Origin of the sequence: Streptomyces sp. NPDC046939 (genome assembly GCF_040644575.1) — a bacterium.
Classification (GTDB): Bacteria; Actinomycetota; Actinomycetes; order Streptomycetales; family Streptomycetaceae; genus Streptomyces.
The window spans coordinates 1-115,343 of record NZ_JBEYWV010000016.1 but is presented as its reverse complement, the minus strand read 5'-3'; the positions used below and the strand labels follow the sequence as shown (position 1 = coordinate 115,343).

The 115,343-nt window shown below is 71.9% G+C and carries 88 protein-coding genes, 1 rRNA gene, 5 pseudogenes and 2 riboswitches (1 of these 96 running past the window's edge); of the genes and pseudogenes, 40 read left to right on the top strand and 54 right to left on the bottom strand.

The genetic code is table 11. The annotated features are described in order from the left end of the window. The 3 genes in view from ABZ877_RS19300 to ABZ877_RS19290 are tightly spaced (at most 53 nt apart) and all read left to right on the top strand, a layout consistent with a single transcriptional unit that may run on beyond the window. A protein-coding gene (locus tag ABZ877_RS19300) for a DCC1-like thiol-disulfide oxidoreductase family protein (RefSeq protein WP_361072334.1) crosses the window boundary here: on the top strand, positions 1-326 show its 3' portion. Its footprint begins 199 nt before the window's first position; only the last 326 of its 525 coding nucleotides appear in the window; its start codon lies beyond the left edge, outside the window; the stop codon is at positions 324-326. A 10-nt stretch (positions 327-336) separates the two neighbouring features. Beyond that, positions 337-1,044 carry a TetR family transcriptional regulator gene (locus tag ABZ877_RS19295; RefSeq protein WP_361072331.1) on the top strand — a complete coding sequence of 236 codons (708 nt, stop codon included), beginning with the start codon at positions 337-339 and terminating at the stop codon, positions 1,042-1,044. 53 nt (positions 1,045-1,097) lie between these two features. Then, the gene (locus ABZ877_RS19290) at positions 1,098-2,291 is read left to right on the top strand and encodes a serine hydrolase (protein ID WP_361072328.1); all 1,194 of its coding nucleotides are present in this window, start codon (positions 1,098-1,100) and stop codon (positions 2,289-2,291) included. A 63-nt stretch (positions 2,292-2,354) separates the two neighbouring features. On the opposite strand, the gene ABZ877_RS19285 is transcribed toward ABZ877_RS19290, so the two are convergent. Next, positions 2,355-4,790, bottom strand: coding sequence for an MMPL family transporter (locus ABZ877_RS19285; protein ID WP_361072573.1), 2,436 nt, complete (start codon positions 4,788-4,790; stop codon positions 2,355-2,357). Positions 4,791-5,549: 759 nt separating this feature from the next. Between ABZ877_RS19285 and ABZ877_RS19280 the strand changes: the two genes are divergently transcribed. Next, entirely contained in the window at positions 5,550-6,227 is a 678-nt protein-coding gene (locus ABZ877_RS19280) for a response regulator transcription factor (protein WP_361072570.1), read from the top strand. Between the two features lie 17 nt (positions 6,228-6,244). Continuing rightward, positions 6,245-7,675: pseudogene (locus ABZ877_RS19275) on the top strand (HAMP domain-containing sensor histidine kinase); the annotation flags it as partial. Between the two features lie 218 nt (positions 7,676-7,893). Here ABZ877_RS19275 and ABZ877_RS19270 read toward each other — a convergent pair. The 3 genes from ABZ877_RS19270 to ABZ877_RS19260 form a co-directional block, all read right to left on the bottom strand. After that, positions 7,894-8,292 (bottom strand): ATP-binding protein, encoded by a 399-nt coding sequence (locus ABZ877_RS19270; protein WP_361072325.1) that lies wholly within the window; start codon positions 8,290-8,292, stop codon positions 7,894-7,896. A 138-nt stretch (positions 8,293-8,430) separates the two neighbouring features. Beyond that, the gene (locus tag ABZ877_RS19265) at positions 8,431-9,741 is read right to left on the bottom strand and encodes a metallophosphoesterase (RefSeq protein ID WP_361072568.1); all 1,311 of its coding nucleotides are present in this window, start codon (positions 9,739-9,741) and stop codon (positions 8,431-8,433) included. A 55-nt stretch (positions 9,742-9,796) separates the two neighbouring features. Next, complete coding sequence (locus tag ABZ877_RS19260; RefSeq protein ID WP_361072322.1) at positions 9,797-10,045, bottom strand: hypothetical protein; 249 nt, start codon at positions 10,043-10,045, stop codon at positions 9,797-9,799. Between the two features lie 169 nt (positions 10,046-10,214). Here ABZ877_RS19260 and ABZ877_RS19255 point away from each other — a divergent pair, with 169 nt between their 5' ends. Then, entirely contained in the window at positions 10,215-11,540 is a 1,326-nt protein-coding gene (locus ABZ877_RS19255) for a D-alanyl-D-alanine carboxypeptidase (RefSeq protein WP_361072320.1), read from the top strand. An 853-nt stretch (positions 11,541-12,393) separates the two neighbouring features. On the opposite strand, the pseudogene ABZ877_RS19250 reads toward ABZ877_RS19255, so the two are convergent. The 4 genes and pseudogenes from ABZ877_RS19250 to ABZ877_RS19235 form a co-directional block, all read right to left on the bottom strand. Next, positions 12,394-13,233: pseudogene (locus ABZ877_RS19250) on the bottom strand (YihY/virulence factor BrkB family protein); the annotation flags it as partial. Next, positions 13,221-13,772, bottom strand: a complete 552-nt coding sequence (locus ABZ877_RS19245; RefSeq protein WP_361072317.1) for a GtrA family protein — start codon at positions 13,770-13,772, stop codon at positions 13,221-13,223. The pseudogene ABZ877_RS19250 and the gene ABZ877_RS19245, both read right to left, overlap by 13 nt. A gap of 438 nt (positions 13,773-14,210) precedes the next feature. After that, entirely contained in the window at positions 14,211-15,185 is a 975-nt protein-coding gene (locus ABZ877_RS19240) for a decaprenyl-phosphate phosphoribosyltransferase (protein WP_361072314.1), read from the bottom strand. Beyond that, positions 15,182-15,712, bottom strand: a complete 531-nt coding sequence (locus ABZ877_RS19235; protein WP_361072311.1) for a phosphatase PAP2 family protein — start codon at positions 15,710-15,712, stop codon at positions 15,182-15,184. Before ABZ877_RS19235 ends, ABZ877_RS19240 begins: the two co-directional genes overlap by 4 nt. Before the next feature lie 378 nt (positions 15,713-16,090). Between ABZ877_RS19235 and ABZ877_RS19230 the strand changes: the two genes are divergently transcribed. Both ABZ877_RS19230 and ABZ877_RS19225 read left to right on the top strand, forming a co-directional pair. After that, positions 16,091-17,434 carry an FAD-binding oxidoreductase gene (locus tag ABZ877_RS19230; RefSeq protein ID WP_361072308.1) on the top strand — a complete coding sequence of 448 codons (1,344 nt, stop codon included), beginning with the start codon at positions 16,091-16,093 and terminating at the stop codon, positions 17,432-17,434. A 215-nt stretch (positions 17,435-17,649) separates the two neighbouring features. Beyond that, positions 17,650-18,405 carry a decaprenylphospho-beta-D-erythro-pentofuranosid-2-ulose 2-reductase gene (locus tag ABZ877_RS19225; RefSeq protein WP_361072305.1) on the top strand — a complete coding sequence of 252 codons (756 nt, stop codon included), beginning with the start codon at positions 17,650-17,652 and terminating at the stop codon, positions 18,403-18,405. 45 nt (positions 18,406-18,450) lie between these two features. Here ABZ877_RS19225 and ABZ877_RS19220 read toward each other — a convergent pair whose 3' ends face one another. Then, on the bottom strand, positions 18,451-19,035 hold the full coding sequence (locus ABZ877_RS19220; protein ID WP_361072303.1) for a 2'-5' RNA ligase family protein: 585 nt from the start codon (positions 19,033-19,035) through the stop codon (positions 18,451-18,453). A gap of 57 nt (positions 19,036-19,092) precedes the next feature. Further along, a complete protein-coding gene (trpS, locus tag ABZ877_RS19215) occupies positions 19,093-20,106 on the bottom strand; it encodes a tryptophan--tRNA ligase (RefSeq protein ID WP_361072300.1) in 1,014 nt (337 codons plus the stop codon). 165 nt (positions 20,107-20,271) lie between these two features. On the opposite strand from trpS, the gene ABZ877_RS19210 reads away from it, so the two are divergent. From ABZ877_RS19210 to ABZ877_RS19200, 3 genes are all read left to right on the top strand, one after another. Continuing rightward, complete coding sequence (locus tag ABZ877_RS19210) at positions 20,272-20,928, top strand: sigma-70 family RNA polymerase sigma factor (protein ID WP_361072297.1); 657 nt, start codon at positions 20,272-20,274, stop codon at positions 20,926-20,928. After that, complete coding sequence (locus ABZ877_RS19205) at positions 20,909-21,733, top strand: hypothetical protein (protein ID WP_361072294.1); 825 nt, start codon at positions 20,909-20,911, stop codon at positions 21,731-21,733. The genes ABZ877_RS19210 and ABZ877_RS19205 overlap by 20 nt, the downstream gene beginning before the upstream one ends. A 167-nt stretch (positions 21,734-21,900) precedes the next feature. Next, positions 21,901-22,584: a hypothetical protein gene (locus ABZ877_RS19200; protein WP_361072291.1), complete on the top strand. Its 684-nt coding sequence runs from the start codon at positions 21,901-21,903 to the stop codon at positions 22,582-22,584. 98 nt (positions 22,585-22,682) lie between these two features. Here the strand turns inward: ABZ877_RS19200 and ABZ877_RS19195 are convergent, their stop codons facing one another. Next, on the bottom strand, positions 22,683-24,143 hold the full coding sequence (locus ABZ877_RS19195) for a glycine hydroxymethyltransferase (protein ID WP_361072289.1): 1,461 nt from the start codon (positions 24,141-24,143) through the stop codon (positions 22,683-22,685). Between the two features lie 61 nt (positions 24,144-24,204). Beyond that, positions 24,205-24,291: riboswitch (ZMP/ZTP riboswitch) on the bottom strand. Between the two features lie 139 nt (positions 24,292-24,430). On the opposite strand from ABZ877_RS19195, the gene rocD reads away from it, so the two are divergent. Continuing rightward, positions 24,431-25,666, top strand: coding sequence for an ornithine--oxo-acid transaminase (gene rocD / locus ABZ877_RS19190; protein WP_361072565.1), 1,236 nt, complete (start codon positions 24,431-24,433; stop codon positions 25,664-25,666). A gap of 66 nt (positions 25,667-25,732) precedes the next feature. On the opposite strand, the gene ABZ877_RS19185 is transcribed toward rocD, so the two are convergent. The 3 genes from ABZ877_RS19185 to ABZ877_RS19175 all read right to left on the bottom strand — a co-directional run bounded on the left by ABZ877_RS19185 (position 25,733) and on the right by ABZ877_RS19175 (position 28,896). Further along, positions 25,733-26,932 (bottom strand): glutathionylspermidine synthase family protein, encoded by a 1,200-nt coding sequence (locus ABZ877_RS19185; RefSeq protein ID WP_361072286.1) that lies wholly within the window; start codon positions 26,930-26,932, stop codon positions 25,733-25,735. A 7-nt stretch (positions 26,933-26,939) separates the two neighbouring features. Beyond that, positions 26,940-27,317 carry a hypothetical protein gene (locus tag ABZ877_RS19180; RefSeq protein WP_361072284.1) on the bottom strand — a complete coding sequence of 126 codons (378 nt, stop codon included), beginning with the start codon at positions 27,315-27,317 and terminating at the stop codon, positions 26,940-26,942. Positions 27,318-27,426: 109 nt separating this feature from the next. Further along, on the bottom strand, positions 27,427-28,896 hold the full coding sequence (locus tag ABZ877_RS19175; protein ID WP_361072282.1) for a PLP-dependent aminotransferase family protein: 1,470 nt from the start codon (positions 28,894-28,896) through the stop codon (positions 27,427-27,429). 46 nt (positions 28,897-28,942) lie between these two features. Between ABZ877_RS19175 and ABZ877_RS19170 the strand changes: the two genes are divergently transcribed. The 3 genes and pseudogenes from ABZ877_RS19170 to ABZ877_RS19160 all read left to right on the top strand — a co-directional run bounded on the left by ABZ877_RS19170 (position 28,943) and on the right by ABZ877_RS19160 (position 30,706). After that, complete coding sequence (locus ABZ877_RS19170; protein ID WP_361072279.1) at positions 28,943-29,485, top strand: carboxymuconolactone decarboxylase family protein; 543 nt, start codon at positions 28,943-28,945, stop codon at positions 29,483-29,485. Further along, complete coding sequence (locus ABZ877_RS19165; protein WP_361072276.1) at positions 29,482-29,931, top strand: carboxymuconolactone decarboxylase family protein; 450 nt, start codon at positions 29,482-29,484, stop codon at positions 29,929-29,931. Before ABZ877_RS19170 ends, ABZ877_RS19165 begins: the two co-directional genes overlap by 4 nt. Next, positions 29,925-30,706: pseudogene (locus ABZ877_RS19160) on the top strand (isocitrate lyase/phosphoenolpyruvate mutase family protein). The gene ABZ877_RS19165 and the pseudogene ABZ877_RS19160 overlap by 7 nt, the downstream one beginning before the upstream one ends. Positions 30,707-30,943: 237 nt before the next feature. Here ABZ877_RS19160 and ABZ877_RS19155 read toward each other — a convergent pair. The 5 genes and pseudogenes from ABZ877_RS19155 to ABZ877_RS19135 form a co-directional block, all read right to left on the bottom strand. Beyond that, the gene (locus ABZ877_RS19155; protein ID WP_361072562.1) at positions 30,944-31,891 is read right to left on the bottom strand and encodes an ABC transporter substrate-binding protein; all 948 of its coding nucleotides are present in this window, start codon (positions 31,889-31,891) and stop codon (positions 30,944-30,946) included. Positions 31,892-31,985: 94 nt separating this feature from the next. After that, positions 31,986-33,980, bottom strand: coding sequence for an ABC transporter permease subunit (locus tag ABZ877_RS19150; protein WP_361072273.1), 1,995 nt, complete (start codon positions 33,978-33,980; stop codon positions 31,986-31,988). A gap of 448 nt (positions 33,981-34,428) precedes the next feature. Next, positions 34,429-35,484, bottom strand: a pseudogene (locus ABZ877_RS19145) (glycine betaine/L-proline ABC transporter ATP-binding protein); the annotation flags it as partial. Between the two features lie 35 nt (positions 35,485-35,519). Beyond that, entirely contained in the window at positions 35,520-37,121 is a 1,602-nt protein-coding gene (locus tag ABZ877_RS19140; protein WP_361072270.1) for a GMC oxidoreductase, read from the bottom strand. Between the two features lie 101 nt (positions 37,122-37,222). Beyond that, complete coding sequence (locus ABZ877_RS19135) at positions 37,223-38,743, bottom strand: aldehyde dehydrogenase family protein (RefSeq protein WP_361072267.1); 1,521 nt, start codon at positions 38,741-38,743, stop codon at positions 37,223-37,225. Between the two features lie 231 nt (positions 38,744-38,974). Here ABZ877_RS19135 and ABZ877_RS19130 point away from each other — a divergent pair, with 231 nt between their 5' ends. Further along, entirely contained in the window at positions 38,975-39,847 is an 873-nt protein-coding gene (locus tag ABZ877_RS19130; protein ID WP_361072264.1) for a hypothetical protein, read from the top strand. Here ABZ877_RS19130 and ABZ877_RS19125 read toward each other — a convergent pair. Both ABZ877_RS19125 and ABZ877_RS19120 read right to left on the bottom strand, forming a co-directional pair. Continuing rightward, on the bottom strand, positions 39,830-40,174 hold the full coding sequence (locus tag ABZ877_RS19125) for a hypothetical protein (RefSeq protein ID WP_361072261.1): 345 nt from the start codon (positions 40,172-40,174) through the stop codon (positions 39,830-39,832). The two genes, ABZ877_RS19130 and ABZ877_RS19125, sit on opposite strands and share 18 nt — an antisense overlap. Then, positions 40,171-41,133 carry a LysR family transcriptional regulator gene (locus ABZ877_RS19120; RefSeq protein WP_361072258.1) on the bottom strand — a complete coding sequence of 321 codons (963 nt, stop codon included), beginning with the start codon at positions 41,131-41,133 and terminating at the stop codon, positions 40,171-40,173. Before ABZ877_RS19120 ends, ABZ877_RS19125 begins: the two co-directional genes overlap by 4 nt. A 99-nt stretch (positions 41,134-41,232) precedes the next feature. Between ABZ877_RS19120 and ABZ877_RS19115 the strand changes: the two genes are divergently transcribed. Then, positions 41,233-42,630 (top strand): MFS transporter, encoded by a 1,398-nt coding sequence (locus tag ABZ877_RS19115; RefSeq protein WP_361072255.1) that lies wholly within the window; start codon positions 41,233-41,235, stop codon positions 42,628-42,630. 250 nt (positions 42,631-42,880) lie between these two features. On the opposite strand, the gene ABZ877_RS19110 is transcribed toward ABZ877_RS19115, so the two are convergent. From ABZ877_RS19110 to ABZ877_RS19085, 6 genes and pseudogenes are all read right to left on the bottom strand, one after another. After that, complete coding sequence (locus ABZ877_RS19110; RefSeq protein WP_361072253.1) at positions 42,881-43,870, bottom strand: malate dehydrogenase; 990 nt, start codon at positions 43,868-43,870, stop codon at positions 42,881-42,883. Between the two features lie 296 nt (positions 43,871-44,166). Further along, positions 44,167-44,796, bottom strand: coding sequence for a DUF2690 domain-containing protein (locus ABZ877_RS19105; protein ID WP_361072559.1), 630 nt, complete (start codon positions 44,794-44,796; stop codon positions 44,167-44,169). A gap of 142 nt (positions 44,797-44,938) precedes the next feature. Further along, positions 44,939-45,721: a hypothetical protein gene (locus tag ABZ877_RS19100; RefSeq protein ID WP_361072591.1), complete on the bottom strand. Its 783-nt coding sequence runs from the start codon at positions 45,719-45,721 to the stop codon at positions 44,939-44,941. Positions 45,722-46,491: 770 nt separating this feature from the next. After that, positions 46,492-46,659: pseudogene (locus ABZ877_RS19095) on the bottom strand (helix-turn-helix transcriptional regulator); the annotation flags it as partial. Positions 46,660-46,718: 59 nt separating this feature from the next. Further along, a complete protein-coding gene (locus ABZ877_RS19090; RefSeq protein ID WP_361072250.1) occupies positions 46,719-47,270 on the bottom strand; it encodes a DUF3017 domain-containing protein in 552 nt (183 codons plus the stop codon). A gap of 46 nt (positions 47,271-47,316) precedes the next feature. Beyond that, entirely contained in the window at positions 47,317-48,180 is an 864-nt protein-coding gene (locus ABZ877_RS19085) for a bifunctional methylenetetrahydrofolate dehydrogenase/methenyltetrahydrofolate cyclohydrolase (protein WP_361072247.1), read from the bottom strand. Positions 48,181-48,408: 228 nt separating this feature from the next. Between ABZ877_RS19085 and ABZ877_RS19080 the strand changes: the two genes are divergently transcribed. After that, on the top strand, positions 48,409-49,098 hold the full coding sequence (locus ABZ877_RS19080) for an RDD family protein (RefSeq protein WP_361072244.1): 690 nt from the start codon (positions 48,409-48,411) through the stop codon (positions 49,096-49,098). Between the two features lie 121 nt (positions 49,099-49,219). On the opposite strand, the gene purH is transcribed toward ABZ877_RS19080, so the two are convergent. Both purH and purN read right to left on the bottom strand, forming a co-directional pair. Then, the gene (purH, locus tag ABZ877_RS19075; RefSeq protein ID WP_361072241.1) at positions 49,220-50,782 is read right to left on the bottom strand and encodes a bifunctional phosphoribosylaminoimidazolecarboxamide formyltransferase/IMP cyclohydrolase; all 1,563 of its coding nucleotides are present in this window, start codon (positions 50,780-50,782) and stop codon (positions 49,220-49,222) included. Next, entirely contained in the window at positions 50,779-51,399 is a 621-nt protein-coding gene (purN, locus tag ABZ877_RS19070) for a phosphoribosylglycinamide formyltransferase (RefSeq protein WP_361072238.1), read from the bottom strand. The genes purH and purN overlap by 4 nt, the downstream gene beginning before the upstream one ends. Positions 51,400-51,750: 351 nt before the next feature. On the opposite strand from purN, the gene ABZ877_RS19065 reads away from it, so the two are divergent. Beyond that, positions 51,751-52,569: a hypothetical protein gene (locus ABZ877_RS19065; protein WP_361072235.1), complete on the top strand. Its 819-nt coding sequence runs from the start codon at positions 51,751-51,753 to the stop codon at positions 52,567-52,569. Positions 52,570-52,576: 7 nt separating this feature from the next. Here the strand turns inward: ABZ877_RS19065 and ABZ877_RS19060 are convergent, their stop codons facing one another. Further along, positions 52,577-54,184: a DUF6350 family protein gene (locus tag ABZ877_RS19060; protein WP_361072556.1), complete on the bottom strand. Its 1,608-nt coding sequence runs from the start codon at positions 54,182-54,184 to the stop codon at positions 52,577-52,579. Between the two features lie 122 nt (positions 54,185-54,306). Between ABZ877_RS19060 and ABZ877_RS19055 the strand changes: the two genes are divergently transcribed. Continuing rightward, positions 54,307-55,371, top strand: a complete 1,065-nt coding sequence (locus tag ABZ877_RS19055) for a helix-turn-helix domain-containing protein (protein ID WP_361072232.1) — start codon at positions 54,307-54,309, stop codon at positions 55,369-55,371. Positions 55,372-55,440: 69 nt separating this feature from the next. Here the strand turns inward: ABZ877_RS19055 and sucD are convergent, their stop codons facing one another. The 6 genes from sucD to ABZ877_RS19025 form a co-directional block, all read right to left on the bottom strand. Then, positions 55,441-56,322: a succinate--CoA ligase subunit alpha gene (sucD, locus tag ABZ877_RS19050; RefSeq protein ID WP_361072229.1), complete on the bottom strand. Its 882-nt coding sequence runs from the start codon at positions 56,320-56,322 to the stop codon at positions 55,441-55,443. Between the two features lie 21 nt (positions 56,323-56,343). After that, complete coding sequence (gene sucC, locus ABZ877_RS19045) at positions 56,344-57,522, bottom strand: ADP-forming succinate--CoA ligase subunit beta (RefSeq protein WP_361072226.1); 1,179 nt, start codon at positions 57,520-57,522, stop codon at positions 56,344-56,346. Between the two features lie 439 nt (positions 57,523-57,961). Further along, complete coding sequence (locus ABZ877_RS19040) at positions 57,962-58,999, bottom strand: hypothetical protein (RefSeq protein WP_361072223.1); 1,038 nt, start codon at positions 58,997-58,999, stop codon at positions 57,962-57,964. A 62-nt stretch (positions 59,000-59,061) separates the two neighbouring features. After that, entirely contained in the window at positions 59,062-60,276 is a 1,215-nt protein-coding gene (locus ABZ877_RS19035; RefSeq protein ID WP_361072220.1) for a VWA domain-containing protein, read from the bottom strand. A 265-nt stretch (positions 60,277-60,541) separates the two neighbouring features. Further along, a complete protein-coding gene (locus ABZ877_RS19030) occupies positions 60,542-62,812 on the bottom strand; it encodes a DUF5682 family protein (protein ID WP_361072217.1) in 2,271 nt (756 codons plus the stop codon). Then, positions 62,809-63,930: an AAA family ATPase gene (locus ABZ877_RS19025; RefSeq protein ID WP_361072214.1), complete on the bottom strand. Its 1,122-nt coding sequence runs from the start codon at positions 63,928-63,930 to the stop codon at positions 62,809-62,811. The genes ABZ877_RS19030 and ABZ877_RS19025 overlap by 4 nt, the downstream gene beginning before the upstream one ends. Positions 63,931-64,109: 179 nt before the next feature. Here ABZ877_RS19025 and ABZ877_RS19020 point away from each other — a divergent pair, with 179 nt between their 5' ends. Beyond that, complete coding sequence (locus ABZ877_RS19020) at positions 64,110-65,477, top strand: SWIM zinc finger family protein (protein ID WP_361072211.1); 1,368 nt, start codon at positions 64,110-64,112, stop codon at positions 65,475-65,477. Positions 65,478-65,610: 133 nt separating this feature from the next. Then, positions 65,611-67,197: a DUF5691 domain-containing protein gene (locus ABZ877_RS19015; RefSeq protein ID WP_361072208.1), complete on the top strand. Its 1,587-nt coding sequence runs from the start codon at positions 65,611-65,613 to the stop codon at positions 67,195-67,197. Between the two features lie 70 nt (positions 67,198-67,267). Here the strand turns inward: ABZ877_RS19015 and ABZ877_RS19010 are convergent, their stop codons facing one another. After that, positions 67,268-67,684, bottom strand: a complete 417-nt coding sequence (locus tag ABZ877_RS19010; protein WP_361072205.1) for a cobalamin B12-binding domain-containing protein — start codon at positions 67,682-67,684, stop codon at positions 67,268-67,270. Between the two features lie 357 nt (positions 67,685-68,041). Here ABZ877_RS19010 and ABZ877_RS19005 point away from each other — a divergent pair, with 357 nt between their 5' ends. Both ABZ877_RS19005 and ABZ877_RS19000 read left to right on the top strand, forming a co-directional pair. Further along, positions 68,042-68,971: an alpha/beta fold hydrolase gene (locus tag ABZ877_RS19005; protein ID WP_361072202.1), complete on the top strand. Its 930-nt coding sequence runs from the start codon at positions 68,042-68,044 to the stop codon at positions 68,969-68,971. 213 nt (positions 68,972-69,184) lie between these two features. After that, positions 69,185-70,558 (top strand): M23 family metallopeptidase, encoded by a 1,374-nt coding sequence (locus tag ABZ877_RS19000; RefSeq protein WP_361072199.1) that lies wholly within the window; start codon positions 69,185-69,187, stop codon positions 70,556-70,558. Between the two features lie 8 nt (positions 70,559-70,566). Here the strand turns inward: ABZ877_RS19000 and pcrA are convergent, their stop codons facing one another. After that, the gene (pcrA, locus tag ABZ877_RS18995; protein WP_361072196.1) at positions 70,567-73,056 is read right to left on the bottom strand and encodes a DNA helicase PcrA; all 2,490 of its coding nucleotides are present in this window, start codon (positions 73,054-73,056) and stop codon (positions 70,567-70,569) included. A gap of 186 nt (positions 73,057-73,242) precedes the next feature. Then, positions 73,243-73,400: riboswitch (cyclic di-AMP (ydaO/yuaA leader) on the top strand. Between the two features lie 7 nt (positions 73,401-73,407). Here pcrA and ABZ877_RS18990 point away from each other — a divergent pair. Beyond that, entirely contained in the window at positions 73,408-74,637 is a 1,230-nt protein-coding gene (locus ABZ877_RS18990; protein ID WP_361072194.1) for an NlpC/P60 family protein, read from the top strand. Positions 74,638-74,666: 29 nt separating this feature from the next. On the opposite strand, the gene ABZ877_RS18985 is transcribed toward ABZ877_RS18990, so the two are convergent. Next, a complete protein-coding gene (locus ABZ877_RS18985) occupies positions 74,667-75,020 on the bottom strand; it encodes a hypothetical protein (RefSeq protein ID WP_361072191.1) in 354 nt (117 codons plus the stop codon). Between the two features lie 311 nt (positions 75,021-75,331). On the opposite strand from ABZ877_RS18985, the gene ABZ877_RS18980 reads away from it, so the two are divergent. After that, on the top strand, positions 75,332-76,378 hold the full coding sequence (locus tag ABZ877_RS18980; protein WP_361072188.1) for an NlpC/P60 family protein: 1,047 nt from the start codon (positions 75,332-75,334) through the stop codon (positions 76,376-76,378). A gap of 16 nt (positions 76,379-76,394) precedes the next feature. Here the strand turns inward: ABZ877_RS18980 and ABZ877_RS18975 are convergent, their stop codons facing one another. Beyond that, positions 76,395-77,021 carry a TetR/AcrR family transcriptional regulator gene (locus tag ABZ877_RS18975; protein WP_361072185.1) on the bottom strand — a complete coding sequence of 209 codons (627 nt, stop codon included), beginning with the start codon at positions 77,019-77,021 and terminating at the stop codon, positions 76,395-76,397. Between the two features lie 188 nt (positions 77,022-77,209). Here ABZ877_RS18975 and ABZ877_RS18970 point away from each other — a divergent pair, with 188 nt between their 5' ends. From ABZ877_RS18970 to ABZ877_RS18955, 4 genes are all read left to right on the top strand, one after another. Beyond that, the gene (locus ABZ877_RS18970; protein WP_361072182.1) at positions 77,210-78,157 is read left to right on the top strand and encodes an ABC transporter permease; all 948 of its coding nucleotides are present in this window, start codon (positions 77,210-77,212) and stop codon (positions 78,155-78,157) included. Further along, positions 78,150-78,974, top strand: coding sequence for an ABC transporter ATP-binding protein (locus tag ABZ877_RS18965; protein WP_361072179.1), 825 nt, complete (start codon positions 78,150-78,152; stop codon positions 78,972-78,974). The genes ABZ877_RS18970 and ABZ877_RS18965 overlap by 8 nt, the downstream gene beginning before the upstream one ends. A gap of 170 nt (positions 78,975-79,144) precedes the next feature. Then, positions 79,145-81,382, top strand: a complete 2,238-nt coding sequence (locus ABZ877_RS18960) for a CDP-glycerol glycerophosphotransferase family protein (RefSeq protein ID WP_361072176.1) — start codon at positions 79,145-79,147, stop codon at positions 81,380-81,382. Next, the gene (locus ABZ877_RS18955; protein ID WP_361072173.1) at positions 81,379-83,049 is read left to right on the top strand and encodes a glycosyltransferase family 2 protein; all 1,671 of its coding nucleotides are present in this window, start codon (positions 81,379-81,381) and stop codon (positions 83,047-83,049) included. The genes ABZ877_RS18960 and ABZ877_RS18955 overlap by 4 nt, the downstream gene beginning before the upstream one ends. A 23-nt stretch (positions 83,050-83,072) precedes the next feature. On the opposite strand, the gene ABZ877_RS18950 is transcribed toward ABZ877_RS18955, so the two are convergent. Together ABZ877_RS18950 and ABZ877_RS18945 are read right to left on the bottom strand one after the other, a co-directional pair. Further along, complete coding sequence (locus ABZ877_RS18950; protein WP_361072170.1) at positions 83,073-84,563, bottom strand: hypothetical protein; 1,491 nt, start codon at positions 84,561-84,563, stop codon at positions 83,073-83,075. Between the two features lie 21 nt (positions 84,564-84,584). Beyond that, complete coding sequence (locus ABZ877_RS18945) at positions 84,585-85,289, bottom strand: polyprenol monophosphomannose synthase (protein WP_361072553.1); 705 nt, start codon at positions 85,287-85,289, stop codon at positions 84,585-84,587. A 367-nt stretch (positions 85,290-85,656) separates the two neighbouring features. On the opposite strand from ABZ877_RS18945, the gene ABZ877_RS18940 reads away from it, so the two are divergent. Then, positions 85,657-87,291: a serine/threonine-protein kinase gene (locus ABZ877_RS18940; protein ID WP_361072168.1), complete on the top strand. Its 1,635-nt coding sequence runs from the start codon at positions 85,657-85,659 to the stop codon at positions 87,289-87,291. 60 nt (positions 87,292-87,351) lie between these two features. On the opposite strand, the gene ABZ877_RS18935 is transcribed toward ABZ877_RS18940, so the two are convergent. Continuing rightward, on the bottom strand, positions 87,352-92,292 hold the full coding sequence (locus ABZ877_RS18935) for an NAD-glutamate dehydrogenase (protein ID WP_361072165.1): 4,941 nt from the start codon (positions 92,290-92,292) through the stop codon (positions 87,352-87,354). Positions 92,293-92,747: 455 nt separating this feature from the next. On the opposite strand from ABZ877_RS18935, the gene ABZ877_RS18930 reads away from it, so the two are divergent. After that, entirely contained in the window at positions 92,748-93,323 is a 576-nt protein-coding gene (locus ABZ877_RS18930) for a DJ-1/PfpI family protein (protein ID WP_361072162.1), read from the top strand. Positions 93,324-93,524: 201 nt separating this feature from the next. Here the strand turns inward: ABZ877_RS18930 and ABZ877_RS18925 are convergent, their stop codons facing one another. Both ABZ877_RS18925 and ABZ877_RS18920 read right to left on the bottom strand, forming a co-directional pair. Further along, positions 93,525-94,199, bottom strand: coding sequence for an HAD hydrolase-like protein (locus ABZ877_RS18925; RefSeq protein ID WP_361072159.1), 675 nt, complete (start codon positions 94,197-94,199; stop codon positions 93,525-93,527). A gap of 69 nt (positions 94,200-94,268) precedes the next feature. Next, on the bottom strand, positions 94,269-94,784 hold the full coding sequence (locus tag ABZ877_RS18920; protein ID WP_361072156.1) for a hypothetical protein: 516 nt from the start codon (positions 94,782-94,784) through the stop codon (positions 94,269-94,271). Positions 94,785-95,068: 284 nt separating this feature from the next. Between ABZ877_RS18920 and ABZ877_RS18915 the strand changes: the two genes are divergently transcribed. Next, on the top strand, positions 95,069-95,533 hold the full coding sequence (locus tag ABZ877_RS18915) for an Rv3235 family protein (RefSeq protein WP_361072153.1): 465 nt from the start codon (positions 95,069-95,071) through the stop codon (positions 95,531-95,533). Positions 95,534-95,646: 113 nt separating this feature from the next. Here ABZ877_RS18915 and secA read toward each other — a convergent pair whose 3' ends face one another. Further along, positions 95,647-98,457 (bottom strand): preprotein translocase subunit SecA, encoded by a 2,811-nt coding sequence (secA, locus tag ABZ877_RS18910; protein ID WP_361072150.1) that lies wholly within the window; start codon positions 98,455-98,457, stop codon positions 95,647-95,649. Positions 98,458-98,654: 197 nt separating this feature from the next. Between secA and ABZ877_RS18905 the strand changes: the two genes are divergently transcribed. Both ABZ877_RS18905 and ABZ877_RS18900 read left to right on the top strand, forming a co-directional pair. Next, the gene (locus ABZ877_RS18905) at positions 98,655-99,227 is read left to right on the top strand and encodes a GNAT family N-acetyltransferase (protein ID WP_361072147.1); all 573 of its coding nucleotides are present in this window, start codon (positions 98,655-98,657) and stop codon (positions 99,225-99,227) included. A 50-nt stretch (positions 99,228-99,277) separates the two neighbouring features. Continuing rightward, positions 99,278-100,441 (top strand): crosslink repair DNA glycosylase YcaQ family protein, encoded by a 1,164-nt coding sequence (locus ABZ877_RS18900; protein WP_361072144.1) that lies wholly within the window; start codon positions 99,278-99,280, stop codon positions 100,439-100,441. On the opposite strand, the gene ABZ877_RS18895 is transcribed toward ABZ877_RS18900, so the two are convergent. The 7 genes from ABZ877_RS18895 to mtnA all read right to left on the bottom strand — a co-directional run bounded on the left by ABZ877_RS18895 (position 100,438) and on the right by mtnA (position 109,234). After that, positions 100,438-101,190, bottom strand: a complete 753-nt coding sequence (locus ABZ877_RS18895; RefSeq protein ID WP_361072141.1) for a response regulator transcription factor — start codon at positions 101,188-101,190, stop codon at positions 100,438-100,440. The genes ABZ877_RS18900 and ABZ877_RS18895 overlap by 4 nt on opposite strands. 233 nt (positions 101,191-101,423) lie before the next feature. Continuing rightward, positions 101,424-102,125, bottom strand: a complete 702-nt coding sequence (gene raiA, locus ABZ877_RS18890) for a ribosome-associated translation inhibitor RaiA (protein ID WP_361072138.1) — start codon at positions 102,123-102,125, stop codon at positions 101,424-101,426. A gap of 336 nt (positions 102,126-102,461) precedes the next feature. Beyond that, complete coding sequence (locus ABZ877_RS18885; protein WP_361072135.1) at positions 102,462-103,274, bottom strand: ComF family protein; 813 nt, start codon at positions 103,272-103,274, stop codon at positions 102,462-102,464. Positions 103,275-103,399: 125 nt separating this feature from the next. After that, a complete protein-coding gene (locus tag ABZ877_RS18880) occupies positions 103,400-105,160 on the bottom strand; it encodes an LpqB family beta-propeller domain-containing protein (RefSeq protein ID WP_361072550.1) in 1,761 nt (586 codons plus the stop codon). 85 nt (positions 105,161-105,245) lie between these two features. Further along, positions 105,246-107,351 carry an MtrAB system histidine kinase MtrB gene (mtrB, locus tag ABZ877_RS18875; RefSeq protein WP_361072132.1) on the bottom strand — a complete coding sequence of 702 codons (2,106 nt, stop codon included), beginning with the start codon at positions 107,349-107,351 and terminating at the stop codon, positions 105,246-105,248. Position 107,352: 1 nt separating this feature from the next. Further along, on the bottom strand, positions 107,353-108,042 hold the full coding sequence (gene mtrA, locus ABZ877_RS18870; RefSeq protein ID WP_199836122.1) for a two-component system response regulator MtrA: 690 nt from the start codon (positions 108,040-108,042) through the stop codon (positions 107,353-107,355). Between the two features lie 4 nt (positions 108,043-108,046). Continuing rightward, the gene (mtnA, locus tag ABZ877_RS18865; RefSeq protein WP_361072129.1) at positions 108,047-109,234 is read right to left on the bottom strand and encodes an S-methyl-5-thioribose-1-phosphate isomerase; all 1,188 of its coding nucleotides are present in this window, start codon (positions 109,232-109,234) and stop codon (positions 108,047-108,049) included. A 140-nt stretch (positions 109,235-109,374) separates the two neighbouring features. Here mtnA and ABZ877_RS18860 point away from each other — a divergent pair, with 140 nt between their 5' ends. The 5 genes from ABZ877_RS18860 to ABZ877_RS18840 all read left to right on the top strand — a co-directional run bounded on the left by ABZ877_RS18860 (position 109,375) and on the right by ABZ877_RS18840 (position 115,167). After that, a complete protein-coding gene (locus ABZ877_RS18860) occupies positions 109,375-110,715 on the top strand; it encodes a glycerophosphoryl diester phosphodiesterase membrane domain-containing protein (protein ID WP_361072126.1) in 1,341 nt (446 codons plus the stop codon). A 22-nt stretch (positions 110,716-110,737) separates the two neighbouring features. Beyond that, the gene (locus ABZ877_RS18855) at positions 110,738-111,415 is read left to right on the top strand and encodes a DUF4129 domain-containing protein (protein ID WP_361072547.1); all 678 of its coding nucleotides are present in this window, start codon (positions 110,738-110,740) and stop codon (positions 111,413-111,415) included. Positions 111,416-111,678: 263 nt separating this feature from the next. Beyond that, a complete protein-coding gene (locus ABZ877_RS18850) occupies positions 111,679-112,845 on the top strand; it encodes a DUF4350 domain-containing protein (protein ID WP_361072544.1) in 1,167 nt (388 codons plus the stop codon). Beyond that, positions 112,845-113,834 carry a MoxR family ATPase gene (locus ABZ877_RS18845; RefSeq protein WP_361072541.1) on the top strand — a complete coding sequence of 330 codons (990 nt, stop codon included), beginning with the start codon at positions 112,845-112,847 and terminating at the stop codon, positions 113,832-113,834. The genes ABZ877_RS18850 and ABZ877_RS18845 overlap by 1 nt, the downstream gene beginning before the upstream one ends. Before the next feature lie 22 nt (positions 113,835-113,856). Further along, positions 113,857-115,167, top strand: coding sequence for a DUF58 domain-containing protein (locus ABZ877_RS18840; protein WP_361072123.1), 1,311 nt, complete (start codon positions 113,857-113,859; stop codon positions 115,165-115,167). Between the two features lie 88 nt (positions 115,168-115,255). Here the strand turns inward: ABZ877_RS18840 and rrf are convergent. Continuing rightward, positions 115,256-115,343: ribosomal RNA gene (gene rrf, locus ABZ877_RS18835) — 5S ribosomal RNA — on the bottom strand; the annotation flags it as partial.

Below are 115,343 nucleotides of genomic sequence, written 5' to 3'. Positions count from 1 at the left end.
TCACCGTCGTCGGCGACGGCGGGCAGGTCTACCGCGGCCCCGCCGCCTGGATCGTCTGCATGTGGGCGCTGCGCGACCACCGGGCCACCGCGCACCGGATGGCGACGCCCGCCGGGATGAAGGTCGCCAAGCAGGTGGTGCTCGGCGCCGCCAAGTACCGCGAGCTGCACCAGGGGCGGCGGGCCGGGGGCGGCGCGTACCGGCGCGCGGACGGCTGGGTGTACGACGCGAAGGACGGCTGGTACTACGTGCGGCCCGGCACGGTCAGCGCGAGCCGCGCGGCGGGGGCCGCGGCCTGTGACAGCGGTTGCCACGTCGCCGATTAGGCTCTGGGGCGTGGCTACAGACAAGTCGGAGGCCAAGGGCGCCAAGAGCGAGCAGACGCGGGCGCTGATCCTGGAGACGGCGATGCGGCTGTTCCGGGAGCGGGGCTACGACAAGACGACGATGCGGGCCATCGCCCAGGAGGCCGGGGTCTCCGTGGGCAACGCGTACTACTACTTCGCCGGCAAGGAACACCTGATCCAGGGGTTCTACGACCAGATCGCCGCCGAGCACCAGGCGGCGGTCCGGTCCGTCCTGGAGACCGAGACCGACCTCCAGTCACGGCTCGCCGGGGTCCTGCGGGCGTGGCTGGAGATCGCGGAGCCGTACCACGAGTTCGCGGCCCAGTTCTTCAAGAACGCGGCCGACCCGGACTCGCCGCTCAGTCCGTTCTCGCCGGAGTCGGAGGGGGCGCGGGAGGCGTCGATCGCGGTGCACCGGGAGGTTCTCGCGGGGTCGAGGTCGAAGGTGCCGAAGGAACTCGCCGTGATCCTGCCCGAGCTGATGTGGCTGTCCCAGATGGGGCTCGTCCTGTACTGGGTCTTCGACAGTTCGCCGGGCCGTGAGCGCAGCCGCCGCCTCGCCGAGCGGGGGGCGCGGCTCACCGCGCGGGGCGTCGCGCTCGCCCGGTTCCGGGTGCTGCGGCCCCTCGTCCTGGAAGTGCACGAACTGTTCATCGACTTCCTGCCGGGCATGACACGGACGGCACCCGAGGCGTAGCGGACGGCGGCCCCTCTGTCCTTTACCCCGGCTTGGGCCGGTACCGTCGCGGAATGCCCGGCACCACCCCTCCCCCACGGTCCCCACAGTCCTCGCGGATCAGCCGTCGCGGCGCCCTCGGCATGGGCCTCGGCGCGGCGGCCGCGCTCGCCCTGCCCGCACAGGGCGCCTTGGCCGCCACCCCGGTCGTCGGCGGTGAGCGGCTCGCCGCGCCCGGTGTGCAGGTGCGCTACGGCGCGGGCGCGCCGAGACTGCCGAAGCTCGCCGCGAAGGCGTGGCTCGTCGCCGACAACGACAGCGGCGACGTCCTCGCCTCCTACGGCGCCCACCGGGTCCTGCCGCCCGCCTCGACGCTGAAGATGCTGTTCGCGGACACGGTCCTGCCGGAGTTCCGGCGCGACCTGACGTACAAGGTGACGGCACAGGACCTGGCCGACGTCCCGGCGGGCTCCAGCCTCGTCGGCGTCCAGGCCGGAACCACGTACACCGTCCACCAGTTGTGGCAGGGCGTCTTCCTGCGTTCGGGGAACGACGCCGTGCATGTGCTCGCCTCGATGTACGGGGGCATCGACAAGGCGGTCGCGGCGATGCAGGCCCGCGCGCGGGACCTCCAGGCGCTCGACACCCACGTGGTCAGCCCGGACGGCTTCGACCACCCGGGCCAGGTCTCGTCCGCGTACGACCTGACGCTCTTCGCCCGCGCCGGGCTGCGGAACCCGTACTTCCGCGGCTACTGCGCCACGAAGGTCGCCGACTTCCCGGCGGGCGGCGGCAAGACGTTCCAGATCCAGAACACCGACCGCCTGCTGACCGGGCAGGGCATCACCGCGTACGAGGGCCTCATCGGCGTCAAGAACGGTTACACCTCGCACGCGGGCAACACCTTCACCGGCGCCGCGACCCGCGACGGCCGCACGCTCCTGGTCACCGTCATGCACCCGAAGGCCGGTTACGAGGCGGTCTACGCGGAGACCGCCGCGCTCCTCGACTGGGGCTTCGCCGCGGGCGGCAAGGTGCGGCCGGTCGGCGCACTGGTCGCGCCGCTGAGCGAGCAGCCCGCGTCCTCCGGCGCGTCCCCGGCGCCCGGCGCCCCGAACGCCGCCTCCTCCGCGACGCCGCCCACCGCCACCTCGGAGGGCTGGGCGCTGGGCGGCTCGGCGGCGGTCGCGGCGCTGGCGGGCGGCGGACTGTTCGTGCTGCGCAGGCGCGGGAACAGCAGGCCGACCGGGCGCCGCAGGAAGGCGTGACCCCGCACGCCCGGCGACGTACGCACGCACCTCCCGCGCGGCCGGCCCGGTGACGGCACTCCCTCAGCGCACCGCGTCCGCGTCCGCCGCCACCTCCACGTCGTACACCAGCGGCTCGTCGCCGACCGTGACGCGCCGTACGACCGGGTCGGCGTTCCGTCCCGGCGCGGTCACCGTGAGGACGTACGTGTCCGGGGCCGGCACCGCCACGATGTACGAGCCGTCGGCCAGGGACTCGACGCGGTCGAGCGGGCGGCCGCCCGTGGCGGCGAGCGCCACCTCCGCCCCGGCGAGCGGGTCGCCGTCCGGGGTGCGCAGGAAGCCGTGGACGACGGTGGCCCCTGCCGCCCTGCCGGTCCCCGGTGCCGGGGCGGCCGGTGCCGGGGCCTCGCGGGGCTCCACGGCGAGGTGGGGCAGGCGCCGGTCGAGGCCGCGCGGCAGCCACCAGTTGGCGCGGCCGAGCAGGAACATCACCGCGGGCACCAACGCCGTACGCAGCACGAACGCGTCCAGCGCCACCGCCGCCGCGAGCCCGATGCCCGCCATCGCGCCTTCCGTGTCGCCGCTGAGGACGAACGCGGAGAACACGCAGACCATGATCAGCGCGGCGCAGTTGATGACGCGGCTGGTCTCTGCGAGGCCGACCCGTACGGCGCGCGCGTTGTCCTTCGTGTGCACCCACTCCTCGTGCATGCGGCTGACCAGGAACACCTGGTAGTCCATGGAGAGACCGAAGAGGAGCGACAGCATGATGACGGGGAGGAAGGCCGTGATCGGCCCTTCCTTGCCGAGGCCGAGCGCCTCGGCGCCCCACCCCCACTGGAAGATCGCGACGAGAACGCCGAAGGACGCGGCGGCCGCGATCAGGTTCATGAGCGCCGCCGTCAGCGGGACCACCAGCGAACGGAACGCCACGAGCAGCAGCAGGAACCCGAGCGTGATGATCGTGCCGATGAAGTACGGCAGCCGGTCGCCGGTGACCGCCGCGAAGTCCTTGAAGACCGCGGTCACACCGCCGACATGGGCCTCGACCCCGGCCTCAGGGATCACGTCGGCGCGCAGCCGGTCGATCAGCTCGTCCGTCTCCACCGACTGCGGTGAGGTCGTCGGCACGACCTGGACGACGGAGACGCCGTGCGCGGGCGGCGCCGCCGCGACCTGCGCGACACCCTCGGTCGTACGGATACGGGCCACGAGCCCCGACGCGTCGGCGCCGTCCGGCACGACCACTTGCAGGGGCCCGTTGAAGCCGGGCCCGAACCCCTCTGCGAGGAGGTCGTAGGCCTGCCGGGTGGTGGTCGACGTCTTGTGGTTGCCCTGGTCGGTGGCGCCGAGACGCAGGGAGAGCACGGGGACGGCCAGGACCAGCATGACGACGACGGCCGCCGCGCCGATGGTCCTCGGCCGCCTCTGCACGTACGCCGCCCAGCGCGCCGCGAGCCCGCTCGGCTCGGCCGGTTCCGGTCCCTGCTCGGCGAGGCGGCGGCGCCTGCGGCGGCTCAGCACGCGCGGGCCGAGGAGGCCGAGCAGCGCGGGCAGCAGCGTGATCGCGGCGAGGACGGAGAGCACGACGGTGAGGGAGGTGGCGATGACGACGCCGTCGAGGAAGCGCAGGTTCATCACCAGCATCCCGGCGAGCGCGATGCAGACGGTGCCGCCCGCGAACAGGACGGCCCTGCCCGACGTGTTGAGCGCCTGGACCGCCGACTCCTCGGGCGCGAGGCCCCGTTCGATGCCCCTGCGATGGCGGGTGACGATGAACAGGGCGTAGTCGATGCCGACGCCGAGCCCGATCAGCGAACCGAGCAACGGGGCGACCTCGGGGACGTCCGTGACATGGCTGATCAGCGCCGTCGACATCAGGCCCGTGCCCACGCCCATCACCGCGACGACGATCGGCAGCGCCATCGCGAACAGCGAGCCGAACGCCAGGAACAGCACGACCGCGGCCGCCGCGATGCCGACCGCCTCGGACAGGCCCTGCGGCGGCTCCTGGATCCGGGTGATGGCCTGACCGCCCAGCTCGACCTGAAGCCCGTCCCGTCCGGCGGCCCGCGCGCGGTCGACGACGTCCTGGACCAGGTCCTTCGGCACCTCGTTGGCCTGCTGGGTGAAGGTGATCCGGGCGTAGGCGATGGTCCCGCCACCCTCCCTGCTGATCTGCGCCGACGCGCCCGGTCCCGACCCGTACGGGCTGCTGACCTCGCCGACGCCCTTCATCGCGGCGATGTCCTTCAACGCGGGCTCGATCCGGTCACGTACGGCCCGATCCCGCACGGTCCCCTCGTCCGTCTTCCAGACAACGGTGTCCGTGTCGCCCGCGCGCTCCGGGAACGCCTTCGTCATCTCGTCGTACGCCGTCTTCGAGTCGGTGTTCGGGAGGGAGAAGACGTTCGCGTAGTCGGTGCCCGCCGTCGTGCCCGCGACCCCGAGGCCGAACAGCGCCCCCAGCCAGAGCAGCAGGACCACGAGGCGGTGCCTGTAGCACCACCGTGCCAATGCCGTCACGTTGCTCGCTCCTCGTTCGATGCGTCCGCGTCTCCCGGGGCATGGACCTGTGTGCGCTCAGCATCCGCCGCCGACGCGCCGTGCGGCGTGCCCCGCCCATGACTCTCAAGGAACTCCAAGCCACGCGGGGCCCCTACCGGGGCGGGGCGGACCGATACTGGGGGCATGAGTGCCGAGGGCTGGGGCGGGGGCGGGGGCGGGGCGCGGGGGGTTGCCGGGGGTGATCGTCGGGGGGCGGGACGGATTGGGGGGCGGGGCTTTGTGGGGGAGGGTGGTGTTGGGGGCGTGAGGGAGAGCGGGGCCGGGTCCGCGACGCGGGCCAGTGTTGGGCCCGCGACCGAAGCCGGTGTCAGGTCCGCGACGCAGGCACGTTCCGGGTCTGCGACAGAGGCCAGTGTTGGGCCCGTGACTGAGGCCGACGACGGGGTCGCGACAGGGCCCGGTGCCAGGACCGCGACGAAAGCCGGTGCCAGGCTCGCAACGGAGGCCGGGGCCGCGACCGAGGCCGGGGCCGCGACCGCTACGAAAGCCGGTGCCAGCCCCACGACCGAGACCGACGCCGGACCCGCGACGAAAGCCGACGCCAAGGCCGCGACCGAGACGGAGGCCGGTGCCGAGGACGGGACGAAAGCCGGTGCCGGGACCGGCGCCGAGCCCGCGACGAAAACCGGTACCGACGCCGGGCCCGCGGCGGAGGCCGATGACAGGAGGGCCGGGACGAGAACCGGTACCGGCGCGGGGCCCGCCACCGTGCTCGTTGTCGAGGACGAGCCGAGCATCGCCGACGTGCTCACCATCACCCTGCGCTACCACCGCTTCGAGGTGATGACCGCCGGCACCGTGCGTCAGGCCCTCGCCCTGGCCGAGCGGACGCGGCCGGACGCGGCGCTGCTCGACATCATGCTGCCGGACGGGGACGGCCGGGCCCTGGGCCGCGAACTGCGCGCCCGCCAACCCGAACTGGCGCTCGTCTTCCTCACCGCGCGGGACGCCCCCGCCGAGGTCGTCGGCGCGCTCGGCTTCGGCGACGACTACATCACCAAGCCGTTCAACATCGACGAGGTCGTCGCCCGGATCCACGCCGTCCTGCGCCGCACCCGCCCCGCGGACGTCCTGCCGCAACGGCCCCCGCTCACCTACGGCGACCTCGAACTGGACGACGTCACCTACACCGTCCACCGCGACGGCCGCGCCGTCCGCCTCACCCCCACCGAGTACGCCCTCCTCCGCTTCCTCGTGCGCAACGGCGGCCGGATCGTCCCCAAGGAACAGCTCCTGCGCCACGTATGGCAGTACGAGCACGCGGCGACGGCCGAGTCCACGGTCGTCGAGACCTACATCAGCTACCTGCGCCGCAAACTCGACGCGCTCGGCCCACCGCTGATCACGACACGCCGCGGCGTCGGATACGGGCTGGCGGCGCTGTGAGGCGTTCCCGGCGCGGGATGCACTCCCTGCGCGCCAAGCTGACCCTCGCGAACGTGCTGCTGCTCGCCCTAGGCATCGCCGCCGCCACCGCCGTCAGCCTGATCGGCATGCGCCACTACCTCCTCGACAACATCGACGAGGAGCTGCGCGCCTCCCGCGCCTCCATCCAGCGCACCGGGATCACCCTCAGACAAGTACAGGCGCTCAGCCAGTTGGGTATCGCCCTGGACCGCATGTCACCGGGGGCCGCAGGCGGCCCGGCGGGCTCACTGCCCCGGTCCGAATCGGTGTTCGTCGCCGTGAACAGGGACGGCGACCCCGTCCCCGTCGGCGCGCTCCAACCGACCAGCCGCCAGCGCGAACTGGCCGCCGCCGTCGACGACCCCGCCACCCTCGCCCGCGACACCGCCGTCCACGACCTGCGCCTCGACGGCGACCCGTACCGTCTCGTCGGCGCCCGTCTCGCCGACGACACCACTGTCCTGATGGCGACCTCCACCAGGGCAGTACAGTCCGGTGTCCACAAGGCGCTGCGGCTCGATCTCGCGCTCGGCGCCACCTTGCTGCTGCTCCTCGCCGTCGTCACACTGCTCGGCACACGCCGTCGCCTCCGCCCCCTGGAGGACATGGTGGAGACGGCGTCCGCCATCGCCGAGGGTGATCTGACCCGACGCGTTCCCTCGCGCCGCGCGCCCGTCCAGGAGACCGAACAACTCCGCATCGCCCTCAACTCAATGCTGCACCAGGTCGAGTCCGCGTTCGACACGCGCGAACGCAGCGCCGCCCAGTTGCGCCGCTTCGTCGCCGACGCCTCGCATGAACTGCGGACGCCGCTCTCCGCGATCCGCGGCTACCTCCAGCTCTACGACAAGGGCATGCTCCGCGACCCCGAGGAACGGGCCCGCGCCTGGCGACGGGTCAACGCCGAGGCCGACCGCATGCAACGCCTCGTCGACGAACTCCTCGTCCTCGCCCGCCTCGACCAGCAGCCCGAACTCCGCCTGCGCAACGTCGACCTGAGCCGCCTCGCCCGCGACGCCGCCGATGACCTCCGGGTGCAGCAGCCCGAGCGGCCGGTGACCATCGCCGCGGAGGGGGCGGTTCTCGTCCGCGCCGATGAGGCGGGGCTGCGCCAGGTACTCGGCAACCTGCTGGCGAACGTACGGGTGCATACGGATGTTCGTACGCCGGTGTCCGTGTCGGTGACACGGGAGAAGGGCGGGGCCTCGAAGGGCTCGGGGGTGGTGCGCCTTGTCGTCGCCGACGAGGGCCCGGGCCTCGCACCGGAGGACGCGGCACGCGCCTTCGACCGCTTCTTCCGGACCGGCAGCGCGGCGGGCAGCGGACTCGGCCTGGCCATCGTGCAGGGCGTGGTGAAGGCGCACGGCGGCGAGGTCTCGGTGCGTACGAGTCCGGGGGCGGGCCTGAAAGTAACGGTGACGCTGCCGACATCGGGCCCCGGGCCCGGAGGGAACGCGGCGGGGACGGACGCGAGGGCGCGGGGCGGAACTGGTTCGCAGGGCGCGGAGGCGCGGGCCGGTGCGGAGGCGCGGGCCGGTGCGGAGGCGCGGGCCGGTGCGGAGGCGCGGGCCGGTGCCGATGTGCCGGCGGCCGAGAAAGGTGGGGTGGAGAGGGCAGGGGCAGGGCCCGGCTCCGTGGAGCAGGGTCAGGAGCGCACCAGCGCCCAGACCGTCTTGCCGTAGCGGCCCCGATGCCACACGCCCCACGCCTCCGCGAGCGCGTCGACCATGTGCAGGCCGCGACCGCTCTCGTCGTCGGGTGAGCGCGGCGGCCGCATCTCGGGGTCGGCCGTGGACTCGTCGGACACCTCGATGAAGCACGAGCCGTCCGCGAGCACGGTCACCGCTATCTCGAACTCCCGCTCGCGCGCGGGTCCGTGCCGAATCGCGTTGGTCGCCAGCTCGGAGACGAGCAGTATGGCGGCATCGAGCGCGTCGGCCGGTTCCGTGTGGCCCCAGACGGCCAGGTGATCGCGCACGCGCAGCCGCGCCACCCCCACCGAGGCCGGGTGTCGGGGCAGTCTGAACGCACTGCGCCGCAACACACGTAGCCACCTCCTCCACGTAGTGAACACAGGTTCGACACATCATGCAGCGTGAAGGCAACTGTGGGTGCCACTGCGGTCACTTTCCCCACACCACTATTCGGACAGTTTGCCGACGGGTCGTAGATATTCGCGTTCTCACGCCTGCTTGGAGGCAAGCTCAACGACCGTGATGTCGGACGGCGCCCCCACCCGCACCGGCGGCCCCCACGCCCCCGCGCCGCGGCTGACGTAGAGCTGGGTGTCGCCGTACCGCTCGAGACCGGCGAGGGTCGGGTTGGCCGCGTCGGCGACGAAGTTGCCGGGCCACAGCTGGCCGCCGTGCGTGTGCCCGGACAACTGCAGGTCGACGCCGTGCCGCACCGCCTCGTGGATCATCACGGGCTGGTGGGCGAGGAGTACGGCGGCGCGGGAGGTGTCCCGGTCGCCGAGCGCCTTCGCGTAGTCGGGACCGTCGTCGTGGCTCTCACCGCTGATGTCGTTGACGCCGGCGAGATCGAAGGCGCCCATCTCGACCCGGGCGTTCTCCAACGGGCGCAACCCGATCTCCCGCACATGCGCGACCCACGGCTCGGCGCCGGAGAAGTACTCGTGATTGCCGGTGACGAAGAAGGCGCCGTGCCGCGCGCGCAGCCGGGCGAGCGGGGCGACTGCGGGAGCGAGGTTCTCCACACTGCCGTCGACCAGGTCCCCGACGACCGCGATCAGGTCCGGCTGCGTGGAGTTGATGGTGTCCACGACGCGCTCGGCGAAGCCCCGCCCGAGCACCGGCCCGAGGTGGATGTCGCTGACCACCGCGATCCTGAACCCGTGCGCCGCGCGCGGCAACTTGGCCAACGGCACGGTGACCCGCTTCACCTTCGGCCCCCGCAACACGCCGTACGCCCCATTGCCGACAACCCCCGCAGCGGCAACGGCGGCCACGGCCCCGATAGACCGGGCGAGCACTAGGCGCCGGGTCGGGTCGGGGGTAACGGAGGCACCGGGGTCAACACTGACGGACGCGCCGGGCGCGCTGGAGGTGACGGAGGTATCGGAGGTGACGGAGGTACCGGGCACGGCGGAGTCGATGCTGGCGGCGGGGGCAGCGGACGCGGCGGGCGCGGCAGCCTGAGGCGCGGAAGGGCGCGCAGAGCCGAACGCACGCCGCAGAAGAGGCCGCACCACCTCCCCCACCAGCAGAGCAAGCAGCAAATAGAGCGCAAAGGCCATCCAAAGGAACCCCGGCCACGCCAGAACCCGCTGCAAAAGAAACGGCGCCCCACCCCGCTCAGCGACAAGCGCCGCGAACATGAGCACCGGCCCGGCGACGAACACCACCGTCCCCAGCCGCCTCGGCCACCCCGGCCCCGAGGTGGTGTCCCGCACGAGCCGCCGCCACGCATAGTAGTGCAGCGCGGCGAAGACCGCGAGCACCACAAGGCCGACCAGCACAAAGACAACGACCATGACCCCGCCCACCCGTTCGCCCGGTTTTGACCGCTACGTTCTGCTCAGGTCTCTGTTATGACGTCGAGGTACGCCGCAGAGCGCGCACTCCACGGAACCCGATGCCTCCGACCACCGTCCCCAAGACAAAGGAGACGACGGCGAGCGTCAGATGCACGAAGAAGTACGCCGTCGGGTCACCGGCGTCGTCGAAGGCGAGGCCGCTGCCGTCCTTCCACAGGTTTTTGACGAAAGTGATCCAGATGATCCAGCTCCACACCCCGAAGGCGAGCAGGAACCAGGAGACGGGCCGGCTGAGCTTCATACGTTCAGTATCGTCAGCCGCCGCCGCGCACCGCCGCCGGGGTGGGGCCGAGGAGACACAGATGACCTCGGCGGAGACTCACGAGCCGGGTACCTGTACGTTTCCGACCGTGCCTGCCTCAAACGCGTCGTACGAGTCATACTCGTCACACCCCTCGTACCCGTCGCACATGTCACACCAGCCGCGCCCGACGCACCCTTCGCCCCCGACGTACGCGGAGATCACCTCCGGTCCGTCGCGGGCGACCGCCCCCCTGCGCACCCGGCTGCTCACGACCTCCGCCGCGCTGCTCACGGTCTCAGCGCTGTCGTTCACTGCCGCGCTGCCCGCGTCCGCCGCGGGCAACCCGGACGGCAAGCCGACGAAGAACGCCGCGGACCAGGCCGGCCCCCCGGCCGACATGTCGACCATCGGCGGCGCCCAACTCGGTAAGCCAGGCACCCAGGTCAACCTGGGCCCCGGCGCCCCCGTCCTCCCGAAGGACCTGACCGCCCGGTCCTGGATCGTCACGGACGCCGAGTCGGGCGAGGTGCTCGCCTCGCACAACGCGCACTGGAAGCTGCCCCCCGCCAGCACCCTCAAGATGCTCTTCGCGGACACGCTCCTCCCGAAGTTCCCCAAGACCACGACGCACAAGGTCATCCCGACCGATCTGGACGGCGTGGGCGCGGGCTCCAGCCTCGTCGGCATCAAGGAGAATTTCACCTACACCGTCCACGACCTGTGGCTCGGCGTCTTCCTCCGCTCGGGCAACGACGCCGTGCACGTCCTCTCCGCGATGAACGGCGGCGTCCCCCAGACCGTCGAGGACATGCAGGCCCACGCCGAGGAGCTGCAGGCCAACGACACGCACGTCGTCAGCCCCGACGGCTACGACGCCCCCCGCCAGTACTCCTCCGCCTACGACCTCACCCTCTTCGCCCGCTCCGGCCTGCAGAAGGCGGACTTCCGCGAGTACGCCGCCACGGCCACCGCGAAGTTCCCCGAGTCGCAGAAGAAGGGGAAGACGACCAGCCGCTTCGAGATCCAGAACACCAACCGCCTCCTCACCGGCGACATTGGCCTCGACGCCTACAAGGGCATCGCCGGCGTCAAGAACGGCAACACCACCAACGCGGGCGCCACCTTCACCGGCGTCGCCGAACGCAACAACAAGGTCCTCCTCGTCACCGTCATGCACCCCGACACCAAGGAGAGCCACGCCGTCTACAAGGAGACCGCCCGTCTCCTCGACTGGGGCTTCCAGGCCGACGGCAAGGTCACCCCGGTCGGCACCCTCGTCCCCCCGAAGAGCGCCGCCTCCCCGAGCCCCTCCACCAGCCAGGGCGACGCCGGCCCCGCCAAGCCCGCCGCCCGCGCCGCAGTCTCCACCTCCCACTCCAGCGGCATCGGCATCGCCCTCGCCATCACCGCCGGCGCCCTGGCCCTCCTGGCAGCAGCGGCCTTCACGGTCCGCAAAAAGTGGCCCACCCGCACCAACACCCCCAAGCCATAACCCGCACCACACCCCCAAGCCACCCCCTACGAGGCCCCGCCCCGGCCACTCCAGTCGACTCGGCTCGGCTCGACTCGGCTCGGGGTCACGCACGGGGCCACTCCCCCCTCCCGGGCGACAGATCCACCCCGACCACCCCAACCGACTCGGGGTCTCGTATACGAGGCGCTCCTATGCCCGGGGACCGCGCCGCCCTGACTGCCCCAGTCGACTCGACTCGGGGTCTCGTACCCGGGGCACTCCCACGCGCGCCCGGGGGAGCGCCCGGCGTACGAAACGCCGAGTCGACTGGAGTGGCCGGGGCAGAGCTCATGCGCGGGGACGCTCCTGAACCCGGGCTGCCGAGCCGACCCAACCGCCCCGTCGACCCAGAACTCGTACGCAAAGGTGCTCCCGGCGATCACACCCCGACTCAGACCACCCCTCCGACCCCGCTCCCAGCTCGGCCAGCCCAACCGGCTCGGCGATCACGCGGCGCGCCTAGACCCCTGTCCAGGCCCTGCCAGCCGCACGGCCCCGGCAATCAGGTCCCGGCCCTGGACGCCCGCCCGGCCCCGCGCCCAGCGGCGAGGGAGCTCCCCTCCACATTCTCTGCGCCTTGGTGGCTGCCACCAGCCCCATCCTCACCCCCATCCGCAACACCACCAGATCCACGCCCACCAGCCCCTTCACCACCAGCGGCGTTCACACCACCTTCCGCCCCGAGGGTCCCCTCCGCACCGTCCACACGGCCATCACCAGAACCTGCAACCCCCTCGGCACCTGCCGCACCCCCAGCCCCGCCCACCCCGGCGGCGGCACCCGCACCCTCCAACTCGGCACCCACCCCACCCCGCTCCCGTGCGGCAGCGCGCCCCGTCGCGGTCCACGCCGCGCAGAACAACACCAGCTTCGCCGTGAAGTTGATCCACAACATCAACGCCACCGGTGTACCGAACGCCCCGTACATGCTCTTCCCGGCAACCCCCTTGATGTAGCCCCCGAGCAACAGCTTCAACAGCTCGAACCCGGCCGCCCCGATCAACGCCGCCTTGAACAGATCCCGCCGCGGCGGCTGCACCCCCGGCAACAACGTCAGCACGTACAACAGCAACAGGAAGTCCGCCAACACCGCGATCGCGAAGGCGAAAACCTGCAGCAGCGCCCCGCCCCACCCCTCCTTGTCGATCCCCAGGTGGTCCGCTGACCACCCCACTGCCGTGGACGCCACGGTCGACGCCATCAACGAGGCGAGTCCGGCACCCCCGAGCCCCACCAACACCCCGGCATCCTTGAGCTTGCGCAGAATCGGGTTGTCATCGCCCTGCGGCAACTCCCACACGGTCCGCAGGCAGTCCCTTATCGACCCGACCCAACCGACACCGGTGAACAGCAGCAACGCCCCCGCCACCACTCCGATCGTCCCGGCGTTGTCGACCAGCGCCTTGAGATCGAGCTGATCGGCGATCCCCGGCACCTGCTCGCTGATCTGCTCCTCGAACCTCCGCTGCTGCCCCGCCCCCAGCGTTCCGGCCGCGACCGCCGCCCCCACAGTGATGAGCGGAAACAGCGCCAGGAAGCTGATGAACGTCATCGCCGCCGCCAGCCTCGACCAGAGCACCTCGTCAAGCCGCTCATACGCTTTCCAGGCGTGGGTCCGCATCAGTCGCGCGAACCACGGCCCGATGACGGGCAGTTTCTTCAACCAGTCCATGATCCCCGCCTGCCCTGATCAACCGGTCCGACCGGCTCGACCCACCCACCCGGCCGAGCTCGTCTCGCCGCGGCCAGCTCCTCGCCGGCCGGCCTCCCACTCGGTCTCACACCGAACGCCAGAGTCCGAGTACCCCAGAACCGCACCATCGTGGCCAAAGCCATCCCTACTCCTGCCCCCGAGATCGTGTCCGCCCGCTGTGACGTGAACCCGAGCGCATAGTGCGAGGCCACGATGCACAACACCTGCACCAACACCCCGACTAGATTCACCGCGAAGAACACTCCGTACTGCCGCAGCCGCGACACCCCGGCCGCCCTCTCGCGATACGTCCCCAGCGCGTTCCCCACATACGCCACGGAGCAACCGGCCACGAACGACAGAGCCTTGGCACAGACCGGATCCAACCCCACCGCTCCGCGCAGCCACACAAAGAGCCCCAGATCAACGACGTACGCACACGCCCCGACCACCGCGAACCCCAACACCTCGGCCCTCACGGCCCGCACTTTCTCCCCCACTTCACGCCACCCGCCCATGACCCGCCTCACGCCATCCCGACCACACCACACGCCATCTCCCGCCCGCACCACGCCCGCACCACGCCGCGCCCCCGCCAAACCGCGCTCCCCTGCCCCACCCCAGCGTCCGCCTCCAAACGGTACGTCTCCCTCCAGGCCGCCCCTTCCCCCGCCACCACACCTCGCGCGTCTCTGCCCTGCCCTCACCTCCGCCCGCCACCACACCCAGCGCTTCCCCCTCCGGACCGCACCCGGTCCACGACCACACCCCGCGCCCCCGTCCGCCTGACCACACCCCCGCCCACCGCCACACCCGTACCTCTCGCCCCGACCCGCACCCTGTCCGCGAACACACCCCTCGCCTCCGTCCGTCCGCTTGGCCGCACTCCCGCCCACCGCCACACCCACACCTCTCGCCCCGACCCGCACCCTTGCCGCCTCCCACACCCCCACCGCTCACCACCCCGCCACCCCGAGCCCATACATCACCACCCACACAACCCCGATCACCGCCAGCGCCCGATCCCGCAGCACCACATCCTCCGGTTCACCCGCCGCGCCCCGGTCGGCGAACACTGCGTATCTCAGCACCGCGACGATGAACGCCACCATCGACAACTGCCGCCACGGCAACAGACTGCCGTGCGCAGCCTCTCCCTTCTCCATCGCCCACAGGCAGTACGCGAGCACGGCCACCCCCGCCGCCAACTGCCAGACGAAGCGCAGGTATCCCGCTGTGTACTCGGTGAGCAGCGCCCGCGTGGCACCCGCCTTGCCGGCCATCTGGACCGACTCCGAGTACCGCTTGGCCGAGACCATGAACAACGCGCCGAACCCCGTGGTGATCAGGAACCAGCGCGACAACGGAATCCCCAGCGCGAGTCCCCCGGCCATCGCCCGCATCAGGAACCCCGTGGTCACCACGACCAGATCGACGACCAGCACATGCTTGAGACTGACGCAGTACGCCAGTTGCATCCCGACATAGGCAGCCAGCAACACCGCCGTCCCCGCATTGCACAGCTCGGCCGCCCCGACCGGAGCGAGCACGGCCAACGTTCCCCCGACCCCATAGGCGACCGGCGCCGGAACCAGCCCCGCCGCCACAGGCCGATACCGCTTCACCGGATGCGCCCGATCCGCCTCCGCGTCCCGCGCGTCGTTGATCAGATACACCGCCGAGGCCGCCACCGTGAACAGCGCGAAAACCACCGCAAGCTGAACAAGCGCACCCGGTGCGAACAGCTTCCCCGCCGCGGCCGGAGCCGCCACCACCAAGACGTTCTTCATCCACTGCTTCGGTCTGGCCGTCCTGACCAACCCGGCCACCAACCCGAACGGCGTCGCCACGACCCCCGCCGAAACCTGCTCGCGCGGCCGCTCTAACACCGCCGTGCCGGCCCCGACTCTGCGTTCCACCCGCTTCGTCATTTCTCCACACCCCCGACCATCCACCGAGCTCCGAGCCGAGCTGCAAGCGCGCCCATCACCGCACCCGCCGCAACATCGGACGGGTAGTGCACGCCGACGACCATCCGCGAGACACAGACCGCCGCTGCCAACGGCGGTACCAACCGCGCCCCCACCGGCCTCAGCGCCCCGTAGGCCACCACTGCCGCTGCCGCCGACGCGGCATGCGAGCTGGGGAACGAGTACCTGCCCGCTGTCCGCACCAGCGGCTCCGCCCCTGCTGCCGCGCCGGCCCCCGCGCTCGGCCGGGGCCTGCGCACCACACGCTTCGCACCCATGCTGGTCAAATGCGCTGCCGCTGTGAGAGCCGTCCCGCGCAACCACGCCGTACGCCGCTCCCCATCGGCCGCAGCCCCGACGAGACCTACCGCCAGCCACAGCGCCGCGTGTTCGCCCGCCCAGGACAACGCACGCGCCGCCCCGGCCACGCGCCGGTCGGTACCGCAGTCGCGCAGTGCCGACAGCAATCGGCGGTCCATGTCGTCCATGCGGCTCACTCTGAAGGCCGGGCCGCTCATATTGTTGGCTATTCATAACGACACCCCTCGAATCACCCGTCTCGGGGAGAGGGCATTGCATTTGGGGTGAATTACCCAAATCAGAGCGATACGGTCTCGCATATGGCTGCCGACCCCGCATCCGCCCCCACTCCCGCTCCCGCACCCGTCGCCGCCCCCTCGCCGCTCCCCAGCACCGCGTCCACGCTCACCACTCCTTCGGCTCCCCCCTCGGATCCGCCAAGCTCCCCCTCTCCGCCGATCCCGACAGCGCCTTCCGCCTCACCCACGCCCGCGGTCACTGATCTCGCCCCGGCCGCGGCCCCGCCCTCGGAGTCGCTCCCGGCCTGGACCCCCGGGTACGACACCGTGCCCGTCACCGGTTGGGGGCGGACGGCGCCCACGTCCGCGTACCTGGTGCGACCCCGCTCCTACGAGGAGGTCGTGGCGGCGATCCGGGAGTGCGCTGTCCCCGGTCGCCGAGGCGGTATCGCCCGCGGCCTGGGCCGCGCCTACGGTGACGCGGCACAGAACGCCGGAGGCGCGGTCCTGGACATGACCGCGCTGAACGCGATCCATGCCATCGACGCCATGAGCGGCACCGTGCTGTGCGACGCGGGTGTTTCGCTGCATCGGTTGATGGAGGTTCTCCTTCCTCTCGGCTGGTTCGTGCCGGTCACCCCCGGCACGCGCTACGTCACGGTCGGCGGCGCGATCGGCGCCGACATCCACGGCAAGAACCACCACGTCTCCGGGTCGTTCGCCCGCCACGTCCTCGCTTTCGAGCTCCTCACGGCCGACGGTGAGATCCGTGTCGTCGAGCGCGGCAGTGAACTCTTCGATGCCACCGCCGGCGGCATGGGGCTGACCGGTGTCATCCTCACCGCCACGGTGCAACTGCAACCCGTGCAGACCTCTCTGCTGTCCGTCGACACCGAGCGGGCCTCCGACCTCGACGATCTGCTGGCCCGGCTCACTGCCACGGATCACCGCCATCGCTACTCGGTCGCCTGGATCGATCTGCTGGCCCGCGGAACAGCTCTGGGCCGTTCAGTCCTCACGCGGGGGGACCACGCCCCGCTGGACGCACTGCCTGCCCGCGCACGACGCAACCCCTTGGCCTTCCGCCCCGGCCGGCTTCCGTCCGCTCCGTCCTTCATCCCGGAAGGTCTGCTGGGCCGGACCTCAGTGGGTCTGTTCAACGAATTGTGGTATCGCAAAGCCCCCAGATCGCGTGTCGGCGAAATTCAAAGAATGTCGACGTTCTTTCACCCCCTCGACGGTCTTCCACATTGGAACCGCATTTATGGGCGCAGCGGTTTCGTGCAGTATCAGTTCGTCATCGGATACGGGAAAGAAGAGGCGCTCCGGCGCATCGTGCAGCGCATCTCGGACCGCCGCTGCCCTTCCTTTCTCGCTGTGCTCAAACGCTTCGGTGACGGGGACACGGGTTGGCTGTCCTTTCCGATGCCGGGCTGGACCCTCGCTCTCGACATCCCGGCCAACCTGCCGGAGCTCCCCACGTTCCTCGATGAACTCGACGAGGAGGTGGCCGCTGCGGACGGCCGCGTCTACCTCGCCAAAGACTCCCGTCTGCGCCCGGAACTCCTCTCCGCCATGTATCCGCGCCTGGACAAGTTCCGCTCCTTGCGCGCACGGATGGACCCCCGGCAGGTCTTCCGCTCGGACTTGTCGCGTCGGCTGCATCTCTGAGCGGCTGACGAGTGGGGTCCCGTCCCCGCATGCGTACACGTACTGGATGTCGCACACGCGCTTTCATCTCACGCACCCGCCCGTCCCCTTTTCCCATCCCGACCCCTCCGCGCTTTCGACACTTTCAATACACCGCTCGGACCGATCAGGTTCCCGATCTCACTCATCGGTTTCCCGACCGCCGACCGACACCGCACCCCTGGAGTTCGGATCTCATGAAGGACGCCTTCGGCACCCCGCAGTCCCTGCTCATCCTCGGTGGCACGTCCGAGATCGCGCTCGCGACGGCCCGCCGGCTCGTCGCCCGCCGAACCCGTACCGTGTGGCTCGCGGGCCGTCCGTCCCCCGCCCTCGACAGTGCTGTCGCTCAACTGCGCGAGGTGGGCGCCGACGCGCACGCCGTCCCGTTCGACGCCCTGGATTCGGAGTCGCACGAGGAGACGCTCGGCAAGGTCTTCGCCGAAGGTGACATCGACATGGTGCTGCTGGCCTTCGGGCTCCTCGGCGACCAGGCCCGGGACGAGGGCGAGCCGATGGCGGCGGTGCGGGTCGCGCAGACCAACTACACGGGCGCGGTGTCGGCCGGGCTCGTCTGCGCGCGGGCGTTGCAGAACCAGGGGCACGGTTCGCTGGTCGTGCTGTCCTCGGTCGCGGGCGAACGCGCGCGCCGGGCCAACTTCATCTACGGCTCGAGCAAGGCCGGGCTGGACGCTTTCGCGCAGGGGCTGGGTGACGCGCTGCACGGCACGGGCGTTCACGTCATGGTGGTGCGCCCCGGATTCGTGCGGTCGAAGATGACGGCGGGTCTGGCCGAGGCGCCGATGGCCACCACGCCGGAGGCGGTGGCGCTGGCCATCGAGACGGGGCTACGGCGCCGGTCGGAGACGGTCTGGGTGCCGGGGGCGCTGCGGGTGATCATGTCGGCGCTGCGGCACGTGCCACGACCTTTGTTCCGCAGGCTCCCGGTCTGATCGTGCCACCCACGCGCGCGGGCGCGCACGCCCGTCCGACTTCGGTCAGCCTGCGGGCAGCCGCCGTCCGCGCTTCGTGCGGTCGGGCGTCTGCGTGGGGAGCTTGGGCTTGCCGAAGGTGAAGTCGCGCAGCCGCCGCCAGATGCCGTCCTCGCCCTGCTCGTAGAGGGCGAAGCCATTGCACGACCATGCCGCTTCGTAGTCGGCGAGCTCTTCAAAGGCGTGGTCCATCGCCTCTTCGGAGATGCCGTGCGCCACGGTGACGTGCGGGTGGTAGGGGAACTGCAGTTCGCGCGCGACGGGTCCCGATGCGTCCCGCACTTGCTTCTGCAGCCAGGTGCAGGCCTCGGCGCCCTCGACGACCTGTACGAACACAACGGGGGACAGCGGCCGGAAGGTTCCCGTCCCTGAGAGACGCATCGCGAAGGGCCGTCCGGAGGCCGCGACCTCCGTCAGGTGCTCCTCGATCGCCGGCAGGTCCCCGGCCTCCACCTCGGTCGGCGGGAGCAGGGTGATGTGCGTGGGGATGCCGTGCGCCGCGGGGTCACCGAAGCCCGCACGCCGCTCCTGGAGCAGGCTGCCGTGAGGCTCCGGGACCGCGATCGAGACACCGATCGTTACGGTCCCCACGTCGTACTCCTGTCGTCGTGTGGCGGGCGTGCGGGCGGGCGTGGAGCAGGTGCGGGCTCAGTGCTTGGCGGGCAGGAAGCCGACCTTCTCGTAGGCCTGGGAAAGGGTCTCGGCGGCGACGGTGCGCGCCTTCTCCGCCCCCTTGGCCAGGATCGAGTCGAGCGTCTCCGGGTCGTCCAGGTACTCCTGGGTGCGGGTCCGGAACGGTGTCACGAAGTCCACCATGACCTCAGCCAGGTCCGTCTTGAGCGCACCGTACATCTTGCCCTCGTACTTCTGCTCCAGTTCCGGGATACCGGCGCCGGTGAGGGTCGAGTAGATGGTGAGCAGGTTGCTGACGCCCGGCTTGTTCTCCGCGTCGTAACGGATCACGGTGTCGGTGTCGGTGACCGCGCTCTTGACCTTCTTGGCGGTGGTCTTCGGCTCGTCGAGGAGGTTGATGAGGCCCTTCGGCGTCGACGCCGACTTGCTCATCTTGATCGACGGGTCCTGAAGGTCGTAGATCTTGGCCGTCTCCTTCAGGATGTACGGCGCCGGGATGGTGAAGGTCTCACCGAAGCGGCCGTTGAAGCGCTCGGCAAGGTCGCGCGTCAGCTCGATGTGCTGGCGCTGGTCCTCGCCGACCGGGACCTGATTGGCCTGGTAGAGCAGGATGTCCGCGACCTGCAGGATCGGGTACGTGAAGAGACCGACGGTGGCGCGGTCGGCGCCCTGCTTGGCGGACTTATCCTTGAACTGCGTCATGCGGCTGGCCTCGCCGAACCCGGTGAGGCAGTTCATGATCCAGCCGAGCTGAGCGTGCTCGGGGACATGGCTCTGGACGAACAGCGTGCAGCGGTCCGGGTCGAGACCGGAGGCCAGGAGCTGGGCCGCGGCGAGCCGCGTGTTCTCCAGGAGCTCCTTCGGGTCCTGCGGAACCGTGATCGCATGCAGGTCCACGACCATGTAGAAGGCGTCGTGGGACTCCTGCAGCGCCACCCACTGGCGGACCGCGCCGAGATAGTTGCCGAGGTGGAACGAGCCTGCGGTGGGCTGGATACCGGAGAGCACGCGGGGACTGTCAGAGGCCATGCCCTCATTCTCTCAGGTGTCTCTCATTGCTCGGGGCCAGGTACACGACGCGTGCGTACCGCATGTGGACGGTGCGTAGGCAGACATGGGCCTGGGCGTGACGCAACGTGAGAACTCGTGCGGTGCGAGTGGGAACCGATCGCCGTCGGCCGGTGTATCAAAGGCGTGAGGGCACAGGGGGAAGTCCTGGAGGGAGGCCGCGTCGTCGACGAGGATGCGGTGATCGCCCGCGTGCGTGCCGGAGAGCCGGAGGCGTACGCGGAGCTGGTCCGCGCCTTCACCGGCATCGCCCTGCGGGCAGCGCTGGCGCTGGGCGCGGGGGCGGACGCGGAGGACGTGGTGCAGCAGGCCTTCTTCAAGGCGTACTGCGGCTTGGGGCGCTTCAGGGACGGGTCGGCATTCCGGCCATGGCTGCTCAGGATCGTCGCCAATGAGACGAGGAACACAGTGCGATCGGCCGGGAGGCAGCGCTCCGCCATCGGCCGGGAGGCCGCGATGGTCGAGGCCGAGCCGCTGATACCGGAGTCGGCTGATCCCGCGGTCGCGGCGCTCCAGATAGAGCGCCGCGCCGAGCTGCTGGCCGCGCTGGAGCGCCTGAGTGAGGCGCATCGGCTCGTCGTCACCTACCGCTACCTGCTGGAGATGGACGAGGCGGAGACGGCGCAGGCGCTCGGCTGGCCGCGCGGCACGGTCAAGTCCCGACTGAACAGGGCGCTGCACAAGCTGGCCGATTTGCTGCCCGATGCGGCGCGGGGGCCCGCTTCGCTGCCGCCGCAGCGGTCCAGGAAGGGAGGTGACGAGGATGGACGGACGACGCGGTGAGGAACCGGAGCTGCCTGAGGAGCTGCGTGCTTTGGGCCGCCTACTGGAGGGCCCGGAGAACGCGGGAGAGACGATGGCGGAGCGCGTGCTGGCCCAGATACTCGCCGAGCGGGCGCCCACGCCGGTCGTCGAGGCGCGGGGGCCGGTACGGCTTCTGCAGGGGATACGGCGATGGGCGCGGCGGCGCTGGCGGGCGCTGGTCGCTGTTCTGTGCGGAGCGGCGACGATCGTGGTGTTCACGCCTCCCGTGCGGGCAGCGGTCGCGGACTGGTTCGGCTTCGGTGGGGTCGAGGTGCACTACGACCCGTCGGCCACTCCGTCGGCGGGCGCTCATGTTCCGGGATGCGGCGCCTCGCTTTCACCGGAGGAGGCCGTGCGGCAGGCCGGTTTCGAGCCGGCGATCCCCTCCGAACTGGGGCGGCCGGAAGCGCTCACGGTCACTCGTGTGCCGGGCGATCGCGCCCTGCTCACCCTGTGCTGGCGAGCCGACGGCCGCACGGTACGGCTCAACGAATATCCCGCCCATCTCGACGTCGGCTTCGCCAAGACGGTCCCGCTCCACCCACGGTGGGTCACGGTCAGCGGCCTTGCCGGTCTCTGGTTCACCGACGAGCACCGGTTGAGCTTCTGGATGTACGACAAGCACGGCCATCGGTGGACCCGCTCGGAGCGGACAGCGGGGCCGACGCTGCTGTGGACACGCGCTACGGGCGGGGAGGACCTCACGCTGCGTCTGGAGGGCGTCGCGTCCATGGACGAAGCCCTGAAGATCGCGGAGTCCGCAGACGAAGCACGCGAAGGCTAGGGCTGCCCCGGAAGGTGCGGGCGGGGCCGGAAAGACGCTCCGCCGGATCGGGAACCTCGAGAGGTCGAGCGGTGTACCAGAAGTGAACCGGCACGGAGCAGCCGTGCCGGACCGGCCGGGGGGTTCGGATGCGTACGGTACGGAGAAGGTCGGCGCTGCTCACAGCGGTGGCAGCCGCATTGGTCATGGTCCTGTGGAGCGGGTCGCAGGCGGTGGCGGGCGGGCCCACGAGCGTTCTCGTCGTTTCGCCAGAGAGCAAGCAGAGCGCGTCGCTCTACTTCAGCGACCGGGAGTACGACGCACTGAGCGGCCTGCTCGGCGAGCCGGGCGAGTCGCGGGAGGAGCTGCCGCCCGGGCTCGGGGTCGGGGCGGGGCGTCAGCTCAATGTCACGTGGCTGGTCCACGATGTGCAGCCGTGGCGCATAGATCGCGTCTACCCCGACACGCCGGGTACCGAGGCCGTCTGGATCCACACATCCGCGGAGCTCCCGAAGTCGTACGACGGCTACTGGCACAGGGCGGAGAAACCGGCTGAGTTGCGGACTCTGCTGCACAAGCTGGGTGTCATGGGCAAGCGGTCACCCGGAGGGGCGCCACCGATTTTCCCGCGCGAAGGGAAGCCTGGGGCCTCGGCGCTCACGGCTTCCGGAGCCGACGCGGGTGCGTCGATGGCGACCTCGGCGGCGACGGTGAGCAGTGGCACCAACTGGTGGTGGTCGCTGCCCGGCCTCGCGATCGGCGCCACGGTGGCTCTGCTGGTGCGGCCACTGGTGAGGCGCATACCCGGGTCACTTGCCCTGGTCCGCCGACGCGGGGAAGCAGGGCCGAGGCAGCAGCTTCGGGACGTGTGAGTGCCGGGTGGTCAGGCCCTCGAAGCAATGGCGACGGTGCTGTGAACGCCGCCTCCGTCAGGACATGTCCTTCCGGAGGCGGCGGGCAGTGGCCAGGCTCAGGTGAGGTCGACGGACGGGTAGAGCGGGAAGCCGGTGAGCAGGTCGGCTGCCTGGTGAGAGACCTCGTCGGCGACCTTGGTCTCCAGGACGTGCTGCGCCTTGGAGGGGGCTCCCTTGCTGGTGGTGTTGGGCTCGGTGGCCGTGAGGACACGGTCGATCAGAGCGGCGATCTCGTCCATCTCGGCCGTGCCCAGTCCGCGCGTGGTGAGGGCGGGGGTGCCGATACGGATGCCGGAGGTGTACCAGGCGCCGTTCGGGTCGGCGGGGATGGCGTTGCGGTTGGTGACGATGCCGGAATCGAGAAGCGCGGACTCGGCCTGTCGGCCGGTCAGACCGTAGGAGGTGGCGACATCGATCAGATTGAGGTGGTTGTCCGTGCCGCCGGTGACCAAGGTGGCGCCGCGGCGGGTCAGGCCCTCGGCGAGGGCCCGGGCATTGTCGACGACGGCTTGGGCGTAACCACGGAAATCAGGGCGGCGCGCCTCGGCGAGGGCGACGGCCTTGGCTGCCATGACGTGCGGGAGCGGCCCGCCCAGCACCATCGGGCAGCCGCGGTCGACCTGGTCGGCGAGCGAGTCGTCGCAGAGGACCATGCCGCCGCGCGGGCCGCGCAGCGATTTGTGGGTGGTCGTGGTGACGATCTGGGCGTGGGGCACCGGGTCGAAGTCACCGGTGAGCACCTTGCCGGCGACGAGGCCGGCGAAGTGCGCCATGTCGACCATGAGAGTGGCCCCGACCTCGTCGGCGATCTCCCGCATCAGGCGGAAGTTCACCAGACGCGGGTAGGCGGAGTAACCGGCGACGATGATCATCGGCTTGAACTCGCGAGCCGTGGCGCGCAGCGCCTCGTAGTCAAGGAGACCGGTGGCCGGGTCGGTGCCGTAGCTGCGCTGGTCGAACATCTTGCCGGAGATGTTGGGCCGGAAGCCATGGGTGAGGTGGCCGCCGGCGTCCAGGGACATGCCGAGCATGCGCTGGTTGCCGAAGGCCTGACGCAGTTCGGCCCAGTCGGCGTCGGAGAGGTCGTTCACGTTGCGCACGCCGGCTCGCTGGAGGGCGGGGGCTTCGACGCGGTCCGCGAGGACGGCCCAGAAGGCGACGAGGTTGGCGTCGATGCCGGAGTGCGGCTGGACGTAGGCGTGCTGGGCGCCGAACAGCTCGCGGGCGTGCTCGGCGGCCAGGGATTCGACGATGTCGACATTGCGGCAGCCCGCGTAGAAGCGGCGGCCGACGGTGCCCTCGGCGTACTTGTCGCTGAACCAGTTGCCCATCGCGAGGAGGGTGGCCGGAGAGGCGTAGTTCTCGCTGGCGATCAGCTTGAGCATCTCGCGCTGGTCGGCGATCTCCTGGCCGATGGCGTCGGCGACCCGGGGCTCCACGCCCCGGATGACGTCGAGGGCGCTGCGGAACGCGACCGACTCGGTGGACAGAGAGGAGGAAGAAGTGGGCTCTGGCATGACGGACCTCCGGGACAGGTTCCCCCGGGCCCGAGAGAGATCGGGCGCACGGGGCGGTGCACGGTTCGGCCCAGGCGCACGGCACACAGTTCGCGGGCCGCTCCCCGATGGTCGGTCCCATCCCAGCGCGCCAGTCACGGCCCGGACCTCACACTACCGGGCGCGGCGGTGCGAGAGGTTTCCGCGTCCATGATGCGAGCGACGATAGGAACGGGCGACAAACCCGTTTCGCGCCGTAAGAGCCGCAAGGCCCTCAGAGCCGTAAGAACGGAGATCCCGTGACTTCTGTGACTCCCGCGCACCCCGAGGGGACCGCACGTGCCGCTACGGAGAGCCTGATCGCTGTCTCCGACGAGCACAGCGCGCACAACTATCACCCGCTGCCTGTCGTCATCGCCTCGGCGGAGGGCGCATGGATGACCGACGTCGAAGGGCGGCGCTACTTGGACATGCTGGCGGGCTACTCCGCGCTGAACTTCGGGCACGGAAACCGGCGGCTGATCGACGCCGCGAAGGCCCAGTTGGACCGGGTCACGCTGACCTCTCGGGCGTTCCATCACGACCGGTTCGCCGAGTTCTGTACGCAGCTCGCCGCCCTGTGCGGCATGGAGATGGTGCTGCCGATGAACACGGGGGCGGAAGCGGTGGAGACAGCGGTGAAGACCGCGCGCAAGTGGGGCTATCGGGTGAAGGGGGTGCCGGACGGACAGGCGCGGATCGTCGTCGCGAGCGACAACTTCCACGGCCGGACCACGACGATCGTCAGCTTCTCCACGGACCCGGAGGCCCGAGCGGATTTCGGGCCGTACACGCCGGGGTTCGACATCGTGCCGTACGGGGACCTGGATGCGCTGCGGGACGCGGTCACCGAGGACACGGTGGCGGTCCTGCTCGAGCCGGTCCAGGGCGAGGCGGGGGTGCTGGTGCCACCGCCGGGCTATCTGGCGGGGGTGCGGGAGCTGACGCGCGAGCGGGACGTGCTGTTCATCGCGGACGAGATCCAGTCGGGTCTCGGCCGGACGGGGCGGACGTTCGCCTGTGAGCACGAGGGCGTGGTGCCCGACATGTACGTGCTGGGCAAGGCACTCGGCGGTGGTGTCGTACCGGTGTCGGCGGTGGTGTCCAGCAAGGCGGTCCTCGGGGTGTTCCGGCCGGGTGAGCACGGGTCGACGTTCGGCGGCAATCCGCTCGCCTGCGCCGTGGGGCTGGAGGTCATCGCGATGCTGCGCAGCGGCGAATTCCAGCAGCGCGCCGCGGAACTGGGCGAACACCTCCATGCCGAACTGGGTCTGCTGGCCGGGACCGGCAAGGTGACGGAGGTCCGGGGCCGCGGACTCTGGGCAGGCGTCGACATCGATCCGGCGTACGGGACGGGCCGGGAGATCTCGGAGAAGTTGCTGGAGCGGGGTGTCCTCGTCAAGGACACCCATGGCTCCACGATCCGGATCGCCCCGCCCCTGGTGGTCAGTAAGGAGGATCTGGACTGGGGGCTCGACCAGCTCCGAGCGGTACTCGGCGCGTGAACGGCAGCGCCCGGACGGAAGTCCGCAAGTTCCTTGACACCTGAACAGTGACAGATTCGGCCGGAGCTAGAGAATGACGTGCGGCAGGAAGCGGGCGTACTCGTCCGTGACCAGTCCTGAGGATTCGCGGATGCCGAGTCCTGCCGCCTCGTTCTCCACAACCCAGGCACCGAGCACCACGCGGTTGCCGTCGAAGTCGGGCAGCGGGCGCAGCTCCTGATAGCAGCAGGGCTCCTCGCGAACGAGCGGTGCGGCCGGCGCGCTGCTCGGTTCGTGCAGGGTGATGCCCGCGCCCTCGCGGCCGAGCAGGGGCTTGGCGACGTAGCCGGTGGCGCGGGCGAGCTCGCGCGGGCCGTCCAGGTAGGCGGGGAGGAGGTTCGGATGGCCCGGGAAGAGTTCCCAGAGAATCGCGAGGAGCGCCTTGTTGGAGAGGAGCATCTTCCAGGCGGGCTCGATCCAGAGAGTGGTCCCCGTGCCGCCGCCGTTGTCGAGCGTGTCCAGGACGTGCGGCGCGAAGCGGTCGGTGGTCAGCCACTCCCAGGGGTAGAGCTTGAAACAGCTACGGATGAAGTGGAGTTTCTTGTCGACGAAGCGTCGCGACAGCGGGTCCCAGCCGATGTCCTCCACTGATATCGCTTCCGTGTCCAGGCCCGCCTGGGCGGCGGTCTCGCGCAGGTAGGCCACGGTCATCAGGTCCTCGCCGAGTTCATCGGCGGCGGAGTGCGCGAAGTACAGCGGACTACCGGGTGGCAGGAGCGTGGCTTGCTTCTTCCAGGCGTCGACCAGGCGCTCGTGCAGCGAGTTCCACTGGTCGGCGCCGGGGAAGCGCTCCTCCATCCAGAACCACTGGGGGCTTGCCGCCTCGACGAGGGAGGTGGGCGTGTCGGCGTTGTACTCCAGGAGCTTCGCCGGGGCACCGGTGCGGCCGTCGTAATGGAGATCGAAGCGGCCGTACAGGGAGGGCAGTTCGGCGCGTCGGTGCCAGGACTCCCGGACGAGCGACTGGAGGCGCGGGTCGGTGATGCCCAGGTCGGCGAGGCGGTCCTGGGCGACGAGGTGCTCGGCCGCCGCCAGGCACATCTCGTGCAACTCCTCGACGACCTCTTCGAGCGCCTCCACCTCAAGGAGGGAGAACGCGTAGTAGGCGCTCTCGTCCCAGTAGGGGCGCAGGGAGTCGTCCGGGTAGCGGGTGAGCGGGTAGATCAGCCCTTGGTTCTCGACGGTCTGCTGCCAGTTGTCGCGGGGCTGGATGGTGTGGCGCCGCATCTCTGGTTCAGCCGCCCCCGGAGCCGGAGCAACCGAAGCCGCCGCGGTCGACTGCTTCGCTCTTGCTGAAGGTGCCGTCATCGGCGTAGCGGCCGCTGACGTCGGGGTCGTAGTACCAGGCGCCGTCGACCCGCCCCTTCTTGCCGGTGCCGCCCGTGCCGCCACCGGTGCTGGACTTGCGCCCCTTGCCGGCCGAGCTCGTTCCCGAGGCGCTCTTGCAGTACTGGTCGCTGACGATCTTGTAGCCGTCGTAGGTGTTGTAGCTGTCACGGTCCACGCAGCGCCGGTCCGGGTCGGAACCGCACGAGGTCAGGGCTGTGGCCAGCACCCCCATGCCTCCGAGTACCACCGTGCTCGACCGTAGCCGTCGCCGTTTCTCCGCCATGTTCAGCACTCCCCCGTCCGTCGATGCGCAGCCAGACATGTCGGTGTCCAGACATGTCTGCGGCCAGCCTAGAAGAAGGGGGGCCTGTTCTGCTCATCGCCTCCGGTGATCACGGGAGTACCCGGCACAGCGCGTCCAGGGCCCCGGCCCAGGCGTGGTCGGGTGGGGTGCCGTATCCGACGACCAGGGCGTCCGGTGGGGCGGTCGTCATCGTGGCGTTTTCGTGGCGGAAGCTGGACAGGCCCGCGACGCCGAGGCGGTGCCAGGCCGCGGCACGGACCACGGACTGTTCGGTGCCGGGTGGAAGCCGCAGGACCGCGTGCAGGCCCGCGGCGATACCGGTGGCGTGGACGGCGGGAGCGTGCTCGGCGAGGGCGGCGACGAGTTGGTCGCGGCGGCGGCGGTAGCGCAGGCGGGCATGGCGCAGATGGCGGTCGTAGGCGCCGGAGTTCAGGAATTCGGCGAGGGTGAGCTGGTCGAGGACTCCGCAGGACCAGTCGGTGACACCCTTGGCCGCCACGACCTCGTCGGTGAGGGACGCCGGGAGGACCATCCAGCCCAGACGCAGCCCGGGGGCGAGGGACTTGCTCGCCGTGCCGAGGTAGACGACACGGTCCGGGTCGAGTCCCTGGAGGGCGCCCACGGGTTGGCGGTCGTAGCGGAACTCGCCGTCGTAGTCGTCCTCCAGGATCAGGCCTCCCGTGCGACGTGCCCAGTCGACGGCGGCTGCCCTGCGGTCCGGGTGCAGGGGTACGCCGATGGGGAACTGGTGGGCGGGCGTCAGCAGGGCCGCACCGACGGCGGTGCGGCCGGTGGCCTGGGGCGGCCTGTCGGTGGACCAAGTGTCGAGTGCGCCGGTGTCCGTGCCGAGTGCGTCGAGAGGAAGGGGGTGGGTGCGCAGGGTGGCGCGGTGCAGGAGGTCCCAGTGGACGTGGAGGCCGTAGCTCTCCACGGCGATGTCCTGTACGCCTCGGCGACGCAGTACCTCGCCGAGCAGCATGAGGCCCTGTGCGAAGCCGGCGCAGACGACGACGCGGTCGGGGTGGGCGTGGACGCCCCGGGCGCGGGAGAGGTAGCCGGCGAGGGCGGTGCGGAGTTCGGGACGGCCGCGGGGGTCGCCGTAGCCGAGGGCCTCGTTCGGGGCCGCGGTCAGGGCACGTCGGGACGCCTTCAGCCATGCGGTGCGGGGGAAGGAGGCGAGGTCGGGGGTGCCGGGGTGCAGGTCGTGGAGGAGCCTGCCCGGAGCGCGGCGGCCTGGAGTGGGTGCGGGGCGGGGTGCTTCGACGGGGCGTTCGGCGACGCGGGTGCCGGAGCCCTGCCGCGCGGTGAGCCAGCCCTCGGCGACGAGGTCGGCGTAAGCGTCGGCGACCGTGTTGCGGGCGATGCCGAGGTCGCCGGCGAGCGTGCGGGATGCGGGGAGTCGGGTGCCGGGGGCGAGACGGCCGCCGCGTACCGCTTCGCGGAGCGCGTCGGTCAGGCCTCGGCGCAGGCCGGTGCCGGTGCCCGTACCGGTGGGTTCGATGTGCAGGTCGATGCCGAGCGCTTGCCCGGAAGGCGAAGTGGCCCAGGATTTCTCCATGGGAATGGACCATACCGTTGGGCCAAGCCGTTCATAGGCTCGCCGTATGACCACGCACGAGAGCAACTCAGAACAGGCCGGGAACGGCGTCGCGGCGGACGGGACAGACGGTGGTTACGTGCACGAGCGCACCCCGCGGCTCGCCTGGTCCCAGCATGCCCCCGAGGTCTTCAAGGCGATGGTCCGGCTGGACGCGGCGGCACGTCAGGGAGTCGACCCGGTGACGTACGAGCTGGTGAAGATCCGGGCGTCGCAGATCAACCACTGTGCGCTCTGCCTGGACATGCACTCCAAGGACGCACTGGCCGCCGGGGAGAGCGTGGAGCGGATCATCCAGCTCTCCGCCTGGGAGGAGTCGAAGCACTACTACACCGAGAAGGAGATCGCCGCGATCGAGCTGACAGAGGCGATCACGGTGCTCACCGACGGGTTCGTGCCGGACGACGTGTACGAGAGGGCAGCGAAGCTCTACGACGAGCGGGAGCTGAGCCAGTTGATCGCGGCGATCACCACGATCAATGCCTGGAACCGGTTCGGCGTGTCCACACGTCAGTCGCCGGGGCACTACCAGGCGGGGGACTTCAAGTGAGTGCGCGGACGACGGAGCTGGATGCCGGGGTCCGGGAAGCGGTGTCCGCGCTCAGCGCCGCCGCGAAGAAGGGGCTCGGGGACGCGGTCCTGGCCGAGCTGGTGATGATCCGGGCTTCGCAGATCAACGCGTGCGCGTTCTGCCTGGACATGCATGTCGATGTCGCCGTCGGCAAGAACGGGGAGAGCCCGAAACGCATTGCGTTGCTCAACGCCTGGCGTGAGGCGGGTGAGTTGTACACCGAGCGGGAACGGGCGGCGCTCGCGCTGGCCGAGGCGGTGACCGTGCTCACGAACGGGTTCGTGCCCGACGAGGTGTACGAGGGCGCGGCGAAGCACTTCAATGAGGCGGAGTTGGCCCATCTCATCGGGGTGATCGCTGTGATCAACAGTTGGAACCGGTTGATGGTCAGCCGCCGGATCGAGCCGGGAGGGCCCGCATGGTGAGCGCGGAGCGGTCGGGCGAGCCTGCGGCCAGGGACAGGGTGGAGGTGTTCCGCGCGCTGCACCACGGCCGGGCCACGGGGGATCCATTGGTCCTCCCCGGGCCGTGGGACGCGGCCAGCGCCCGGGTCTTCGAGGAGGCCGGGTTCCCGGCTCTGGCGACGCCGAGTGCGGGGGTCGCCGCGTCGCTCGGCTACGAGGACGGGCGGACGCCGGCGGACGAGATGTTCGCCGCCGTCGCCCGGATCGTCCGGTCCGTGTCGGTGCCGGTGTCCGCGGACATCGAGGGCGGATACGGAATCGCGCCGGAGGAGCTGGTGGAGCGGCTGCTGGAGACTGGGGCCGTCGGGTGCAACCTCGAGGACTCAGCCGACCCGTCGGAGGCTGGGCGGGGGTCCGGGGCGGTGCTCAAGGACCCGCAGCGGCAGGCCGATTGGCTGGCTGAGGTGCGGGCGGCTGCGGGAGAGCGCATTGTGGTGAACGCGCGGATCGACACGTTCATCAGGGGGGTCGACGACCCGGTCGGGGAGGCGATCGAGCGGGCGCGGCTGTATGTGGCGGCGGGGGCGGACTGTGTGTACCCGATCGGGGCGCCCGCCGAGGCGTTGCCCCGGCTGCGGGCCGGGATCGAGGGGCCGATCAATGTCGGGGTACCGCTCGAAGGGCCCTCGTTCCGGGAGTGGGGGAGCTGGGGGCGACGCGGATCACGTTCGGGCCCGGGTTGCAGCGGCGGGCGGCTGCGGCGCTGCGGGAGATCGCGGACGGCCTCGTCGTCTGAAGCGCACCGGGTGTCGTGGAGGTGCCGCGTGCTTGTAAGCGTGCCGGATGCTCATAGGGGTTCGGGTGCTGGCGCGCGCGCCGGTGCCGACCAGCGGGCCGGTACTTAAGGGCCTGCCGGTGCCGACCAGCGGGCCCGTGCCCAAGGGCGCGCCTGTGCTGGCCAGCGGGCCGGTGCTCAAGGGCGTGCCGGGTGCCCCCGTCAGGTGAGGCACCCGGCACCGTAGAACCTGCCCGGCTAGGCGGGGAGCCACGCCTGCCAGGTCGAGCGGTGTGCGTCGATCCACTTCTTCGCGGCTTCGTCGGGCGTCAGCTTCTGCTCGGCGATCATGAGGGAGACCTCGTTCTGGTCCTCGGTGGTCCAGTGGAAGTTCTTCAGGAGGGCCGCGGCTTTGCCGCCGTTCCGGGCGAAGTCGGCGTTGAGGTACTTCTGCAGCGGGGTCCGCGGGTAGGCGCAGGCGACCTTCTCGGGGTCGGCGTCGCAGCCCTCCTTGTAGGCGGGCAGTTTCACCTCGGTCATCGGCACCTTCTTGAACAGCCACTGCGGCTGGTACCAGTAGGTGAGGAACGGCTTCTTCTGCTTGGCGAACTGCTTGATCTGGGTGATCTGAGCGGCCTCGGAGCCGGAGAAGACGACCTGGTAGTCCAGTTTCAGGTTCTGGACGAGGGCCTTGTCGTTCGTGACGTAGGACGGGGAGCCGTCGAGCAGTTGGCCCTTGCCGCCGCTCTCCGCGGTCCGCAACTGGTCGGCGTACTTGTTGAGGTTCTTCCAGTCGGTCACGTCGGGGTGCTGCTCGGCGAAGTACGTGGGGACGAACCAGCCGATGTGGCCGGTGACGCCGAGGTCGCCGCCGTTCTGGATGGTCTTCTTGTCCTTGACGTAGCGCTCCTCCTGGTCGGGGTGGCCCCAGTCCTCCAGGATCGCGTCGACGCGGCCCTGGCTGAGGGCGTCCCAGGCGGGGACTTCGTCGACCTGGACGGTGTCGACGCGGTAGCCGAGCTCGTGCTCCAGGAGGTACTGGGCGACGGCGACGTTGGCCTGAGCGCCGACCCAGGACTGGACGGAGAGGGTCACCGTCTTGGCGCCCTGGGCGTTGGCGTACGGGGAGGCCTGTTTGGTCATGTCGGCGGCGCCGCAGCCGGTGACGGCCAGGAGTGCGGCGGTGCCGATGATCGTGCCGAGCATGTTGTGTTTGCTGTGCTTGCTGTGCTTGCTGCGGATCTTCTTGCCCACCTTGACCGATGTGATCGGTGTGATCGGTGTGATCGGTGTTCGCATGTCAGGCGCCCTTTCCCGTGCGGGTGCGGCGTTCCGTCGGCTGGGTCACCCGGTCGAGCATCAGGCCGAGGCAGACGATCGCGGCGCCCGCGACGAGGCCGGTGGCCAGGTCGCCCTGGGCGAGGCCGAAGACGACGTCGTAGCCGAGGGCGCCGCCGCCGACGAGGCCGCCGATGATGACGACGGCGAGGACCAGGACGACGCCCTGGTTGACGGCCAGGAGCAGCGCGGGGCGGGCGAGCGGGAGTTGGACCTGGCGGAGTTGCTGGCCGGTGGTGGCACCCAGGGAGCGGGACGCCTCCATCGCCGCCGGGTCGACCTGGCGCAGACCCTGGGAGGTGATGCGGACGACGGCGGGCAGCGCGTAGACGATCGCCGCGGCGGCGGCCGGGGCGCGGCCGACGCCGAAGAGGGCGACGACCGGGATCAGGTAGACGAACTGGGGCATGGTCTGGAAGACGTCGAGGACGGGGCGCAGGGCACGTTCGAGGCGGTCGCTGCGGGCGGCAGCGATGCCGATGGCGAAGCCGAGGACGAGGGTCACGGCGACGGCGGCGAGGACCTGGGAGAGCGTGTCGAGGGACGGTTTCCAGACGCCGAGTACGCCGATCGCGGCCATGGCCAGCACGGCGGTCAGGGCGGTGCGCCAGGTGCCGATCAGCCAGGCGAGGGCGGCGACGATCAGGAGCACCGACCACCAGGGCAGCCAGGTGAGGCCTGAGCGCAGCGGGTCGAGGATCCAGGTGGTGAAGTGGCCGGCCCAGTCGGCGGTGCCGCCGACGTAGGGGACGCCGGTGTAGAGGTGGTCGGTCATCCAGTCGACGGCGTCGTTGACGGGGGTGGCGATGGTGGCGACCCAGGCGTCGGGCCAGTCGAGGTGGCCGGTGAAACGGGTCGCGACGGCGGCCACGACCGTGCCGCCGGCTACGACGCCCCACTTCCAGGGGGCCGGGGGTTCGTGGGCGCCGAGCCGTTCGCCCGCCGCGGCGGTCACGCGGTCCAGGACGACGGCCAGCAGCACGATCGGGATACCGGCGGCGAGGGCGGCTCCGACGTCGACGGAGGCGAGGGCCTGATAGACGCGGTCGCCGAGACCGCCCGCGCCGATGACGGAGGCGATGACGGCCATCGAGAGGGCCATCATGATCGTCTGGTTGAGGCCGAGGAGGAGTTCCTTGCGGGCCAGGGGGAGGCGGGCGGTCAGCAGACGCTGGCGGCCCGTGGCGCCGAGCGAGGCGACGGCCTCCATGACACCGCTGTCGGCCGAGCGCAGGCCGAGGGCGGTGAGACGGGCCATGGGCGGGGCGGCGTAGACGACGGTCGCGAGGACGGCGGCGGGGACGCCGATGCCGAAGATCAGGACGACCGGGAGGAGGTACGCGTACGCCGGGAACACCTGCATGGTGTCGAGGACCGGGCGCAGGGCGCGGTTCATGCGGTCGCTGAGGCCCGCGGCCAGGCCGAGGAGGGCGCCCAGGACGACCGAGACGAGCACGGCGACCACCATCAGCGCCAGCGTCTGGACCGTCGGCACCCACATGCCGAGGGCGCCGCACGCGAGGAGGGCGAGGACGGAGGTGACGGCGAGACGGACACCCGCGACGCGCCAGGCGATCAGCCCGGCCGCCGCCGTGACGCCGGCCCAGCCCGCGGCGAGCAGGACCAGGTAGACGGCGCGGACGGAGACGACGATCGCGTTGCTGATGTGGCCGAAGAAGTACAGGAACAGAGGGTGGCTGTCCCGGTTGTCGATGATCCAGTCGCTGGCCTTGCCGAGTGGTTCGGAGATGTCGACGGTCAGGGCGTCGGGCCAAGTGCCGCTGGACCAGCGGGCGTCGACGATCGGGGCGAGGGCCGCGGTGAGCACGGCGAGCAGGAGGAGCTTGCCGAGCACGCGATTGCTCCGCAGGGACCTGAATCTCTGGGTGCCCCGCGTTTTCTCGGTGCCGCGGGTGCTCTGCTGCTCGGCGGGGTCGTTGCTGATGACGGCGGCCATGTCAGGAGGCGTCCTCTCCGGTGGGGCGCGGGGCCGTCGGCGTGGCTGCGCCCTCATTCATGTCACCGGTTCCTTGCACCGCGCCGGGCCGCGGGCTCACACCACCTGCCGCGCCCTCGTCGCCGCCCTCCGGCGGTACGCCAGAGGCCGCGCCCTCGTCACCGCTCCCCCGCGCCACACCAGACCCCGCGCCCTCATCACCGCTCCCCCGCGCCACACCAGACCCCGCGCCCTCATCACCGCTCCCCCGCGCCACACCAGACCCCGCGCGTTCGTCAGCGCCAGCGTCAGTCGGCGGCACGCCACCACCCCCCGGGACAACACCATCCCCCGGCGCCGGATCATCCCCGGACCCCGAGCCGCCCCCAACCCCCGAATCACCGGTACTGCCGCCCCCAGCCCCCAAATCACCGGCACCGCCACCCCCGGCCCCACCCCCGCTCATCGTCCCCGCCACAACCCCCAGGAGTTGTTCGTGGTCGACCACTCCGACGCATTGGCCCGCGTCCATCACCCGGACCGGGAAACCGCTGCGGGCCACCGCGTCGATCGCCTCGGAGACCGTGGTCTCCGGGGTTACTTCGGGGCCCCGGCTTGTTTCGTCGGTGTCGGCGGGGCGCATGGCGCGGCGGACTGTCATGACCTGTTCGCGGGGGACGTCGCGGACGAAGGCGCGGACGTAGTCGTCGGCGGGGGCGGCGACGATCTCCTCCGGTGTGCCGAGCTGGACGATGCGGCCGTCGCGCATGAGGGCGATGCGGTCGCCGAGGCGCAGGGCCTCGTTGAGGTCGTGGGTGATGAAGACCATCGTGCGGCCCTCCTCGCGGTGCAGGCGCACGACCTCTTCCTGCATGTCGCGCCGGATCAGCGGGTCGAGCGCGCTGAACGGTTCGTCGAACAGCAGGACCTCGGGGTCCACGGCGAGGGCGCGGGCGAGGCCGACGCGCTGCTGCTGGCCGCCGGACAACTGGCCCGGGCGGCGCGTCTCCAGGCCCTGCAAACCCACCTTCGCGACGACTTCGAGCGCCTTCGCCCGGCGTTCGGCGCGTCCGACGCCCTGGATCTCGAGGCCGTAGGCGACGTTGTCGAGGACCGTGCGGTGCGGCAGCAGGCCGAAGTGCTGGAAGACCATGGCGGCGCGGTGGCGGCGCAGGGCGCGGAGCCGGCCCTTGTCCATGGCGCGGACGTCCTCACCGTCGATGGAGAGCGTCCCGGACGTGGGTTCGATGAGGCGGGTCAGACAGCGCACCAGGGTGGACTTGCCGGAGCCGGAGAGGCCCATGACGACGAAGACCTCGCCGCGTGCGACGTCGAAGGAGACGTCGCGGACGGCGGCGGTGCAGCCGGTGCGGGAGCGCAGCTCGGCGGCGGCGAGGCCGGCGAGTTCCGGGTCACCGGGGACGCGTTCGGGCTTGGGGCCGAACACCTTCCACAGGTTACGGACGGAGAAGACGGCGTCGGCGGAGCCCGGGCCCGCGTTCCCGTCCGGCGCGGGGTCCTCCATCACGGTCTTCACGGTCTTCACGCTCTGCGTACTCATCAGGCCTCACCACCCAGCATCTCGGCGCACTTCTCCCCGACCATGAGCACCCCGATCATCGGGTTCACGGCGGGCATCGTCGGGAAGACGGACGCGTCGGCGATTCGGAGGGAGCGCAGCCCGCGCACCCGCAACTCGGGGTCGACCACCGCGAGTTCATCATTCGCGGCGCCCATGCGACAGGTGCCGGCGGGGTGGTAGACGGTGTGGGCGACCTTGCGGGCGTACTCGCTGAGCTCCTCGTCGCTGGTGACGTCGGGGCCGGGGCACACCTCGCGCTTGAGCCAGCCCGCCAGCGGCTGCGTCTTCGCGATCTCGCGGGCGATGCGGATGCCGTCGACGAGGGTGCGCCCGTCGTAGTCGTCCTCGTCCGTGAAGTAGCGGAAGTCGAGTGCGGGCTTCTCCTCGGGGTCCGCGCTGGTCAGGTAGAGGCGGCCGCGGCTCCTCGGCTTGGGGATGTTGGGGGTCATGGAGACGCCGTGCTCGGGCCTGACGTAGCCGAGCCGTTCCGGATTGTCCGTGAACGGGATCTGGTAGAAGTGGAACATCAGGTCGGGCCCGGTGGCCTCGGGGTCGCGCTGGATGAACAGGCCCGCGTCGCTGTCCATGGCGCTGTTGTCGGGGATGGGGCCGTTCGTCTCCCAGACGATCACCGACTCCGGGTGGTCGAGCAGGTTCTCGCCGACGCCCGGCAGATCGTGCACGACAGGTATGCCGAGCCGATCCAGGTCGGCCTTGGGACCGATGCCGGAGTGCAGGAGCAGGCGGGGCGTGTCGACGGCGCCCGCGCACACGATGACCTCGCGGCGCGCGGATATGAGCCGCTCCTCACCGTCCTTCGCCCGGACGTACACGCCGCGCGCCCGCGGACCGGCCCCGTCCCCGTCCACGTACCCGTCCCCGGCGCCATCCCCATCCCCGTCCTCGACGAAGTCGAGCTTGTACGCCCATGTCTCAAGCAGCAGCGTGAGGTTCGGGCGGTCGCCCGCCTCCATGTGGGGGTGTAGGTACGCGACCGAGGCCGACGAGCGCTTGTTGTTCTCGGGGTGGTAGGCGAGGTCGAAGAAGCCGACGCCGTCCTTGAACGGGGCCTTGTTGAAGCCCTCGACGCGCGGCACGCCGGTCGCCGCCTGGGCGGCCTCGACGAAGTCGCGGGCGATGGCGTTGCGGTCCTTCTCGTCGACGGCGACGATGTTGTTCCGCAGCTTGGCGAAGTACGGGTCCATCGCCTTGTGGTCCCAGCCCTCGGCCCCGGCGGCGGCCCACTCGTCCCAGTCGCCCGGCAGCGGCTTGAACGAGATCAGGGTGTTGTGCGACGAGCAGCCGCCCAGCACTCTGGCGCGGCTGTGCAGGATGTACGAGTTGCCGCGCGGCTGTTCGGTCGTGGTGTAGCCGTAGTCGAGGTCGCCGCCGAGCAGGCCGAGCCAGCGGCGCAGGGTCAGTACGTCGTCGCGGTCGATGTCGCTGGGGCCGCCCTCGATGACGGCGACGGTGACGTCCGGGTTGTCGGTGAGCCGGGAGGCGATCACCGATCCGGCGGTGCCGCCGCCGACGACCACGTAGTCGTAGGTGTCGGTCGGGGGTTCGGGGTTCATGGGCATGCGTCAACTCCGATGCAGAGCGCGTTGCGTGATGCGAGTGGTGCGGGTGGTGCCGGTGGTGCGGATGGTGCGGGGAAGGTTCGTCGGGGCGGGCGCGGGGATCAGCCCGCGAACCACCGCACCGGCTTCGGCGCGAGGTTCTGGTACACGTGCTTCGCCTCGCGGTACTCGGCGAGTCCGGCCGGGCCCAGTTCGCGTCCGACGCCGCTCTTGCCGAAGCCGCCCCACTCGGCCTGCGGGAGGTAGGGGTGGAAGTCGTTGATCCAGACGGTGCCGTGGCGCAGGCGGGCGGCGACGCGGCGGGCGCGGCCGGGGTCGGCGGTCCAGACGCCGCCGGCGAGCCCGTACTCGGTGTCGTTGGCGAGGGCGACGGCCTCGTCCTCCGTGCGGAACGTCTCGACGGTGAGGATCGGCCCGAACGTCTCCTCGCGGACGACGCGCATCTCGCGGTGGCACTGGTCGAGGACGGTCGGCTCGTAGAAGTAGCCGGTGGCGGGGCGTACGGCGCTGGGCTCGGGGCGCTTGCCGCCGCAGCGCAGCACGGCGCCCTCGGCGAGCGCGGAGGCGACGTAGGACTCGGTCTTGTCGCGCTGCTGCTCGCTGACGAGCGGCCCGCACTCGACGCCGTCCTCCGTGCCGCGACCGAGCCGGATCTTCTCGGCGCGGCGGGCGAGTTCGGCGACGAAGCGTTCGCGGACGGACTCCTCGATGATGAGCCGGGAGCCGGCGGAGCAGACCTGGCCGCTGTGGATGAACGCGGCGTTGAGGGCCTGGTCGACGGCGGTGTCGAAGCCGGCCTCGGTCTCACAGGCATCGGCGAAGACGACGTTCGGGTTCTTGCCGCCGAGTTCGAGGGCGACCTTCTTGACGCCCGCGGCGGCGGCCTGCGCCACCTTGGTGCCGCTGACGAGACCGCCGGTGAAGGAGACCAGGTCGACGTCGGGGTGGTCGGCCAGGCGGGCGCCGACCGAGGCGCCGGGGCCCGTCACGATGTTGGCGACGCCCTCGGGCAGCCCCGCCTCCAGCAGCAGCTCGATGAGGACGACCGTGGTCAGCGGGGTGATCTCGCTCGGCTTGATGACGAAGGTGTTGCCCGCGGCGAGCGCCGGGGCGATCTTCCAGCTGGCCTGGAGCAGCGGGTAGTTCCAGGGCGTGATCATCGAGCAGACGCCGACGGGCTCGTGCACGACGACGCTGTGGATGTCCTCGGAACCCGCATCGACGACACGCCCCGCGCCCTCACCGATGACGAGATCGGCGAAGTAGCGCAAGGCGTCGGCGACGCAGTCGACGTCGACGCGGCCCTCCTCGACCGTCTTGCCCGCGTCCCGGCTCTCCAGGAGGGCGATCTTCTCCCGGTCGCGGACGAGGAGATCGGCGACGCGGCGAAGGAGCGCGGCGCGCTCGGCGACGGGCGTTCGCGGCCAAGGCCCCTCGTCGAACGCGCGGCGCGCGGCGGCTATCGCGGCGTCGGTGTCCTCGACGCCGCCCTCGGCGATCACCGCGAACGGCTTGCCGTCCGCGGGGTCGACAATCTCCCGCGTGGCCCCCGAGGCGGCGGCGCGCCACTCCCCGCCGACATGGATGGTGCTCTGAACCGACACGACTGACCCCTCTGACACGTCCTGCTTCGCCTTCCGCTTCCGTCTTCCGAAGCGCTCCGAGCGCCGCAGACGGCCTCTCGGCGCGCTCTGCCGTGATGCCGGATGTCCCTGCCCGGGGCGGCGGGATGCATGCGCGATCCATGACCGAAAGTGCGCTGCGTCACCGGTCATACGGCGTGTGCGTCGGACAAAGCGGCGAAACGTACGCTGATGGACGTTCCGTCCCGAGGGCCTGAGGGGGTGCGCGCCATGACGGCCAAGGCCAAGACCAAAACCAAGAGCAAGGCCAAGAAGGATCAAGAGTCGGCGAAGAAGTTCGGTTACGTGTGGGTGATCGTGGCGGCCGTCTGCACGGCGACGCTGCTCGCGGCGACGGCCTCCCCGGGCCGCGACGACCACGGTGGCGAGGGAAGCGACGACGACGGCATCGCGCGGCTCTCCACCCGCGTCATCGCCGACAAGGCCCGGCAAGCACTCCTGCACGCCACATCACTGCACGTCACGGTCGTGAACCGGTCGAAGGGCGCAGGCGCGGGCGGCACCTCACCCTCCGCGATGGACCTCACGCTCGACCGGGACGGGAACTGCATGGCGACGCTGACGTTCGGAGCGGACGGCGAGGCCGATGTCGTACGGCGCGGAGAGCGGGTGTGGCTGCGCATGGACGACGAGCTGTGGCGGGCGCAAGTGCCGGGCGCCGAGGGCAGGTCGACGGCCGAAGCGCTCGACGGCCGTTACGTCACCGGCTCGGTCGGCGATCCTGTCCTCAAGAGGCTCGCAGCTGTCTGTGACTTGCACACCCTGCAAGAGCAACTGCGCGGCGGGACACGGTCCGACGGGGTCGACCGGAAGGGCGCGCCGACCACGCTGAACGGCACCCCCGTCATCCCGCTGACCGGCGAGGACGAGGGCGGCACGCGCAAGACGCTGTGGGTGGCCACGCGCGGCGAACCGTACGCCTTGAAATACACCGAGGTCAGCGCCGGTACGGCCGGTACCCGCGCCATCGACACGACGACGTTGTACGGGGACTACGGCCGACCGGTGCCGCTGCGGACGCCACCCGCCGCCGACTCCGTGTCCGTGGACGATACGAGACTGGGCTCACTCCGCGCCGGGTAGCCCGCCCGCCCCGGTCCGGGCGTCCTTCGCCAACCGCACCGCCGCGTACAGGCTCAGGCTCGGCTCCGCCTGGCGGAGGATCTTGATGGCCTGGACCGAGTCGGCGGGGCCGTCGTGGTCCGCCGCCGCGAGCCGCGCCCGCACCCACTCCCCGCGCAGCTCGGCGTCGCTGCGGGCGCCGGCCTCGGCGATGAGGGCGGCGGCCCGTTCGAGGCCGGGGCGTTCGGCGTCGGTCGCGGTGTCCAGGGCCGCCCGTACGGCGTCGGCGATGCGGTCGGCGTCCCGCAGGACGAGGACGTTCAGCTCTCGGCTCGACTTTCTGATCATGCCTCCATCATGCCGGTCCGGGTCCGCATCAAGTCCCGTACGCAGCCCCGCAACCACGCGTGCGCCGGGTCCGCGTCATGGCGCGGATGCCAGGCCAGGCCGATCGGCAGCGGTGGCAGGTCCAGGGGGACGGGGAAGGTGACGAGGCCGAGCGCGTCGGTCATCGGCCGGCACCACGAACCGACGAGGCCCACGAGGTCCGTCTCGCGCAGGAAGAACAGCGACGAGGGGAACGAGCCGACGCTGCCCACCACCCGCCGCCGCAGGCCGAGTTCGGCGAGCGCCTCGTCGACGGGGCCGTGCAGCTTGCCGCGCCGCGACACCGTGAGGTGGTCGGCCTCTTCGGCGAACCGACGAGCCGTCATCTCACCGCTCAGCAGCGGATGTCCGGCGCGTACGGCGCCCAGCATGTGGTCCACGGTCAGTGGTTCGACACGCACCTCGGGCGCGGTCGAGTCGATGACGCCGACCTCCAGATCGGCCGTGCCCTCCCGGAGCACCGGCGCGTCGAGGTGGCTCTCCCCCAGGAAACGGAGCCGGATGCCGGGCGCCTCGGCCGCCGCGCGGGAGAGCAGCGGTGGGCCGAGCAGCGCGGCGAGCGAATCGCTGCCGTGGACCGTGAACGTACGGGTCAGGGAGCGCAGGTCCTCGGCGCCGCGCGCGGCGAAGAGGGCCCGTGCCCGTTCGACCACCGCCCCGACCTCGGCGCGGAGCGACAGCGCGTACGGCGTCGGCACCATCTGCCGTCCGGCGCGCACGAGCAGCGGGTCGCCGAGCGCCTTGCGGGCGCGGCCGAGGGTGCGGCTCATCGCGGGTTCGGACAGGTGCAGGCGCGCGGCGGCGCCCCGCACGCTCTGCTCCTCGAGGAGGACGTCGAGGGCGACGAGGAGGTTGAGGTCGAGCCCGGCGGCAGCGGCGGGCGGCACCGCCGTCCCCACCGGCGCGGTGGATTGCGTCATGCGCAATGACTCCCTGCACAAGTTGCACTGGAAAGCAGGACGGGGCCGACTCTACGTTGGACGGGCATCCCCTCCCACACCACGCTCCTAGGAGGAGCCATGCCCTCCCCTGCCCGCACCCGGACCACCGGGGCCGCCCCGACAGCGGCCCCGCCCCCGCTCCGGCGGCTCACCCTGCTCGCCGTCTGCGCCTGCGTGATGGTCGCCCAGAGCATGGTCGCGGCCATCAACCTCCTCATCCCGCAGCTGAGTTCATCGACTCTGCACCCCACCTCGACGCAAGTCCTGTGGACGGTCGACGCGTACGTGATCGCGTTCGCGGGCCTGCTGATCCCCGCGGGCGCCGCCGCCGACCGGTACGGGCGCAAGGGGGCGCTCCTGACCGGCCTCGCCCTGTTCGCCGCGGGCGCCGCCACCAGCGCGCTCGCCACCACGCCCGGCGTCCTCATCACGGGCCGCGCGATCTGCGGCACCGGCGCCGCGCTCATCACCCCCGCGACCATGTCGATCCTCGTCCACCTCGCCGAGAGCCCCGCACGGCGGACCCAAGCGCTGACCGCCTGGACGCTCTCGATGGGCGTCGGCGGGGCGCTCGGCAACCTGGGCGGCGGCCTCGCGGGCCAGTTCCTCACCTGGCGAGCCCTGTTCTGGGCGATGGTCCCGCTGGCCGCGCTGCTCGCACTGGCCGTCGCACGGACCGCCCCGCGCACCGCGCGCGTGGACCGAGGCAACCCCGACCCGCTCGGCACGCTGCTCGTCACGGCCGCGCTGGTCGCCCTCCTCTTCGGCATCATCGAGGGGCCGACCTACGGCTGGACCTCGGCCCGCATCCTCCTCGCCTTCGCGCTCGGCGCGCTCCTGGCGGCGGCCTTCACCGCGCACGCGCTGCGCTCGGCGGCGCCGCTCTTCGACCCGCGCGTGTTCCGCTCCGCTCGGCTGCGGGCGGCGACGCTCGGCACGGCCGTCGGCTTCTTCGGCCTCTTCGCCCTGTTCTTCGTCAACTCCCAGTACCTGCAGAACGTCAAGGGGTACGGGGCCGCCCTCACCGGCGTCGCGATCCTGCCGGTGACGGTCGGCATGGCGCTGGCCCCCAAGCTCGTCGCACGCCGCCAGGCCGCGCCCCGCCTCGTCGTCACGGCCGGGCTGGCGCTCATCGGGCTCGGACTGCTCGGCGCGTCCACGGCAGGGCCGCACACCCCGTACGGGATCTACGTCCTCTGGCTCCTCGTCATCTCCTTCGGCACCGGCGCCTGCATGCCTGCCCTGACCATCGGCGTCGTGACCTCACTGCCCGCGCACCAGGCGGGCCTCGGATCCGGACTCGGGACGGCGTCCCGGGAGCTCGGGGCGGCGCTCGGCGTGGCCGTCACCGGAACGGTCCTGGCCGGGGCCGGGCCGGACTTCTCCTCGGGCATGTCTTCGGGGCTGGGCTGGGTCGGGGGTGTGACGCTGGTGGCGACGGTTGCGGTGAGTTGGGGGTATCGGGGGCGGGCGTGAGCGTCTGCGGGGTGTGGTCTCGTCGGCGGGTGCGAGTTGCGTCGTGGCTGGTCGCGCAGTTCCCCGCGCCCCTGGAGGCATGCGGCTTCGCCGCGCCTCCCCGATGGCGCACGGAGTGCGCGTCTCGGGGGCGCGGGGAACTGCGCGAGCGACCACGACGCGACCCTCGCTCGCCCGACAAACGGAAACCGCCCACGGCGCGTCGCAGCAACGACGTGCCGTGGGCGGCAGACCCGGTCAGTGCCGAAGGTCAGAGAAGACCGAGCCCCCGCACAGCCTCCCGCTCCTCCGCCAGCTCCTTGACGGACGCGTCGATGCGCGAGCGCGAGAACTCGTTGATCTCCAGGCCCTGGACGATCTCGTACTTGCCGTCCTTCGTGGTGACGGGGAACGAGGAGATGAGGCCCTCGGGAACACCGTACGAACCGTCCGACGGGATACCCATGGAGGTCCAGTCGCCCTCGGCCGTGCCGTTGACCCAGGTGTGGACGTGGTCGATCGCGGCGTTCGCCGCGGACGCGGCCGAGGACGCGCCCCGCGCCTCGATGATCGCGGCGCCACGCTTGGCGACGGTCGGGATGAACTCGTCCGCCAGCCACTTCTCGTCGTTCACGGTCTCGGCGGCGTTCTTGCCGGCGATCGTGGCGTGGAAGATGTCGGGGTACTGGGTGGCGGAGTGGTTGCCCCAGATGGTCAGACGCTTGATGTCGGCGACCGTCGAACCCGTCTTCTTCGCGAGCTGGGTCAGCGCGCGGTTGTGGTCCAGGCGCGTCATCGCGGTGAAGCGCTCGGCCGGTACGTCCGGCGCGGCGGCCTGGGCGATCAGGGCGTTGGTGTTGGCCGGGTTGCCGACGACGAGGACCTTGATGTCGTCCGCGGCGTGGTCGTTGATGGCCTTGCCCTGGGGCTTGAAGATGCCGCCGTTGGCCTCCAGGAGGTCACCGCGCTCCATGCCCTTGGTGCGGGGGCGGGCGCCGACGAGGAGGGCGACGTTGGCGCCGTCGAAGGCGACGTTCGGGTCGTCGGTGATCTCGATGCCCTGGAGCAGCGGGAAGGCGCAGTCGTCCAGCTCCATGGCGGTGCCCTCGGCGGCCTTGAGCGCCGGGGTGATCTCCAGGAGGCGCAGCTTGACCGGCACGTCCGCGCCGAGCAACTGGCCGGAGGCGATGCGGAAGAGCAGTGCGTAGCCGATCTGGCCGGCTGCGCCGGTGACGGTGACGTTCACGGGAGTGCGGGTCATGGCGTTCTCCGTAGGACAGCGGGTCTTTTGATCGATCTCTCGGCATCAAGAGATCCGCCCGTCAGGCTATCGCGCCGCGCCGCTGCCGGACCTGTCGGTACGTGTGGCTCACCCCACAGGGCTACGGGACATCGCGTACGGACACGGGGCGGCCGCCGGCCCGAGGGGGAGAGGGGCATCGGCGGCCGCCGGGGGTGTCACCGTGTGACCATCCCGTGGGGGTACTGGTGCGCCTTCCCAGAAAGCGCGGCCCTATGCGCTTCATCTTTCGTGGGCGTTCCGTGGGCGTTCCGCGTCTAGCGGGTGCAGCCCCGCCGGCCTGAAGCGAGCGTCGCGCACGCCTTCGCGTCCGCGGGCGAGTCCACCGCCACCATCGGGGTGTACGCGTCCGTGTCGGCGTCGTCGACCAGGCCCTTCCCCGACTTTTTTGCACCCGCCTCCAGCCGCACGCTGTCGCCCGGCGCCGCGCCCTGGATACGCGCCCACGCCGCCTTGCACGTCTCGCTGTAGCGGACCTCGACGGTGACCGTGCCGACCACGGTCCGCACCGGGCTCTCGGCGCGTTCACCGCCGCACTTCATGTCCTCCGGGTCCTTGCCGGTGCAGCCGTCGGCCACGCACTTGACGCCGGCGGGTATGCGGGGCGCGCTCGTCGTCGGCGTCGGCGGGGGTTCGGCCTTCTCGTCCCGCTGCCCGGTGAGGAAGCTGGTCAGGACGTAGGCGACGAGCACGAGGAGGGCCGTGCCTATGGCCCCGGCGAGCGAAACCAGCACCCGCCGCACGACATGACCGCGGCGGCCACGGTTCCCGGACCCGCCCGAGGACGAGGCGACCGGCACCACGCCGTCGACCGGGGGCCCGAACTGGCCCCCCGGCGACGCCGACCCACCCGGCGCCCCGGCCGAGGCGATCGGCTCGGCGGGCACGATCGGTATGCCCCACGAGGTCCGCCTCACCGGCGCGGTCGACTTGTTCGACGCCGCCGGGGTGGTCGAACCGCCCGGGGTGGTGGGGGTGGTGGGCCCGTTCGGCGTGGTCGGGGTGATCGGGGTGGTCGGCGTAGTCGGCCTAGCCCGCGCTATTGGCCAGCCCGACGCTGACGGCGTGCCCGGTGCCGTCGGTGCTGTCGGCTTGGTCAGCTTCACCGGCGTACCTGGCCTTGCCGGCGTACCCGGTGTTGTCGGCTTGGCCGACGCTGTCGCCGCACCCGGCCCGGCCGACGCGCCTGGTGCTGTCGGCTTGCCTGGTCCTGCCGGCGCGCCCGACCCTGCCGACGTACTCGGCGTTGCCGACGCGCCCGGTCCTGCCGACGTACCCGGTGTTGTCGGCTTGGCCGACGCTGCCGCCGCGCCCGGCGCTGTCGGCGCGCCCGACCCTGCCGACGTACCCGGCGTTGCCGACGCTCCCGAATCTGCTGACGTACCCGCCGCTGTCGGCGTACCCGAATCTGCTGACGCTCCCGGTGCTGTCGGCTTGCCTGGCCTTGTCGGCGCACCCGTTCCTGCCGACGTACCCGACGCTGTCGGCGTGCCCGGCGTTGCCGACGCGCCCGGCCCCGCCGACGTACCCGGCGTTGCCGACGCGCCCGGCCCCGCCGATGTACCCGGCGTTGCCGACACGCCCGACTCTGTCAGCGCGCCCGGCGCTGTCGACGTACCCGCAGCTGTCGGCTTGGCTTGCGTGGTCGACGTGTCCGACCCTGCCGACGTACCCGCCGCTGCCGACTTGGCCTGCGGGCTCGACGTGCCCGGCCCCGTCTGCGCTGTCGGCATACCCGGTGTCGTCGGCGCGTTCGGCGTTGTCCGCGTGCCCGGAGCTGTCGGCATCGCCGGTGCTGCCGACTTGGCCCACGCTGTCGGCGCGGCCCGCCCGCTGGGCTGCGCCGACGGACCGGCCTCACCCGCAGCGCCGCGCTTCCCCGAAGCACCGGACCTTCTCAAAGCGCCGGTCTCCTCCGAGGAGCTGGACTTCCCCCGAGCACCGGATTTCCCCGATGCACTGGCCTCCCGCAAAGCGCCGGAATCCCGCGAAACGCTCAGCTCCGCCGAACCCCCGGCCACACCCGGAACACCAGGCCCCCTCGAAGCGCTGGACTCGCCCGAAGCACCGGACTCCCCTGAAGCCCCGGACTTCCCCCAAGCGCCCAACTCTCCCGCAGCACGGCGCCCCCATGAAGCCCCGGCTTGCCCGGAAGCAGCGGACTTCCCCGAAGCACCCGCCTCCCCTGCGGCACCACGCCCCCACGAAGCCCCGGCCTCCTCGGAAGCGGCAGACTTCCCCGAAGCACCCGCCTCCCCTGCGGCGCCGGGCCCCCTCAAAGCACCCGGCTCCCCGGAAGCACCGGCCACACCCGAAGCCCCAGGCCCCCTGGAAGCACCGCCCTCCCCCGCAACTCCGGACCCACCCGAAACCCCAGGCCCACCAAAACCCCCTGGCCCGCCAGAAACCCCCGCCTCCCCCGACGCCGCCCGCGCCTGAGCGACCCGTATCGCTTCCATGGCCATGTCATGCCGCATCTCGGAGCGGCTGTAGGCACGCTCCGCGCGCTCCCACAGCGTGGTGAGGTGGGCGGCGCCGGCGCCGGTCGCCTCGGCGAGGGCCACGACGGCGCCCTTGGGCGCGAGCAGCCCTCCGTTCAGGTACCGCTCCCAGGACGTCCTGGGATACCCGGTGCGCTCCGCCAGCGCGGCGACGCCGAGCCCGCCGCGGTCGGCCACTCTGCGCAACTGGCCGACGAACTCCACGAGCTGCGGGTCCAGTCCGTCCGGCAGCGTCTTCCAACGAGGCATCGCTTCCGCCCTCTCCACCCGTCCTCCCCCGTCTTCCCAGGCCGCGGCCCGGCGAACGGTCACCGCAGGGTGAAGTGCAGCGTGTCCTGGAGGAAGGGGATCTTCAGCCACGGGCTCGGCTGCGCCATCATCGCGAGCAGCACGATGGCGAGGCCGAGGACACCGTACGTGATCATGTCAGTGAAGCGGGATCGTACGGCGAGCATGCCGACGGACGGCAGCGCCCAGCGCAGCGCGGCGCCGCCGAGGAGGGCCACACCGACCAGGATCGTTCCGACGCGGAACAGGCCGAACGCCGTGAGCAGCAGTCCGAGCCCGGTCACGACGAGCACCGCGATCAGGGGCCACTGACGGGCGGGGACGGGGGCGTCGGCCGAAGCGGCACGGCCTCCGCCCTCGGGGCGCGCGGTGTCGCGGGTCCACAGGGGGAAGCGGCGCGTGCCTCGCCTCTTCCGAGCGCTGAAGGCGCCGAAGCCCTTGGCACCCGAGTCCCCGGCACCGGTGCCGGTGCCAGCCCCGGTGCCGTCAGCACCCGAAGCCTCAGCACCGGAAACCCCGGCACGCGAAACCTCCGCACCCGAAACCCCAGCACCCGAAACCCCGGCACCCACAGCCCCGGCCCCCGACACCTCGGCCCCCGCCCCCTCCCGGGACGCCTCAGCGAACACCGTTGGCGTTCCGCTCGGCGGCCTCGACGACGTTGACCAGGAGCTGGGCGCGGGTCATGGGGCCCACGCCGCCCGGGTTCGGGGAGATCCAGCCGGCGACCTCGGCGACGCCGGGGTGCACATCGCCGACGATCTTGCCGTTCTCGTCGCGCGAGACACCGACGTCGAGAACGGCCGCGCCCGGCTTGATGTCCTCGGCCTTGATCAGGTGCGGGACGCCCGCCGCGGCGACGACGATGTCGGCGCGCTTGAGGTGCGCGGAGAGGTCACGGGTGCCGGTGTGGCACTGGGTGACCGTCGCGTTCTCCGACTTGCGGGTGAGCAGCAGCGGCATCGGGCGGCCGATGGTCACGCCGCGGCCGACCACGACGACCTCCGCGCCCTTGATCTCGACGCCGTGCTTGCGCAGCAGCGTGATGATGCCGAACGGGGTGCAGGGCAGCGGCGCCGGCTCGTTCAGGACGAGGCGGCCGAGGTTCATCGGGTGCAGGCCGTCGGCGTCCTTGGCCGGGTCCATCAGTTCGAGGATGCGGTTCTCGTCGATGCCCTTGGGCAGCGGCAACTGGACGATGTAGCCGGTGCAGGCCGGGTCCTCGTTCAGCTCGCGGACGACGGCCTCGATCTCCTCCTGCGTGGCCGTGGCGGGCAGCTCGCGCTGGATGGAGGCGATGCCGACCTGCGCGCAGTCGCGGTGCTTGCCCGCGACGTACTTCTGGCTGCCGGGGTCCTCACCGACGAGGACGGTGCCGAGTCCGGGCGTGACCCCCTTCTCCTTCAGGGCCGCCACGCGGGCGGTCAGTTCGGACTTGATCGCGGCTGCGGTGGCCTTGCCATCGAGAATCTGGGCAGTCATGGTGCCCATTCTTTCAGGGCGGGCCGGGTTCACCCAAGTTGCACTTGCACAACGGCCCGACGGCCCACTGGACAGGAGCATGTCCGGTTGAGGAGCATGATCGGCGCAGTGCCGCGGACGGCGGCAGGGGGGAGAAACCGCGCACGCGGCCGCATTTCCGGATGTACACCTCCGCGTTCCTCCGCGGGTCCGCACCGTCCCCGTAGTCGTCCCCGGAGGAATCTCGCCATGAGCCACGGCGAACCGCACAACCCTTACGGTCAGCAACCGCCGCAGCCGAGCCCGTACGGCCAGCAGGCCCCGCAGGGCGTCCCCCCGCAGCAGGGGTACGGCTATCCGCAGCACCCGGGCCAGCCCTACGGGGCCTATCCGCAGTACCCGCAGCAGCAGGGGATGCCGGTGCCCGGTGGCATGCCCGGGGTTCCGCCGATCGCCTCGATGGGCCGCCGGCTCGGCGCGCGTCTGATCGACGGCGTTCCGTTCGCGATCCTCAACTTCATCATGATGGCGCCGGCCCTGTCGGACTATCTCGACGCCCTCTCCGACTGCGACTCGTCGGACTCCTCCGCGTTCAACAGTTGCGTGCAGGACGCCATGGGTGACTTCTACGCGGACTTCATCCCGGCGTCGCTCGGCGTCTTCGCCCTCTTCTTCCTCTACGAGTGGCTGATGATCGCCTTCGTCGGCGCGACGCTGGGCAAGCTGGCTCTCGGCATCCGCGTCCTGAAGGCGGAGACGGGCGCGAAGCCGGGGCTCGGCGGCAGCTTCCTGCGCTGGGTCATCCCGACGGTCGGCGCGTTCGCCTGCGGCATCGGCCAGCTCCTCGTCTACCTGTCGCCCTTCTGGGACAAGACGGGCCGCAAGCAGGGCTGGCACGACAAGGTCGCGAGCGTGGTCGTCGTGCAGGTGAAGGGCTGACCCCGGAGCCGTACGACGAGGGCCCACCGGTCGACGACCGGCGGGCCCTTTCCCGTACAAGGCGGCTCAGTGGCCATCCGTACAAGGCGGCTCAGTGGCCCCCTCCGTGCGGCACCACGGCTCAGTGGAAGAAGTGGCGCGTCCCCGTGAAGTACATCGTCACGCCCGCCTTCTTCGCGGCCTCGACGACCTGCTCGTCGCGGATCGAGCCGCCGGGCTGGACGATCGCCTTGACGCCCGCGTCGATGAGGATCTGCGGCCCGTCCGGGAACGGGAAGAACGCGTCGGACGCGGCGTAGGAGCCGCGCGCCCGCTCCTCGCCCGCGCGCTCGACGGCGAGCTTGCAGGAGTCGACGCGGTTGACCTGGCCCATGCCGACGCCGACGGAGGCGCCGTCCTTGGCGAGCAGGATGGCGTTGGACTTCACGGCGCGGCACGCCTTCCAGGCGAACGCCAGCTCGTCCAGCTCGTCCGGCGAGAGCGGCTCGCCGGCCGCGAGGGTCCAGGACGCGGGGTCGTCGCCGTCGGCCTGGAGGCGGTCGGTGACCTGGAGGAGCGCGCCGCCGTCGATCTGCTTCGTCTCGACCGGGGCGGAGGGGCCGTTCGGGGCCCGCAGCACGCGGATGTTCTTCTTCTTGGTGAGGGCTTCGAGGGCGCCGTCCTCGTAGTCGGGCGCGACGATGACCTCGGTGAAGATCTCGGCGACCTGCTCCGCCATCTCCTTGCTGACCGGGCGGTTGACCGCGATGACGCCGCCGAACGCGGAGAGCGGGTCGCAGGCGTGCGCCTTGCGGTGGGCCTCCGCGACGTCCTGGGCGACGGCGATGCCGCAGGGGTTGGCGTGCTTGATGATCGCGACGCAGGGGTCGGCGTGGTCGTACGCGGCACGGCGCGCGGCGTCCGTGTCCGTGTAGTTGTTGTACGACATCTCCTTGCCGTGCAGCTGCTCCGCCTCGGCGAGGCCGCCGGTGCCGTCGACGTAGAGGGCGGCGCCCTGGTGCGGGTTCTCGCCGTAGCGCAGGACGTTCTTGCGCGTGTACGTGGCGCCGAGGAACTCGGGGTGGCCACTGTCGTCGGCGGCGGCGTAGTCGGCGGCGAACCAGGAGGCGACGGCCACGTCGTAGGAGGCGGTGTGCTGGAACGCCTCGGCGGCGAGCCGCTTGCGCGTGGTGAGGTCGAAGCCGCCGTCCTTGACCGCCGCGAGGACATCGGCGTACCGCCGGGGGCTGGTGACCACGGCGACCGACGGGTGGTTCTTGGCGGCGGCGCGGACCATCGAGGGGCCGCCGATGTCGATCTGCTCGACGCACTCGTCCGGGGTGGCGCCCGAGGCGACGGTCTCCTTGAACGGGTACAGGTTGACCACGACCAGCTCGAACGGCTTCACACCGAGGTCGGCGAGCTGCTTCTGGTGGTCCTCCAGGCGCAGGTCGGCGAGGATGCCCGCGTGGACCTTGGGGTGCAGGGTCTTCACGCGGCCGTCGAGGCACTCGGGGAACCCGGTGACGTCCTCGACCTTGGTGACCGGGACCCCGGCGGCGGCGATCTTCGCGGCGGTCGAACCGGTGGACACCAGCTCGACACCCGCCTCGTGGAGCCCGCGCGCCAGCTCCTCCAGACCGGTCTTGTCGTAGACGCTGACCAGCGCCCGTCGGATGGGCCGCTTGTTGCTCTCGGCGGTCACGAAATAACTACCTTTCGTCCCTCAATGCTGTAGCCGTTGCGGGCCAGACGCCCCACGACATCGACGAGCAGCCTGCGCTCGACTTCCTTGATGCGCTCGTGCAGAGCGCTCTCGTCGTCCTCGTCCCGGATGTCGACCACGCCCTGGGCGATGATCGGGCCGGTGTCGACGCCGTCGTCGACGAAGTGGACGGTGCAGCCGGTGACCTTCGCGCCGTACGCGAGCGCGTCGCGCACACCGTGAGCACCGGGAAAACTGGGCAGCAGGGCCGGGTGCGTGTTCACGAACCGGCCGCCGAAGCGGGCGAGGAACTCCTTGCCCACGATCTTCATGAACCCGGCGGAGACGACCAGGTCCGGCTCGTACGCGGCGGTCGCCTCGGCGAGCGCCCGGTCCCAGTCCTCGCGCGCGGCGTGGTCCTTGACCCGGCAGACGAACGTCGGGATCCCGGCGCGCTCGGCACGCTCCAGACCGACGATGCCGGTCCGGTCGGCGCCGACGGCGACGATCTCCGCGCCGTACGCCTCCGCTCCCCGCTCCGCCATGGCGTCGAGCAGGGCCTGCAGATTCGTACCTGATCCGGAGACCAGCACGACGAGGCGCTTGGCCTTGGCCACGGCGGGGCCCTTTCTCGTACAGGGGCGTACTTGTATGTTCCTACGGAAGCGTCGTGCTGCCCCATACGGGGGACCCTACGAAGCGGCCGACCGTCAGCAACGATACCGGCACACCAGCCAGCCCCCACGGGACGGGGGCGCGGCCGGGAGGTAGCGTCAGCGTCCAGGAAGACTCGGGCCCGCACGCGGAACGCGGGGCGGGCGTGGAACGTTGACGTGAGAGAACGTAAAGAACGCACCAAACCGCACGCGCCGTCCGACCGGTGACGACCGATGACGACCGACGACGACCCACGCCATCCGACCGATGACGCCCATGCAGCTGACGACCTAGGGGAAGACGCACACCTGATGCCGGACCGAAGCCTTCGCCAGTCCCAGGAGTCCCGGGAGTCCAAGGAATCCAAGGAGTCCGACGAGGGCAGGAGCTCCGGGGCCTCCGGCGAGACCGGGACCTCCGGGGACTCCGGGGACTCCGGGAAGCCCGGGAAGCCCGGGACCTCCGGTGCGGACAATCCGTTCGCCCCGCCGCCCGAGGACGCCCCGGACCGCCCCTGGCAGCCGCGCCGCCCCGAGGGCTCGGACACCGAGCAGGGCGGGCACGGCGGCGGCCGTTCGCCCTGGGGCAGCCAGTGGAGCGACCGCCAGCCCGGCCCGTCGCAGGGCGGCGGCCGGTTCGGCGACCGCCCGGGGGGCAACGGCGGCGGACAGGGCGGCCCCGAGGGCCAGGGCCCCGGCCGCGGCACCGGTGGCATGCGCTGGGACCCCACCGACCCGGCCCAGCGCCGTGCGCGCTACGCGCTCCTGTCCGGCATGTGGGGCTTCTTCTTCGCCCTGTTCGCCTGGCCGTACGTGGCCCTGCTGCTCGGCGCGCTCGCCCTGTACTGGAGCATCAGCGCCCTGCGCGCCAAGCCCCGCACCCCGGACCCGGACACCCCCGCGCCGCCCGCCAAGACCGACGCCGCGTCCTCCCGCCCGCAGACGACGGCGGCGATCAGCGGCCTGGTCACGGGGGCGCTGGCGCTGGCCATGGTGGCGTCGATGTTCACGGCGAAGCTCGTCTACAGCGACTACTACGAGTGCCGGGCCGACGCCCTGACGCACGCGGCCAGCGAGTCCTGCGAGGACCATCTGCCGAAGCAGCTCCGACCGCTGCTCGGATCACGGTGACGATGCGTCAGGAGTCCGGGGCCGTGTGAGACGGGGGCCCTGGTTCCGGCTCCGGGCCCGTTCCCGGTTCCGGGGCCGAGGGTCCGTCCCGCAGGATGGCCCAGCGTTCCGCGCGGGACTCCTCGTCGAAGAAGTCGAAGGGGTCGAAGTCGTCCTCCGTCCCGGCCTGTTCGGGTTCCGGCGCGACGGTTTTCCGGCGCCGGAAACGCCCGCTCCGCGCCCCGGACCCGTCCCCGGGTTCGTCCCCGTCCTCGCCGACGAGACCCGTCCCGGCCCCCGGCCCCGACCCGGCCGCGGACACCGGCACGGCCGGGGCCACCATCGCGGAGGCGGCCGCGGCCACCCGCACGGACGCCCCCCGCCGCGCCCGCCACCACCCCACCGCCAACGTCACCGGCAGCCCGACCACCCCGACCCACGTCGTCGCCGCGAGCCCGGTCAGCCAGCCCACCGGCCCGAACGTGGCGAGGACCTCGACGCCCAGCGCACCACCCGCCGCCACGGCGAGCACGGCGAGGGTCACTCCGCACAGCCCGGCCGCGACGACGGCGCCGTACGCCATCCGCCTCCGCGACCACGCGGACCGCTCGCCCCCGATCACCACGAACCAGGCCACGGTCACCGCCGCTACGACGGGCACCACCCCGACCGCCCAGGTCAGCGGCGATCCCTCGCCCTTCGGCGGCACCGCCGCGAGCAGCGGGACGGTCGGCAGCACCGGGCCGCCCGCGCTGCCCAGCGGCCCCACCGTGTGCCCGGCCCCGAGGACGAATCCGGGGCCGAGGGCGTACGCGGCGCCCCAGACCGCCGCGTTCGGCACCAGCGCGAGACAGAGCAGCAGGACGGTGACGCGCCCCGTCCACGCCCCGGTGAGCTGGATGAACGCATCCCGCGCCGCGCCCCCGTGCCAGACGAGGCCGACGGCCACCAGGAGCGCTCCCCCGGCGAGCAGGACGAGGACCCCGGCGGCAGCGGCCCGCGCGGCGACCGGGAGGACCTCCCGTACGAGCACCTGCGGCAGCACCTCAAGGGATCTGCGCAGCGCCTGCGGCAGCGGCCCGTACGGTCTGCCGTGCGCGGTCCACACCCCGGCCCCGGACGCGGCCACGGCGACCAGGACGAGGTGGGTGACGCAACTGATCCAGGACGGCCGCAGTTCGCCGCCGGCCGTGTAGAGCGCGGCGGCGATGCCGATCAGGAGATAGCCGAGCGCGACCCCGCCCCACACCCCGGCGGCGGGCGCGGGCGGCGCGTCGGCCTCGTCCTCCGGCGGTTCGGCCGCGTCGCGCCCGGCGCGGAACACCAGCCACACCGGCAGCGCCAGGAGCAGCAGCGGGCTCAGGCCGATCGGGGCGGGGGCGCCGGACAGCGTGTCCGCGCGGATGATCTCGGCGCCGTGCGCGAGGAGCCACAGCGCGGCGGCGGTGCGCAGGGCGCTACCGGGGCCGCTGTCCGGGTAGGGCGAGCTGATCCACATGGCGATCACGAGCACCGCGAAGAAGCCGAGCCCGAGCCCCGCCGCGACGAATCCGCCGAACATCCCGGCGGCGGGCCCCGGCGAGCGTTCGCGCACGCGGGTCAGGAGCACGGGCATCGACGGTCCACGGCCGGTCATCTGCGTCACGGGGCCATGCTGCCAAGGAGACTCGCGTTCCTCGCGTAACAGGCGAAACACGGATGTGTCGCTCAAGATACGTTCATGTACTTTTTGGCGCGAGAAGGTGCGGGGAGTTCCTCATGACGCAGAGCCCCGCCACCCCCCTGCCGACGCCGAAGGAGCGCCGCAGACTCCGCGAGGCGAAGTCCCTGAGCCAGGCGCAGCTCGCCGCGAGGATCGGCGTGACGCGCGAGACGATCCGCGCGTGGGAGTCGGGCCGTACCACGCCCGGGGGAACGGGGAGCGAGAAGTACGCGGAGCTGCTCCGCGCCCCGCTGGACCGGCCCGCGCCACGAAAGGCGACCCCGAAACCTGCCACGACGTCCGCCGCGCCCGAACAGCCCGTCACCCGCCCCTCGGCCCGGGCCTTCGACGCCCTGTACGCCTATGCCGCGCCCCTGCTCGTGCGCCACACCTATCTGCTCTCCGGCCGGCGGGCCCTCGCACGGGAGGCTGTCGAGCGTGCGTTCCAGCTGGCCTGGGAGCGCTGGCCGGAGGTCGCGGTCGACCCGGACCCGGCGGGCTGGGTGCGGGCCGCGGCGTACGAGTACGCGATGTCGCCCTGGCACCGGCTGCGCCCCGGTTTCCGCAGGCCGGACGCGCCGCCCGCCGACCCCGCGGACCGCGAGCTCCTCGACGTACTCCTGAGCCTGCCGCCCGTGTACCGGCGCACGCTGCTGCTCTACGACTGGGTGGGCCTGGATCTGCCGGAGACCGCCGCCGAGACGGAGGCCAGTACGCCGGCCGCCGCCCACCGTGTCCTGCACGCGCGCGAGGCCGTGGCCGAGCGGCTGCCGGACCTCGCGATCCCGGAACAGTTGCGGCAGCGGCTGACCGCGCTCGCGGGCGCGGAGCGGCTGGAGGCGCCGAAGCCGTCGCTGGTGCGGGAGGCCGGTGAGCGGCGGGTCCGGTTCTGGACGCGGGCGGCGATCGCCGTCACCACGCTGATCATCGGGGCGACGGTGCTGACGCTGCGGGTGGCCCCGACGCACTACGAGCCGGTGCCCGCGCCCGGCGCCCCGGTCAGCGGCGTGCCCGCACCCTCCGGGCCGGGCCCGCTGTCGGCGCGGGAGCGGCAGTTGCGCGCGCTGCTCCAGGAGGAGCTGAGCGGCGGCCCCGAGCGGCTCGTACCTGTGCCCGAATAGGGCGGGGAACAGGTGAGGGGGCCCGCACCGTGACCGGTGCGGGCCCCCTCATCCACGTACGCCTGCCGGCTACGAAAGCAGCTCGCGCGCCAGCTTCGCCGTCTCGGTCGGGGTCTTGCCGACCTTGACGCCGGCGGCCTCGAGGGCCTCCTTCTTCGCCTGGGCGGTGCCGGAGGAGCCGGAGACGATGGCGCCGGCGTGGCCCATGGTCTTGCCCTCGGGGGCGGTGAACCCGGCGACGTAGCCGACGACCGGCTTGGTCACGTTGGCCTTGATGAAGTCGGCCGCGCGCTCCTCGGCGTCGCCGCCGATCTCGCCGATCATGACGATGAGGTCGGTCTCGGGGTCGGCCTCGAACGCGGCGAGCGCGTCGATGTGCGTCGTGCCGATGACCGGGTCGCCACCGATGCCGACGGCGGACGAGAAGCCGATGTCACGCAGCTCGTACATCATCTGGTACGTCAGCGTGCCGGACTTCGAGACCAGGCCGATGCGGCCCGGCTTCGTGATGTCGCCCGGGATGATGCCGGCGTTCGACTGGCCCGGGGTGATGAGACCGGGGCAGTTCGGGCCGATGATGCGGGTCTTGTCGCCCTTGGACTTCGCGTACGCGTAGAACGCGGCGGAGTCGTGGACGGCGATGCCCTCGGTGATGACGACCGCGAGGGGGATCTCGGCGTCGATGGCCTCGACGACGGCGGCCTTGGAGAAGGCCGGGGGCACGAAGAGGACGGAGACGTTGGCGCCCGTCGCCTCCATGGCCTCCTTGACCGTGCCGAAGACGGGGATCGACGTGCCGTCGAAGTCGACCTCGGTGCCCGCCTTGCGCGGGTTCACGCCGCCGACGATGTTCGTGCCGTCGGCCAGCATGAGCTTGGTGTGCTTCATGCCCGTGGCACCGGTCATGCCCTGGACGATGACCTTGCTGTCCTTGTTGAGGAAGATAGCCATGGCTGTTCTGTCCCTCGTCCCTTACTTCGCGGCCGCGAGCTCGGCGGCCTTGTCGGCCGCGCCGTCCATGGTGTCCACGCGCTGCACCAGCGGGTGGTTGGCGTCGGAGAGGATCTTGCGACCCAGCTCGGCGTTGTTGCCGTCGAGACGCACGACGAGGGGCTTCTCGACCTTCTCGCCCTTCTCCTCCAGGAGCGCGAGCGCCTGGACGATGCCGTTGGCGACCTCGTCGCAGGCGGTGATGCCGCCGAAGACGTTGACGAAGACGGACTTGACGTCCGGGTCGCCGAGGATGATCTCCAGGCCGTTCGCCATCACCTGGGCGGAGGCGCCGCCACCGATGTCGAGGAAGTTGGCCGGCTTCACGCCGCCGTGCTTCTCACCGGCGTACGCGACGACGTCGAGGGTCGACATGACCAGGCCCGCGCCGTTGCCGATGATGCCGACCTCGCCGTCGAGCTTGACGTAGTTGAGGTTCTTCTCCTTGGCGGCGGCCTCGAGCGGGTCGGCCGCGGCCTTGTCCTGGAGGGCCTCGTGGTCGGGGTGGCGGAAGTCCGCGTTGTCGTCGAGGGACACCTTGCCGTCGAGGGCGATGATGTCACCGGAGGCGACCTTGGCCAGCGGGTTGACCTCGACGAGGAGGGCGTCCTCCTCGATGAAGGTCTTCCAGAGCGTGACCAGCACGTCGGCGACCTTGTCGGCGACCTCGGCCGGGAACTTCGCGTCCGCGACGATCCGGCGCGCGACCTCGGGGGTCACGCCCTCGTTGGCGTCGATCGGCGTCTTGGCGACGGCCTCCGGGCGGGTGGCCGCCACCTCCTCGATCTCCATGCCGCCCTCGACGGACGCGATGGAGAGGAAGGTGCGGTTGGTGCGGTCCAGGAGGAAGGAGACGTAGTACTCCTCCACGATCTCCGGAGCCGTCTCGGCGATCATCACCTTGTGGACCGTGTGGCCCTTGATGTCCATCCCGAGGATGTTGGTCGCGTGCTGCACGGCCTCGTCGGTCGAGGCGGCCAGCTTCACGCCGCCGGCCTTGCCGCGGCCACCGACCTTCACCTGCGCCTTGACGACGGACTTGCCGCCCAGCCGCTCGGTCGCCTCGCGGGCCGCCTCAGGCGTGTCGATGACTTCACCGGCCAGCACCGGTACACCGTGCTTGGCGAAGAGGTCCCTCGCCTGGTACTCGAACAGGTCCACGCGCGTCCGTCCCTATCAGTGATCTCGCGGTTCGATCTTCCTGCGTGGGCGTGCCGCGATGGGCAACGTGACTCCGCTGTCACAAGGGAGGCGTACGAGGCGTACACAGTGGCCGGGTACGCGGCATGTCCGTCTCGCAGGTTATCGCCGCTCAGCGACGGCTTCTAAATCGCAGATCACACATGAGCGGTGATACCTGTCACAGAGCGCGTCGCCGCGACGCCTTCCGGTGGGGTCGTTCGCGGCCTCACCGTGCGGGGGTACGCACGGTGAGGCCGCCCGACGAGCCCCGTACGTCACCTGTGTCACAGGCGACGCGGTCAGGGGCTCGGAACAGGCGGCCCGTCCCCAACGGGCTCGCCCGCACGCCGGAAAACGGCCTGGTCGCGCCGGTGGATCCGGCTGACGGGGCACTCCGGCGTCGGTCAGATGCCGGGCGTCAGCCGGGAGGGACAGGAAGGTCGGAATGCCGGTCGGTCACCGGCGCGGCCGTGCCGGACGCGAGGGCGCCGGGCGGCAGCAGCACGGGAAGCCGGCGGGCGCCGAACGCGGCCGCGTGCAGATCACCGTGGCGCGAGCCGCCGCCGTCACCCACGGAGGCGCCCGCCACGGGTACGCCGTCCGGGTGCGCCGGGGCGCCAGGCGCGTTCTGCCCCGGCGCGACGGCGTGCCGGACGGCGGACGCGTCGTGCGGGTGCGCGCCCGCGCGTTCTTTTTCTACGGCGCCGAGCGCGGCGGGGTCGTACGCCGTCGGCCCCGCCACCACAAGGGCGTACGGAGAGGGAGTGTGCCGCTTCGCCCGCGCGGCGTCGGACCCGCGGCGCTCGGCCCGGCCCTCGCCGACGGGGACGGTGGACGCGGCCTGCTCGGCGGGCAGGGCGGCGTCGACGGCACCGGGGGCGCCGGTGGATTGCGCCGGATCGTCGGAGTGCGCGGGGACGGTGGGCTCGGCGGGCGCCGGGGGCTCGGCGGATGCCGGGGGCGCGGGCGTCCCCGGCTCGCCCGGGGCGGGCAGGGGCGTGGCCTCGCCGGGGGCGCCCGGCAGTCCGGGCAGCGTCGGCGGCCCGTCCGGCAGCGGTCGCGGGGCGGCGGAGGTGAGATCGTCCACGACCTGCTCGACCAGCTCACCGACCGGCTGCGTCACGCCACGGACAGCGCCCTGAACGGTGCTGTCCACGGTGTCCAGGACCGGCCGCAGGACCGTGTCCCGCACGGTGCCGACGAGGTGCCCCGACGCTCCGTCCCGCCCGAGCAGCCCGCCGAGAACACCGGGGTGCTGCGGGCCGCCACCGGTCGATTCCCGCGCGGCCGTGTGCCGAAGCGTGCCCGAGGCGTCGTCCGCGTGGGCCTGGCCGCCGCAGAGGAGACCGAGCCCGAGCAACCCACCGAGCAGCAGCGCCAGTTGCAGCGCGCGCCGTCTCGCCACCGGGCGCGGCAGGCGCTCGGCAGGGGCGGGGGACACGGTCGCGGAGATCACGGTGCGCGAATCCTCGCACGGGGGTCGGGCGGGTGCGCAAGCCCTGTGTTACCGATGGGTACTCAATTCCGGTTTGCCGCCGCGGCCCCGCTTTCGGCCCCCACGTCGGGTATGGGCAGCGGACGCTTCTCGATCGCCGCGGCCATGACGTCGGGGAACAGGTCGGGGGTGCAGGCGAACGCCGGGGCGCCCAGCGCGGCAAGCGCCGCCGCGTGCTCCCGGTCATATGCGGGCGCCCCCTCGTCGGAGAGCGCGAGCAGCGTCACGAACTGCACGCCCGACGCCTTCATCGCGGCGACCCGCTTCAGCATCTCGTCGCGGATGCCGCCCTCGTAGAGGTCGGAGATGAGGACGACGACCGTCTCGGCGGGGCGGGTGATCTGCGACTGGCAGTAGGCGAGCGCGCGGTTGATGTCGGTGCCGCCGCCGAGCTGGGTGCCGAAGAGCACGTCGACCGGGTCGTCGAGCTGGTCGGTGAGGTCCACGACGGCCGTGTCGAAGACGACGAGCCGGGTCCGGATCGACCGCATGGACGCGAGCACCGCGCCGAAGACCGAGGCGTAGACGACGGACGCGGCCATCGAGCCCGACTGGTCGATGCAGAGGACGACCTCCTTCTTCACCGACTGCGAGGCCCGCCCGTAGCCGATGAGCCGCTCGGGCACGATCGTGCGGTACTCGGGCAGATAGTGCTTCAGGTTGGCCGCGATCGTGCGGTTCCAGTCGATGTCGTGGTGGCGGGGGCGGCTCACGCGGGCGCTGCGGTCGAGGGCGCCGGTGAGGGTGGCGCGGGTCCGCGTGGCGAGCTTCTTCTCCAGGTCCTCGACGACCTTGCGGACCACCGCGCGGGCCGTCTCCTTCGTCGTCTCCGGCATCGCCTTGTTCAGGGAGAGCAACGTGCCGACGAGGTGCACGTCCGCCTCCACCGCCTCCAGCATCTCCGGTTCGAGGAGCAGCGTGGACAGGCCGAGGCGGTCGATCGCGTCGCGCTGCATGACCTGGACGACGGAGGACGGGAAGTACGTGCGGATGTCTCCGAGCCAGCGGGCGACGGACGGGGCGCTCGCGCCGAGACCCGCACTCCGGTTGCCGCCGTTGTTCTGTTGCCGGCCTCCTCCGGAGCCGCCGCCGTACAGGGCGGTGAGAGCGCCGTCCATCGCCGCGTCCCGGCCCGTCAGTTGCCACCCCGCGCCGTCGGCCGCCGCGTCGCCGCCGAGGACCAGCCGCCAGCGCCGCGCGCGTTCGTCACCGGTGGGCATGTCTGTACCGCTCGTCATGTCGCCGCCTCCGTGTTGTGCCGTGAATCGTGTACCGGGGCTGTGTGCCGGCCGCCTCTTCGTGTGCCTGGTGCGGTGCGTGTGCGACCGCGAGACCGTGGTGGCTGGTCGCGCAGTTCCCCGCGCCCCTGGCCTGAACGGAGTGCCGGGTCCCTGTCGGTTGTTGAGATGGCGCACGAAGTGCGCATCTCAGGGGCGCGGGGAACTGCGCGCCCAGCCCCCACGCACCCGCACTGCCGAGCCGACCGAACCACCCCACCCCTCGTCATCCCCCAACCCCCGCCCCGCCCAGCAACAACCGGACAACAGAAACCACCGCATCGGCCCGCTCCACGTCCAGCTCGTCCGCGAACCCGGGCGGCAAGCCCATCGCGGTCGGGGCCGATGTCGCCGGGCCGCGCCGGACCAGGTCCCCGAGGGCGCGCCGCACCCCGGGCTCGTACGCCGAGAATGTCCGGCGCAACAGGGGCAGGACGTCCGTGAAGGCGTCGGCCGGGACGCCGGTCAGCCACGCGTCGACGAGGCCGAGCAGCCGCTCGTCGTGGACGAGGAGGAGGCCCCCGCCGGAGCCGCCGCCGACGAACCCCTCGATCCAGGCCGCCGCCTCGCCGGGCGGGGTGCCGGGTGAGAGGGCGAGCCCCATGAGGCGGGCCGCGCCCTCGTCCTCCAGGGCGCCTTCGTCGAGCAGGATGCGTGCGCAGCGCCCGCGCACGACACCGGCCACGCTGTCCCGCGCGGCGAGTGTGTGCAGCACGGACCGCCAGCGGGCGCGCAGTTCGGCGTCGTCGAGGAGGCCGAGGGCGGAGTGCACGGCGTCGACGTGGCCGCGCATCTCCTCGGCGGCGTCGGTGTCGAGGTTGGCGCAGGCCGGGGGCAGCCCGACGAAGATGCGCTGGGCGAGCCCTGCCGTGACTCCGGCGAGAGCTCCGGTGCCGGTGCCGCGCACGTCGCCGTAGCGCAGGGCGCGGACGAGTGCGGGCAGGGCCTGGGCGAGGTGGCCGACGTCGGCGTCGAGGGCGGCGCGGTCGGCGAGGACCCGCATGACGACGGGCAGGGCGTCGGGCAGCTCCGCGAGGAGGCACCGCTCGGCGAGCGCCGTCACGTCGGCGAGGGCGGTCGCGGCGGTGGCGTCCGCGGCGGCCTTGGCACCGGCGGCGGCGAGGACGGTCGTCCCCCAGATCCCGGCCTCGGCGACCCGTACGGACAGTTCGGGCTCCCACCGCAGCCGCCAGGTCTCGCGGAAGGTGCCGGTGGAGCCCCGGGCCGACCGGGCGGGCTCGCCCCACGGGACGCCGAGGAGCCGGAGCCGGTGCAGCAGACGGCTCCGCGCGACGTCCGTGTCCCCGCGAAGGTCGAGGTCCAGCTCCTTCTCCGCGGCGGTCGGCTTGAGGCGCAGGGAGCGCTGGAGGCGGCTGAGGTCGCGCTGCAACGGCACGGCGGGCGCGGTGTCGGGCACCTCCCCGAGCACGTCGCCGACGACGAGCTTGTCGTGGATGAGCGCGAGCGGGACGTCGGACCCCTCGCACAGCACGGCCCGTACCGCGTCGGTGGTCTCGGTGAGTCCTGCGAGGGGCCGCCCACGCATCGCGGCGAGGCTCTCCGCGAGCCGTACCGCCTCGATGACGTGGGCGGACGACACGATGCGGTCCTCGTCGCGCAGCAGCCCGGCGACCTTGGTCAGCCACCGCTCGACGGGCCGGTCGGGGGCGTTGAACAGGTGCCCGTACCAGCCCGGGGACTCGATCCCGGCGCCGTAGCCGCCCGCGCGGGCGAGGCGGCGGTGGGTCCATGGCACCCAGGTCATGTCGACCTTGGCCTTGGGCAGCCCTTTGAGCAGGGCGCGGTCGGCGGCGACCGTCGTCTTGTGCCGCAGCGCGGGCACGTGCCACGCCCCGCACACCACGGCGACGTCCTCCCCGAACTCCCTTACTGCGGCGCGCACTTGGAGCCGCATATAGGCTTCACGCAGGAGATCGCGGCTGTGCCCGCCGTCCCCGAGCGACTCCCGCAGCGCCGCCATGGCCTCACCGAGCGCGGCGAAGGCGTCGCCCTCCCGGTGCTCGACGACGTCCTCCCACCAGCGCTCCGCGTCGTCGTACCCGGCGGTCTCAGCGAGGACGCGCAGAGGGTCGACGCGCACACCCTCCTCCGCGCCGTCTACCTCAGCGCCCTCCTCTTTGCTCTCCTCCTTGCCCGCCGCTTCCTCGCTGTCCCGCAGCGCGAGGGTGTGCGCGGCGGGCAGGTCGATGAAGCGGACCGGTGTCTCGTGCTCCAGCGCCCAGCGGATGGCGACCCACTCGGGCGAGAACTCGGCGAACGGCCAGAACGCCGACTTCCCCGGCTCGTCCACCACGTGTGCGAGCAGCGCGACCGGCGGCCGCATGTCCTCCTCGGCGGCGAGCGGCACGAGCGCGTCGGCCTCGGGCGGCCCCTCGATGAGCACGACGCGCGGGACTGCCGCGTCCAGAGCGCGGCGCACGGCGCGCGCGGAGCCCGGCCCGTGGTGGCGGACGCCGAGCAGCAGTGGCCCTGTCATGCGCTCACCTCGCGGCAGGCCCGGTAGAAGTCCTTCCACCCGTCCCGCTCGCGGACCACGGCCTCCAGGTACTCCTGCCAGACCACACGGTCGGCCGCGGGGTCCCGGACGACGGCGCCGAGGATGCCGGCGGCGACGTCCGAGGGCCGCAGCACGCCGTCCCCGAAGTGGGCGGAGAGCGCCAGTCCGTTCGTCACGACCGAGATGGCCTCGGCGGTCGAGAGCGTCCCGCTCGGCGACTTCACCTTCGTGCGCCCGTCCGCGGTGACCCCGTCGCGCAGCTCGCGGAAGACGGTGACGACCCGTCGGATCTCGTCGATGCCGTCGGGGGCGGTGGGCAGTCCAAGACCGCGCCCGACCTGGTCGACACGGCGCGAGACAATGTCGACCTCGGCCTCCACGCTCTCCGGCAGCGGCAGCACCACGGTGTTGAACCGCCGCCGCAACGCGCTCGACAGGTCGTTGACGCCCCGGTCCCGGTCGTTGGCCGTGGCGATGAGGTTGAACCCGCGCACGGCCTGCACCTCCTGCCCCAACTCCGGTATCGGCAGCGTCTTCTCGGACAGGATGGTGATGAGGGTGTCCTGCACATCGGCGGGGATGCGGGTCAGCTCCTCCACCCGCGCCGTCATCCCCTGCGCCATGGCCCGCATGACGGGGCTCGGCACGAGCGCTTCCCGGCTCGGCCCGTTGGCCAGCAACTGCGCGTAGTTCCACCCGTACCGGATGGCTTCCTCCGGAGTACCGGCCGTGCCCTGCACGAGCAGGGTGGAGTCCCCGCTGACGGCAGCGGCGAGGTGTTCGGACACCCACGTCTTGGCGGTCCCGGGCACGCCGAGCAGGAGCAGCGCGCGGTCGGTGGCGAGCGTCGTCACGGCGACCTCGACGATGCGGCGGGGCCCCACGTACTTGGGCGTGATCACCGTCCCGTCCGCCAGCGTGCCGCCGAGCAGATATGTGGCGACGGCCCAGGGCGAGAGGCGCCAGCGGGCGGGGCGCGGCCGGTCGTCCTGCGCGGCCAGCGCCGCGAGTTCACCGGCGAACGCGTCCTCGGCGTGCGCCCGCAGCACCTCTCCCCCGGCCTGCTCGCCGGCCCGGTCCTCGACGGAAACGGTCATGGCTTCCCACCCCTCAACTAGCCCAACTCGAACCATCACGACGAGCTCAAAGGCCCTCTCGCCGCGCAACTGGTCCCACGGTGCACCACGCCACTGACAATCGCCGGGCGGTCGGCCGTCACCGCAGGTCAGACGGGTTTTCCGGCCGATTGTCAGTGCCGGGACCTACCGTCGGGGACATGACTCAGCAGGGGGTGCGCTGGACGACGGACCAGGTGCTGGCACTGGCGCCTGACGCCTCGTCACGCAAGGCGGGAAGCAGGCTCGGAGTGGCGGGGCCCTGGTCGGAGACCGGGAGTTCGGACGAGGGGGCGGTGTGGGGACTGTGCAAGGGCAGCGGCAGCAAGCCGTACCAGACGATCGTGGACACAGGCGGGACGGGCCCGGCGTACAAGTGCTCCTGCCCGAGCCGGAAGTTCCCGTGCAAACACGCACTGGGGCTGCTCCTGCTCTGGGCGGCGGACGACACGCACGTACCGGCGGCGCGGACACCACCGGAGTGGACGGAGCAGTGGCTGGAGTCCCGCAGAAAGCGAGCGCGCGAGTCCCAGCCGTCATCCGCCCCGTCGGAGACCGCACCCGCCTCCCCCGCCAACCCTGAGGCGGCACAGCGCAGAGCGGACCGTCGGGCCCAGCGCATCACCATGGGCGCGACGGAACTGGAGCAGCGCCTGACCGACCTGCTCCGCGGCGGGCTGGCGCAGGCGGAGACGGCGGGGTACGGCCTGTGGGAGGAGACGGCGGCCCGCATGGTGGACGCCCAGGCGCCGGGACTGGCGACGCGCGTACGCGAGTTGGGTGCGATCCCCGCGTCGGGCCAGGGCTGGCCGGTGCGGCTCCTGGAGGAATGCGCCCTGCTGCACCTCCTGACGCGCGCCTGGCTGAACCGGGCGACGCTCCCCGAGGAGCTGGCCACGACCGTCCGCACCCGCGTCGGCCTGCCGGCCACCCCCACCGCGACGCCTCTGCGCGACCACTGGCTGATCCTGTCGCAGTACGACACGGCCGACGGCCACCTCACCACGCGCCGAATCTGGCTCCACGGCGAGCGGACGAACCACACGGCCCTGCTCCTCTCCTTCGGAGCGGCGGGCCGCGCCCCGGCCCTGGCACTCCCGACGGGCCTGACCCTGGACGCAGAGATCAAGCCCCACCCGGGCGCGGCGGCCCTCCGGGCAGACCTGGGCGAGCAGTTCGCGACTCCGGCCCCGGCCGGAACGCGCCCGCAAGGCACGGACGTGACCCAAGCGCTCACGCGGTACGGCCAAGCCCTGGCGGCGGACCCCTGGCTGGAGTCCTGGCCGGTCACGCTGACCGACGTCATACCGGTCAAGGCGGCCGAGGGGAACTCCTGGCAACTGGCGGACGCGAGCGGCAAGTCCGCCCTGCCCCTCACGACCCGGACACCGACTCCCCCCGGCCTCTGGCGCCTCCTCGCCCTCTCGGGCGGCGCCCCGCTCTCGGTGTTCGGCGAGTGCGGCCACAAGGGCTTCACCCCTTTGTCGGCCTGGACGAAGCACTCCCCCGAGGTCATATCCCTGCACTGAGCCACGCGGCACAGGACGACGCGCCCATGGCGGTCAGGAGGCAGCAGGACCGATCCGGCCGAGGAGGTACGCCGGAGCGGCCCCGCCCCACGAAGCAACGAACGGCGCCCCACAGCGCGGAGGAGCACGCCAGATGCCCGACACGACGACGACCACCCACCCCACCTGGGACGACCTGGTGACGACGGCCCTGCTCGGCACGGACCGCCGCCCGTCCACCACCCCGGCCGCCCTCCTGGACGAGGCGGCGCTCCAGACCGTACGGCGCCGGGCGGGCCTGCGCCCGGCCCCCGCCGCCGCCCCGCCCGACCCCGCGGCGGCGGACCCGCGCCCACCGCTGCCGCCCCTCGCCCGCAACCGCCTCGCCATGCTCCTCGCCGACCGCGCGGGCACCGGCAGCACCCGCCGCGGCGCCACCCCCGACCTCCTCGAACTCCTCCCGCAATGGCTGGCCACGGCGAACAGCCACGGGTACGCGGCCCCGCCCGAACTGCTCCCGGCCCTCCTCGACGCGGCCCGCGGCCGCACCGACCTGCGCCCCGGCGCCCTATCCTTCGCGGGACCCCGCGCCCTGTGGCTGGCCCGGCTCAACCCGGACTGGAAGTTCGCCCTGCGCGCGACCCCGGGCTCGGGCGCCGCGCTGCCGCCCCCGGACGAGCCCGAACAGATACAGCGCCTCTGGCAGGAGGGCCTGTTCGCGGAACGGGTGGCCCTGCTCGCCGCGGTCCGCGCCCACGACGCGGAGGCGGCCCGCGCCCTCCTGGAGAGCACCTGGGGCACGGAGCGCGCCGAGGACCGCCTCATGTTCCTGGACTCCCTGCGCACGGGTCTGTCCGACGCGGACGAGCCGTTCCTGGAGCGGGCCCTGACCGACCGCAGCCGCAACGTCCGGGCGACCGCCGCCGAGCTGCTCTCCGCGCTCCCGCACTCGGCGCTCGCCGGACGCATGGCGGACCGGGCGCTGTCGTGCGTGGCGCTCGACCGTACGACGGGCACGGTCGTCGTCGAGGCCCCGCACGAGTGCGACGCGGCGATGGAGCGCGACGGCATGGTGGCCAAACCGCCCGCGGGCCGGGGCGAACGGTCGTGGTGGCTCGGCCAGCTGATCGAGGCCGCGCCCCTGGACCGCTGGCCGGCGAGGCTGGGCGAGCGCACCCCGGAGGAGATCGTGGCGCTGCCGGTAGCCGACGACTGGCGGGGCGAGTTGCACGCGGCGTGGTGCAGGGCGGCGGTGCGCCAGCGCGACATCGCCTGGTCGCGGGCGCTGCTCGGCACCCCGACGGCACCGGACGCGGCGGGCCCGGGCGCGGTGTCGCTGGCGGAGCGCGCGAAGCTGCTCGCGGCGCTGCCCGCGGCGGAGCGGGCGGAGTGGGTCGCGGGGTTCATCGCGGCACACGGCCTGTCCGAGGCATTCCAGTTGCTCGGGGTGTGCGCCACGCCCTGGGCGCCTCCGCTCGGCGGCGCCGTCGTGGACGCGCTGAACATCGCGCGCGACGCGGGCAGTTACCCGTGGAGCTTCAGCGGCGTCATGGGCCTGGCGGAGCGGTGCCTCGACCCGGAGGAGGCCGCACGCCTGGAGGGACTGACGGCGACGGTGGAGGAGACGGAGGACTCGGCCCCCGGCGCGGGCAGTTACTGGTCGGAGGCGTTCCAACGCCTCCTGGGCACGCTGCGCCTGCGCCGGACGATGCGGGAGGAGCTGCTGCCGCCCAAGCCCTGACCGCAGCGCCCGGCACCCACAACGCCCCGCATCGCCGGTCCGCCCCCGGCGGGGCTACGCCTCGGCGGGGCTACGCCTCGGCGGGCTGCCGCACGTTGGCCCGTACCCACTCCACGATGGAGGCGGTCGTCGCACCCGGGGTGAAGATCGCGGCGACGCCCTGCTCCTTGAGCGGCGGGATGTCGTCCTCGGGGATGATGCCGCCGCCGAAGACCTGGATGTCGGCGGCGTCGCGCTCCTTGAGGAGTTCGATGACGCGGGCGAAGAGGGTGTTGTGGGCGCCGGAGAGGATGGAGAGCCCGATGGCGTCGGCGTCCTCCTGGATCGCGGTGTCCACGATCTGCTCGGGCGTCTGGTGCAGGCCCGTGTAGATGACCTCCATACCGGCGTCGCGCAGCGCCCGCGCGATCACCTTGGCCCCGCGATCGTGGCCGTCGAGCCCCGGCTTCGCGACGACCACGCGGATCGGACCGGCTGCCACACCCATCACTGCCTCCATGAAGTGACTGACCCCCGGGCCTTGGTACCCGGGCCGCGGGGTCCGGATACCCATCCGGGACATCCGAAGTGAACGAACGTTATCCACAGCATCCCGCAAGCGGCCGTTTCACGGTGCACGGGGAGGGGGAAATCACACAAAGGGACATGTTCACTGCGCGCCGCCACCGTTCGGGCCGGTAGACCAGCCGCTTCCGGGACAGGCGCGAGGGGAGCCGCTTCAAGGACGCCGCGCCATCGCGCCGCCATCCGTACGACACGCCCGCGGGATCGACTTCGCTCGGCTCCCCATCGAGTGCACACGGGGGACAGAGGCGCCCCCCGCGTGCCGACGGGAGGCTGACCTATGCAGGTCACGAGGTACTCGCCCTTTCGCCCGCTCTGCCGGGTGCTGCCGGTTAGACTGGCCGGTCTGTCGCTCGCCCTGCTGAAGGCGACAGCGCTCGAGCTGGCGATCCTCGCGGGCCATCTGTTCCTCTACCCCTCGGGCATCCTCCAGGAACGAAGGCATCCGGAGGCGCTCACTCCGGCGGAGCTGCGGGAGCTGGACGAGGAGACGGACGCCGACCCGGACACCCTGAAGGACATGGCCGGCCTCGCGGACGCGCCCGAACTCCCCACCCGGGCCAAGCCCCCGGTCCTCCTCCTGCACGGCTTCATCGACAACCGCTCCGTCTTCGTCCTGCTGCGCCGCAGCCTGGCCCAGCACGGCAGGCGCCGGATCGAGTCGCTCAACTACTCGCCGCTGACCTGCGACATAAGGACGGCGGCGGCGCTGCTCGCCCGGCACGTGGAGGAGCTGTGCGAGCGGACGGGCCAGGACCGCATCGACGTGGTGGGCCACAGCCTGGGCGGCCTGATAGCGCGCTACTACGTGCAGCGCCTCGGCGGCGACGAGCGGATCCGCACCTTGGTCACGCTCGGCACGCCGCACTCCGGGACGCGGGTCGCACCGCTCGCGGACGCGCACCCGATCGTGCGCCAGATGCGCCCCGGCTCGTCGGTGATCGACGAGTTGAGGATGCCCGCGCCCGGGTGCCGTACGCGTTTCGTGAGCTTCTGGAGCGATCTCGACCAGGTAATGGTGCCGGTGGAGACGGCGTGCGTGGACCACGAGGACCTGCTCGTGCAGAACGTGCGCGTGACCGGCATCGGACATCTGGCCCTGCCGGTGCACCCGGCGGTGGCGACCGGCATCCGCCAGGCGCTCGACGCCGACCCGACGCGGGAGGGAGGCAATGCCGCCGACTCGGTCGGCGGCCTGACGGTGGCGTGATGACGACGCCCGGCCGGGCGGGGCAAATCCGGCGAATTGTCGAACGCGGCTCGAACTCAGCACCAACTCCGCGCCCATGGTTCACCGAAAGGCGGCTGATTGCCCGATTACGCGGGGCACGGAACCTGCCGAAGATTGTCGCGCCCTCGTACCGCCGGGTACAGTCGCCGCACTGCTCTGGCAGCCCCTGTCGTCGAGGCGAAAGAGAAGTCGGTGAACGACCGATATCCGTCGGGGACCGCGCACTACGCGGCGGCCGACGGGCACTCCACGACCAGCTTCGGAGCCGACCCCCTCTTCGGTGACTTCCCTGGCAACACCCCGTACGACGCGGCGTCGTACGACACGGGTTCCCACGAATCGGGTTTCTACAACACGGGCCAGTGGCCGACTTCGTCGTACGACGCGGCGGCGTACGCCTACGGCACGAGCGGGCACGAGACGGGCAGTTACGACACGACCGCCGTCTGGGCGGTGACCGAGCAGCAGCACACAGGACAGTGGCCCGCCGCACAGCCCTACGACACGCAGGGCTACGGCACACAGATCCACGAGGCGCAGGTCGACGCCACGCAGACCTTCGAGGCGCCGGTCTTCGGGACGACGGCGTACGACACGGGCGCGTACGACGCCACCGCCTGGAACTCGGCGGAGCCGGAGACCAGCACCGACACCGCCGTGCACGCCTACGTCCCGGACCAGTACACCCCGGCCGAGTACCCGCTGGCCCACGACGAGCGGGAGGACGCGCCCGAGGCCGCCTCCGAGCCCGAGCCGGAGCCGGAAGCCACCGGTCCGGAGCCCGAGTTCACACCGCGCGCGGCGACCCGCACCGCCGCCCGTTCCGCGGCCCGTTCGAGGCGCCGCACCCCCGCCAAGCGCTCCGCGCTGCTGACCATCGCGGTGCCGTCGGTGTGCGTGGTCGGGGTCGCGGGCATCGCGGCGGCGTCGGTGGGCGGTGGCGGGGAGGAGGGCGGCAAGGCGCAGGCGGCGTCGGCGCCCGACGCGGCCGCGGTGAAGCCGTCCGTCGCCAACAACCAGCTCGACACGCAGCTCAAGGACCTCTCCGCGGACGCGGGCGACTTCGCCGACCGGGCGAGCCGTACGCAGGAGCGGATCGACCTGCGGGCGAAGCAGGAGGCGGACCGCAAGAGGGCCGCCGACGAGGCCGCGCGCAAGGAGGCGGCGCGCCCCAAGTTCGCGCTGCCGGTGAAGCGGCACGGGCTGAGCGCCTACTACGGGCAGGCCGGCATCAACTGGATGTCCGTGCACACGGGCATCGACTTCCCCGTCTGGTACGGGACGCCGGTGATGGCGGCGACCGACGGGACCGTGCGCACGCAGACCAACTCCGCGTACGGGAACATGGCGATAGTCACCGCGAAGGACGGTACGGAGACGTGGTACTGCCACCTGTCCTCGTACACCGTGACGAGCGGACCGGTGAAGGCCGGTGACGTGATCGCGCACTCGGGCAACTCCGGCAACTCGACCGGGCCGCACCTGCACTTCGAGGTGCGGCCGAACGGCGGCGCCGCGATCGACCCCCTGCCGTGGCTCCGCAGCCACGGCCTGGACCCGACGTAGGAAGCCCGCTAGAGCTTCTCGACCGGCGCGTACCGCAGCAGCAGCCGCTTCGGCTTCGGGTCGCCGAAGTCGATCGTCGCCTCCGCGTTCCCGCCCGAGCCGCCGACGCCGACGACCGTGCCGAGGCCGAACTGGTCGTGGGTGACGCGGTCGCCGACGGCCAGGGAGACGACCGGCTTCTCGTTGGCGCGGCGCGTCGCGAACGCCGGGGTCGTGCGCGAGCGCGACGAGGACAGGGACGCGGCGATGCCGCCCCCGATGCCCTTCGTCGAGGGCGCGGGCGCGGAGCCGCCCTTGCGCTTCCACTCCAGGTGCGCGTCCGGGATCTCCTCCAGGAAGCGCGAGGGCGGGTTGTACGAGGGCTGGCCCCAGGCGCTGCGCATGGAGGAGCGCGTCAGGTACAGCCGCTCCCGCGCGCGCGTGATGCCGACGTAGGCGAGGCGGCGCTCCTCCTCCAGCTCCTTGGTCTGGCCGAGGGAGCGCATGTGCGGGAAGACGCCGTCCTCCATGCCGGTGAGGAAGACGACGGGGAATTCGAGGCCCTTGGCGGTGTGCAGGGTCATCAGGGTGATGACGCCGCTGCCGTCGTCCTCCTCGTCGGGGATCTGGTCGGAGTCGGCGACGAGCGCGACCCGCTCCAGGAAGGCGGAGAGGCCGGCGCCGCCGGTCTCGCCCTCGGCGCCGTCGGTCTCCGCCTGGGCCGCCTCCTGCTCAAACTCCAGGGCGACGGCCGCGAGCTCCTGGAGGTTCTCGATGCGGGTCTCGTCCTGCGGGTCGGTGGAGGACTGGAGCTCGGCGAGGTACCCGGTGCGCTCCAGGACGGCCTCCAGGACGGTGGCCGGTCCGGCGCCGGAGTCGACGATGGTCCGCAGGTCCTCCATGAGCGTGTTGAACCGCTTCACGGCGTTGGTCGAGCGGGCCGCCATGCCGTACGCCTCGTCGACGCGGCGCAGCGCCTGCGGGAAGGAGATCTTCTCGCGCTGGGCGAGGGCGTCGATCATGGCTTCGGCGCGGTCGCCGATGCCGCGCTTCGGCACGTTCAGGATGCGGCGCAGGGGGACGGAGTCCTCGGGGTTGGAGAGCACGCGCAGGTAGGCGAGGACGTCCCTGACCTCCTTGCGCTCGTAGAAGCGGACGCCGCCGACGACCTTGTAGGGCAGGCCGACGCGGATGAAGATCTCCTCGAAGACACGGGACTGCGCGTTGGTCCGGTAGAAGACGGCGACGTCCCCGGCCTTCGCCTCGCCCGCGTCGGTGAGCCGGTCGATCTCGTCGGCGACGAACTGGGCCTCGTCGTGCTCGGTGTCCGCGACGTAGCCGGTGATCTGGGAGCCCGCGCCCGCGTTGGTCCACAGGTTCTTGGGGCGGCGCGACTCGTTGCGCTCGATCACCGCGTTGGCCGCGCTGAGGATCGTCTGGGTGGAGCGGTAGTTCTGCTCCAGGAGGATCGTCGTCGCGTTCGGGTAGTCCTCCTCGAACTGGAGGATGTTGCGGATGGTGGCGCCGCGGAAGGCGTAGATCGACTGGTCCGCGTCACCGACGACGCACAGCTCGGCCGGGTCCGCGTCGTGACCCTCGGCGTCCTCGGCCGGGCCGACCAGCTCGCGCACGAGCGCGTACTGCGCGTGGTTGGTGTCCTGGTACTCGTCGACCAGGACGTGGCGGAAGCGACGCCGGTAGTGCTCGGCGACGTCCGGGAACGCGCGCAGCAGGTTGACCGTGGTCATGATCAGGTCGTCGAAGTCCAGCGCGTTCGCCTCACGGAGCCGCGACTGGTACATCGCGTACGCCTGCGCCACGGACTTCTCGAAGCCGTCGGCCGCCGTCTTGGCGAAGTCCTCCTCGTCGATCAGCTCGTTCTTCAGGTTCGAGATCTTGGCGCTGAAGGACTTCGGCGGGAACTTCTTCGGGTCGAGGTCCAGGTCGCGGCAGACCAGGGCCATGAGCCGCTTGCTGTCGGCGGCGTCGTAGATCGAGAACGACGACGTGAAGCCGAGCTTCTTGGACTCGCGGCGCAGGATGCGCACGCAGGCGCTGTGGAAGGTGGAGACCCACATCGCGTTCGCCCGCGGGCCCACCAGGGCCTCGACGCGCTCCTTCATCTCGCCTGCGGCCTTGTTGGTGAAGGTGATCGCGAGGATCTGGCCGGGGTGCACACCACGCTCGGCGAGCAGATAGGCGATGCGGTGGGTGAGGACGCGGGTCTTGCCGGAACCGGCGCCCGCGACGATGAGCAGCGGCGAGCCACCGTGCACGACGGCCGCCCGCTGGTTCTCGTTCAGCCCCTCCAGGAGCGCCGCCGCGTCCACGGCCGGGCGCGGGGCGCCGCCGCGGTAGTACGCGTCCCTGGCCGGGGGCACGTCGAACTTCCCGCCGAACAGGTCGTCCGGGATCGGCTCGGGCTCCGGTCCCTCGTGCTCCGGGTCGGGCGGCGGCGGGGGCCCATCGGTCCGGTTCTGGAGGCCCGCCAGGAAGCTGTCGTCAAAGAGGCTGCTCATCGCCTTACGAGTCTAGGCCGACCCACTGACACACCGCCCCCTCCTTCCGGACACCGCACGCCACTGTCGCCAAGGTCACGAAAATGTATCGGGCATATCGCACAACGACCTTCACAGCAGCAACACGCGTTGGCTACGGTGCTGCGCGGGCCGTCCGTCCCCACGACCGCGAGCGCCGCGGCGAGCGGGCTGCCCCCGCCGAGTCCCGTACGCCGTGAGGCAGGGAACCGGGGACCCACCGAACCTTGGGGTGAATCGGCCCGACGCCCAGTCGGCGCCGTAGGGCAGCCTTCCGTACGCCCGAACCCGACAGCTAACCCGGTAGGCGGACCACGGAAGGAGTCGCCTGCCTTGGCGTCGCACCGCAAGACGCGCACCCGCTCCCGGCTGACCGGTGGCCTGCGCACCACCCCCGCGGTCGGGATCACGACCGCCGCCCTGACCTCGGTGGCCCTCCTCTCGCAGACGGCCCAGGCGACGCCCGCACCGGCGAGGCCGAGCCTGGAAGAGGTGCGCGAGAAGGTCGACACGCTGTACCGGCAGGCGGAGACCGCCACGCAGAAGTACAACGCCGCCAAGGAGCGGACCGACAGCAAGAAGCGCCAGGTCGACAAGCTCCTCGACGACATCGCCGAGCGCACCGACCAGATGAACACGGCCCGCCAGAAGCTGGGCCGGTTCGCCGCCGAGCAGTACCGCACGGGCGGGATGAGCGACACCGCGACGATGTTCCTCGCGGACGACCCCGAGGACTACTTCGCGCAGGACCGGCTGCTCAGCCGGATGACGGCGGACCAGAAGAAGGCCGTCGACGACTTCCAGACACAGCAGCGGGCCACCGCGAAGAAGCGCACCGAGGCGCAGGAGAGCCTGCGCCAGCTCACCACCTCGCAGACGGATCTGCGGACGTCGAAGCAGAGCGTGCAGTCGAAGCTCGCCGACGCGCGCGAGCTGCTGTCGAAGCTGACCGCCGAGGAGAAGCGGCGGCTCGCCGCGATCGAGCGGAAGAAGGAGGAGGCGGCCCGCAAGAAGGCCGCCGAGCTGGCGGCGAAGCAGAAGGCGCGGGAGGAGCGCGAGAGGAAGGCGGCGGAGCAGGCGGCCGAGGAGCGGGAACAGGCCGGTTCGGGCACCGGGTCCGCGGGGTCCACGGGCTCCGCCGGATCGGGCTCCACCGGGTCGGGCTCCACCGGCGACGCCTCCGGCAGCACCTCGTCCGGTTACGCGGCCAAGGCGGCGAAGGCGCTCGCGTTCGCCAGGGCTCAGATAGGCAAGCCGTACGTGTGGGGCGCCACGGGGCCGGGCTCCTACGACTGCTCGGGTCTCACCCAGGCGGCGTGGAAGGCCGCCGGGATCTCACTGCCGCGCACCACCTGGGACCAGGTGGAGTTCGGCACGACGGTCGCTCTCTCCGACATCCAACCCGGTGACCTGGTCTTCTTCTACGACGACATCAGCCACGTCGGCCTCTACCTCGGCGACGGCATGATGATCCACGCCCCGAAGCCGGGCGCGTACGTGCGCGAGGAGTCCATCTACTACGACGGCACGTCCTCGATCCACAGCGTGGTGCGGCCCGCCTGACTCCGGCCGCCCCGGGGCGCGGGGGCGGCTCAGGTCCAGAGCACGGCGATGAAGATGTTGGCGAGGGTGAGCGCGCCCACGGCCGCGAACAGGCCCTTCTCGGCCTTCTCCTCGTCACGCTTCACGTAGACGATCCCGAGGATGACGATCAGGATCGCCAGCTTCACGCCGATCTTGATGTTGTTCACGGTGTTGTCGTCGGCCTGGTTGAGGCCGACGAGCGCGACACCCGTCACCAGCATGGTCAGGGCGCCGTGCAGCATCGCCTTGGTGAACCGGGCCTCGCCCCGGCCCAGCGCCGACATCTGCGTGAGGAAGCCGCCGAGCAGCGCGGCGATGCCGATGATGTGCAGGCCGACGAAGAGATGGATGAGTACGTCCATGGTTGCGGAGCCTAATGGGGCGGCTGAGGCCGTCCGACAGCGGGCGTACGCGAACGGTGGCGGACAGCGGCCTGTCACTCTCCGCCACCGCCCGCAACAAAAGAGGCAGTTGCGAACAATGCGCGGCTGACCCGTGACGCCCAGGTTTAGCGTCCTTGCTCAGGTGACCGGCTCCCCACCGCCGCCCGGGCCAGGGGCGGCAGCCGGACACCACCGCCGAGAAAAGGTCCGGCGGCGCCCCGCTCCCCCTGTGCGGGTCGCCGCCGGACGTGCGAGAAGGCGGCAGCACGACCGGAAGGACGTGGCACTTCGTGCCGGCAGCGCATCGCAAGCCCCGCCAGCGTGTTCTCAAGGGCCGTACGGTCCGCACCGCGACCACCCTCGCCCTCGCCTCCGCGGCCTCCGTCACCGCCCTCGACGGCGGCGCGGCGCACGCGGAACCGGACCCCACCCCCGCCCAGGTGCGGACGGAGGTCGACCGGCTCTACCGGGAGGCGGAGGTCGCCACCGAGAAGTACAACGGCGCGAAGGAGGAGGCCCGCAAGGCCCGCGAGCGGGTGGACGCGCTGCGGGACGAGGCGTCCCGCAGAACCGATTCCCTGAACGCGCAGCGCCGGCGCCTCGGCGCGGTCGCGGCGGCCCAGTACCGCGCGGGCGGCGTCGACCCGTCGGTCCAGCTCCTCCTCTCCTCCGCCCCGGACCGCTACCTCGACCAGGCGTCGATGGCGGACCGCGTGGGCGCGCGGCAGGCGTCCGCCATCGCGCGCGTCCGCAAGGAGCTGCGGGGGATCGACCAGGTGCGCGACCAGGCGGACGGGTCGCTCGCCGTGCTCCGCGCGCGGCAGGCGGAGCTGGAGAAGCAGAAGAAGACGGTGACGGGGAAGCTGGCGGAGGCCCGTCGGCTGCTCAACCGGCTGACACCGGCGGACCGGGCGCGGGCGACGGGTGAACCCGGCCGGGCCTCACGGTCGGCGGTCCGGACCGGTCCGGGCGCGGCCGAGGCGCCCGACTCCCGCGCGGCGGCGGCGATCGCGTTCGCGCGGGGCGCGCTCGGCAGCCCGTACGTGTGGGGCGCGACCGGGCCGGACGCGTTCGACTGCTCGGGGCTCACCCAGGCCGCGTACCGCGCGGCGGGCGTGTCCCTGCCGCGCACGACGTACGCGCAGATCGACGCGGGCCGGCGCGTTTCCCGCTCCCAGCTCCGCCCCGGCGACCTGGTGTTCTTCTACTCGGGGATCAGCCATGTCGGCCTCTACATCGGCGACGGACAGATGATCCACGCGCCGAACCCGAGCGCGCCCGTGCGGATCGCGCCGATCGACCAGATGCCGTTCGCGGGGGCGACGCGGGTGGCGTAGGCCGCGCGGCCGCGCTTCACAGTGCCTTCAGGCCCGCCGCCGTGGCCGCCGCCAGCCGTTGCAGATGCCCCTTCGGCAGCTCCGGGTTCCGCACCACCACCGAACGCCAGTACAGCGGGCCCGAGATCAGGTCGAGCGCGAGGTCCTCGTCGATGCCGTCGCGCAGTTCGCCGCGGGTGACCGCCGCCCGCACGATGCCGCTGGCGACGCCGTGCTGACCTTCGCGGAGAGCCTTCTGCAGGGCCTCCGCGATGTCCGGGTTGCGGGCCGCCTCCGCCTGGAGGTCGGGGAGGATCTGGCCGGCGACGGGGTGCTTCAGGGCGCGGGACGTCACGCGGTACAGGAGCAGCAGGTCCTCCTGGAGCGAGCCCGTGTCCGGTGCTGGCAGCCCCTGGACGGCTATCGCGGAGACCAGGTCGAGGACGAGGTGGAGCTTGGAGCGCCAGCGCCGGTAGACCGCCGTCTTGCCGACGCCCGCGCGGCGCGCGATGCCCTCGATCGACATACGGGCGTAACCGACGGCGGCGAGTTCCTCGAAGACGGCGGCCCGGATGGCGTCGGTGACGTCCTCGCGGAGGACGGCGGCCCCGGCCGGGGCCCGGCGCCGGGGCGGCGGCTCGGTGGCGTCGGCGTTGGTCGTCATGCGGCCAGCATAGTTCCGTGACGACGAGACGGTTGCGTTCCGACGTCCGCACGGCCTACGCTCACGTCACGACGATACGGGCCCGTCCCGACGTAAACGGCAGGCAAACAACAGGCATACCCGCGCCGACCCCGCCCGCCCGGCGGGGCCCGCCCGCCCTCCTCCCGCCCCGACCGAAAGCAGCGGATGTGAGTCAGGTCCTGGAGACACCCCCCACCCCGGCGACCCCCTCCCCCGGCGCCCCGGCAGCGCCCGGTGCCACGGCGGAGCCGGACGCCGCCGCGCTCGCCGCCCGGTACGGGCTGACCGTCAGCGGCGCCCGCCCCTCCCTGCCCGCGTACGTGCGCCAGTTGTGGCAGCGGCGCCACTTCATCACCGCGTTCTCGACCGCCAAGCTGACGGCGCAGTACAGCCAGGCGAAGCTCGGCCAGGTCTGGCAGGTGGCGACGCCGCTGCTGAACGCCGCCGTGTACTACTTCATCTTCGGCGTGCTCATGGGCACCAGCAGGGGCGTGCCGGACTTCGTGCCGTTCCTGGTCACGGGCGTGTTCGTGTGGACGTTCACGCAGTCGTCGGTGATGGCGGGCACCCGCGCGATCTCCGGCAGCCTCGGCCTCGTCCGGGCCCTGCACTTCCCGCGCGCCTCGCTGCCGATCTCGTACTGCCTGCAACAACTCCAGCAGTTGCTGTTCTCGATGTGCGCGCTGGTTCTGATCCTGCTCTGCTTCGGCGTCCCGCCGACCGCGTCGTGGCTGCTCGTGGTCCCGGCGCTGCTCCTGCAGTTCACGTTCAACACCGGGCTCGCCATGATCATGGCCAGGATCGGCGCGAACACCCCGGACATCGCGCAGCTCATGCCGTTCCTGCTGCGTACGTGGATGTACCTGTCCGGCGTCATGTGGAGCCTGGACCACCTGATGGCAAAGACGGACCTGCCGCACTTCGCCGCCGTGCTGCTGCGCGCCAATCCCGCCGCCGTCTACATCGACCTGATGCGGTTCGCGCTGATCGACAGCTTCACCGCCGCGCAACTGCCGCCGCATGTCTGGGCGTGGGCGCTCGGCTGGGCGCTGCTCGTCGGCGTCGGCGGGTTCATCTTCTTCTGGAAGGCAGAGGAGACGTACGGCCGTGGCTGAGCAGACCGAAGCGATCAACACCACCACCGACGCGACGGACACACCCGACGCGACCGTTCCCACCGTCATCGTCGACCACGTCGACATCGTCTACCGCGTCAACGGCACCGGGGCCGGCCGGGGCACCGCCACCGCCGCCCTCAACCGCATCATCGGCGGCCGGAAGAAGGCCGAGCGGCGCTCCGGCGTACGGACCGTGCACGCGGTCCGCGACGTCTCCTTCACCGCCTACCGGGGCGAGGCCATCGGCCTCATCGGCACCAACGGGTCCGGCAAGTCGACGCTGCTCAAGGCCGTCGCGGGGCTGCTCCCCGTGGAGCGCGGGCGGATCTTCACCGACGGCCAGCCCTCCCTCCTCGGCGTCAACGCGGCCCTGATGAACGACCTCACCGGCGAGCGCAACGTACGGCTCGGCGGGCTCGCCATGGGCATGAGCCGCGAGCAGGTCCGCGACCGCTACGACGACATCGTGGACTTCTCCGGGATCAACGAGAAGGGCGACTTCATCACCCTGCCCATGCGCACGTACTCCTCCGGCATGGCGGCCCGGCTCCGCTTCTCCATCGCCGCCGCCAAGGACCACGACGTGCTCCTGATCGACGAGGCGCTCGCCACCGGCGACCGCTCCTTCCAGAAGCGGTCGGAGGAACGCATCCGCGAGCTGCGCAAGCACGCGGGCACCGTCTTCCTGGTCAGCCACAGCAACAAGTCGATCCGCGACACCTGCGACCGGGTGCTGTGGCTGGAACGCGGCGAGCTGCGCATGGACGGGCCGACGGACGAGGTCCTCAAGGAGTATGAAAAGTTCGCTAGGTGACTTTTGTCCGCTTAGTGTGCGGATATGCGTCGTGCCTGGCTGAGTGTGACCGTCCCTGCCCGCAACGTCGAGTGGTGCCTCCGCTTCGGGCTCATATCCCGGCCCGGTGACGACGGGTGGGCGGCGTGCCGGGCCGTGGACCGGACGCCGGAGAGGAACGGGGGCGCGGCATGACCACGCGACTGAGCGTCATCGTGTACGGGCGGGACGTCCAGGGGCTGCTCGGCGGCTGCCTGGACAGTGTCGCCGGGCAGCTCCCGGACGGCGCCGAGCTGGTCACCGCCGCCGTCGGCGACATCGCGCGGGGCGTCGCCGAGCGGCACGGCGGCGCCGTCGTGGCCCTGCCGGACGGCACCTCCGACTCGGACGCGCGCGCGGCGGGAGCGGAGCGGGCGGGCGGCGACTGGCTCTGGTTCGTGCACGCCAAGGACCGGGTGCCGACGGGGGCGCTGCGGACCGTGCTCGACCGCCTGGACGAGATCCCCGACGAGGCGACGGGTGCCGCGCCGGGTCGCGTTGACGTCCTCGTCGCCGACCACATCCGCTCCACCTGGCGCGGCACCCTCGGCGCCGGTACCGACGCCTGGCGCCTGGCCCGCGTCGGCCGCCGCGACCTGCCCCCGGCCGGCGCCCCCGACCTGCTGCGGGTCGCGCCGCTGCTCGGCAACCGGGTCGTGCGCGCCGCGTTCTGGGACGAGCACCGCGCGGACCTGTCGGGCGTCGAGGAGGCGTCCGCCGAGATGTACGCCGCCCGCGCCTGCCTGATCCTCGCCGAGCGGATCGCCTGCCTGGAACACGTGATCCTGGACGTACGGGAGCTGCGGCCCGAGAGCCTGCCCCCGGTGACGGCCGACCAGCGGTACGGGTTCATCGAGGCGTACGAGGCGTTGCAGCGGCTCATGGCGCGGTGCGGCACCCCGGTCCGGCCGCGCGCCGTCCTGTACGACCTGATGGCCACGGAGTCGATGCGGGTGGTGGCGCGCGCGGCGATGCCGGACGAGGTCGCCCGGGAGTTCTTCCACCGGGCGTCGGCCGCGGCCGTGCGCTGGCGGCCGGAGGGGTACCGTCGCCCGGCCGGTCTGGAGGGCATCCGGCGCCGGCTGCTCGAGGAGGACGCGTACACGAAGTACCGGGCGTTCCAGAGCGCCAACCACAAGCGGCGCGACGCGCGGGCGGCGGTGCGCGCCGGGAAGCAGCGGTTCGGCGCGAAGGTCCGCGATCTGCACTACCAGCGGGCCCTGCGCGAGCCGGTCGACCCCGACCTGGCCGTCTTCTCCGCGTACTGGGACCGCGGTGTCGCCTGCAATCCGGGCGCGATCGCCGCCGAGCTCGGCGAGCTGGCGCCGCACGTCCGCCAGGTGTGGGTGGTGTCGCGGCGGGCCGAGCCGCTGCTGCCGCCCGGCACCGAGCACGTCGTGCCCGGCACCCGCCGCTACTGGGAGGTGATGGCCCGCGCCAAGTACCTCGTCAACAACGTCAACTTCCCGAACGCCGTGGTCAAGCGGCCCGACGCGGTCCATCTCCAGACCCATCACGGCACTCCGCTGAAGAAGATGGGCCTCGACCAGCTCGACTATCCGACCGCCTCGAAGGGCCTGGACTTCGACGCGCTGCTCGCCCGCGTCGACAAGTGGGACTACAGCGTCAGCTCCAACAGCCACTCCACCCGCATGTGGGAACACGCGTACCCCTCGCATTACGTGTCCTTGGACTACGGCTATCCGCGCAACGACGCCTACTACCGCGCCGGTGCCGCCGACATCCGCGCCGTCCGCGACCGCCTCGGCATCGCGCCGGGCCGCCGCGCCGTCCTCTACGCGCCGACCCACCGCGACTACGAGGCGCGCTGGACCCCGCGCCTCGACCTCGCCGCGCTCGCCGAACACCTCGGCGACGGCACGGTCCTGCTCGTGCGCGGCCACTACTTCTACGGCGGCGCCGCGTCCCCGCTCGCCACCCTGCGCCGCACCGGCCGCGTCATCGACGTGTCGGCGTACGACCCGGTGGAGGAGCTGGCGCTCGCGTCGGACGCGCTCATAACCGACTACTCCTCCATCATGTTCGACTACGCCAACCTGGACCGGCCGGTCATCGCCTACGCCGACGACTGGGAGACGTACGCGAGCACCCGCGGCGTCTACTTCGACCTGATGGCCGAACCGCCCGGCCATGTCGCCCGTACACAGGCGGAGTTGACGGAGATCCTCGCCACCGACGCCTGGCGCGACGAGGCGTCCGCGAAGGCGCGCGCCCACTTCCGGCGCCGGTTCTGCGAGTACGACGACGGGCACGCCGCCGAGCGGGTCGTGCGCCGTGTGTTCCTCGGCGAACCCGAGGAGGCGCTGCCGCCGATCGTGCCGGTCGAGGAGCGCACGCCCGCGCCGACGCCCGAGGAGGCGGACCTGTGAGGACGACCACCCCGGACGTGACGGTCACGGTGATCGTCTTCAACGACGCGGAGCGCCTGCCGCGCGCGGTCGCCTCGCTCCAGGCGCAGACCCACCCGAACATCGAGATCATCATCAGCGACGACCACTCCACGGACGACACGCCGCGCGTGGCACGGGAGCTGGCCGCGGCGGACCCGCGCATCACCTATCTGCGGCTCGCGGAGAACTCCGGCGGGTGCAGCGCGCCGCGCAACCGGGCCCTCGACATCGCCCGCGCCCCGTACGCGATGTTCCTGGACAGCGACGACGAACTGCCGCCCCGCGCGGTCGAGTCGCTGCTCGAAGCGCACCGCGAGGACCCGTCGATCGACTTCGCCATGGGCGCGGTCGAACGGATCCGCGTCGACACGGGACGCACCTCGCTCTGGATGCCGCACCTCGTCGCCGAACGCCGCACGGTCGACGGCATCGAGACCGAACCCGGCCTCCTCTTCGAACACCTGTCGACCAGCAAGATGTACGCCCGCGCCTTCCTCGACCGGCACGGCCTGCGCTTCCCCGAGGGCATCCACTACGAGGACCAGCTCTTCTCCGCGCAGGCGTACTGCCTGGCGAAGTCCTTCACGATCGTCCCCGAACCCGTCTACCGCTGGTACATCGCGCCGTACGCGGCGGAGTCCGCCGCCTCCATCTCCAACCAGCGGCACAAACTGAGCAACGTCCGCGACCGCGTCCACGTCCAGGAACTCATCGACGCCTTCCTCGACGAGGGGGACTACAGCGCGGCGCTGCGCGAGGCCAAGGACTACAAGTTCCTCAAGCACGACTTCCGCATGTACGCGAACGACCTGCCCTACCGCGACGAGGAGTGGCTGGCGGGCTTCGCCGAGATCATGAACCCGTACCTGGCCCGGCTCGCGCCCGGCGCGTACGCCCGCCTGCCGCGCGCCGAACGCGTCGTCCTGCAACTGGTGCGCGACGGCCGCCTCGCCGACGCGCGGCTCGCGGCGCGCGGACTCGGCCAGGGGGTCGCCCCGCGCACGGCGGTCACCGACCCGGCCACCGGAACCCTGTACTGGGGCGCGGAGATCCCGGCGACGGAGACGGCCCGCCGCGAACTCTCCCTCGACGACCTGGAGCTGGACGCCCGCCCCTTCCGCCGCGCCCTGTTCCGGCACGAGATCGTCCACCTGGAACGGGGCCCGGGCCCGGCATCCATGACGCTGCGCGTCCGCACGTACGACCCCGGCCTGCGCCTCCCGGTCGGCCCCCAGATCGCGTCGCTGGTCATCTCCCCGGGCCGCAAGCGCCTGGTCGTCCGCTTCCGGCTCGATCCGGTGCGCCCCGGCGTCTTCGAGGGCGAGGTCCTCCTCGACCTGGCCGCCGCGCCCCTGCCCCGCCATGGCTTCGACGGCACCCGCCACCCGGTGCTCCAGGTCCAGTCCCCGGAGGGCACCCGCAACACCTCGCTGCTCCTGGCCCCTCTCGACTTCCCCCCGTTCACGGCCGGGATCCCCCATCACCGGCTCACCGTGGAACCGGAGGGGCGCGGGGCGGGCCGCTTGCAGGTGCGCTGGGAGACGGTGGGGCTGACGTCCAGGCTCGTGCACCCGCTGGCGCGCCGGGTGGCGGGCACGTCGCTGGCCCGGAAGGTGCGCCAGGTGGCCAAGCTGGTGCGGGTGTAGTTCGAAATCAGGGCTACGGGGGCTCAGGGCTGCGGCACGCGGTACAGCGACTGGCCGCGCGGCCCCACCGCCACCCTCTCCAGGCCCTGAGCACCCCGAGCGCTCCGCGGGACCTCGCCGGGGTACGCCACCACCCACCGCACCTCGTACCGCCGCAGCACCTGCGCCCGGCGCCCCGCGGACGTGTCCGCCGCGAAGTACGCGCGCACCGCGGCCAGCCGCTCCTCCTCGTCCGGCAGGAAGAAGTCGGGGTAGCCGGGGGCCAGCGTGTACGGGCCGTACGCCGGGATCTGCCGGGCCGGCCATTTCTTCGCCAGGACCACATCGCCGTACTTCACCCACGGCGTGATCCAGTGGTACCCCCGCCACGGCTCCCAGTACTTGGCGGCGACCGCGGACGGGAGCGCCGAGCGCGGCAGGACGTAGCCGAGCACCCCGCACTGGGTCCATGCCCCGGCGAGCAGCGCCCCCGCGACGGCCCAGCCGAACCCCGCCCGTACCGCGCGGCGCGGCGCGCCGAACACCTCCAGGGCCGCCGCGACCTGCGCGGGGATCAGGACCGCGGGCAGGACCCGGCCCCACGACCAGTGCCCGCTCAGGCCGCCCGCCGCGAACACCACCGCCCCGAACAGGCAGAAGAGGACCAGCGGATCGCGCCGGTCGCGCCACCAGCGCAGTGCCAGCGCCGCACCGCCGACCAGCGCCGCGAGCCAGAAGCGGCCGAGCAGATCCCGGTACAGGGAGCGGTGGATCTCCTCCAGGCCGCCGACGCCGAACAGGTCGAAGAAGGGGTAGTACGGCCAGAGCGCGAGCAGCAGCAGGCCCAGCGCCAGCCCGGCCGCGAGCCGGGTCCAGGCCGGCCGTCGGGGCCACGGGCGCGCCCCGAGCACCATCGCCGCCGCCCCCAGCGACGCGACGACCCCCGTGAACTGGTGGCTCAGCAGGATCACCGCCCACAGCGCACCGGCCGCCAGGAAGTGCGCCCAGGCCGACGCCCGCCGCAGCAGCGCCCACAGCCAGAAGGCGGCGCCCAGCGCGAACGTACTCGGGTAGGACACCGTCAGCGCGAGGGAGTCGAGGCCGAGGAAGCCGCTCCAGTCGAACAGGGTCGTGCCCCACAGCAGCGTCAGGGAGAGGAGGACGAGGGCGGACGCGGCGGCCCGCCGCCACCGCCCGGCCGCGCCCGCCAGGAACGTACCGGTGAACGACCACACGCCCGCCACCAGGACCGCGAGCGACACGAGGGCCGCGCCGCGCAGCACCACGAACACCCCGAGCCCGGTGACCTTCGCGGCGCAGCCGAGCAGCAGGGTCCAGGGCGTGTAGTACGGGCTCGGCGTGTCGGCGGCGACCAGTGGATCGCCCGGGTCGAGCAGGTCGTGCCGCAGGCGTTCCACCGTGGCGGCGTGGACGCCCAGGTCACCGGCCCACGGCAGCCGGACGACGACCGCCACGAGCAGCACGAGGAGCAGCAGGGCGGCGACCCGCGCGAGTGCGCTACCGGCGGCGCGCACGGCGTCGGCGGTGCGGCGCGGTCACCGGCGGGACCTCGCCCGCAGCTTCCACGGCATGGCGACGGACTCCAACTGCACCATCAGGTTCATCTTGGACTCGCCGACCGTACGGTCCTCGAAGTGGATCGGCACCTCCATGACCCCGAAGCCGCGCCGCAGCGCCCGGTACTTCATCTCGACCTGGAAGCTGTAGCCAGCGCTGTCCACGGAGGCCAGGTCGATGGCGCGCAGCGCGTCCTCCCGCCACAGGTTGAAGCCGCCGGTGATGTCGCGGATGCGGGTGCCGAGGATGGTGCCCGCGTAGGCGTTGGCCCAGCGGGAGAGCAGGCGGCGGTGGGCGCCCCAGGCGTCGGAGAGGGTGCCGCCCTGCACGTAGCGGCTGCCGAGGGTGACGGCCGCGCCCGTGGAGAGGGCGACGCCGAGGAGCTCGGGGACCTTGGCGACGGGGTGGCTGCCGTCGGCGTCCATCTGGAGGACGTACCGCGCGCCGTCGGCGACGGCCTGCCCCATGCCGGCGGCGTACGCGCGGCCGAGGCCCTCCTTGCCCGCCCGGTGCAGGACGTCGACGCGTTCGGGGCCGAAGCGGCGCGCGTACTCGTCGGCGATCTCGCCGGTGCCGTCGGGGCTCGCGTCGTCGACGACGAGCAGGCGCAGCCCGGGCAGCGGGAGCTCCATCAGCGCGTCGGCCATCCGGGGCAGGTTGCCCGCCTCGTTGTAGGTCGGCATGACGACGGTCAGCGGTGTCGCGGCCCAGTCGGCGGGCAGCGCGGCGGCGCGGCTCTCCGGCCGGGTGTCGGGCCCGGAGGGCTTCGACGGGGTCAACGGCATCGGCTCTCCCTGTATCCGCACGGTTCGTACGCGCCCAGCCTGCACCTGCCCGCACGTCCGCACATCCGCAGACCGGTGCTCATCCGCTCACCGGTCCGACAATCAGCTCCACCTTAGATCGATTGCCCCGTTTTGTTGCGTATCGCGGAGTGCGGTCCCCGGCAGCGCGTCATGTCCGGGCCCAGTGGGGAAATCGGTTCGGGGGCAACTCCCCTGTCGCGTAAGCTCATTCCCCTTTCACACACCACACATCGGGGGATGCGCCATGGCTTCGAGCACGGGGTCGATACTCAGTCCGCTCGGCCCGCAGGATCCGCGCCAGGTCTCCGGCTACCGGCTCGTGGCCCGGGTCGGCGAGGGCGGCATGGGCACCGTCTACCTCTCCTACACGCGCGGCAACCAGCCCGTCGCCCTCAAGGTGATCCGCCGCGAGTACGGGCAGGACCCCGGCTTCCGCCGCCGCTTCGAGCAGGAGGTCCGGGCGGCCCGCCGCGTCCAGGGCTACCACCTCGTCCCGGTCGTCGACCACGACACCTCCGGCGAGCTTCCGTGGCTGGCCTCGGCGTTCATCCCCGGCATCCCGCTGCACGACGCCCTGACCACGCTCGGCCCGCTGCCCGTGCCCGCCGCCTTGCAGCTCGTCGGCTGCGCGGCCCGCGCCCTCACCGCCATCCACGCGGCGGGCGTCGTCCACCGCGACCTGAAGCCCAGCAACATCATGCTGAGCGGCGGCGGACCGTACGTCATCGACTTCGGCATCGCCCGCGCCGTCGACGCCACCCAGCTCACCCAGTCCGGCGCCCTCATCGGCACCCCGCAGTACATGTCGCCCGAACACGCGCTCGGCGACCCGGTCGGCCCGGCCACCGACGTGTTCTCGCTCGGTCTGATCGCCGCCGTCGCCGCGACCGGCCGCCACCCGTACGGGGACGGCGGCGCCATCACCGTCGCCGCGCAGATCGCCAACACCGCGCACCGCCCACCCAGGCTCGACGGCTACGACCCGAAGCTGCGGCCGCTGCTCGCGCGCATGCTCACCGCCGACCCGGCCGAGCGCATCGGCACCGAGGAGCTGGCCGCGCTCTGCCAGGAGGCGTCCGGGCGTTCCGCGGGCGACTTCGACGGGTGGCTGCCCGCGCCGTTCGCCACGGAGATCGCGCGGCGCGAGCGGGAGGTCCTGACGCCGCCCGCCCCGGCGCCGCCCACGGTCACGGCGGCTCCGCACCAGGCCCCGTACACCCCCACGCTTCAGCCCTCGCCCGCGCCGAAGAAGCGGGGCGCGCGGGCCGCGCTGATCGCGACGGCCTTGGTCGCCGCGGTCGCCGCCGGCGCGGGTACGGCGGTCTACCTGCTGGGCAAGGGCGACAACGGCGGCACCAACACTCACGGCGAGCGGACCACGCAGCCCGTGCACCCGCCCACGCACGAGGAGAGCCAGCCCCCGTCCCCGACGGAGACCGGGCAGAAGCAGGAGGAGGACGACGCCGGGTACGTGGCCGTCGTCAAGGCGCGGCCCTTCGCCCTGCGCTCGCCCGGCGGGGCACACGTCATCGGGGTCGATCTGGACGTGCCCAAGGTCAAGAGCCCCGGTGACATCTCGGGCGGTGACGACCTCGAACTGAGCGAGGTGTCCGGGGGCGACTGGGAGTTCAAGACGCCGATGGGCAAGAGCGCGGGCACCACCGCCGCCCAGTGCCTGGAGGGCTCGCAGTCCGACGTCCTGCCGAGCGAGATCGAGGCGGAGGACCTGCGCGCGACGCTGCCCGTCGGCACCGTGCTGTGCACACAGACCGACGAGAACCGGCTCGCCATGCTGGAGGTCACCGGCGTCAGCGGCCCGGCCACCGGCAACGACCTGCCCGACATCAGCACCAAGCTGACGCTCTGGAAGCGGGCATGAGAAAGGGGGCGCCCCGGGCCGGATCTCCTCCGGCCCGGGGCGCCCCCCGTCACGTAGCCCCTACGAGTGCGCCCGCAGCAGCGTCCGCATCGTCCGCATCGCCACCGACAGGTTCGCCAGGTCGAAGGCGTCCGAGCCCTGGATCTCCTCCAGGGTCGTGCGCGCGCGGCCCAGGATCGGCGCGTTCTTCTCCTCCCACGCCTTGAACCGCTCCTCCGGCGACGACGCCCCGTTCCCGACGGCCAGGACGTCCGCCGTCAGGGCGGCGTGCGCCGCGTAGAGGTCCTCGCGGATGGAGGCGCGGGCCATCGACTGCCAGCGGTCGGCCCGCGGCAGCTCGATGATGCGGTCCATGAGCTGCGTGATGGAGAGCCGGTCCGCGAGGTCGTAGTAGACCTCGGCGACGGCCGTCGCGTCCTTGCCCGTACGGTCGGCGATCTGCACGATGTCGAGCGTCGGGAAGGCGGAGGAGAACCCGGCGACCTGCGCGGCCAGCACCTCCGGCACCCCGGCGCCGGTCAGCTCGTCGCAGATCGACTGGTACCACTCGGCGTCCGCGCCCTTGAGCATCTTCGGCATCGCGGACCACACCTCGGCGACGCGGTCCTTGAAGAAGGAGATCGTCTCGGCGAGCTGGAGCGGCTGCGGCCGGTTGTTCAGCAGCCAGCGCGTGCCGCGCTCGACCAGGCGGCGCGAGTGCAGCCGGATCCGGGTCTGGACATCGGCGGCGACGACATTGTCGAGCGCCTCCACCGCGTCCCACACCTCGCCGAGCCCGAAGATCTCGCGCGCGGCGAGCTGCGCCCGCACGATCTCCTCCAGGGACGCGCCGGTCTCCTCGCGCAGGCGGTGCAGGAACGTCGAACCGCCCGTGTTCACCGTGTCGTTGACGAGGACCGTCGTGATGATCTCGCGGCGCAGCGCGTGGCCGTCGATCGCGTCCTGGTACTTCGCGCGCAGCGCCTGCGGGAAGTAGGCGTGCAGGAGACCGCGCAGGTAGGGGTCGTCGGGCAGCGTCGTGTGGATGAGCTCCTCGGACGCCGTGATCTTCGTGTAGGCGAGGAGGACGGCCAGCTCGGGCTGGGACAGTCCGCGCCCGGAGTTGAGGAGCTCCTTGATCTGCCGGTCGTTGGGCAGGAACTCCAGGGACCGGTCGAGGTGCCCCTGCTTGCCGAGGCGGCGCATGAACCGCTGGTGGGCGTGGAGCAGGGACGGCGCCTGGGCGACGGCGTTGGCGAGCGCCACGTTCTGCGCGTAGTTGTTGCGCAGGACGAGGTGGCCGACCTCGTCGGTCATCTCGGCGAGCAGCTTGTTGCGCTGCTTCACCGTCAGATCGCCGTCGGACACCAGGCCGTTGAGCAGGACCTTGATGTTGACCTCGACGTCGGAGGTGTTGACGCCCGCGCTGTTGTCGATGGCGTCGGTGTTGACCTTGCCGCCGGTGCGGGCGAACTCGATGCGGCCGAGCTGGGTCGCGCCGAGGTTGCCGCCCTCACCGATGACCTGGGCGCGCACGTCCTGGCCGTCGACGCGGATGGCGTCGTTGGCCTTGTCGCCGACGTCCGCGTTGGACTCCGCCGAGGACTTGACGTACGTGCCGATGCCGCCGTTCCACAACAGGTCCACCGGCGCCTGGAGGATGGCCTTCATCAGCTCGGCCGGGGTCATCTTCGTCTGGCGGGACTCGATGCCGAGGGCCTCGCGGATGTGGTTGTTGAGCTGGATCGCCTTGGCGGAGCGCGGGAAGACGCCGCCGCCCTGCGAGATCAGCTCCTTGTTGTAGTCGGCCCAGGAGGAGCGGGGCAGCTCGAACATGCGGCGCCGCTCGGCGTAGGAGGTGGCGGCGTCCGGCTTCGGGTCGATGAAGATGTGCCGGTGGTCGAAGGCGGCGACCAGGCGGATGTGCTCGCTGAGCAGCATCCCGTTGCCGAACACGTCACCGGACATGTCGCCGACGCCGACGACCGTGAAGTCCTGCGACTGCGTGTCGACGCCCAGCTCGCGGAAGTGCCGCTTCACGGACTCCCAGGCACCGCGCGCGGTGATGCCCATCGCCTTGTGGTCGTACCCGGCGGAGCCGCCGGAGGCGAAGGCGTCGCCGAGCCAGAAGTTGTAGCTGGCCGCGACCTCGTTGGCGATGTCGGAGAAGGTCGCCGTGCCCTTGTCGGCGGCGACGACGAGATAGGTGTCGTCGCCGTCGTGGCGCACCACGTCGTTGGGCGGTACGACCTCGCCGCCCACCAGGTTGTCGGTGATGTCGAGCAGCGCCGAGATGAACGTCTTGTAGCTGCGCACGCCCTCCGCGAGCCAGGCGTCCCGGTCCACGCTCGGGTCGGGCAGCTGCTTGGCGACGAAGCCGCCCTTCGCGCCGACCGGCACGATGACGGTGTTCTTCACCATCTGCGCCTTCACCAGGCCGAGGATCTCCGTGCGGAAGTCCTCGCGCCGGTCGGACCAGCGCAGGCCACCGCGCGCGACCTTGCCGAAGCGCAGGTGCACGCCCTCGACGCGCGGCGAGTACACCCAGATCTCGTACGCGGGACGCGGCGCGGGCAGGTCCGGGATGGCCTGCGGGTCGAACTTCATGGAGACGTACGCGTGCGGCTGCCCGCCACCCGCCTCCTGGAAGAAGTTGGTCCGCAGCGTCGCCTTGATGACGGTGAGGAAGGAGCGCAGGATGCGGTCCTCGTCCAGCGAGGCGACCTGGTCGAGGGCGCCGTCGAGCTCTTCGAGCAGCCCGTCGGTCAGCTCGGTCCCGGCGCGCTGGCGCTCCGGCGACATCCGCGCCTCGAAGAGGGAGACGAGCAGCCTGGTCGTGTGCACGTTCGTACGGAGGGTGTCCTCCATGTAGTCCTGGCTGAACGTCGAACCGGCCTGGCGCAGGTACTTGGCGTACGCGCGCAGGACCATCGCCTGCCGCCAGTTCAGCCCGGCGCGCAGGACGAGGGAGTTGAAGCCGTCGTTCTCGGCGAGCCCGGTCCAGGTCGCGGCGAACGCCTCCTGGAACCGCTCGCGGCCGTCGGCGCCGAGTTCGTCCGCGCCGCCGTTGGCCGGCTTCGGCATGCGCAGCCCGAAGTCGTAGATCCACGCGGTCGTCTTGTCACTGCACCGCAGCTCGTACGGGCGCTCGTCGGTGACCTCGACGCCCAGGCGCTGGAGCACCGGCAGGACCTCGGAGAGCGAGACGGGCGCCCCGGTCCGGAAGATCTTGAAGCGGCGCTCGCAGGGCGCGGCGCCGACCGGCTCGTACAGCGACAGCGCGAAGTCCTTGCCGCCGTCCTTGAGCTGCTCCAGGTGGACGAGGTCGGCGACGGCCGCGCGCGGCGAGTGGTCCGCCTTGTAGCCCTCGGGGAACGAGCCCGCGTAGCGGCGAAGCAGCTCGGCGGCGCGCTCCTCGCCGCACTCGGCGTTCAGCGCCTCGGCGAAGCCGTCGGCCCAGGAGCGGGCGGCGTCGACCAGCCGCGCCTCGATGCGCTCCTTGTCGGCGTCGGAGAGCTGCGGCAGCTCGGTGCCGGGCGCGACCCGGACGACGAAGTGCAGCCGGGAGAGGATCGACTCGGTGTTCCAGGCGGTGAAGTCGACGCTGGTACCGGCCAGCTCCTCCTTGAGGATGTCGATGATCCGCAGCCGGACGCCGGTGGTGTAGCGGTCGCGCGGCAGGTAGACGAGCGCCGAGTAGTAGCGGCCGTACTCGTCCTGGCGCAGGTAGAGCCGGAGCCGGCGGCGCTCCTGGAGGTAGAGGACCGAGGTGACGATGGAGCGCAGCTCGTCGGCCGGGGTCTGGAACAGCTCGTCGCGCGGGTACGTCTCCAGGATCTGGAGCAGGTCGCGGCCGTCGTGGCTGTTGGGCGAGAAGCCCGCGCCCTTGAGGACCTCGGCCACCTTGCGGCGGATCACGGGGACGCGGCGCACCGACTCGGTGTACGCGGCGGAGGAGAACAGGCCGAGGAAGCGGCGCTCACCGACGACATTGCCGTCCGCGTCGAACTTCTTCACGCCGACGTAGTCGAGGTAGGAAGGACGGTGCACGGTGGCGCGGCTGTTGGCCTTGGTGAGCACCAGGAGGCGGTGCTCGCGGGCCTTCGCGCGGGCGTCGGCGGGCAGCCGGTTGAAGGACGGGGAGACCGGGTGGTGGTCCTCGCCCTCGTGCTGCGGGTCGGCGCGCAGGATGCCGAGCCCGGTGCCGGGGACGGCGGCCAGGGAGTCGTCGTCGGTGAGGGTGTACTCGCGGAAGCCGAGGAAGGTGAAGTGGTCGGCGGCCAGCCAGCGCAGCAGCTCGCGGGCCTCGTCGACCTCCTGCTCGGCGAGGTCGCCCGCGGTGGGCTCGGCGGGCAGCTCCTCGGCGATGCGCAGCGCGGCGTCGCGCATCTTCTCCCAGTCCTCGACGCACTCCCGTACGTCGGACAGGACGCGCAGCAGGTCGGCGGTGATCTGCTTGAGGTCCTCGCGGTCGCTCTCGCGGTCCGTCTCGACGTGGATCCACGACTCGGTGAGCACGTCGTGGCCGTCGGCGCCGGACCCGTCGGGCAGCACCTCCAGGAGCTTGCCGGTCACGTCACGGCGGACGACGACCTGCGGGTGGATGACGACATGGATGCCGCGGCCCTGCCGGGACAACTCGTTGGTCACCGAGTCCACGAGGAACGGCATGTCGTCGGTGACGACCTCGACGACCGTGTGGCTGCACGTCCAGCCGTTCTCCTCGACGGTCGGGGTGTGCACCTTCACATTGGCCGTGCCCTGCGGGCGGTTCTCCGCGAGCCGGTAGTGCGCGTACGCGGCGCCGAAGACGTCGACCGGGTCGCGGTCGGCCAGGTCCTCGGGCGCGGTGTGCAGGTAGTAGCGCCGGAGGAACGCGAGCACGGTCTCCTGGTCCAGGGGACCGTCCGCGCCCTCGCCCGCCGCCCCGGTCGGTAGGTGCCCCCCTACCGGGCTGTTCTCAGCTACCCGGGCGGCCCGTGCGAGCAGCTCGGCCTTGGCTTCGTCCAGCTTGGTCTGCATTGTCCTCTGGCTCCTGTCGCGCGCCATTGCGTGACGTAGACGTTCCGGTGATGAAGCGGTCGACGCAACGCCGTGACACGGGGTGTCCGGTCAGCCTCGACGTTATGCCGGATTGGAAGAAGAGCGGACGGTATTGCGCCATTTCCAACGAAGTGGCAATCCGCCTGAAACGATCAGCGGCTGCGCGCCGGGCACGGTCGCGGTGGCGACCCGTGTGTCCCCGGCGCGGGCAGGGGGCGACGATGCCCCCGCGAGATATCGCGCTGATCACGGCACCAGGCTATCGCTCTCCGCGGGGAACCCTCATGAGCTGTATGTGTACAAAACCTACGGTCGAACTTTGACACTCTGCACAGAACCACGGGCGCGACCCGCCCTCTTGCCAGGAGTGCGGGGCGGCGGCAGGTTGGGCACGACGGCGGACACCCGGCCGCCCGAGGGGAGGGGTGTGACCAATGGCACCGAAGATCCTGATCGTCACGGGCGACGCGGCGGAGTCCCTGGAGGTCCTCTACCCGTACCAACGCCTCCGCGAAGAGGGCTACGACGTCCGCGTCGCCGCCCCCGCGCGCAAGCGGCTGCGGTTCGTGGTGCACGACTTCGAGCCCGGGTTCGACACCTACACCGAGAAGCCGGGCTACACCTTGCAGGCCGACCTGTCCTTCGCGGACGTCGAGCCCGGCAGTTACGCGGCTCTGGTGATCCCGGGCGGCCGGGCCCCGGAGTACCTGCGCGGTGACGGCGAACTCCGCAAGATCGTCAAAGCCTTCTTCGACTCCGACAAGCCCATCGCCCAGATCTGCCACGGCCCGCTCCTGACCGCCGCGGTCGACGGACTGCGGGGCCGCCGCGTGACGGCGTACGCGGCGCTCGAACCCGACATGCAGGCGGCCGGCGCCACGTTCCAGGACGCGGAGGTGGTCGTCGACGGCACGCTCGTCTCGTCCCGCAACTGGGCGGACCACGCCGCCTGGATGCGGGAGTTCCTCACGGTGCTGCGGGCGAAGGCGCCGGTGACGGCCGGCTCGTGACAGTGAGGTCGTGACGGCCGGCTCGTGACGTGCGGGAGCAGCCCGCGGGGTCACGGCGGGCCGGCCGCCCCTCCGCAGGGACAGCCGGTCCCAGCATCACCGCGCGTCCGTGCTCCATACATCGGTATACGTGAAGTCAGGTATACGCAGAGCGACGCGGACCCGCGCGTCCGTATACCTAGACCGCCGCGTCACCGCAGCTCAGGCGGCCGCCGCCAGCCGCTCCGCCTCGCGCACCGCCTCCGCGAGCGTGTCCACGACGGGCGCGCCGACCCCTTCGAGGCTCGCGCGGCTGTGCGAACCGCCGGTGTAGAGCACGGCGTGCGCGCCCGCGCCGAGCGCCGCGACCGCGTCGTCGGCGGCGTCCCCGATGACGACCGTCCGCTCCGGGGCCACGCCGCGCAGCGCGCCGAGGTGGCGCACCATGTGCTCGGCCTTGCTGCCGCCGGACGGACCGGTGCGCCCGTCGACCCGCACGAACCGCTCGGTGATGCCCATGCGCCGTACCAGCGGTACCAGTTGCTCGTGCCCGTACATGCTGAGGATGGACTGGCTGCGGCCCGCGTCCTGCCATCCGGCGAGCAGCGGCTCCACCCCGTCGGCGAGCCCGCACTCCACGGAGTGCAGCGCGTAGTGCCGGTGGAACGCGTCGTCCATAAGGACCCACTCGTCGTGCGTCGGCACCCGCCCCATCAGCCGCTCGTAGAACTTGGGCACCGGCACGCAGTACAGCGCGCGGTACTTCTCCAGCGTGATCGGGGGCAGCCCGAGCTCCGCGAAGGCGGCGTTGGTGGCCCGGATGATCGCCTCATTGTCGTGGAACAGCGTCCCGTTCCAGTCCCAGACGATGTGCGCGGCAGGTATGTGTCTCCCCATCCTTAGAACCTACCCAGCGCCGCGATGGAGGCCGCGGGCCTCAAACGCCTGGACATCAGTCGTCGCGCCTCAGTCCTCGCGCCCGACGAGGTTCGGGATCTCCTGCGTGGCGAACCACAGCAGCTCGTGGTCCTCGGCCCCGTCGACGACGAACTGCGCGTCGTCGTCGCCGTGGTCGGCGGCGCCCAGCGCGTCCGCGGCGGCGGTGACGTCGGCCTCGGCGTCGTCGGCGTCCACGTGCACGGCGGCGGCCTTGGCGAGGCCCACGGTCTCGCGGACGGTGACCTCGCCGAGCGAGGCCGGGTCGAGGCCGGTGTCGGGGTCGGTGACGGCGGCCTTGTCCGGCACGTCCACGGCGACGACGACCCGGCGCCGCGCCGCCTCCGGCTCCCCGGCGAGCAGCCGCAGCGAGGCGAGCGCGGCGCGGTTCAGGGCCGCGTACTCCAGCTCCTCGATGTCGTCGGAGAGGTACCACTCGCGCAGCGCGGGCGTCACGGCGTAGGCGGTGAGCGGCGCGGGCCCGAGCTCGCCCGTCTTGTACGCCTCTGCGAGTCGGGGCAGGGACAGAGGTACGTACACGCGCATGGCCGGCCGCTTTCGTCGTCTTCGGGGGCGTAGGGGATTCAGGATACGTAAGGGAGTACCCCTTCGGGCTGCGGGCGCTTCCTCCCGCCCACGTCAAGGGCGGTGCGCCGGTCTCCCGGCGGTCCTGGCCCCGACACTCGCCGTCCCGCCGCCGCGTCACCCGGATAGGTGAATGCGCCGGTGCCTACGAGGCCGGTCCCGCGCCCCTTGCACGCCTCTGCCCGGGCCCCGTACAAGGTCCCACACGCAGTGTTACCGACCGGTATTGAGCAGGCGGAGGCGAAGTGCAGAAAGTGATGTTCCGGCAGGGGCCCCGAGGAACGACCCAGTCTCCGGCCCGGCCCCCGTCCCGCCCTCCGGCCCGCCAGGACCCCCGCCGCCCCGCCGTACGCCGCCGCGTCCCGCCGGAGGCGCCGCCGCACCCCACCGAGATGTTCACCCAGCGCCTCCTCCTGGTCCTGGACGGCACCAGGCCCCCGCACTGGTTCGCCCGCTACACCGCCGACCGCGCCTACGACGACCTGCTGTGGCTGGTGGCCCGCCGCCCCCTCGGCACCGGCGGCCGCCGCCCGACCATCCACGACATCGGCTACTTCGTCCCGGCGGACGGCACGTACGAGGTCTTCGCCCGCATCACAGCGGGCCCCCGCCTGCACGCACTGGCGTTCCGCATGCACCTGTCCCGGGACAACCGCTGGCGAGTCACAGCGGTAGAACTCGGCGCCCGCCCACCACGCGACACCACGTGAACGAGGCGACGAGCGCCCCGGGACATGCCTGGGCGAGTGGCCCGGGAACGCGTGAAGGGCCGGGCACCCCGTGCCCGGCCCTTCAGGAACCGCTCAGCGCACGGCAGCGCCTGTCACTTCTTGCGGCGACGGCCCTTCGCCTGCTTGCGGCGCTCGGCGCGGGTCAGGCCGTCGGCCTCCGAGCGCGTCGGCCCGTCCTCGGTGACGAAGTCGCCCTCGTCGACACCGCCCTCGGCGTTCGGCGCCTGGAAGTGCAGGCGGTCCGGGCGCTGCGGGGCGTCGAGGCCCTTGGCGCGGATCTCGGGCCGCGAGCCGGCCTGCGCCGGGACCGCGTCCTCCTTCGCAAGGGACGTGGCGGGCGCGGCGTCCTCGACCGGGACCTCCTCGACCTGCTGCTCGACCTGGACCTCCAGGTTGAACAGGTAGCCGACGGACTCCTCCTTGATGCCCTCCATCATGGCGGTGAACATGTCGAAGCCCTCGCGCTGGTACTCGACCAGCGGGTCCTTCTGCGCCATGGCGCGCAGGCCGATGCCCTCCTGGAGGTAGTCCATCTCGTAGAGGTGCTCGCGCCACTTGCGGTCGAGGACGGAGAGGACGACGCGGCGCTCCAGCTCGCGCATGATCTCGGAGCCGAGCTGCTCCTCGCGCTGCTCGTACTGCGCGTGGATGTCGTCCTTGACGGCCTCGGCGATGAACTCGGCGGTCAGACCGGCGCGGTCACCGGCCTCCTCCTCCAGCTCCTCGACGGTGACCTTGATCGGGTAGAGCTGCTTGAAGGCGCCCCACAGCCGGTCGAGGTCCCACTCCTCGGCGAAGCCCTCGGCGGTCTCGGCCTGGATGTAGGCGTCGATCGTGTCGTCCATGAAGTGCTGCACCTGCTCGTGCAGGTCCTCGCCCTCCAGGACGCGGCGGCGCTCGCCGTAGATGACCTCGCGCTGGCGGTTGAGCACCTCGTCGTACTTCAGGACGTTCTTGCGGGTCTCGAAGTTCTGCTGCTCGACCTGCGACTGCGCGGAGGCGATCGCGCGCGTGACCATCTTGTTCTCGATCGGCACGTCGTCCGGCACGTTGGCCATCGACATGACGCGCTCGACCATCTGCGCCTTGAACAGCCGCATCAGGTCGTCACCGAGGGAGAGGTAGAAGCGGGACTCGCCCGGGTCGCCCTGACGGCCGGAGCGACCGCGCAGCTGGTTGTCGATGCGCCGCGACTCGTGGCGCTCGGTGCCGAGGACGTAGAGCCCACCCAGCTCCTTGACCTCCTCGAACTCCGCCTTGACGGCCTGCTCGGCCCGCTCCAGGGCGGCGGGCAGGGCCGCGGCCCACTCCTCGACGTGCTCGACGGGGTCGAGACCCGCCTGGCGCAGCTCGGCCTCGGCGAGATCCTGGGGGTTGCCGCCGAGCTTGATGTCGGTACCACGGCCGGCCATGTTCGTCGCGACGGTGACGGCGCCCTTGCGGCCCGCCTGGGCGACGATCGTCGCCTCCCGGTCGTGCTGCTTGGCGTTGAGCACCTCGTGCTGGATGCCGCGCTTGGAGAGCTGCTGCGAGAGGTACTCGGACTTCTCGACGGACGTGGTGCCGACGAGGATCGGCTGGCCCTTCTCGTGCTTCTCCGCGATGTCGTCGACGACCGCGTCGAACTTGGCGACCTCGGTGCGGTAGATCAGGTCCGGCTGGTCCTTGCGGATCATCGGCTTGTTGGTCGGGATCGGGACGACGCCGAGCTTGTAGATCTGGTGGAACTCGGCGGCCTCGGTCATCGCCGTACCGGTCATGCCGGAGAGCTTGTCGTAGAGGCGGAAGAAGTTCTGCAGGGTGATCGTGGCGAGCGTCTGGTTCTCGTCCTTGATGTCCACCCCTTCCTTCGCCTCGATCGCCTGGTGCATGCCCTCGTTGTAGCGGCGGCCGGCGAGGATACGGCCGGTGTGCTCGTCGACGATCATGACTTCGCCGTCGATGACGACGTAGTCCTTGTCCTTCTTGAACAGTTCCTTCGCCTTGATGGCGTTGTTCAGATAGCCCACGAGCGGGGTGTTCACCGACTCGTACAGGTTGTCGATGCCCAGCCAGTCCTCGACCTTGGCGACGCCCGCCTCGTGGATGGCGACGGTGCGCTTCTTCTCGTCGACCTCGTAGTCGCCGGTCTCCTCGATGCCCTTGAGCTGGTTGCCCGCCTCGCCCTTCTTCAGGCGCGTGACGAGCTTGGCGAAGTCGCCGTACCACTTGGTGGCCTGGTCGGCGGGGCCGGAGATGATCAGCGGCGTACGGGCCTCGTCGACGAGGATGGAGTCGACCTCGTCGACCACCGCGAAGTTGTGGCCGCGCTGGACCAGCTCGTCCTTCGACCACGCCATGTTGTCGCGCAGGTAGTCGAAGCCGAACTCATTGTTCGTGCCGTACGTGATGTCGCAGTTGTACTGCTCGCGCCGCTGGGCCGGCGTCATGTTCGCCAGGATGCAGCCGACGGACAGGCCGAGGAACTTGTGGACGCGGCCCATCATCTCGGAGTCGCGCTCGGCCAGGTAGTCGTTGACCGTGATGAGGTGGACGCCCTTGCCGGACAGCGCGTTCAGATACGTCGGCAGGGTGCCGACCAGGGTCTTGCCCTCACCGGTCTTCATCTCCGCCACATAGCCGAGGTGGAGCGCGGCGCCGCCCATCAACTGCACGTCGTACGGGCGCTGGCCGAGGACGCGCCGGGCGGCCTCGCGCACGGTCGCGAACGCCTCGGGCAGCAGGTCGTCCAGGGTCTCGCCGTCCGCGAGCCGCTGCTTGTACTCGTCCGTGAGGGCGCGCAGCTCGGCGTCGGAGAGCGACTCGAAGTCCTCTTCGATGGAGTTGACCTGGTCCGCGATGCGGTGCAGCTTGCGCAGGATCTTGCCTTCGCCTGCACGCATGATCTTCTGGAGGACGGACACGCGGTTGGTCTCCTTGCCGGTCGGGCCTGGCACGGTCGGTTACTCAAGCGACAGCCTGAGCAACGGCCATCGTATGCGAGGACCCCGCCGCGCCGGGAGGTCTGCCATGAGGTCCAACGGACAGGGGCCTCGGAAGGTGCCGCCAAGGGGGACGAAAAGTCTTGGCGTCCGCTCGCGGCGCCGAGCAGAATCAGGCGATGGACCCCGTGAAGCTGACCACCGCCCGCCTGCGCCTTCGCACCTTCGAACCCGCCGACATCGACGAGGTGTGCGCGGCGGTCCAGGACCCCGGGATCCAGCGCTGGGTGCCGGTCCCCTCGCCCTACACGCGCGCGGACGCCGAGTACTTCGTCCGCAGCGTGGTCGCCGACGGCTGGCGCACCGACACCGAGTACACCTTCGCCGTCCGCACCGCCGAGGACGGCCCCGTCCTCGGCGCGGTCGCGATCCACCACCCGCGCGCGGGCACCTGGGAGATCGGCTTCTGGGCGGCCAAGGAGCACCGCGGCCGCGGCTACACGACGGAGGCCGTCCTCGCCCTGGCCCGCTGGGCCTTCACCGACCTCGGCTGTACGCGCCTGGAGTGGCGGGCGGAGGTCGGCAACACGGGCTCGCGCACGGTCGCCGAGAAGGCCGGCTTCACCATGGAGGGCACCCTGCGCTCGGGCCTGCTCAACAAGGGCGTCGTCCGCGACTGCTGGATCGGGGCGCTGCTCCCGTCGGACCTCGGCCTGCCCTGCCCGGTGCCGTACCTGCCCGCACCCGCCTGAGACCCCGGGTCCCGGCCTCACTGTCAGTGGCCCGTCCTATCGTTTCCGGCATGACGACCTTGCCGCGTCCCGCCGCCGATCTGTCCGCCGACGAAGCCCGCCGCATCGCGCTGCGCGCCCAGGGTCTCCTCGGCGCCCCGGACCGCAAGGGCGGAGTCCGCGGGGTGTTGCGCCACCTCGGCGCGGTACAGCTCGACACGATCTCGGTGCTCGCCCGCTCCCACGAGCTGATCCCGTACGCGCGCCTGGGCGCGGTCGGCCGCAGGACGGTCGAGGACGCGTACTGGACCGGCCGGCACGCCTTCGAGTACTGGTCGCACGCGGCGTGCATCCTGCCGATCGAGGAGTGGCCGCACTTCGCGTTCCGCCGCCGCGCCTACCGCAGCCGCCCGCACTGGCACCACGACCTGCCCGACGGCGCCTACGAGCAGGTCATCAAGCAGTTGCGGACCGAAGGCCCGCTCACCGCCACCGAGTTGGGCGGCGCGAAGAACAAGGGCGAGTGGTGGGACTGGTCCGAGTCGAAGATCGCCGTCGAGCGCGCGCTGATGTACGGCGAGGTGGTGTGCGTCGAGCGCCGCTCCTGGAAGCGGGTCTACGACCTGGCGGAGCGCGCCGTCCCGACCGAGCTGCTCCATGACGAGCTGGACGACCGGGCGTGCCTGCGCCGTCTGGTGCGGCAGGCGGGCGAGGCGCTCGGCGTCGGCACGCGCGCGGACATCGCCGACTACCACCGCCTCAAGAGCGAGCAGTTCGACGCGGTGATCGCGGACACCGGCCTGGTCCCGGTGGAGGTGCAGGGCTGGGCGAAGCCCGCCTGGGCCGATCCGGCGGCCCTGGCGTCGCCCCCGCGCGGCCGCCACCGCACGACGCTCCTGTCGCCCTTCGACTCGCTGGTCTGGGAGCGGGCCCGCACGGAGCGGATCTTCGGCTTCACGCACCGCCTGGAGGCGTACGTCCCCAAGCCGAAGCGGGTGCACGGCTACTTCGCTATGCCGGTCCTGGCGGGCGGCCGGCTGGTGGGCCGGGTCGACCCCGCGCGCGAGGGCACCACGCTGGTCGCCAGGCAGGTCTCCGTGGACGGCCCGAGGGCGGTCCCGGCGGTGGCGGAGGCGCTGCGGGAGGCGGCGGGCTGGGTGGGGTGCGACAGCGTACGGGTGGAGCGCATGGACGACCCCGTGCTGAAGAAGGCCCTGGTGACAGCGCTCGGCTAACGGATCTCGAGGATCTTCTCGCGCATCGCGTAGACCACGGCCTCCATCCTGGAGTGCAGCTGCAGCTTCTCCAGGATGTTGCGCACATGGTTCTTCACGGTGTTCTCGGAGATGAACAGCTCCTTGGCGATGTCCCGGTTGTTCATGCCGGTCGCGACGAGCTTGAGCACTTCGAGTTCGCGGTCGGTCAGCCGGGGCGCGGGCACGAGCCTGCGCTCGTCGGTGCGCTGGATCATCGACTTGAACTCGGTGAGCAGCTTCGACGCCATCGACGGGCTGATCTGCGACTGTCCGTCGGCCACCGCGCGGATGGCCGTGGCCACCTCGTCGGTGGAGATTTCCTTCAGCAGGTAGCCGGTCGCGCCCGCCTTGATCGCGTCGTAGAGGTCGGCCTCCTCGTCGCTGATCGTCAGCATGATGATCTTCGCGCTGGGCGCCACCTCCTTGATGGAGGTGCACGCCTCGATCCCGCCCCGCTTGGGCATCCGGACGTCCATCAGAACGATGTCGGGCAGCAGATCGGCCGCCTTGTCCACCGCCTCCGCGCCGTCCCCGGCCTCGCCCACGACCTGGATGTCCTCCTCGGCGGCGAGGACGATCTCCAGGCCGCGCCGGAACAGCGCGTGGTCGTCGACCACAAGGACCCGGATGGGCTCCTTGCGCGGGGAGCCCGCGTCCGGTCCCATGCCGGCGCCGTCGTCGGCAGCGCCGGCGTCCTCGCCCCGCATCGGTCCGAAGCTGTCCGCCATCGTTCCTCCCCCTGAAGGCCGTGGCCCGTCTTCCTGTGCCGCGCCAACCAGAGGCGCCGTCAGGCCGGTTGACCCGGCCCAGCCATGATTTCATGCCCCGGCGTCCGCGCGACGTCGGTGCGGCGCACTGGGGGGTCGCACAAAGGTGCCCCCGGGGGCGCACGCGCACTCCAGGGGCACCCGATGAGCGGGTTTTCGGACAGACGTGCCCGGGGGCCTCCGTCCGGGCGGACTCAGCCGCCGATGGCGTCACCCGCGTCCGCGCCGCGTGTCTCCGCGTCGGTCACCATGGGGTCGGTGCTGAGGTGGATGACGCCGTAGTCGTAGGCGTGGCGCCGGTAGACGACGCTCGGTTCCTTGGTCTCGGAGTCGACGAACAGATAGAAGTCGTGCCCGACCAGCTCCATCTCGTAGAGCGCCTGGTCGAGCGTCATGGGCGCCGCCACGTGCGTCTTCTCGCGCACGACGAGCGGGCCCTCGCCCTGCACCTCCAGCGAGCCCATCTTGGTGGTCGGTACGCCGTCGGCCTCGCCCTCGTCCCGGACGACCGAACCGTCCCCGTTCAGCGTCGCCGCGCCCGGGACCACCTCGGCCACCTCGGCCGCCGAGATCCGCTTGGTGCCACGCCGCGTCGAACGCTTGCTGTGCTCCTTGCGCAGCCGCGCGTCCAGCTTGTCGGTGGCGAGGTCGAGCGCCGCGTACGGGTCGCTCGCCGCGGCTTCGGCCCGGATCACCGGGCCGCGCGTGCGCAGCGTGATCTCCACGCGGTCGCACCGGTCGGCCTGTCGGGGGTTGGGCTCCTTGGACACCTCTACGTCGAGGCTGATCACCTTGCCGTCGAGCTTCTGGATCTTGTCCAGCTTCAGCTTCTCGGCCACGTGCTTGCGGAACCGCTCCGGTACCTCGGTCTTGCGGCCCTTGACGACGATGTCCACGCAGAACTCCGTTCCCGGATCGCTCCGCCTCTGTCGGCGGAGCTACTCCCTCTTGCACCAGGCTCCGGCCATATCCGGAGCCTCGGACTCGGTGACTTCCACCTCCTCCTCCCCCGCGGACAAGATCTCCACCCCACCGTTCCGGGTGATTGCGGAATCCTTGTGCAAACCCACGGGACGGCAATCCGATATGTGAGGTACAACGGCCGCCTTATCCGCCGAGTTCCTCACATCCGAACATATCTCGCCCGGACGGATGTCGTCACCCTCTACTGACGCGTACCTCCATTCAGTTGCGATAACCCTCTCGCGACCTGCGAAGACGTAGATTCTCGGTCACTTCCGGTTTATTTCGAAGGAATCCGGAGAGGTGGCGATCACCGCCCCCAGGACCTCGTTCGGCCGCGTCATTCGGAAACGCGGTACGACCCGTTCCGGTCCGTCCTCGACCTCCGCGTTACCCGAATCCGGGGGCGTCAATGCGCGTACCGCACGAGCCGCCTCGGCCAGGGAGGCACCGGTCGTCATGAGGTCGTCGACCACAACGATCCGGCCAACTTCGCGCAGAAGTTCACCTGCCCCGGCCGCCGCCTCCAGCGCACCGGCCACGTTCGCGAGCCGCTCCCGCGCGTCGAGCCCGGCCTGATCGGCCACCGGGCGCCGCTGCCGCAGCACGCTCAGGACCCGCGCGGGGACTCCGGCCCGGCGCAGCTCAGCCGCGGCACACAAGGCGATCCGCCGCATGGGGTCGTGCCCGCGGGCCCGCACCGCGCGGGGCGCGGAGGGCACGGGGACGAGTGCGATGCCGGCGGCCCCGGGCGGTCCTTGTCCGGCCTGTCCAGCCCATCCGGCCGGGTCGGCCAGGCCCCGCCGGACCGCGCCCGCGAGGGCCGCGCCGAGCGGCCCGGCGAGCCCGAGCGCCCCGCGCTCCTTGTGGGCGAGCAGCACGGCCCGTACGGCGTCCTGGTACGGCGCGGCGGCGTGCACCACCGGCAGCCCGGGCGGCTCGACCCGGGGCCGCACCCGCCCGGGCACGGCGCCGCACAACGCCGCCGAGCACCGCGCGCACAGCGACGTACGAGACCTGCCGCAGCCCGCGCACAGAGCCGGCAGCACCAGATCGGAGAGGTCCTGCCACCACCCCCGCATGCCTCCACTCTGCCAACCCGCCCGGGCCCCCACCAGCCCTGTGGACAACGCCCTGTGGACAACCGGCCTGGTCTGACAGGCAAGGGCTCCCGGGTGCGACCGGATGGAGGCTGCCGTGCGGACGGCTATCCGGGGTAGACCGGTGCCGTGCCGTCCTTCAGGACCGACTGCCACGCCGACCCCTGCGGCAGGCGGACAATCCCGTCGTCCGAGTGGGCGAGCAGCGGCAGGCGGTCGTCCTCGGACGCGGCGATCTCGCTGACCCGGGTCAGGCCGGGCAGCGCCTGGCCCGTCGGGGTGGACCCGTCGGACTGCACGTACCGCATCTGCTGGAGTTCCCCGGCCTCCCGGCCGACGACCACGAGGCGGCTGCCGCCCGCCCAGGACACGGCGGTGACGTCCTCCATCTCCGGCGCGGCGACGCGCAGGTCGGCGACCGAGAACTCCACACCGCCGTCCCTGTCGGCATCCCGTTCGACCCGCCCGATCCGCAGCGACGTCGTGCCCTTCTCCTTCACGAGCAGCGCGATCCGGGCGCCGTCGGCGGACATCTTCACCGCCTCGATCCGCGCGCCGTCGGCGAGCCCCTCCGTGGTGACCTCCCGCAGGTGGTCGCCGAGGCCCTGTTCGAACACGAGGAGCCGCGGGTGCTTCGGATCCCGGTCGGCGACCCACAGGTCACCGCGCCCGTCCCAGCTCGGCGTCGACAGGCCGTCCTTCTCGGAGGCCGCGTGGCTGCGCACCAGCGCGTCCCCCAGCGAGGCGCTGGAGACGAACGAGGCCACGTACAGCGCCCGCCCGTCCCGCGACACGCCCGCCCCGCGCTCCTGGTCCCGCGAGACCGCCACGGCCCGCAGCGACTGCACGCCCTCGCCGAGCGGCCCCGGCACCTGCGCCGGTTCCCGGTCGGAGCTGCTGTTGCCCGCCATCCGGACGAGCCGTCCCTTGGCGTCCAGGAAGTACTGGTTGTCCAGGACGGGCGAGCGCCGGGGCGCCACGAAGGCGTCCGCCTCCGACTCGTTCAGCGCGCACATGAAGCGGCCGTCCGCGCGCTTCAGCTCGACCTCGCTCACGCTCGACGACGACAGGTCCCGCAGGGAGTACAGGAGCTGGGCCGCCATCTCCTTGCACTTGGTCGGGGTGACCGTCTCGGCCTGCGTGTTCAGCGGCACGGTCAGCTTGTTCGCGTCGTCCGGCGCCAGCGACTCGACGCCCTTCTTCAGCCCCGCCCCCGTCGGGAACGCCGTCCGCACCGCGGGGTTCAGCCACCGCGTCGGCCCGGCGAGGACCTCCTTGACCGTCTCGGTCAGCGGATCCGTCCACTGCCGTACGAAGACGGGGTCGGCGACGAGCTGCTTGCGCGCCGCCGCGTCGTCGGGAACGGAGTCCACGGCGTAGTAGTACTTGTTGACGGACTGGTAGATCCGCTGGAAGTCGGACTCCCCGAGCACGACACCGGTCGGCAGGTCGTCGATCCGCCACTGGTCGCCCTTGGCGGTCTTGACCAAGGACAGGTGCAGATTCCCCTCGTACTGGCCGGAGTCCGGCTGATACGCCTGCTGCCGGTCGACCGTGGCGACCCGCTGCCCCGACAGCTTGAAGGACTGCCCCTCGTCGCCGCCGTCCTGCTGACTGGCCGGGCGGGCGCTCGGCCCGTCGGCGAGCACGACCGTCTCCTGCCCCGGCCGCCACTCCTTCGCCGCCTTCGGCGTCAGATACTTGCGGGCCATGGCGTACGAGGGATCATCGCTGGTCAGCGCCTCGAGAAAACCTTCGACAACGCTGGTGGGGCTGGCGCCGTCCCGGGGCGGCAACGCGAACACGCGCACCTGCGAGTCCGGCCGCTGCGACGCCTCCACGGACTCGAGCCCGCCCTTGTCCGGCATGGACGCGCACCCGGCGAGCACCACCACGGCGCACCCGACGAACGCCCCGCCCCGGGCCCGGCGCCCCCGGCCGGCCCGCCACACCTCACGCACGCCCACGCCCGCCCCCTTCACCAAGCCCACCCGTCTCCGGCACCCCGCTCCGGCGCGCCCCCGCGCTCGCGGACCCCTCGGCCCGGCCCGGCCCCGGCTCCACACGATCACCCGGCTGACGTGGCACGCTCGCCACACCGTCGCCGGTGGACGCTCCGCCACGGGGCACCACGCGCGCGCCGCTGCCCGGCAGCGCCGTCGGGTCCGCGGGGACCGACGTCTGCGGGAAGCGCGGCGCCATCTGCGTCTGCGCCGCACCGGTCTGCGGGGCCTGCGCCGGCACCGTCGCCAGTTTGCGGCCCTGGTCCGCCGTCTCCGTGTCGCCCGGCGCGCGGCCGCGCCGCGAGTCCTCCGGCTCCAGCGGGATCGGCGACCCGCGCAGCGGCTCGTCGGCGGTACGCGGCAGGGTCAGCCGGAACTGCGAACCTCCGCCCGGCTCGCCCCACGCCTGGAGCCAGCCGCCGTGCAGCCGCGCGTCCTCCAGGGCGATCGACAGGCCGAGCCCCGTGCCGCCGGTGGTACGCGCGCGTGCCGGGTCGGCCCGCCAGAAGCGGCTGAACACACGCGTCGCCTCGCCCGGCTTGAGCCCGACGCCGTAGTCGCGCACCGCCACGGCGACCGCGCCGCCCGCTGCGGCGAGCCGCACCACGACGTCCTTGCCCTCACCGTGCTCGACGGCGTTCACGACGAGGTTGCGCAGGACACGCTCCACCCGGCGGGCGTCCGCCTCGGCCACCACCGGCTGGTCGTCGCCGACGACGCGTATGTGTGTGCCCTTGCGCTCGGCGAGCGGCTCGGCGCCGCCGACCACCCGGCGCACGACCTCCCGCAGATCTATCGGCTCGGCCTCGAGGGCCGCCGCGCCCGCGTCGAACCGGCTGATCTCCAGCAGGTCCGCGAGCAGCGACTCGAACCGGTCGAGCTGATCGGCGAGCAACTCGGCGGAGCGCGCCGTCACCGGATCGAAGTCGACCCGCGCCTCATGGATGACGTCGGCGGCCATCCGTACGGTCGTCAGCGGCGTGCGCAGCTCATGGCTCACGTCGGAGACGAACCGCCGCTGCATCCGCGACAGGTCCTCCAGCTGCTGGATCTTCAGGTGCAGGTTCTGCGCCATCTTGTTGAAGGCTTCGCCGAGGCGCGCGATGTCGTCCTCACCGGTCACCTTCATACGTTCCTGGAGGCGGCCCGCGGAGAGCCGCTCGGCCACCCCGGCCGCCATCCGCACGGGCGTGACGACCTGCCGCACGACGAGCCAGGCGATCGCCCCGAGCAGCACGACCACGAACAGTCCGGCCGTCGCGAGGGTGCCCTTGACGAGGCCGAGGGACTTCTCCTCCTGGGTGAGCGGGAAGAGGTAGTAGAGCTGGTAGGCATGGCCCTGTGGGTCGGTGAGCCGCTTGCCGATGACGAGGCCGGGCTGCGAGTCACCGCTGCTGTAGACGATTCGCGTGTACTCCTGCGAGGCGCCCGTCATCCGGTCGACCCGCGCGCGCAGGTCGTCGGGCACGCTGCGGTCGGGCACCACGTCACCGGAGCCGCGCGGCCCCCGCCCATTGCCGCTGTCGGCGTCGCCGGGGCTGAGCGTGACCACGTCGAAGGCGCCCTTGCCGCCGCTGGAGAGCTGCGTCACCAGGTCGCTGAGCCAACTGTTGGGCACCTGGCTGGCGCGGCTGTCGTCGGACGTGCCGCCGCCCGCCCCGGTCACCGCCAGGTCCGCCCGGTCCTTGGCCGCGCGGAACCCGCCCTCGGCCTGGCTCTGCGACGCCTTGACCTTGGCGTCGAGCAGGCCGTTGCGCACGGAACCGATGACGACGATGCCGAGCACCAGCACGACACCGAGCGACATCAGCAGCGTCGTGACGACCACCTTCAACTGGATGTTGCGCCGCCACAGCCGCATCGCGGGCAGCAGCGGCCGCCGCACCCAGCGGGTGAACAGGCGCAGCACCGGGCTGCCGTTCATCCCGCCCTGGAGCAGCAGCCCGCCGTCCAGGAGGCGGCGCAGCCGGGATCCGCGTCCGGCCGCGGGTCCCACAGGCCGCTCCGGACGGGTCCCCGGCTTGCCGGGCGCCGAAGCGGCACTGTTCCGGGACATGTCAGCTCGGTCCGGCCTTGTAACCGACGCCACGGACGGTCACCACGATCTCCGGCCGCTCGGGGTCCTTCTCGACCTTCGAGCGCAGCCGCTGCACATGCACGTTGACCAGGCGGGTGTCCGCCGCGTGCCGGTAGCCCCAGACCTGCTCCAGGAGCACCTCACGCGTGAACACCTGCCAGGGCTTGCGCGCGAGCGCGACCAGCAGGTCGAACTCGAGCGGCGTCAGCGCGATCGACTGCCCGTCCCGCTTGACCGAGTGCCCGGCCACATCGATGACCAGGTCACCTATGGCCAGCTGCTCGGGCGCGGGCTCCTCCGACCTCCGCAGCCGCGCCCGGATACGGGCCACGAGCTCCTTCGGCTTGAACGGCTTCACGATGTAGTCGTCCGCGCCCGACTCCAGGCCCACGACGACATCGACGGTGTCGCTCTTCGCCGTGAGCATCACGATCGGCACCCCGGACTCCGCCCTGATCAGACGGCAGACCTCGATGCCGTCCCGGCCGGGCAGCATCAGGTCGAGGAGGACCAGATCGGGCTTGGTCTCACGAAAAGCGGCCAGCGCCTTGTCGCCGTCAGCCACGAACGACGGCTCAAAACCTTCACCACGCAGCACAATGCCGAGCATCTCGGCCAGTGCGGTGTCGTCGTCGACGACAAGGACTCGTCCCTTCATGGACCACATCATCCCATTAGCTCATCGTTACCTGGCGTGACCTGGAACACAGCTCACCCAGACTCCCACCTGTCACCGGGGAAACAACGCCCCACTCGGTGACGATCGCCGTCACCAGCTCCGGCGGCGTCACGTCGAACGCGGGGTTGTACGCCTGCGTCCCCAACGGTGCCACCGGAATCCCGCCACCCGCCTCCATCCCGGCCAGCGGCGCCTGCGGCGCCGTGACCTCCGTCACCTCGTGTCCCGCCCGCTGCTCCACCTCGATGGACGCACCGTCCGGAGTCGTCAGGTCCACCGTCGTCAGCGGCGCCACCACGATGAATGGGACGTGGTGATATCGAGCCAGCACGGCGAGCGGATAGCTCCCCACCTTGTTGGCCACCGAACCGTCCGCGGCAATCCGGTCCGCGCCGATCAGCACCGCGTCCACCTCGCCCGCGGCGAACAGCGACCCCGCCGCGTTGTCCGTGAGCAGCGTGTACGCCATCCCGTTGCGCGCCGCCTCGTACGCCGTGAGCCGCGCGCCCTGGAGCAGCGGACGCGTCTCGTCCACCCACAGCCGGCGCAGCCGCCCCGCCCGGTGCGCGGCGAGCGCCACGGCGAACGCGGTGCCCTCCCCGCCGGACACCAGCGCCCCGGTGTTGCAGTGCGTCAGCACCCGGTGGTTGCCGCCGGGCAGCAGCTCGTCGAGCAGCCGCAGCCCGTGCTCGGCCATCTTGGCGCTGGCCGCGGCGTCCTCCTGGTGGAGCGCCCGCGCGGCGGCGAGCGCGGCCGCGGCGGCCCGCTCCTGAACGGCGGCCCCTCCTCCCGAGCCGTTCCCCAGAGCGTCGCGGTAGGCCGCCTGGGCCCGGCGCACCCCGTACGCCAGATTCACCGCGGTGGGCCGCGCCCCCGCCAGCGCGTCCGCCGCGTCCTGCACGTCGAATCCGCGGGCCGCCGCGAGCGCCACTCCGTACGCCCCGGCGATGCCGAGCAGGGGAGCGCCGCGCACGGACAGGGAGCGGATCGCCTGCACCAGCCCCTGCGGGTCGGTGCAGACCAGCTCGATCTCCTCGGCCGGCAACCGGGTCTGGTCGAGCAGGACCAGAACGGGCCCCTCGGCCGGTTCCTCCCACCGGATCGCCGGTATGTCGATGGTCGTGGGCTGTATGTCCTCGCCGGGCCGTATGTCCCCGCCGGTTTGCGCGTACTGATCAGCCATCTGCCCAGTCTGCCCCGGACCGGGCCGACAATTGAAGGTGCCAAGCCCCTACGGGCCCAGGTCACCTGGCGCCCGCCCCATGGCACGATGGCAGGCAACCTGCCGCCGCGACCGCGGACGGGCACCGTGAAGGAGCGACGATGAACGACACTCCGGGCTGGGCATCGCCCGGATCCGCCCCCTCTGACCGTCCTGGCGACCCCCGCCAGGACGGTCAGAGCGGCGACAAGCAGGGCGCGGTCCCGCAGGACCCCGCGGGCCAGGGCCCCCAGTGGTCCAAGGAGCAGCCGCCGCCCGCCCAGTGGTCCGCCCCTTCCGGCCCGCCCGCACCCGACTCCGGCCAGGCCCCGCCTCCGCCGCCCCCACCTCCGGCCCCCGGCCAGAACCAGGGCTGGGGCGGCCAAGGCTGGGGCGGCGGCCAAGGCTGGGGCGGCAACCAGGGCGGCTACGGCGCCCCCGGCCCCTGGGGGCACGGCGGCTACGGCGGCCCGCCCCCCGCCGCCAAGCCCGGCGTCATCCCGCTGCGCCCGCTCGGCGTCGGCGAGATCCTCGACGGCGCGGTGTCGACCATGCGGACGCACTGGCGCACCGTCCTCGGCATCGCGCTCACCGTCGCCGTGCTCACCCAGGTCCTCCTCGTCCTGCTCCAGGGCTTCGTCCTCGACGACTCGCGCACCGACGTCCTCGACGACCCCAACGCCAGCGCCTCCGAGGTCACGCGCGCGATGGGCGGGATCTTCGCCGGCACCGGCGTCGTGCAGGTGGTCACCCTGCTCGGCACGATCGTCGCGACGGCCCTGCTCACCACCGTCACCAGCCGCGCCGTGCTCGGTCGGTCCGTCACCATCGGAGAGGCCTGGCGCGATGCCCGCCCCCAGGTCCTGCGCCTGCTCGGCCTGACGCTGCTGCTCCCCCTGATCGCCGCCGTGCTCGTCTTCGTGGGCACCGTCCCCGGCATCCTCGTCGCCGTCCTCGGCTCCACCGACGGCGGTGTCGCCCTGGCCGTCGTCGGCGGCCTCGCCGCGCTCGTGGTCGTGATCTGGCTGATGATCCGCTTCTCGCTCGCCTCGCCCGCGCTGATGCTGGAGAAGCAGACCGTCCGCAAGGCCCTGAGCCGCTCCACCAAGCTCGTCCGCGGCTCGTGGTGGCGGGTCCTCGGCATCCAGCTCCTCGCGTCGGTCATCGCCGGCGTCGTGAGCTCGATCATCCTGGTGCCCTTCAGCATCCTCGCCGGAGCCGTCAGCGGCGACGGCCTCAGCAGCTTCCTCGACACCGGCGGCGACGTCGGCTGGGCCTTCCTGATCATCACCGGCATCGGCTCGGTCATCGGCTCCACCATCACCTTCCCGATCACCGCGGGCGTCACGGTGCTGCTCTACATAGACCAGCGCATCCGCCGCGAGGCCCTCGACCTCGAACTCGCGCGCGCCGCCGGCCTCCAGGGCTACGGGGAGACCCCCGGCGCCACCCCGGGGAGCTGACGGGGTGAGCGCGTCCGGGGGGATGCTCGGGGCCGCGGCCCTGCTCACACGCGCCGGCGGCGACGAGCCGCCGGTGACGATCCCGCGCGACCCCGCGCGGGAAGCGGCCGAGCGGGAGCTGTCCAAACCCGCGTACCACGAGAACGACCCGAGCCTGTTCATCCGCGCCCTGAACAAGTTCTGGGAGTGGGTCGGCGACCTCTTCTCCGCCGCTTCCGGCGCCGCCCCGGGCGGCACGGTTGGCCTGATCGTCATCGTCCTGGCCGTCCTCGCCCTGGCCCTCCTCCTGTGGTGGCGCCTGGGCACCCCCCGCCGCTCCCCCGCCTCCTCGCGGGCCCCGCTCTTCGACGACCGCCCGCGCAGCGCCGCCGACCACCGCGCCGCCGCCGACGCCCACGCCGCCCAGGGCCACTGGAACCAGGCCGTCCAGGAACGCATGCGCGCCCTCGTCCGCTCCCTGGAGGAACGCGCCCTCCTCGACCCGCGCCCCGGCCGCACCGCCGACGAGGCGGCCACCGAGGCCGCCCGCCCCTTCCCGGCCCACACCGACGCCCTCCACAAGGCGGCCCGTGCCTTCGACGACATCGCGTACGGCGGCCGCACCGCCACCCGGTCCACGTACGAACACCTCACGGCCCTGGACACCGAGGTGGCCCGCACCACCCCCGCCCTGCCCAGCCCTGCGGGAGCCTCCAGGTGACCGACCCGCGCACCCCGAACCCCGAGCAGACGCCCGACCAGCAGCAGGAACAGGGCAGCGGCACCCACCGCGACAGCGGCAGCGCGACCCATGACCCGGGCGACCCGACCCCCCAGCCCCCGGGCTCGCCGCACACGGCTCCCCGGGCCCCCGGAATTACGCTCACCTCCCCGCCGTCCACGCCCCCGGCCCCCACCTCCGTAGCGGCGCACCCCGAACTCGCGCCGTCCGGGTCGGCCACCACCCCGGACACCGGCACCTCCGTGACCCCGACGCCGCGCCAGATCTGGACCCGCACGCGCGGCATCGCCCTCGCTCTCGTCCTCCTCCTGGTCACCGGCGTGGCCATCGCCGCGATCCGCTCCGGCGAGAAGCACGGCACGCTCGACCCCCGCTCCGCCGACCAGTACGGCAGCCGGGCCGTCGCCGAACTCCTCGCCGACCGGGGCGTGGACACGCGCGTCGTCACGACGACCGCCGAGGCGCGGGCCGCGACCGACCGCGACACCACCCTCCTCGTGGCCGTCCCCGACCTGCTCACCCCGCACCAGCAGGAACAACTGCAGACCGAGACCGACCTGTCGGGCGGCCGCACCCTGCTCGTCGCCCCGAGCGCCGCCTCCGTCGAGCGCCTCGCCCCCGGCGTCACCGCCGACCCCACGCCCAGTGTGGACAGCACACTCGCCCCGGACTGCACCCTGCCCGCGGCCCGCCGCGCCGGCACCGCGGACACCGGCGGCCACCGCTACGCCACCACCCGCGGCGACGCCACCACCTGCTATCCCAGCGACGGCTCCCCCACGCTCCTGCGCCTCCCCGCGGCCACGGGCAACGGCGACACCGTCGTCCTCGGCTCCCCCGACATCCTGCTCAACGACCGCCTCGACGAGCACGGAAACGCCTCGCTCGCCCTGCAACTCCTCGGTACCCGCCCCCATGTGGTCTGGTACCTCCCCTCCCTCTCCGACGAAGCCGCGTCAGCGGACGCACAGAACGACCGCAGCTTCTTCGACCTGATCCCCTCCGGCTGGCTCTGGGGCACCCTGCAACTCTTCATCGCGGCAGCCCTCGCCGCCCTGTGGCGCGCACGCCGGCTGGGCCCCCTGGTCCCCGAACGACTCCCCGTCGCGATCCGCGCCTCCGAGACCGTCGAAGGCCGCGCCCGCCTCTACCGCAAGGCGAACGCCCGCGACCGCGCCGCCACGGCCCTGCGTATCTCCACCCGCACCACGCTGGCCCCCCTCATCGGCGTCCCCCCGTCCCAGGCCCACACGCCCGAGACCTTCCTCCCCGCCCTGGCGCGCCAACTCCCGACGCCCGGCCAGGACTTGCACACCCTCCTCTTCGGCCCGCCGCCGACCACCGACGCAGCGCTCATCGCACTCGCCGACCACCTCGACGCCCTCGAAAGAGAGGTACGCCATTCATGATGGACCCGACCACTGACAACGCCGGGCCCACGACCGATCCCCGCAGCTCAAGGGCGTCCCTGGAGGCCCTGCGCACCGAGATCGCGAAGGCCGTGGTCGGCCAGGACCCCACCGTCACGGGCCTGGTCGTGGCCCTGCTCTGCCGCGGCCACGTCCTCCTCGAAGGCGTCCCCGGCGTGGCGAAGACCCTCCTCGTACGCGCCCTCGCCGCATCCCTCGAACTCGACACCAAGCGCGTCCAGTTCACCCCGGACCTGATGCCCAGCGACGTCACGGGCTCCCTCGTCTACGACACCCACACCTCCCGCTTCTCCTTCCAGCCGGGCCCGGCCTTCACCAACCTCCTCCTCGCGGACGAGATCAACCGGACCCCGCCCAAGACCCAGTCCTCCCTCCTGGAGGCCATGGAGGAGCGCCAGATCACGGTCGACGGCACCCCGCGCCCGCTCCCCGACCCGTTCATGGTCATCGCGACCCAGAACCCGGTCGAGTACGAGGGCACGTACCCCCTCCCCGAAGCCCAACTGGACCGCTTCCTCCTCAAGCTGAACGTTCCTCTCCCCACCCGCCAGGACGAGATCGACGTCCTCACCCGCCACGCCGCCGGCTTCAACCCCCGCGACCTCCAGGCAGCGGGCATCCGCCCCGTGGCCACGGCGGCCGACCTGGAGACGGCCCGCGCCGCCGTCGCGAAGACCACGGTCTCCCCCGAGATCACGGCGTACGTCGTCGACATCTGCCGCGCCACCCGTGAATCCCCGTCGCTGACCCTCGGCGTCTCCCCGCGCGGCGCCACGGCCCTGCTCTCGACGGCCCGCGCCTGGGCCTGGCTCACCGGCCGCGACTACGTCACCCCCGACGACGTCAAGGCCCTCGCCCTGCCCACCCTCCGCCACCGCGTCCAACTGCGCCCGGAGGCGGAAATGGAGGGCGTGACCCCGGACTCGGTCATCAACGCGCTCCTCACCCACGTCCCCGTCCCCCGCTGACCAGGCCGGAGACGACAACGACATGGCCCTCACCGGACGCACGGCCCTGCTCGCCGCCCTGGGCTCCCTCCCCGTCGGGATCTGGGAGCCCAGCTGGACGGGCATCCTCGCCGTCAACACCCCCCTGGCCCTGGCCTGCGCCTGCGACTTCGCCCTTGCGGCCCCCGTACGCCGCCTGCGCCTCACCCGCTCCGGCGACACCTCCGTACGCCTCGGAGACCCGGCCGACGTCACCCTGACGATCACCAACCCCTCACGCCGCCCGTTGCGCGCCCACCTCCGCGACGCCTGGCCGCCCAGCACCTGGCGCCAGGGCACGGAACACGACGCGTCCCGCCACCACGTGACGATCCCCGCGGGCGAACGCCGCCGCGTCACCACCCGCCTCCTGCCCACCCGCAGAGGCGACCGCCAGGCGGACCGCGTGACCGTCCGCTCCTACGGCCCACTCGGCCTCTTCACCCGCCAGGGCACCCACGCCGTCCCGTGGACGGTCCGTGTCCTCCCCCCGTTCCACAGCCGCAAGCACCTCCCCTCGAAGCTGGCCCGTCTCCGCGAACTCGACGGCCGCACCAGCGTCCTGACCAGGGGCGAAGGCACGGAGTTCGACAGCCTGCGCGAGTACGTCCCCGGCGACGACACCCGCTCCATCGACTGGCGCGCGACCGCCCGCCACTCAGCGGTCGCCGTCCGCACCTGGCGCCCCGAACGCGACCGCCACATCCTGCTTGTTCTCGACACCGGCCGTACGTCAGCGGGCCGCGTCGGCGACGCACCCCGCCTGGACGCCTCGATGGACGCGGCTCTCCTCCTCGGCGCCCTGGCCTCCCGCGCCGGCGACCGCGTCGACCTCCTCGCCTACGACCGTCGCACCCGCGCCCTGGTCCAGGGCCGCACGGCCAACCAAGTCCTCCCGGCCCTGGTCAACGCCATGGCCCCACTGGAACCGGAGCTCGTCGAAACAGACGCCCGCGGCCTCACCGCCACAGCCCTGCAGACAGCTCCCCGCCGCTCCCTCATCGTCCTTCTTACGTCGTTGGAGGCGGCCCCCGTCGAGGAAGGCTTGCTCCCCGTCCTGGGTCGCCTGACCAAACGCCACACGGTGATCGTCGCCTCTGTCGCGGACCCGGCGATCGAATCGATGGCGGCGTCCCGCGGCACCACGGAGGCTCTGTACAACGCGGCTTCAGCGGCTCAGGCCAAGGCGGAACGTCTCCGCACGGCAGAGAAGCTCACCCGGCACGGTGTCACGGTGGTGGACGCGACCCCGTCGGAATTGGCTCCTGCTCTGGCGGACGCCTATCTGTCACTGAAGGCGGCTGGCCGCCTCTGAGAAAGGGGGCGGTCGGGCCGCCCGTACACCTAGCCGTAAACGCAGAAAAGCCCCGTGCCGAATGGCACGGGGCTTTTCTCTACAATTAGTTCGGCGGCGTCCTACTCTCCCACAGGGTCCCCCCTGCAGTACCATCGGCGCTGTGAGGCTTAGCTTCCGGGTTCGGAATGTAACCG

Excerpts from the sequence above, each read along its gene's own strand:
- ABZ877_RS18940 (WP_361072168.1), top strand. The coding sequence starts at position 85,657 with ATGGCTTCGAGCACGGGGTCGATACTCAGTCCGCTCGGCCCGCAGGAT.
- ABZ877_RS19010 (WP_361072205.1), bottom strand. The coding sequence starts at position 67,684 with ATGGGTGTGGCAGCCGGTCCGATCCGCGTGGTCGTCGCGAAGCCGGGG.
- ABZ877_RS19035 (WP_361072220.1), bottom strand. The coding sequence starts at position 60,276 with ATGACGAGCGGTACAGACATGCCCACCGGTGACGAACGCGCGCGGCGC.
- ABZ877_RS19015 (WP_361072208.1), top strand. The coding sequence starts at position 65,611 with ATGCCCGACACGACGACGACCACCCACCCCACCTGGGACGACCTGGTG.
- ABZ877_RS18975 (WP_361072185.1), bottom strand. The coding sequence starts at position 77,021 with ATGACGACCAACGCCGACGCCACCGAGCCGCCGCCCCGGCGCCGGGCC.
- mtrB (WP_361072132.1), bottom strand. The coding sequence starts at position 107,351 with ATGTCCCGGAACAGTGCCGCTTCGGCGCCCGGCAAGCCGGGGACCCGT.
- ABZ877_RS19060 (WP_361072556.1), bottom strand. The coding sequence starts at position 54,184 with ATGACCGGCCGTGGACCGTCGATGCCCGTGCTCCTGACCCGCGTGCGC.
- ABZ877_RS19265 (WP_361072568.1), bottom strand. The coding sequence starts at position 9,741 with ATGGTCGTTGTCTTTGTGCTGGTCGGCCTTGTGGTGCTCGCGGTCTTC.
- ABZ877_RS19150 (WP_361072273.1), bottom strand. The coding sequence starts at position 33,980 with ATGGCCGCCGTCATCAGCAACGACCCCGCCGAGCAGCAGAGCACCCGC.
- ABZ877_RS19080 (WP_361072244.1), top strand. The coding sequence starts at position 48,409 with ATGAGCCACGGCGAACCGCACAACCCTTACGGTCAGCAACCGCCGCAG.
- ABZ877_RS18925 (WP_361072159.1), bottom strand. The coding sequence starts at position 94,199 with ATGGGGAGACACATACCTGCCGCGCACATCGTCTGGGACTGGAACGGG.
- ABZ877_RS19115 (WP_361072255.1), top strand. The coding sequence starts at position 41,233 with ATGCCCTCCCCTGCCCGCACCCGGACCACCGGGGCCGCCCCGACAGCG.
- ABZ877_RS18920 (WP_361072156.1), bottom strand. The coding sequence starts at position 94,784 with ATGCGCGTGTACGTACCTCTGTCCCTGCCCCGACTCGCAGAGGCGTAC.
- sucD (WP_361072229.1), bottom strand. The coding sequence starts at position 56,322 with ATGGCTATCTTCCTCAACAAGGACAGCAAGGTCATCGTCCAGGGCATG.
- ABZ877_RS19155 (WP_361072562.1), bottom strand. The coding sequence starts at position 31,891 with ATGCTCGGCACGATCATCGGCACCGCCGCACTCCTGGCCGTCACCGGC.
- ABZ877_RS19020 (WP_361072211.1), top strand. The coding sequence starts at position 64,110 with ATGACTCAGCAGGGGGTGCGCTGGACGACGGACCAGGTGCTGGCACTG.
- mtrA (WP_199836122.1), bottom strand. The coding sequence starts at position 108,042 with ATGATGTGGTCCATGAAGGGACGAGTCCTTGTCGTCGACGACGACACC.
- ABZ877_RS19205 (WP_361072294.1), top strand. The coding sequence starts at position 20,909 with ATGGACGGACGACGCGGTGAGGAACCGGAGCTGCCTGAGGAGCTGCGT.
- ABZ877_RS18930 (WP_361072162.1), top strand. The coding sequence starts at position 92,748 with ATGGCACCGAAGATCCTGATCGTCACGGGCGACGCGGCGGAGTCCCTG.
- ABZ877_RS19125 (WP_361072261.1), bottom strand. The coding sequence starts at position 40,174 with ATGATCAGAAAGTCGAGCCGAGAGCTGAACGTCCTCGTCCTGCGGGAC.
- ABZ877_RS19260 (WP_361072322.1), bottom strand. The coding sequence starts at position 10,045 with ATGAAGCTCAGCCGGCCCGTCTCCTGGTTCCTGCTCGCCTTCGGGGTG.
- ABZ877_RS19085 (WP_361072247.1), bottom strand. The coding sequence starts at position 48,180 with ATGACTGCCCAGATTCTCGATGGCAAGGCCACCGCAGCCGCGATCAAG.
- ABZ877_RS18935 (WP_361072165.1), bottom strand. The coding sequence starts at position 92,292 with ATGCAGACCAAGCTGGACGAAGCCAAGGCCGAGCTGCTCGCACGGGCC.
- ABZ877_RS19170 (WP_361072279.1), top strand. The coding sequence starts at position 28,943 with ATGACCACGCACGAGAGCAACTCAGAACAGGCCGGGAACGGCGTCGCG.
- ABZ877_RS18900 (WP_361072144.1), top strand. The coding sequence starts at position 99,278 with ATGACGACCTTGCCGCGTCCCGCCGCCGATCTGTCCGCCGACGAAGCC.
- ABZ877_RS19130 (WP_361072264.1), top strand. The coding sequence starts at position 38,975 with ATGACGGCCAAGGCCAAGACCAAAACCAAGAGCAAGGCCAAGAAGGAT.
- ABZ877_RS18845 (WP_361072541.1), top strand. The coding sequence starts at position 112,845 with ATGGACCCGACCACTGACAACGCCGGGCCCACGACCGATCCCCGCAGC.
- ABZ877_RS18945 (WP_361072553.1), bottom strand. The coding sequence starts at position 85,289 with ATGCCGACCTACAACGAGGCGGGCAACCTGCCCCGGATGGCCGACGCG.
- ABZ877_RS19030 (WP_361072217.1), bottom strand. The coding sequence starts at position 62,812 with ATGACAGGGCCACTGCTGCTCGGCGTCCGCCACCACGGGCCGGGCTCC.
- ABZ877_RS19140 (WP_361072270.1), bottom strand. The coding sequence starts at position 37,121 with ATGCCCATGAACCCCGAACCCCCGACCGACACCTACGACTACGTGGTC.
- ABZ877_RS18855 (WP_361072547.1), top strand. The coding sequence starts at position 110,738 with ATGCTCGGGGCCGCGGCCCTGCTCACACGCGCCGGCGGCGACGAGCCG.
- ABZ877_RS19195 (WP_361072289.1), bottom strand. The coding sequence starts at position 24,143 with ATGCCAGAGCCCACTTCTTCCTCCTCTCTGTCCACCGAGTCGGTCGCG.
- ABZ877_RS19290 (WP_361072328.1), top strand. The coding sequence starts at position 1,098 with ATGCCCGGCACCACCCCTCCCCCACGGTCCCCACAGTCCTCGCGGATC.
- ABZ877_RS18895 (WP_361072141.1), bottom strand. The coding sequence starts at position 101,190 with ATGGCGGACAGCTTCGGACCGATGCGGGGCGAGGACGCCGGCGCTGCC.
- ABZ877_RS18985 (WP_361072191.1), bottom strand. The coding sequence starts at position 75,020 with ATGGACGTACTCATCCATCTCTTCGTCGGCCTGCACATCATCGGCATC.
- ABZ877_RS19025 (WP_361072214.1), bottom strand. The coding sequence starts at position 63,930 with ATGACCGTTTCCGTCGAGGACCGGGCCGGCGAGCAGGCCGGGGGAGAG.
- ABZ877_RS19055 (WP_361072232.1), top strand. The coding sequence starts at position 54,307 with ATGACGCAGAGCCCCGCCACCCCCCTGCCGACGCCGAAGGAGCGCCGC.
- mtnA (WP_361072129.1), bottom strand. The coding sequence starts at position 109,234 with ATGGCTGATCAGTACGCGCAAACCGGCGGGGACATACGGCCCGGCGAG.
- ABZ877_RS19245 (WP_361072317.1), bottom strand. The coding sequence starts at position 13,772 with ATGGGCGGGTGGCGTGAAGTGGGGGAGAAAGTGCGGGCCGTGAGGGCC.
- trpS (WP_361072300.1), bottom strand. The coding sequence starts at position 20,106 with ATGGCCTCTGACAGTCCCCGCGTGCTCTCCGGTATCCAGCCCACCGCA.
- ABZ877_RS18905 (WP_361072147.1), top strand. The coding sequence starts at position 98,655 with ATGGACCCCGTGAAGCTGACCACCGCCCGCCTGCGCCTTCGCACCTTC.
- ABZ877_RS18880 (WP_361072550.1), bottom strand. The coding sequence starts at position 105,160 with ATGCCGGACAAGGGCGGGCTCGAGTCCGTGGAGGCGTCGCAGCGGCCG.
- ABZ877_RS18840 (WP_361072123.1), top strand. The coding sequence starts at position 113,857 with ATGGCCCTCACCGGACGCACGGCCCTGCTCGCCGCCCTGGGCTCCCTC.
- ABZ877_RS18860 (WP_361072126.1), top strand. The coding sequence starts at position 109,375 with ATGAACGACACTCCGGGCTGGGCATCGCCCGGATCCGCCCCCTCTGAC.
- ABZ877_RS19240 (WP_361072314.1), bottom strand. The coding sequence starts at position 15,185 with ATGACGAAGCGGGTGGAACGCAGAGTCGGGGCCGGCACGGCGGTGTTA.
- ABZ877_RS18885 (WP_361072135.1), bottom strand. The coding sequence starts at position 103,274 with ATGCGGGGGTGGTGGCAGGACCTCTCCGATCTGGTGCTGCCGGCTCTG.
- ABZ877_RS19110 (WP_361072253.1), bottom strand. The coding sequence starts at position 43,870 with ATGACCCGCACTCCCGTGAACGTCACCGTCACCGGCGCAGCCGGCCAG.
- ABZ877_RS19225 (WP_361072305.1), top strand. The coding sequence starts at position 17,650 with ATGAAGGACGCCTTCGGCACCCCGCAGTCCCTGCTCATCCTCGGTGGC.
- pcrA (WP_361072196.1), bottom strand. The coding sequence starts at position 73,056 with ATGAGCAGCCTCTTTGACGACAGCTTCCTGGCGGGCCTCCAGAACCGG.
- ABZ877_RS19185 (WP_361072286.1), bottom strand. The coding sequence starts at position 26,932 with ATGCGGCGCCACACCATCCAGCCCCGCGACAACTGGCAGCAGACCGTC.
- ABZ877_RS19255 (WP_361072320.1), top strand. The coding sequence starts at position 10,215 with ATGTCACACCAGCCGCGCCCGACGCACCCTTCGCCCCCGACGTACGCG.
- ABZ877_RS19235 (WP_361072311.1), bottom strand. The coding sequence starts at position 15,712 with ATGGACGACATGGACCGCCGATTGCTGTCGGCACTGCGCGACTGCGGT.
- ABZ877_RS19180 (WP_361072284.1), bottom strand. The coding sequence starts at position 27,317 with ATGGCGGAGAAACGGCGACGGCTACGGTCGAGCACGGTGGTACTCGGA.
- ABZ877_RS19065 (WP_361072235.1), top strand. The coding sequence starts at position 51,751 with ATGCCGGACCGAAGCCTTCGCCAGTCCCAGGAGTCCCGGGAGTCCAAG.
- ABZ877_RS19005 (WP_361072202.1), top strand. The coding sequence starts at position 68,042 with ATGCAGGTCACGAGGTACTCGCCCTTTCGCCCGCTCTGCCGGGTGCTG.
- ABZ877_RS19175 (WP_361072282.1), bottom strand. The coding sequence starts at position 28,896 with ATGGAGAAATCCTGGGCCACTTCGCCTTCCGGGCAAGCGCTCGGCATC.
- ABZ877_RS19120 (WP_361072258.1), bottom strand. The coding sequence starts at position 41,133 with ATGACGCAATCCACCGCGCCGGTGGGGACGGCGGTGCCGCCCGCCGCT.
- ABZ877_RS18960 (WP_361072176.1), top strand. The coding sequence starts at position 79,145 with ATGACCACGCGACTGAGCGTCATCGTGTACGGGCGGGACGTCCAGGGG.